The 115,343-nt window shown below is 30.7% G+C and carries 92 protein-coding genes, 1 tRNA gene and 3 pseudogenes (1 of these 96 running past the window's edge); 51 read left to right on the top strand and 45 right to left on the bottom strand.

Going from position 1 to position 115,343, the window contains the following annotated elements; translation table 11 throughout:
• The 5 genes from mdh to obgE form a co-directional block, all read left to right on the top strand.
• Positions 1-854: the 3' portion of a malate dehydrogenase gene (gene mdh, locus AC2D6T_RS02675; protein WP_438989205.1), read on the top strand. The gene continues 73 nt to the left of window position 1, outside the view; 854 of the gene's 927 nt are visible here — the last part of the coding sequence; its start codon lies beyond the left edge, outside the window; it ends in the stop codon at positions 852-854.
• Positions 855-968: 114 nt separating this feature from the next.
• A complete protein-coding gene (locus AC2D6T_RS02670) occupies positions 969-1,571 on the top strand; it encodes a hypothetical protein (protein WP_484680368.1) in 603 nt (200 codons plus the stop codon).
• A 159-nt stretch (positions 1,572-1,730) separates the two neighbouring features.
• A complete protein-coding gene (gene secDF, locus AC2D6T_RS02665; protein ID WP_484680367.1) occupies positions 1,731-4,736 on the top strand; it encodes a protein translocase subunit SecDF in 3,006 nt (1,001 codons plus the stop codon).
• A 108-nt stretch (positions 4,737-4,844) separates the two neighbouring features.
• Positions 4,845-5,963 carry an adenylate kinase gene (locus AC2D6T_RS02660; protein ID WP_484680366.1) on the top strand — a complete coding sequence of 373 codons (1,119 nt, stop codon included), beginning with the start codon at positions 4,845-4,847 and terminating at the stop codon, positions 5,961-5,963.
• A gap of 63 nt (positions 5,964-6,026) precedes the next feature.
• The gene (gene obgE, locus AC2D6T_RS02655) at positions 6,027-7,016 is read left to right on the top strand and encodes a GTPase ObgE (RefSeq protein ID WP_298947969.1); all 990 of its coding nucleotides are present in this window, start codon (positions 6,027-6,029) and stop codon (positions 7,014-7,016) included.
• A gap of 28 nt (positions 7,017-7,044) precedes the next feature.
• Here the strand turns inward: obgE and AC2D6T_RS02650 are convergent, their stop codons facing one another.
• Entirely contained in the window at positions 7,045-7,521 is a 477-nt protein-coding gene (locus AC2D6T_RS02650; RefSeq protein ID WP_484680365.1) for a hypothetical protein, read from the bottom strand.
• Between the two features lie 200 nt (positions 7,522-7,721).
• Here AC2D6T_RS02650 and AC2D6T_RS02645 point away from each other — a divergent pair, with 200 nt between their 5' ends.
• From AC2D6T_RS02645 to AC2D6T_RS02630, 4 genes are all read left to right on the top strand, one after another.
• Positions 7,722-8,222, top strand: coding sequence for a DUF456 domain-containing protein (locus tag AC2D6T_RS02645; protein ID WP_438989200.1), 501 nt, complete (start codon positions 7,722-7,724; stop codon positions 8,220-8,222).
• A gap of 238 nt (positions 8,223-8,460) precedes the next feature.
• Positions 8,461-10,155 carry a lysine--tRNA ligase gene (gene lysS / locus AC2D6T_RS02640; RefSeq protein WP_484680364.1) on the top strand — a complete coding sequence of 565 codons (1,695 nt, stop codon included), beginning with the start codon at positions 8,461-8,463 and terminating at the stop codon, positions 10,153-10,155.
• Positions 10,156-10,272: 117 nt separating this feature from the next.
• Positions 10,273-11,190 carry a glutaminase gene (locus AC2D6T_RS02635; protein WP_484680363.1) on the top strand — a complete coding sequence of 306 codons (918 nt, stop codon included), beginning with the start codon at positions 10,273-10,275 and terminating at the stop codon, positions 11,188-11,190.
• A 238-nt stretch (positions 11,191-11,428) separates the two neighbouring features.
• Complete coding sequence (locus AC2D6T_RS02630) at positions 11,429-12,127, top strand: hypothetical protein (protein WP_298947972.1); 699 nt, start codon at positions 11,429-11,431, stop codon at positions 12,125-12,127.
• Here AC2D6T_RS02630 and rsmG read toward each other — a convergent pair.
• Positions 12,124-12,753, bottom strand: coding sequence for a 16S rRNA (guanine(527)-N(7))-methyltransferase RsmG (gene rsmG / locus AC2D6T_RS02625; protein WP_298947973.1), 630 nt, complete (start codon positions 12,751-12,753; stop codon positions 12,124-12,126). The two genes, AC2D6T_RS02630 and rsmG, sit on opposite strands and share 4 nt — an antisense overlap.
• 121 nt (positions 12,754-12,874) lie before the next feature.
• On the opposite strand from rsmG, the gene AC2D6T_RS02620 reads away from it, so the two are divergent.
• Both AC2D6T_RS02620 and AC2D6T_RS02615 read left to right on the top strand, forming a co-directional pair.
• Positions 12,875-13,966: a fatty acid desaturase family protein gene (locus tag AC2D6T_RS02620; RefSeq protein WP_484680362.1), complete on the top strand. Its 1,092-nt coding sequence runs from the start codon at positions 12,875-12,877 to the stop codon at positions 13,964-13,966.
• 25 nt (positions 13,967-13,991) lie between these two features.
• Positions 13,992-15,182 (top strand): pyridoxal phosphate-dependent aminotransferase, encoded by a 1,191-nt coding sequence (locus AC2D6T_RS02615; protein ID WP_484680361.1) that lies wholly within the window; start codon positions 13,992-13,994, stop codon positions 15,180-15,182.
• Positions 15,183-15,552: 370 nt separating this feature from the next.
• Here the strand turns inward: AC2D6T_RS02615 and ftsZ are convergent, their stop codons facing one another.
• The 13 genes from ftsZ to AC2D6T_RS02550 all read right to left on the bottom strand — a co-directional run bounded on the left by ftsZ (position 15,553) and on the right by AC2D6T_RS02550 (position 31,106).
• Entirely contained in the window at positions 15,553-17,466 is a 1,914-nt protein-coding gene (gene ftsZ / locus AC2D6T_RS02610) for a cell division protein FtsZ (RefSeq protein WP_484680360.1), read from the bottom strand.
• 102 nt (positions 17,467-17,568) lie between these two features.
• Positions 17,569-18,903 (bottom strand): cell division protein FtsA, encoded by a 1,335-nt coding sequence (gene ftsA / locus AC2D6T_RS02605; protein WP_484680359.1) that lies wholly within the window; start codon positions 18,901-18,903, stop codon positions 17,569-17,571.
• Between the two features lie 6 nt (positions 18,904-18,909).
• Positions 18,910-19,635 carry a cell division protein FtsQ/DivIB gene (locus AC2D6T_RS02600; RefSeq protein WP_484680358.1) on the bottom strand — a complete coding sequence of 242 codons (726 nt, stop codon included), beginning with the start codon at positions 19,633-19,635 and terminating at the stop codon, positions 18,910-18,912.
• Positions 19,625-20,977 (bottom strand): UDP-N-acetylmuramate--L-alanine ligase, encoded by a 1,353-nt coding sequence (gene murC, locus AC2D6T_RS02595; RefSeq protein WP_484680357.1) that lies wholly within the window; start codon positions 20,975-20,977, stop codon positions 19,625-19,627. The genes AC2D6T_RS02600 and murC overlap by 11 nt, the downstream gene beginning before the upstream one ends.
• Positions 20,974-22,068 carry an undecaprenyldiphospho-muramoylpentapeptide beta-N-acetylglucosaminyltransferase gene (murG, locus tag AC2D6T_RS02590; RefSeq protein WP_484680356.1) on the bottom strand — a complete coding sequence of 365 codons (1,095 nt, stop codon included), beginning with the start codon at positions 22,066-22,068 and terminating at the stop codon, positions 20,974-20,976. Before murG ends, murC begins: the two co-directional genes overlap by 4 nt.
• Complete coding sequence (locus AC2D6T_RS02585; protein WP_484680355.1) at positions 22,052-23,236, bottom strand: FtsW/RodA/SpoVE family cell cycle protein; 1,185 nt, start codon at positions 23,234-23,236, stop codon at positions 22,052-22,054. Before AC2D6T_RS02585 ends, murG begins: the two co-directional genes overlap by 17 nt.
• Before the next feature lie 63 nt (positions 23,237-23,299).
• Complete coding sequence (gene murD / locus AC2D6T_RS02580) at positions 23,300-24,682, bottom strand: UDP-N-acetylmuramoyl-L-alanine--D-glutamate ligase (RefSeq protein ID WP_484680354.1); 1,383 nt, start codon at positions 24,680-24,682, stop codon at positions 23,300-23,302.
• Between the two features lie 24 nt (positions 24,683-24,706).
• A complete protein-coding gene (mraY, locus tag AC2D6T_RS02575; protein WP_438989188.1) occupies positions 24,707-25,933 on the bottom strand; it encodes a phospho-N-acetylmuramoyl-pentapeptide-transferase in 1,227 nt (408 codons plus the stop codon).
• 1 nt (position 25,934) lies between these two features.
• Positions 25,935-27,401 (bottom strand): UDP-N-acetylmuramoyl-L-alanyl-D-glutamate--2,6-diaminopimelate ligase, encoded by a 1,467-nt coding sequence (locus AC2D6T_RS02570; protein WP_484680517.1) that lies wholly within the window; start codon positions 27,399-27,401, stop codon positions 25,935-25,937.
• 1 nt (position 27,402) lies between these two features.
• Positions 27,403-29,364 carry a penicillin-binding protein gene (locus AC2D6T_RS02565; protein ID WP_484680516.1) on the bottom strand — a complete coding sequence of 654 codons (1,962 nt, stop codon included), beginning with the start codon at positions 29,362-29,364 and terminating at the stop codon, positions 27,403-27,405.
• A 60-nt stretch (positions 29,365-29,424) separates the two neighbouring features.
• Positions 29,425-29,751, bottom strand: coding sequence for an FtsL-like putative cell division protein (locus AC2D6T_RS02560; protein WP_484680353.1), 327 nt, complete (start codon positions 29,749-29,751; stop codon positions 29,425-29,427).
• Position 29,752: 1 nt separating this feature from the next.
• Positions 29,753-30,652, bottom strand: a complete 900-nt coding sequence (rsmH, locus tag AC2D6T_RS02555) for a 16S rRNA (cytosine(1402)-N(4))-methyltransferase RsmH (protein ID WP_438989186.1) — start codon at positions 30,650-30,652, stop codon at positions 29,753-29,755.
• Positions 30,639-31,106, bottom strand: a complete 468-nt coding sequence (locus tag AC2D6T_RS02550; protein WP_438989185.1) for a division/cell wall cluster transcriptional repressor MraZ — start codon at positions 31,104-31,106, stop codon at positions 30,639-30,641. Before AC2D6T_RS02550 ends, rsmH begins: the two co-directional genes overlap by 14 nt.
• 208 nt (positions 31,107-31,314) lie before the next feature.
• Here AC2D6T_RS02550 and AC2D6T_RS02545 point away from each other — a divergent pair, with 208 nt between their 5' ends.
• The 3 genes from AC2D6T_RS02545 to AC2D6T_RS02535 are packed head-to-tail and all read left to right on the top strand — an operon-like array spanning position 31,315 to position 33,420.
• Positions 31,315-32,079, top strand: coding sequence for an alpha/beta fold hydrolase (locus AC2D6T_RS02545; protein WP_298947988.1), 765 nt, complete (start codon positions 31,315-31,317; stop codon positions 32,077-32,079).
• A 3-nt stretch (positions 32,080-32,082) separates the two neighbouring features.
• Positions 32,083-32,694: a ribosome biogenesis GTP-binding protein YihA/YsxC gene (yihA, locus tag AC2D6T_RS02540; RefSeq protein ID WP_484680352.1), complete on the top strand. Its 612-nt coding sequence runs from the start codon at positions 32,083-32,085 to the stop codon at positions 32,692-32,694.
• Positions 32,695-32,727: 33 nt separating this feature from the next.
• Complete coding sequence (locus AC2D6T_RS02535) at positions 32,728-33,420, top strand: RluA family pseudouridine synthase (protein ID WP_484680351.1); 693 nt, start codon at positions 32,728-32,730, stop codon at positions 33,418-33,420.
• On the opposite strand, the gene AC2D6T_RS02530 is transcribed toward AC2D6T_RS02535, so the two are convergent.
• Positions 33,417-35,798, bottom strand: coding sequence for a penicillin acylase family protein (locus tag AC2D6T_RS02530; RefSeq protein ID WP_484680350.1), 2,382 nt, complete (start codon positions 35,796-35,798; stop codon positions 33,417-33,419). The genes AC2D6T_RS02535 and AC2D6T_RS02530 overlap by 4 nt on opposite strands.
• A 74-nt stretch (positions 35,799-35,872) precedes the next feature.
• Here AC2D6T_RS02530 and AC2D6T_RS02525 point away from each other — a divergent pair, with 74 nt between their 5' ends.
• Both AC2D6T_RS02525 and AC2D6T_RS02520 read left to right on the top strand, forming a co-directional pair.
• Entirely contained in the window at positions 35,873-37,036 is a 1,164-nt protein-coding gene (locus AC2D6T_RS02525) for a DegT/DnrJ/EryC1/StrS family aminotransferase (protein WP_484680349.1), read from the top strand.
• A 284-nt stretch (positions 37,037-37,320) separates the two neighbouring features.
• Positions 37,321-37,515 carry a hypothetical protein gene (locus tag AC2D6T_RS02520; protein WP_438989180.1) on the top strand — a complete coding sequence of 65 codons (195 nt, stop codon included), beginning with the start codon at positions 37,321-37,323 and terminating at the stop codon, positions 37,513-37,515.
• 62 nt (positions 37,516-37,577) lie between these two features.
• On the opposite strand, the gene fabD is transcribed toward AC2D6T_RS02520, so the two are convergent.
• Positions 37,578-38,462: an ACP S-malonyltransferase gene (gene fabD, locus AC2D6T_RS02515; RefSeq protein ID WP_484680348.1), complete on the bottom strand. Its 885-nt coding sequence runs from the start codon at positions 38,460-38,462 to the stop codon at positions 37,578-37,580.
• A gap of 139 nt (positions 38,463-38,601) precedes the next feature.
• Between fabD and AC2D6T_RS02510 the strand changes: the two genes are divergently transcribed.
• The 11 genes from AC2D6T_RS02510 to AC2D6T_RS02460 all read left to right on the top strand — a co-directional run bounded on the left by AC2D6T_RS02510 (position 38,602) and on the right by AC2D6T_RS02460 (position 49,008).
• The gene (locus AC2D6T_RS02510; protein WP_438989178.1) at positions 38,602-39,348 is read left to right on the top strand and encodes a queuosine precursor transporter; all 747 of its coding nucleotides are present in this window, start codon (positions 38,602-38,604) and stop codon (positions 39,346-39,348) included.
• Positions 39,349-39,416: 68 nt separating this feature from the next.
• Positions 39,417-40,127 (top strand): DUF547 domain-containing protein, encoded by a 711-nt coding sequence (locus AC2D6T_RS02505; protein WP_438989177.1) that lies wholly within the window; start codon positions 39,417-39,419, stop codon positions 40,125-40,127.
• A 68-nt stretch (positions 40,128-40,195) separates the two neighbouring features.
• Positions 40,196-40,531, top strand: a complete 336-nt coding sequence (locus AC2D6T_RS02500) for an arsenosugar biosynthesis-associated peroxidase-like protein (RefSeq protein WP_438989176.1) — start codon at positions 40,196-40,198, stop codon at positions 40,529-40,531.
• A 77-nt stretch (positions 40,532-40,608) separates the two neighbouring features.
• Positions 40,609-41,661 carry an arsenosugar biosynthesis radical SAM (seleno)protein ArsS gene (gene arsS, locus AC2D6T_RS02495; RefSeq protein WP_484680347.1) on the top strand — a complete coding sequence of 351 codons (1,053 nt, stop codon included), beginning with the start codon at positions 40,609-40,611 and terminating at the stop codon, positions 41,659-41,661.
• A 106-nt stretch (positions 41,662-41,767) separates the two neighbouring features.
• Entirely contained in the window at positions 41,768-42,736 is a 969-nt protein-coding gene (gene arsM, locus AC2D6T_RS02490) for an arsenosugar biosynthesis arsenite methyltransferase ArsM (RefSeq protein WP_298947999.1), read from the top strand.
• A gap of 18 nt (positions 42,737-42,754) precedes the next feature.
• Positions 42,755-43,375: a TIGR04282 family arsenosugar biosynthesis glycosyltransferase gene (locus tag AC2D6T_RS02485; RefSeq protein WP_484680346.1), complete on the top strand. Its 621-nt coding sequence runs from the start codon at positions 42,755-42,757 to the stop codon at positions 43,373-43,375.
• A complete protein-coding gene (locus tag AC2D6T_RS02480; RefSeq protein ID WP_484680345.1) occupies positions 43,375-44,196 on the top strand; it encodes a purine-nucleoside phosphorylase in 822 nt (273 codons plus the stop codon). The genes AC2D6T_RS02485 and AC2D6T_RS02480 overlap by 1 nt, the downstream gene beginning before the upstream one ends.
• A 260-nt stretch (positions 44,197-44,456) precedes the next feature.
• Positions 44,457-45,404 carry an oxidoreductase family protein gene (locus tag AC2D6T_RS02475; protein ID WP_484680344.1) on the top strand — a complete coding sequence of 316 codons (948 nt, stop codon included), beginning with the start codon at positions 44,457-44,459 and terminating at the stop codon, positions 45,402-45,404.
• Position 45,405: 1 nt separating this feature from the next.
• The gene (locus AC2D6T_RS02470) at positions 45,406-46,236 is read left to right on the top strand and encodes a 3'(2'),5'-bisphosphate nucleotidase CysQ family protein (RefSeq protein ID WP_484680343.1); all 831 of its coding nucleotides are present in this window, start codon (positions 45,406-45,408) and stop codon (positions 46,234-46,236) included.
• Between the two features lie 39 nt (positions 46,237-46,275).
• Positions 46,276-47,169 (top strand): sterol desaturase family protein, encoded by an 894-nt coding sequence (locus AC2D6T_RS02465; RefSeq protein WP_484680342.1) that lies wholly within the window; start codon positions 46,276-46,278, stop codon positions 47,167-47,169.
• A 708-nt stretch (positions 47,170-47,877) separates the two neighbouring features.
• A complete protein-coding gene (locus AC2D6T_RS02460) occupies positions 47,878-49,008 on the top strand; it encodes a BspA family leucine-rich repeat surface protein (RefSeq protein ID WP_484680341.1) in 1,131 nt (376 codons plus the stop codon).
• Between the two features lie 459 nt (positions 49,009-49,467).
• Here AC2D6T_RS02460 and AC2D6T_RS02455 read toward each other — a convergent pair whose 3' ends face one another.
• The 5 genes from AC2D6T_RS02455 to AC2D6T_RS02435 are packed head-to-tail and all read right to left on the bottom strand — an operon-like array spanning position 49,468 to position 61,812.
• Complete coding sequence (locus tag AC2D6T_RS02455; RefSeq protein ID WP_484680340.1) at positions 49,468-51,078, bottom strand: T9SS type A sorting domain-containing protein; 1,611 nt, start codon at positions 51,076-51,078, stop codon at positions 49,468-49,470.
• A gap of 1 nt (position 51,079) precedes the next feature.
• Positions 51,080-51,916 carry a hypothetical protein gene (locus AC2D6T_RS02450; RefSeq protein ID WP_484680339.1) on the bottom strand — a complete coding sequence of 279 codons (837 nt, stop codon included), beginning with the start codon at positions 51,914-51,916 and terminating at the stop codon, positions 51,080-51,082.
• Positions 51,917-51,921: 5 nt separating this feature from the next.
• On the bottom strand, positions 51,922-52,356 hold the full coding sequence (locus tag AC2D6T_RS02445) for a hypothetical protein (protein ID WP_484680338.1): 435 nt from the start codon (positions 52,354-52,356) through the stop codon (positions 51,922-51,924).
• A gap of 3 nt (positions 52,357-52,359) precedes the next feature.
• On the bottom strand, positions 52,360-60,831 hold the full coding sequence (locus tag AC2D6T_RS02440) for a LamG domain-containing protein (RefSeq protein ID WP_484680337.1): 8,472 nt from the start codon (positions 60,829-60,831) through the stop codon (positions 52,360-52,362).
• Between the two features lie 18 nt (positions 60,832-60,849).
• Positions 60,850-61,812 carry a phage tail protein gene (locus tag AC2D6T_RS02435; protein ID WP_484680336.1) on the bottom strand — a complete coding sequence of 321 codons (963 nt, stop codon included), beginning with the start codon at positions 61,810-61,812 and terminating at the stop codon, positions 60,850-60,852.
• A 117-nt stretch (positions 61,813-61,929) separates the two neighbouring features.
• On the opposite strand from AC2D6T_RS02435, the gene AC2D6T_RS02430 reads away from it, so the two are divergent.
• Positions 61,930-63,066: a helix-turn-helix domain-containing protein gene (locus tag AC2D6T_RS02430; RefSeq protein WP_484680335.1), complete on the top strand. Its 1,137-nt coding sequence runs from the start codon at positions 61,930-61,932 to the stop codon at positions 63,064-63,066.
• 442 nt (positions 63,067-63,508) lie between these two features.
• On the opposite strand, the gene AC2D6T_RS02425 is transcribed toward AC2D6T_RS02430, so the two are convergent.
• The 4 genes from AC2D6T_RS02425 to AC2D6T_RS02410 all read right to left on the bottom strand — a co-directional run bounded on the left by AC2D6T_RS02425 (position 63,509) and on the right by AC2D6T_RS02410 (position 67,720).
• Positions 63,509-64,237: a metallophosphoesterase gene (locus AC2D6T_RS02425; RefSeq protein ID WP_347186441.1), complete on the bottom strand. Its 729-nt coding sequence runs from the start codon at positions 64,235-64,237 to the stop codon at positions 63,509-63,511.
• A 176-nt stretch (positions 64,238-64,413) separates the two neighbouring features.
• On the bottom strand, positions 64,414-65,808 hold the full coding sequence (locus tag AC2D6T_RS02420) for a hypothetical protein (RefSeq protein ID WP_484680334.1): 1,395 nt from the start codon (positions 65,806-65,808) through the stop codon (positions 64,414-64,416).
• A 7-nt stretch (positions 65,809-65,815) separates the two neighbouring features.
• The gene (locus AC2D6T_RS02415; RefSeq protein ID WP_484680333.1) at positions 65,816-66,649 is read right to left on the bottom strand and encodes a universal stress protein; all 834 of its coding nucleotides are present in this window, start codon (positions 66,647-66,649) and stop codon (positions 65,816-65,818) included.
• A gap of 69 nt (positions 66,650-66,718) precedes the next feature.
• Positions 66,719-67,720 (bottom strand): glycoside hydrolase family 113, encoded by a 1,002-nt coding sequence (locus AC2D6T_RS02410; protein ID WP_484680332.1) that lies wholly within the window; start codon positions 67,718-67,720, stop codon positions 66,719-66,721.
• A gap of 208 nt (positions 67,721-67,928) precedes the next feature.
• Between AC2D6T_RS02410 and AC2D6T_RS02405 the strand changes: the two genes are divergently transcribed.
• The 7 genes from AC2D6T_RS02405 (at position 67,929) to AC2D6T_RS02375 (ending at position 76,418) form a co-directional block, all read left to right on the top strand.
• A complete protein-coding gene (locus AC2D6T_RS02405) occupies positions 67,929-69,278 on the top strand; it encodes an NAD(P)/FAD-dependent oxidoreductase (RefSeq protein WP_484680515.1) in 1,350 nt (449 codons plus the stop codon).
• A 3-nt stretch (positions 69,279-69,281) separates the two neighbouring features.
• The gene (locus tag AC2D6T_RS02400; protein WP_484680331.1) at positions 69,282-70,904 is read left to right on the top strand and encodes a 4Fe-4S binding protein; all 1,623 of its coding nucleotides are present in this window, start codon (positions 69,282-69,284) and stop codon (positions 70,902-70,904) included.
• Between the two features lie 12 nt (positions 70,905-70,916).
• Positions 70,917-71,609, top strand: coding sequence for a glycosyltransferase family 2 protein (locus AC2D6T_RS02395; RefSeq protein WP_347186446.1), 693 nt, complete (start codon positions 70,917-70,919; stop codon positions 71,607-71,609).
• Positions 71,609-73,099 carry a cellulose synthase family protein gene (locus AC2D6T_RS02390; RefSeq protein ID WP_484680330.1) on the top strand — a complete coding sequence of 497 codons (1,491 nt, stop codon included), beginning with the start codon at positions 71,609-71,611 and terminating at the stop codon, positions 73,097-73,099. Before AC2D6T_RS02395 ends, AC2D6T_RS02390 begins: the two co-directional genes overlap by 1 nt.
• Positions 73,099-74,511 carry an MptA/MptB family glycosyltransferase gene (locus AC2D6T_RS02385; RefSeq protein WP_484680329.1) on the top strand — a complete coding sequence of 471 codons (1,413 nt, stop codon included), beginning with the start codon at positions 73,099-73,101 and terminating at the stop codon, positions 74,509-74,511. Before AC2D6T_RS02390 ends, AC2D6T_RS02385 begins: the two co-directional genes overlap by 1 nt.
• A gap of 65 nt (positions 74,512-74,576) precedes the next feature.
• Complete coding sequence (locus AC2D6T_RS02380; RefSeq protein WP_484680328.1) at positions 74,577-75,605, top strand: LacI family DNA-binding transcriptional regulator; 1,029 nt, start codon at positions 74,577-74,579, stop codon at positions 75,603-75,605.
• 3 nt (positions 75,606-75,608) lie between these two features.
• Entirely contained in the window at positions 75,609-76,418 is an 810-nt protein-coding gene (locus AC2D6T_RS02375) for an HAD family hydrolase (protein ID WP_484680327.1), read from the top strand.
• A 40-nt stretch (positions 76,419-76,458) separates the two neighbouring features.
• On the opposite strand, the gene AC2D6T_RS02370 is transcribed toward AC2D6T_RS02375, so the two are convergent.
• A complete protein-coding gene (locus tag AC2D6T_RS02370) occupies positions 76,459-77,250 on the bottom strand; it encodes a DUF2797 domain-containing protein (RefSeq protein WP_484680326.1) in 792 nt (263 codons plus the stop codon).
• Positions 77,251-77,332: 82 nt separating this feature from the next.
• Between AC2D6T_RS02370 and AC2D6T_RS02365 the strand changes: the two genes are divergently transcribed.
• The gene (locus tag AC2D6T_RS02365; RefSeq protein WP_484680325.1) at positions 77,333-78,841 is read left to right on the top strand and encodes a GH3 auxin-responsive promoter family protein; all 1,509 of its coding nucleotides are present in this window, start codon (positions 77,333-77,335) and stop codon (positions 78,839-78,841) included.
• A 3-nt stretch (positions 78,842-78,844) separates the two neighbouring features.
• Here the strand turns inward: AC2D6T_RS02365 and AC2D6T_RS02360 are convergent, their stop codons facing one another.
• The 12 genes and pseudogenes from AC2D6T_RS02360 to AC2D6T_RS02305 all read right to left on the bottom strand — a co-directional run.
• Positions 78,845-79,822: a polyprenyl synthetase family protein gene (locus tag AC2D6T_RS02360; RefSeq protein ID WP_298948036.1), complete on the bottom strand. Its 978-nt coding sequence runs from the start codon at positions 79,820-79,822 to the stop codon at positions 78,845-78,847.
• A 32-nt stretch (positions 79,823-79,854) separates the two neighbouring features.
• Entirely contained in the window at positions 79,855-80,346 is a 492-nt protein-coding gene (locus tag AC2D6T_RS02355; RefSeq protein ID WP_298948037.1) for a hypothetical protein, read from the bottom strand.
• A 31-nt stretch (positions 80,347-80,377) separates the two neighbouring features.
• Positions 80,378-81,415 (bottom strand): dual-specificity RNA methyltransferase RlmN, encoded by a 1,038-nt coding sequence (gene rlmN, locus AC2D6T_RS02350; RefSeq protein WP_298948038.1) that lies wholly within the window; start codon positions 81,413-81,415, stop codon positions 80,378-80,380.
• 203 nt (positions 81,416-81,618) lie between these two features.
• Complete coding sequence (gene queA, locus AC2D6T_RS02345) at positions 81,619-82,668, bottom strand: tRNA preQ1(34) S-adenosylmethionine ribosyltransferase-isomerase QueA (protein ID WP_484680324.1); 1,050 nt, start codon at positions 82,666-82,668, stop codon at positions 81,619-81,621.
• Between the two features lie 73 nt (positions 82,669-82,741).
• A complete protein-coding gene (locus tag AC2D6T_RS02340) occupies positions 82,742-83,971 on the bottom strand; it encodes a 3-phosphoshikimate 1-carboxyvinyltransferase (RefSeq protein WP_484680323.1) in 1,230 nt (409 codons plus the stop codon).
• Positions 83,972-84,613: 642 nt separating this feature from the next.
• Positions 84,614-84,862 carry a hypothetical protein gene (locus AC2D6T_RS02335; protein WP_298948041.1) on the bottom strand — a complete coding sequence of 83 codons (249 nt, stop codon included), beginning with the start codon at positions 84,860-84,862 and terminating at the stop codon, positions 84,614-84,616.
• A 1-nt stretch (position 84,863) separates the two neighbouring features.
• Positions 84,864-85,190 carry a nucleotide pyrophosphohydrolase gene (locus tag AC2D6T_RS02330; RefSeq protein WP_484680322.1) on the bottom strand — a complete coding sequence of 109 codons (327 nt, stop codon included), beginning with the start codon at positions 85,188-85,190 and terminating at the stop codon, positions 84,864-84,866.
• A 162-nt stretch (positions 85,191-85,352) separates the two neighbouring features.
• Positions 85,353-85,907: a thioredoxin family protein gene (locus AC2D6T_RS02325; RefSeq protein WP_484680321.1), complete on the bottom strand. Its 555-nt coding sequence runs from the start codon at positions 85,905-85,907 to the stop codon at positions 85,353-85,355.
• A gap of 24 nt (positions 85,908-85,931) precedes the next feature.
• Positions 85,932-87,149, bottom strand: a complete 1,218-nt coding sequence (locus tag AC2D6T_RS02320) for a BaiN/RdsA family NAD(P)/FAD-dependent oxidoreductase (protein ID WP_484680320.1) — start codon at positions 87,147-87,149, stop codon at positions 85,932-85,934.
• A gap of 86 nt (positions 87,150-87,235) precedes the next feature.
• Complete coding sequence (locus AC2D6T_RS02315) at positions 87,236-88,165, bottom strand: GYDIA family GHMP kinase (RefSeq protein WP_484680319.1); 930 nt, start codon at positions 88,163-88,165, stop codon at positions 87,236-87,238.
• Positions 88,165-88,335 carry a DUF1569 domain-containing protein gene (locus AC2D6T_RS02310; RefSeq protein WP_484680514.1) on the bottom strand — a complete coding sequence of 57 codons (171 nt, stop codon included), beginning with the start codon at positions 88,333-88,335 and terminating at the stop codon, positions 88,165-88,167. Before AC2D6T_RS02310 ends, AC2D6T_RS02315 begins: the two co-directional genes overlap by 1 nt.
• 288 nt (positions 88,336-88,623) lie before the next feature.
• Positions 88,624-89,892: pseudogene (locus tag AC2D6T_RS02305) on the bottom strand (hydroxymethylglutaryl-CoA reductase, degradative); the annotation flags it as partial.
• Positions 89,893-90,164: 272 nt separating this feature from the next.
• On the opposite strand from AC2D6T_RS02305, the gene AC2D6T_RS02300 reads away from it, so the two are divergent.
• The 3 genes from AC2D6T_RS02300 to AC2D6T_RS02290 all read left to right on the top strand — a co-directional run bounded on the left by AC2D6T_RS02300 (position 90,165) and on the right by AC2D6T_RS02290 (position 94,785).
• Positions 90,165-90,947, top strand: a complete 783-nt coding sequence (locus AC2D6T_RS02300; RefSeq protein ID WP_484680318.1) for a prohibitin family protein — start codon at positions 90,165-90,167, stop codon at positions 90,945-90,947.
• Positions 90,948-91,131: 184 nt separating this feature from the next.
• Positions 91,132-93,354, top strand: a complete 2,223-nt coding sequence (locus AC2D6T_RS02295) for a S9 family peptidase (protein ID WP_484680317.1) — start codon at positions 91,132-91,134, stop codon at positions 93,352-93,354.
• Positions 93,355-93,360: 6 nt separating this feature from the next.
• A complete protein-coding gene (locus AC2D6T_RS02290; RefSeq protein WP_484680316.1) occupies positions 93,361-94,785 on the top strand; it encodes a peptide MFS transporter in 1,425 nt (474 codons plus the stop codon).
• A gap of 67 nt (positions 94,786-94,852) precedes the next feature.
• Here the strand turns inward: AC2D6T_RS02290 and prfA are convergent, their stop codons facing one another.
• From prfA to AC2D6T_RS02270, 4 genes are all read right to left on the bottom strand, one after another.
• Complete coding sequence (prfA, locus tag AC2D6T_RS02285) at positions 94,853-95,929, bottom strand: peptide chain release factor 1 (protein ID WP_298948050.1); 1,077 nt, start codon at positions 95,927-95,929, stop codon at positions 94,853-94,855.
• A 504-nt stretch (positions 95,930-96,433) separates the two neighbouring features.
• Positions 96,434-97,726, bottom strand: a complete 1,293-nt coding sequence (locus AC2D6T_RS02280) for a sensor histidine kinase (protein WP_347186457.1) — start codon at positions 97,724-97,726, stop codon at positions 96,434-96,436.
• Positions 97,727-97,913: 187 nt separating this feature from the next.
• The gene (locus AC2D6T_RS02275; RefSeq protein ID WP_298948051.1) at positions 97,914-99,092 is read right to left on the bottom strand and encodes an AIR synthase related protein; all 1,179 of its coding nucleotides are present in this window, start codon (positions 99,090-99,092) and stop codon (positions 97,914-97,916) included.
• 72 nt (positions 99,093-99,164) lie between these two features.
• Positions 99,165-101,348 carry a glutamine synthetase III family protein gene (locus AC2D6T_RS02270; RefSeq protein WP_298948052.1) on the bottom strand — a complete coding sequence of 728 codons (2,184 nt, stop codon included), beginning with the start codon at positions 101,346-101,348 and terminating at the stop codon, positions 99,165-99,167.
• Between the two features lie 165 nt (positions 101,349-101,513).
• Here AC2D6T_RS02270 and AC2D6T_RS02265 point away from each other — a divergent pair, with 165 nt between their 5' ends.
• The 7 genes from AC2D6T_RS02265 (at position 101,514) to AC2D6T_RS02235 (ending at position 106,983) form a co-directional block, all read left to right on the top strand.
• A complete protein-coding gene (locus AC2D6T_RS02265) occupies positions 101,514-102,539 on the top strand; it encodes a glutamine synthetase beta-grasp domain-containing protein (protein ID WP_298948053.1) in 1,026 nt (341 codons plus the stop codon).
• A 158-nt stretch (positions 102,540-102,697) separates the two neighbouring features.
• Positions 102,698-104,356 (top strand): sensor histidine kinase, encoded by a 1,659-nt coding sequence (locus tag AC2D6T_RS02260; RefSeq protein WP_438989544.1) that lies wholly within the window; start codon positions 102,698-102,700, stop codon positions 104,354-104,356.
• Positions 104,349-104,975, top strand: coding sequence for a response regulator (locus AC2D6T_RS02255; protein WP_484680315.1), 627 nt, complete (start codon positions 104,349-104,351; stop codon positions 104,973-104,975). The genes AC2D6T_RS02260 and AC2D6T_RS02255 overlap by 8 nt, the downstream gene beginning before the upstream one ends.
• Positions 104,976-105,099: 124 nt before the next feature.
• Positions 105,100-105,468, top strand: a complete 369-nt coding sequence (locus AC2D6T_RS02250; RefSeq protein WP_438989546.1) for a hypothetical protein — start codon at positions 105,100-105,102, stop codon at positions 105,466-105,468.
• A 298-nt stretch (positions 105,469-105,766) separates the two neighbouring features.
• Positions 105,767-106,318: a 30S ribosomal protein S16 gene (locus AC2D6T_RS02245; RefSeq protein WP_484680314.1), complete on the top strand. Its 552-nt coding sequence runs from the start codon at positions 105,767-105,769 to the stop codon at positions 106,316-106,318.
• A gap of 18 nt (positions 106,319-106,336) precedes the next feature.
• Positions 106,337-106,861, top strand: coding sequence for a ribosome maturation factor RimM (gene rimM, locus AC2D6T_RS02240; protein ID WP_484680313.1), 525 nt, complete (start codon positions 106,337-106,339; stop codon positions 106,859-106,861).
• A gap of 35 nt (positions 106,862-106,896) precedes the next feature.
• A tRNA-Ser gene (locus AC2D6T_RS02235) sits at positions 106,897-106,983 on the top strand.
• Between the two features lie 54 nt (positions 106,984-107,037).
• Here the strand turns inward: AC2D6T_RS02235 and AC2D6T_RS02230 are convergent.
• Positions 107,038-108,624 (bottom strand): glycoside hydrolase family 16 protein, encoded by a 1,587-nt coding sequence (locus tag AC2D6T_RS02230; protein WP_484680312.1) that lies wholly within the window; start codon positions 108,622-108,624, stop codon positions 107,038-107,040.
• 111 nt (positions 108,625-108,735) lie between these two features.
• Here AC2D6T_RS02230 and AC2D6T_RS02225 point away from each other — a divergent pair, with 111 nt between their 5' ends.
• The gene (locus AC2D6T_RS02225) at positions 108,736-109,458 is read left to right on the top strand and encodes a tRNA1(Val) (adenine(37)-N6)-methyltransferase (RefSeq protein WP_298948060.1); all 723 of its coding nucleotides are present in this window, start codon (positions 108,736-108,738) and stop codon (positions 109,456-109,458) included.
• Positions 109,459-109,494: 36 nt separating this feature from the next.
• Here AC2D6T_RS02225 and AC2D6T_RS02220 read toward each other — a convergent pair whose 3' ends face one another.
• Positions 109,495-110,862: a saccharopine dehydrogenase family protein gene (locus AC2D6T_RS02220; protein ID WP_484680311.1), complete on the bottom strand. Its 1,368-nt coding sequence runs from the start codon at positions 110,860-110,862 to the stop codon at positions 109,495-109,497.
• Between the two features lie 73 nt (positions 110,863-110,935).
• Here AC2D6T_RS02220 and AC2D6T_RS02215 point away from each other — a divergent pair, with 73 nt between their 5' ends.
• The 4 genes and pseudogenes from AC2D6T_RS02215 to AC2D6T_RS02200 all read left to right on the top strand — a co-directional run bounded on the left by AC2D6T_RS02215 (position 110,936) and on the right by AC2D6T_RS02200 (position 115,061).
• Positions 110,936-111,313: a DUF423 domain-containing protein gene (locus AC2D6T_RS02215; protein WP_484680310.1), complete on the top strand. Its 378-nt coding sequence runs from the start codon at positions 110,936-110,938 to the stop codon at positions 111,311-111,313.
• A 96-nt stretch (positions 111,314-111,409) separates the two neighbouring features.
• On the top strand, positions 111,410-113,020 hold the full coding sequence (gene pckA / locus AC2D6T_RS02210; protein WP_484680309.1) for a phosphoenolpyruvate carboxykinase (ATP): 1,611 nt from the start codon (positions 111,410-111,412) through the stop codon (positions 113,018-113,020).
• Positions 113,021-113,271: 251 nt separating this feature from the next.
• A pseudogene (locus AC2D6T_RS02205) lies at positions 113,272-113,846 on the top strand (IS982 family transposase); the annotation flags it as partial.
• 56 nt (positions 113,847-113,902) lie between these two features.
• Positions 113,903-115,061, top strand: a pseudogene (locus tag AC2D6T_RS02200) (IS3 family transposase).
• Positions 115,062-115,343 lie beyond the last annotated feature (282 nt).

Below are 115,343 nucleotides of genomic sequence, written 5' to 3'. Positions count from 1 at the left end.
CATCTGAAGTTGTATTATTAGATATTAAAGAAGGTTATGCAGAAGGTAAAGCTATGGATTTGATGCAAACAGCATCTTTAAATGGTTTTGATACAAAAATTACAGGAAGTACAAATGATTATTCTAAAACAGCAAATTCTAATATTTGTGTTATTACTTCTGGTATTCCTAGAAAACCTGGTATGACTCGTGAAGAATTAATTGGTATTAACGCAGGAATTGTAAAAACTGTTTCTTCTAACTTAATAGAGCACTCTCCAAATACAATTATTATTGTAGTTTCTAACCCTATGGATACCATGACGTATTTAGTGCATAAAACTACTGGATTACCAAAAAATAGAATTATTGGTATGGGTGGCGCATTAGATTCTGCTCGTTTTAAATACAGATTAGCAGAAGCATTAGAAGCACCTATTTCTGATGTTGACGGAATGGTAATTGGCGGGCATTCAGATAAAGGAATGGTACCTTTAACAAGATTAGCTACAAGAAATTCTGTACCTGTTTCTGAATTTATTTCTAACGAAAGATTAAACCAGGTAAAAGAAGATACCAAGGTTGGTGGAGCTACTTTAACAGGTTTATTAGGTACTTCTGCTTGGTATGCACCTGGTGCAGCTGTTTCTGGTTTGGTACAAGCTATTGCTTGCGACCAAAAGAAAATTTACCCTTGCTCTACTCTATTACAAGGAGAATATGGTTTAAATGACTTATGCATTGGTGTACCTGTAGTTTTAGGCAAAGACGGTATTGAGAAAATTGTAGCAATTCATTTAAATGATGCTGAGAAAGCTCATTTAGAAGAATCTGCAGCAGGAGTTTCTAAAACAAATGGTTTATTAGAATTATAGAAATTTCTTACATAACGATATTTAAAAAATCCAGCTAAAAAGCTGGATTTTTAAGTTTTAATAAGTTTCTAAAATCCTAGATACAATAAGCATACTTTTTTATATATTTGACGCATGAAAGCGAAATGGTACATAAGTACTTTATTTTTAATATTTACACTTTTTGGTGCGTTTCATGAGCAGGGATCAATCCCTAATCAAGAAATTGTATTAGAGTTTGTAAACACAAAAAATAACAGTAATTATATAAACCATACCATTGCTGATGTAAAAGAGAAATTACTAAATATAGGTGTTTCTCACATTAACATTAAAGAAGTTAAAAATGGTACTTTAAAAATATCTTATTTTAGTGAAGTTCCTGTTGATAATATTAGAAATATTTTAATAAAAAATAACTCGTTTCTATTAAAAAACAGTTCTAAAAATCAACAAAACAAAGATGTTGTTTACCACTACAGTTTAGATGTTTACGATTTAAACAAACCCACAGATAATGCTAATTTAGACTACAAATATGCTTTAGAGATAAAACATCAATTAGATAGATTTACAACAGATACTAATTTTGATAATTACAACGCATCATTAGAAAACAAAACAAATCAACTTTATAAAGTTGCCTACAAAATAGCTAAAAACAATCCTTTTAGTAAAGAGTACAGATCTAACAAAGAACCAGAAGTTAGAGCTGGCCCCAAAAACTTCCAAAGTTAAAAATGTAACTCAACACATTTTTCACACCTTTTATAATTGATGAGTAACCTACTCACAATCACAAAAACTATCAATGAAAATAATTGTCAGGTTCTTTTAGAAACTATATATTTGCTCGTTTTTTAAAAAACTTGACAAACCATAATTAACAACAACAAAATGCAAAATAAAGGACTAATTAAATTATTTGCTATCCTGTTTGGATTAGTAAGTTTATACCAATTATCATTTACTTTTTTAGCAAACAAAGTAGAAGATAATGCCAAAGTATATGCAGAAAAAAATGCAAAAGATAACGACGCTAGACAAAAAGCTACTTTAGAAAGAAAATATTTAGACAGTGTTGCCAACAAAAAAATTATAGATTTAGGAGTTGCACAATACACTTATAATGATGTTAGAGACAAAGAAATGAATCTTGGTTTGGACTTAAAAGGTGGTATTAATGCCATTTTACAAGTTTCTGTAAAAGAGGTTTTAAAAAGTTTATCTAACGATTCTAAAAACGAAGCTTTTAACAAAGCTCTAGAAACTGCAGACGAAAGACAAAAAAATAGTAATGCTACGTATTTAGACTTATTTTTCGAAGAGTTTGAAAAAGTAGCTGGAGACACAAAATTGAGTGATCCATCTATTTTTGGTACAAAGGCTTTAAGTGATAAAATATCTTTTAACGAAGATAATTTTACAGTAAGAGAAACTTTACAAGAAGAAATTAACAGTTCTATTGGTACTGCTTTTGAAGTATTAAGAAGTAGAATTGATAAGTTTGGGGTAACTTCTCCAAACATTCAAAGAATTGGAAATTCTGGTAGAATTCAGATTGAATTACCTGGTGCAAAAGACATTGAGCGTGTTACAAAATTAATTACTAGCAAAGCAGAATTACAATTTTGGGAAGTATATACAAATGCAGAAGTACAAAACTTTTTCTTTACTGCAAATACTAAAGTTGCTGAATTACTAAAAGATAACACAACAACTGAGCAAGTAAAAGATAGCACAGAAAAAGATGATATTGATGATCTTCTAGGTGATGTTGTAGATTCTACAAAAGTTCAAAAGAACTTATTTACGTATTTAATGCCAAACTTTGCACAATCTCAACAACAAATGAGTTCTTTAGTTGCTCAAGCTTCTGTAAGAGATACTGCAATGGTAAATGAATTATTAGGCAAAAAAGAAATTAGAGACTTATTGCCAAACGAATTGCGTTATGTAAAATTCTTATGGGATTACAAAACTTTTACACCAGTAAAACCCGCAAACGCAGGTGATGACTACGAATCTAGAGAATTGATTGGCTTATACGCAGTAAAATCTAACAGAAACGATAAACCAACCATTGAAGGTGATGTTATTTTAGATGCTGCACAGGTGTTTGACCAATTAAATAAACCAGAAGTTAGCATGACTATGAATAGCTCAGGTTCAAAACAATGGGCTAAAATGACTGCAGATAATGTAGGTAGATTTGTAGCTGTTGTTTTAGATGATTATGTGTATACAGCACCTTCTGTTAATCAAGCAATTACTGGAGGTAGAACCTCTATTTCTGGTGGAAGCATGACTATTGAAGAAGCAGAAGACATCGCAACGGTTTTAAAAGCAGGTAAATTACCAGCTGCAGCAAGAATTGTTGAAGCAGAAGTTGTAGGTCCTTCTTTAGGCCAAGAAGCAATCGACGCAAGTTTCTTATCATTTGGTTTAGCTATTGCATTGGTATTACTTTGGATGATATTATATTATGGTAAAGCTGGTTTATTTGCAGATGTTGCCTTACTTGTAAACATCTTATTTATTTTCGGAATTTTAGCATCATTTAATGCAGTGTTAACTTTACCAGGTATTGCTGGTATTATTTTAACCATTGGTATGTCTGTAGATGCCAACGTAATTATTTTCGAAAGAATTAAAGAAGGCTTATTTAAAAAGAAAGGTTTAAAACAATCTGTAGAAGAAGGTTTTTCTGTAAAAGGAGCTTTATCTGCAATTATAGATGCAAACATTACAACCTTATTAACAGGTATTATTTTATATGTATTTGGTACAGGTCCAATTAAAGGTTTTGCATTAACATTAATGATTGGTATTGCAACCTCATTATTTACAGCTGTATTTATTACACGTTTATTAATTGATGGTTCCATAAATAGAGGAACTAATTTAACATTCAACACTTCTATTTCTAAAGGATGGTTCCAAAATATTAATCTAACGTTCTTAAGAAAACGTAAGATTGCTTACATCATATCTGGGGCAATTATCTTAGGAGGTATTGCTTCTTTGGTTACTATAGGATTAAAACAAGGTGTAGATTTTAAAGGTGGGCGTTCTTACACAGTACGTTTCGATAAAGATATGAATGCTACAGATGTTGCCTCTACTTTAAAAGATGCTTTTGGTACAGCTCCAGAAGTAAAAACATATGGTACGTCTAATCAATTAAAAATAACAACGGTTTATAAAATTGATGAAGAAGGCCAAGAGGTAGATGAACAAGTTCAAAACACATTATACAATGGTTTAAAACCATATATTGGCACTACATCTTACGAAGATTTTAAACCAGGTTTCGAAAAAGCAGAAAATGCTAATGGAATAATGAGCTACAGAAAAGTAGATCCAACCATTGCAGACGACATTAAAACATCAGCATTATATGCCGTATTTGGTTCGTTATTAATTGTTTTCTTATATATTTTATTACGATTTAGAAAAATATCATTCTCTATAGGTGCAGTCGTAGCCGTTTTCCATGATGTATTAATTGTATTAGGTGTATTCTCAATTACATACAGTTTTATGCCTTTTGATATGGAAATTGGACAATCATTTATAGCAGCCATTTTAACTGTAGTAGGTTATTCTCTAAATGATACCGTGGTAATTTTTGATAGAATTAGAGAATTTGCAGGAATACATACAAAATGGAAATATAGCGAAGTTGTAGACAAAGCATTAAGCTCTACTTTAGGTAGAACTATCAATACATCTTTAACAACATTATTAGTAATGTTAGCTATTTTCTTATTTGGTGGAGATTCTATAAAAGGATTTATGTTTGCTTTAATAGTGGGTGTAATAGTAGGTACCTATTCATCTTTATTTGTGGCAACTCCTATTATGTTTGATGCTTCTAAAAAAGAAGAAAAAAACAACTAGTTTTTTAACAACACATAAAAAACCGTTTTCCATGAAAAGCCTGAAATTTATTCAGCAAGTGGAAAACGGTTTTTTCATTTGATTTATAGCAATTATATTTGCATTCTTATGAGTATTATAAAACTACACGATTTACACTTTAGACCTTATATTGATAAGGAAAAGATTGCTACTATTGTAAAACACTTAGCAAGAACTGTAAAAGTAGATTTACCAGAAAACGAAGTACCTATTTTTGTAGGTATTTTAAATGGCTGCTTTTTATTTGCTGCAGATTTTATAAGAGCTTTTGAGGGAAATTGTGAAGTTTCTTTTGTAAAATTAGCCTCTTATGATGGCACTAAAAGTTCAGCAAACGTAAAAGAATTAGTAGGCATTAATGAAGATCTAACCAATAGAACTGTAATTATTTTAGAAGACGTTATAGATACAGGGAATACATTACAAGAAATTTATGCTATTTTTAAAGATAAAAATGTAAAGCAATTAAAAATTGCTACCTTATTATTTAAACCAGACGTTTTTAGAAAAGAATTACCTATAGATTATATTGGCCTTAGTATAAAAGACAAATTTGTAGTAGGCTATGGTTTAGATTATAATGGCTTAGGAAGAAATTATCCAGAAATATATCAACTAACAACACCACCAAAAATGAAAAACATCGTATTATTTGGCCCTCCAGGAGCAGGGAAAGGTACACAAGCAGAATTTTTAAAAGACATGTATAATTTGGTACACATTTCTACTGGAGATGTATTTAGATTCAACATAAAAAACCAAACAGAACTTGGTTTATTAGCAAAACAATACATGGACGCTGGTAATTTAGTACCAGATGAAGTAACCATAAATATGCTAAAAGCAGAAGTAGAAAAAAATACAGATGCCAATGGTTTTATTTTTGACGGTTTTCCAAGAACACAATCTCAAGCAGAAGCTTTAGATGTATTTTTAGGGGAAAAAGGAGAGCAAATAAACGGAATGGTTGCCTTAGAAGTACCAGAAGATTTATTAGTAGAACGTCTGTTAGAAAGAGGAAAAACCAGTGGTAGAACAGATGATACTGATGAAGGTAAAATTAGAAATCGTTTTAACGAATACAACACAAAAACAGCTGTTTTAAAAGACTATTTTGAAGCACAAGGAAAATATTACGGAATTAATGGTGTCGGTTCTATTAAAGAAATTACCCAAAGAATTTCTATCGTATTTGACACACTATAATTCAAGGTTCAAAATTTAAAATTCAAGTTTGAATCTTAAATATTGAATTTTAAACAATAAGTTATGACTGAAGGAAATTTTGTCGATTACATAAAAATATACGCATCTTCTGGAAAAGGTGGGCAGGGTTCTGCGCATTTACACAGAGAAAAATACATTACCAAAGGAGGTCCTGATGGTGGTGATGGTGGACGTGGAGGACACATTATTTTGCGTGGAGATAAAAATATGTGGACATTATTTCATCTAAAGTTTAAACGTCACTTTAGAGCTACACAAGGGGGTGCAGGAAGCAAAAGCAGAAGTACAGGTCATGATGGAGAAGATGTTTATATAGATGTGCCTTTAGGAACTATTGTAAGAGATGCAGATACAGACGAAATTTTGTATGAAATTACAGAAGATCAAAAAGAAGTTATTTTATTGCCTGGTGGAAAAGGTGGTTTGGGTAACTGGCACTTTAAATCGTCTACAAACCAAACACCTAGATATGCGCAACCAGGTATAGATGGACAAGAAGGTTGGTTTAGAATAGAGTTAAAATTATTAGCAGATGTTGGTTTGGTTGGTTTCCCAAATGCTGGAAAATCGACACTTTTATCTGTTTTAACTGCTGCAAAACCTAAAATTGCAGATTATGCTTTTACTACGTTAAAACCTAATTTAGGTATTGTAGAATATAGAGATTATAAGAGTTTTGTAATTGCAGATATTCCGGGTATTATAGAAGGTGCTGCAGAGGGTAAAGGTTTAGGTCATCGATTTTTACGTCATATTGAACGTAATTCTACCTTACTATTTTTAATTCCTGCTGATAGTGATGATATTAATAAAGAATATGAAATTCTTTTAAATGAGTTGAAGAAACACAATCCAGAATTGTTAGATAAAGATCGTTTGTTGGCCATTTCTAAAACAGATATGTTAGATGATGAACTAAAAGCAGAAATTAAAGCAGAACTCCCAAAAGGTGTTGATGCTTTATTTATTTCTTCGGTTGCACAAACGGGTTTGCAAGAATTGAAAGACAAACTTTGGAAAATGCTGAATTAGTTTTTCATCAACAAGAAAATTTATAAAACTACTCTTTCAACTGAATTAAAATAGGTAATCTGTATTTTGTAGCTACAGGAACACCTCTTTTATTGGCAGCAAAAACCCTTGGTAAATTATCTACAGTAATTGCTAAAACACTGTCTAAAGCTGGTAATTGATTTTTAATATTTTCTGTAGAATGGATGCTGTCTAAAATAAAATTCCCTTTTGCATCAATTAAAACATCTACATAAATTGTTTCATTAATAGAGTCTTGTATTTTAAAAGTGTGTTGATTTAGCTGTTCTCCTATTTTTTTATGAATGGTATTTTTAAAACAAGTAAATTTTGCTTGTTTTTCTATAATGGAATCACAAACTGTAAAAGATGGATAGGTATCTACAGAAGTAAAATCGATAACTGTATCTAAAACATGTTGATTTTTTGATTTTGTAAAAGATAAATAATCACACGAAGTGCAATATATAAGGATAAACAAAAAAGAAACCGTACGCAAAAACATAAAATGAATTATTGGGTGAATTTACTAAATTTTAAATACAATTAGCCTTTTTTTCATCATCCCTTTCAACAATTAATGGAAATACAAAACCATACTTAACGTTTATATTTTTTTTTAAAACCTATCTAACAAAGGTTTTGTATTTTCGTCTTACAATAAATAAAACTGTCTACTTACGTGCAGTAGAAACCTAAAATACTATGGATATTTTTTTATTACTTGTAGGCTTTGTTTTAGTACTGCTAGGTATTATTGGCTCTTTTTTACCCGTTTTACCAGGTCCATTAACGGGTTGGCTAGGTTTATTGTTATTACACTTAACATCTGCGGTTCCAATAAATTGGACTTATTTAGGAGTTACACTGGCAATAGCCATTTTAATTTGGATTCTAGATTATATTATACCAGCTATTGGTACCAAGCGTTTTGGTGGAAGTACTTATGGTGTTTATGGTACCACAATTGGTTTAATTATTGGGTTGCTTTCTCCAATACCCTTTGGTATTTTAATAGGTGCTTTTTTAGGTGCGTTTATTGGCGAATTGTTATATGACAAGTCAGATAAAAAACGTGCTTTCAAAGCTTCTATAGGTTCTTTTATAGGTCTACTCGCTTCTGCAACCATTAAATTTAGCGTTTCTTTTGGCTTTGTAGTCTTATTTTTAATGAAGTTTTGGGACTATAAAGGAAGGTTTTTTTAGACAAAAAAAAAGCGTCCCATTTAAGGGAAGCTTTCCATTGGTTAACAAAACCAAGACACTTTTTCTAAAGTGCCAAACAACACAACTAATGCTACTTCAACAAAAAGTAGCATGCAAATATACAATGTTTTGATATTTCTGCAACTTTTATAAGATATTTTATTGAAATCTTCAATAGATAAATTATTGAAAGATTGTATCTTTGCAATCTTTAAAATTCATCACTAAATTATTAGAAATGCAATTATCAGAACAAGAAGTTGTACGTAGAGAGAAACTTACAAAACTAAGAGCTTTAGGTATTAATCCTTATCCAGCAGATTTATTTCCATTAAATTCTGATTCTAAAGAAATTAAACAGAATTTTACAGAAGGAAAAGAAGTGGTTATTGCAGGTAGATTAATGGCTATTAACATACAAGGTAAAGCTTCTTTTGCTCAGTTACAAGATGGTGAAGGTAGAATACAATTGTATTTTAATCGTGATGAAATTTGTGCTGGCGAAGACAAATCGTTATACAATGATGTTTTTAAAAAACTATTAGATTTAGGAGATTTTATAGGTGTTACTGGTACCCTTTTTAACACAAAGGTGGGCGAAAAAACAGTAATGGTAAAAGAGTTTAAATTACTTTCTAAATCTTTAAAACCTTTACCAATTCCTAAAGTAAAAGATGGTAAAACGTACGATGCTTTTACAGATCCAGAAATGCGTTACAGACAGCGTTATGCAGACTTAGTTGTAAATCCGCATGTAAAAGAAGTGTTTGTAAAAAGAACAAAATTATTTAATGCCATGCGTTCGTTTTTTAATGATGCTGGCTATTTTGAAGTAGAAACTCCTATTTTACAACCTATTCCTGGTGGTGCAGCTGCAAGACCTTTTATTACACATCACAATTCTTTAGACATTCCTTTGTATATGAGAATTGCTAACGAATTGTATTTAAAACGTTTAATTGTTGGTGGTTTTGATGGTGTTTATGAATTCTCGAAAAACTTTAGAAATGAAGGAATGGACAGAACACACAATCCTGAATTTACAGCCATGGAAATCTATGTTTCTTACAAAGATTATAATTGGATGATGGATTTCTGTGAAAAACTACTAGAACACTGTGCTATTGCTGTAAACGGAACTTCTGAAGCTACTTTTGGAGAGCATAAAATAGATTTTAAAGCGCCTTATAAAAGAATTACCATGCGTGATGCTATTTTAGAATTTACAGGTTTTGATATTTACAACAAAACTGAAGAAGAAATTAGAGCTGCAGCCAAAAAAATGAATATTGAGGCTGATGAAACTATGGGGAAAGGAAAATTGATTGACGAAATTTTTGGAGAAAAATGTGAAGGAAATTATATTCAGCCAACATTTATTACAGATTATCCTAAGGAAATGAGTCCTTTATGTAAAGAACACAGAACCAACCCTGAATTAACAGAGCGTTTTGAGTTGATGGTTTGTGGTAAAGAAATTGCGAATGCGTATTCTGAATTGAACGACCCAATTGATCAACGTGAGCGTTTTGAGCATCAATTAAAATTGGCAGCTAAAGGTGATGATGAAGCTACCGAATTTATAGATCAAGATTTTTTACGAGCTTTAGAATATGGTATGCCTCCAACTTCTGGAATGGGCATTGGAATGGACAGATTAATTATGTTTTTAACCAACAATCAATCTATACAAGAAGTGTTGTTTTTTCCGCAAATGAGACCAGAGAAAAAAGCACCTACTGTAGAGTTAAATGATGATGAAGTAGCTGTTTTGGCATTATTATCAAAAGCTGAAAAAGTTGAGTTGGCAGCTTTAAAAACACAATCTGGTTTATCTAACAAAAAATGGGACAAAACCATTAAGGGCTTAACTAAAAAAGAGGTGGCCAAAGTTACTAAAACTGATGAAGGTTTGTTTGTAGAAATTGTATAACAACTTACAATTCTGAACTTTTTCAGAATCTTATAAAAACAAAAAAGGAACTACAGCAATGTAGTTCCTTTTTTATTCCGTTAATTTCTAATAATTTTGACAAAACTAGAATCGTCAATGAAAAACTATCAAAAGATAATTACCCAAATTTACAATAACTTAAAAGATATTGATGATACTGGCAAAATAGCCAATTATATACCAGAACTTGCCAATGTTTCTGACTCTAATTTTGGTGTACATATTACCACAATTGATAGTAATTATTTTGGCATTGGAGATTCTGATAAAAAATTTTCTATTCAGAGTATCTCTAAAATACTAACCTTAACCTTAGCTTATCAATTAGAAGGTGAAAAACTATGGAAAAGAGTAGATGTTGAACCTTCTGGAAATCCATTTAATTCTTTATTGCAATTAGAATCAGATTTAGGGATTCCGAGAAATCCGTTTATAAATGCTGGTGCCATTGTGGTTTGCGATATTTTAATTAGTCACTTAAAAAATCCGAAGGAAGATTTTTTAAATTTCTGCAAAGATCTTTGTAAAAATCCAAATTTAAAGTATTCAGAAAAAGTAGCACAATCTGAAAAAAGCAGTGGTTTTAGAAACATTGCTTTGTTTAATTTTATCAAATCTTTTGGAAATATTAAAAATGATATTGATGTTGTTTTAGATTTCTACTTTTATACTTGTGCTTTAGAAATGACTTGTAAAGAAGTTTCTGAAATTTTTCTTTTTCTTGCAGATGATAATTTTATCACCCAAAAAGGAAAAAGAATTTTAACGATGAGTCAAGCCAAAAGAATAAATGCTATTTTGTTAACCTGTGGTTTTTATGACGAATCTGGCGAATTTGCATTTAGAGTAGGTTTACCAGGAAAGTCTGGAGTTGGTGGAGGTATTGTTGCCATTCATCCAGATGAATTTTGTATTACAGTTTGGAGTCCAAAATTGAATAAAAAAGGAAATTCGTACAAAGGGATGTTGTTTTTAGAGCAATTTACATCTGAAACTGAATCGTCTATTTTTTAAAATTATTTCAGAATTAGCAAAAGAATATGATACAAAAAGAAAAATTGAATTACTAAAATGGAAAATATTTAGAATTTTCAAATAAAGTACTACAATAAACACAGTTCAAAATTAATTGCTTGCTTTTCAGCCTATTTATGCAAATCCTAGTAGATTTTCTTTGTTAGTAATTATTTATTAGCTTTATTGCTAAATAAACGCAACTAAATCTTATATGAACTGTTAGCTAAAATGTAAAATGACAAAAACTAAAAGAAAAAAATACATAAAATTTGTTAGTAGTAATTGGGTTATAACACTTACCTCTACTATGATTGGCGTAATTCTCGGCTTATACCTAAATGGCTATTATGAAAATAAATCATTGGCAGAAGATAAGAAAAAAGCCATAACTCAAGTTTTTACTGAAATATCAGAAAACAAAAAATCATTAAAGAATTACCACGATTTAATCATTAAAAATTATAATCAAATAAATTATATTTTCTCAAAACTGAATAACGATTTTGAAATCATAGTACATAAGGACTCTACAAATCTGTTTATTAGTAAAACAAAAGCACTTTTTACATTTGCTAAATCAGAAAAAATCAACTCTAACTTTGTTAAAATAAGAGGAGATTTAAATTTCAATGTAGATTCTCCATTGATGATTTCAAGTTTATCTCAGATTACTTGGCAAGCTTACAAACAGACAAATTTTTTAGCGATAACAAATTTTAAGTGCTTAAAGCATATTGAAATAATTTACGAATTACAAAAAGAAGTAAACGAATTAAATAAGCTATGGGTAAAAAAAGTTTTAAATGGCGAATTTACTCAAGACATTATAATTAGAAACAAGTTTATGTCAGATTGGAGAAGTTTACTCTTAAGACAATCTGTATTACTAAAAGCATATAAAATGAATGATGATATTCTTAAAAACTGTAACTAACCCTTATACTTCATCCCTAAATGCACTACTTTTTTGGTTTCAAAAAAGTCTTCTTCAAAAAAATCTGGTAAATTGTAAATCGTAGCAGAAGTATATAATTTTAATTCTTCTGATAAATCACCACCTTTTAAATATAAAATTCCGTTTTTTAAATCGTGATTTTGTTTTTTAGCAATTTTGCCTTTGTTCCAACGTACAAAAGTTTCCATCTGTGCTACTGCTCTACTTACAATAAAGTCATACGTATCTTTTACTTCCTCTACTCTACCATGTGTGGTTTTTACGTTTTCTAAACTCAAACCAGCCACTACTTCATTTACAACCTTTATTTTTTTACCAATAGAATCTACCAAATGAAACTGTGTTTCTGGAAACAATATAGCTAACGGAATTCCAGGAAAACCACCACCTGTGCCAACATCCATTACTTTAGCACCTGGCATAAATTGTATAACTTTAGCAATTCCCAAAGAATGTAAAACATGGCGTAAATACAATTCATCTATATCTTTTCTAGAAACTACATTGATTTTTATGTTCCAATCTTGATACAGTTCTTGCAGTTTAGAAAATTGCAGAATTTGCGTTTCTGTTAAATTTTTAAAATATTTTTGAATAATATCCATGAATTACTATTTTTAGAATTGCAAAAATAGTTATTTGTAAGCAAACAATTCTAAACAAAAACTGACGTTTATCATATATAGCAAAATTAAATAGGTTATTTTTGCATAATTAAATTTTTACATGAATACAATAAAATTCCCTCGAGTAGATAAAGCAAAATTCTTTAGAACTTTAAACAAGAGAGTAAACAATTACTTTAAAGACAATAATATAAAAAGAACAGGTAACTGGAGATTGTACACTAAAGCAATCATTATGTTTTCGTTGTTTTTAGTCCCTTTTATTTTAGTTTTAACAGTTTCTATGCCACAATGGTCTATGATTTTACTAATGGCTTTAACAGGTGTTGGTATGGCAGGTGTTGGTATGAATGTAATGCATGATAGCAATCACGATTCTTTTTCCAGCAAAAATTGGGTAAATAAATTAATGGGTAGTAGCATTTACATCCTTGCAGGAAATGTGTATAACTGGAAAGTGCAACACAATGTATTACACCATACTTTTACCAATGTAGAAGGACATGATGAAGATATTGATGCTGGTAGAATTATTCGTTTCTCTCAACACTCTAAATGGTTTCCAATTCATAAAATACAAAAATATTATTCTATTTTTTTATATGGTTTATTAACTATTAACTGGGCCATTACTACAGATATTAAACAAATGCGCAGGTATTTAAAAAAGAAATTATCTTATGGTAAATTTCCAAATCCAACTACAGAATGGACCAAATTGGTCATTTCTAAAATTGCTTATTATGCACTTTGGATTGTTTTACCAATAGTAGTTTTAGACGTTGCTTGGTGGAAAGTATTAATTGGGTTTTTTGTAATGCATTATACTGCAGGTATGATTTTAAGTTTGGTTTTTCAACTAGCACATATTGTACCAAAAACAGAAATGCCTTTACCTGATAAAGATGGAAATTTAGAACACACTTGGGCAGTCCACCAATTATACACCACCTCTAACTTTGCCCCTAGTAATTGGTTGGTAAACTTCTATACAGGTGGCTTAAATCATCAAGTTGAACATCATATTTTTCCGCATATTTCTCATGTACATTACAGTAAATTAGCTAAAATTGTAAAAGAAACTGCAAAAGAGTTTAACTTGCCATATAATGAGTATGAAACTACAAGAAAAGCCATTATAGAACATTTTAGGCACTTAGGCATTTTAGGACAAAACCCAGAAATAGCATAAAAACAAACACAACTAACAGTAAAAAATGACACATCCATTATCGGACAGAATTAACAGTTTACCAGCATCTGCTACTTTAGCAATGGCTGCAAAAGCAAGAGAGTTAAGAGCAGAAGGCAAAGACATTATTGGTTTAAGTTTGGGAGAACCAGATTTTAATACACCAGATTTTATAAAACAAGCCGCTATAGATGCTGTAAACGAAGATTACAATTCGTACACACCAGTAGATGGTTATGTAGAATTAAAAGAGGCTATCTGCACAAAATTTAAAAGAGACAACAACTTGGAGTATAAACCAAGTCAAATTGTAGTTTCTACAGGTGCAAAACAATCTATTGCAAATGTAATGCAGGCCTTATTAAACCCTGGAGACGAAGTTTTATTACCTTGTCCTTATTGGGTAAGTTACTCTGCAATTGCAACTTTATGCGAAGCAAAATCAGTTGAAATTCCATCAACCATAGAAAATAACTTTAAAATTACGCCAGCACAATTAGAAGCGGCTATCACACCAAAAACAAAGTTAATTTTATTTAACTCGCCTAACAATCCAAGTGGAATTATTTATACTCAAAAAGAGTATGAAGAATTGGCAAAAGTGTTAGAAAAATATCCTCAGATTTATGTAATGTCTGATGAAATTTACGAACACATTAACTATGGTACAAAACCTTTTAGCCTAGCAGCTATAGACAGTTTGTATGATAGAACAATTACTGTAAATGGTTTGGCAAAAGCCTTTGCTATGACAGGTTGGAGAATTGGTTATATTGGGGCTCCAGAATGGATTGCAAAAGCATGTACTAAGATGCAGGGGCAAATTACCTCTGGAACCAATTGTATTGCTCAGAGAGCAGCTATTACAGCAGTTTTAGCGCCTATTTCTAAAATACAATATATGGTAGATGAGTTTAAAGCCAGAAGAAGTATTGTAATAGATTTATTAAAAGAAATTGACGGTTTTAAAGTAAATGTACCAGATGGTGCTTTTTATGTTTTTCCAGATATTTCTGCGTTTTTTGGTAAAACCATACAAGGTGTAACCATTAATAACGCTAGTGATTTTGCCCTATTTATTTTAGAAAAAGCAAATGTTGCTACAGTTACTGGAGATGCTTTTGGAGCCCCAAACTGTATTCGCATTTCGTATGCAGCCTCTGAGTTACAAATTAGAGAGGCTATTAAAAGAATTAAAGAAGCGTTAAGTTTATAACTTACAGTAATAAAAGTCAAATTGAGTTTGTTTATGTTTTAAAAGCAGCCTCAAGAAGCACAAAAAGACAAATAAAAACAATAAATCCATCTATTTTTTAGATGGATTTTTTTTGAGGACACTTAATTTTCTTCTTAGAACTTGCCTTTTCTGGTAAGACTTTATACAAGCTTATTTAAAAACTTTTGGTTTTAGTAAATGTTTTCAGATTTAAGATTTTTAGCTATTTCTATGTGCTTTAAAAAGAAATCATTACTAAAGAAATTTCAAAAAAAAAGGAAATTCTTTACACTTTTAAGTTTTAAGAAAATACAAAAAACCACATCTATTACAGATGTGGTTTTTTGTGGTTAGAAAGTAAAAGGAGTTACTAATCTACATTATCATGTAAGAAAGAATTGTTAGATTTAAAACCTAAATCGTTATCATCTTTTTTAATTGCAGTTTTAGATTTGCTGATTGACGTATCTACATTTAAATCTAAACCTTGTCTTTTATATGCAGGTTGTTTTTCAATCTCATCTACATTTTTACTCATTTGATCGTTAAACTTGTAGTTAAACCCTTTCATTTTTCTGCGTCTTTCTGCAGCTCTTTCTTGCAATTCAGAAATGGTTAAGTCTAGTGGAGAAACTTCTTCACTTGAAGTTTCAATAGCATTTACATCTTCTACAGGTTTTGCAGTTTTTAGTTCAAATTTTATTTCTTCTTCCTCTACAGCTTCCTTTTTTTCGGTAATATGAGAACTTTTACCAATAGTTGGTTGTGCATCAAAATCTTGTAAAACATATCTAGTTTCTGTAGACGATTTTATTTCTTTTTCCTCTATAAGTTCAATACTATTTTTATTAACAGCTTTTTCTTCTTCTAATGAGAATTTAATTTCTTCTTGTTTTTTCTCCTCGTTAAAAGAATTTAAAGGCAAATCAAACAACAAATCTGTTTGTAGTTCTTTTGTTTGCTCATCTTCTTCTTCGTCTACAACTGGTGTAGTATCTGTAATAATAAAATCGTCTTCAGAAACAGTTTCTGTAGAAATCTCATCAAAAGTAACTGGCATTTCTGCAATCGACTCGGTTGTTGGAGTCAAATCTATTTTTGGAGAAGACGGTTTTTCCTCTTCATCTATAGAATTAAAATCTTCTAAAGTATGTACTATTTTCTCTTCTACTTTGTTAGCTCTTGGTTGATTTACAACTGGTGCTTTAGAGATTGTTTTTTCGTCGAAATTATAGGTTGCTTTTTGTTCATCCTCTAAAGTATGTACAACTTTTTTTACCTCTGTATTGGTTATAGAACTTTGTTGATCTGGAGCAAAACCAGTAGCAACAATCGTTACCGAAATTGCATCACCTAATTGTTCATCCTCTCCAATACCCATAATAATGTTGGCATCGTAACCAGCTTCATCTTGTATAAAATCATTAATTTCTCCAATTTCATCTAAGGTTACTTCATTAGAACCAGAAACAATTAATAACAATACGTTTTTAGCACCTGTAATTTTATTATCATTCAATAAAGGGGAGTCTAAAGCTTTTATAATCGCATTTTTTGCTCTGTCTTTACCTTCTTCTTTTGCAGACCCCATAATTGCAGTACCGCTGTTAGATAGTACTGTTTTAGCATCATGTAAATCTATATTTTGTTTATAGTGATGTGTTATTACTTCTGCTATACCTTTAGAGGCTGTAGATAAAACTTCATCTGCTTTAGAGAAACCAGCTTTAAAACCTAGGTTTCCATAAACCTCTCTTAATTTGTTGTTATTAATTACAATTAAAGAATCTACATTTTGGCGCAGTTGATCAATTCCTAATTGTGCTTGTTTAGAGCGCATTCTTCCTTCAAACTGAAAAGGCATGGTTACAATACCTACAGTTAGAATATCCATATCTTTTGCAATTTTTGCAATTATTGGTGCTGCTCCTGTTCCTGTTCCACCTCCCATACCAGCAGTAATAAATACCATTTTTGTTTGGGTATTTAGCATTTGCTGAATTTCTTGCATACTCTCTTTAGCTGCTTGTGCACCAATTTCTGGATTTGCACCAGCACCTAAACCAGAGGTTAAGTTGGCTCCTAATTGTATTTTATTGGGAATAGGACTGTTTTCTAATGCTTGTGCATCTGTATTACAAATTACAAAATCTACACCTTTTATATGTTGTGTAAACATGTGATTTACAGCATTACTACCTCCACCACCAACACCAATAACTTTTATGGTATTAGATTGTGTTTTTGGCATGTCAAATGAAATGTTATCAAATTCTGCGCTCATAATAACTTTCTTATTTTTTTATTCTATTTTATTATTTTTAATTTACTTAAAAATTAAGTAAGCAAACTTTATTCTTTTCGGTTTTTAACAGCAGTTAATTTCTTATTCTGCGTTGTCTAAAAAGTCCTTTAATCCTTCTATAAACTTCTCGAAGAAGGGTTTTTTATTTTTTACTTTTTTAGGCTTCTCTTCTTGTGCTTGTTCAACTTCATCTTGTGATGCTATATTTTCTACAACTTGGTCTATCCCCGCTTCTTCTGGCTCTTCTTGTTTAGTTTCTTTTGCTAAACCTTCCATTAACAAACCTACTGCTGTTGCAAATGATGGACTTGATAAAACGTCATCAGAATCGCCCGCTAAATGCTCATTTGGAAACCCAATTCTAGCATCCATTCCTGTAATATACTCTACCAACTGGCGCAAGTGTTTTAATTGCGCTCCACCACCTGTTAGTACAATACCTGCAATTAATTTTCCTTTAGCGGTTTCGTGTCCGTAATTTTTTATTTCTAAGTACACTTGTTCTATAATTTCTTGAACTCTTGCATGAATAATTTTAGATAAGTTTTTTAGCGTTATTTCTTTTGGCTCTCTGCCTCTTAAACCTGGTATAGAAACAATTTCTGTCTCTTTATTTTCTCCTGGCCATGCAGAACCAAATTTTATTTTTAACAACTCGGCTTGTTTTTCTATGATAGAACAACCTTCTTTAATATCATCTGTGATTACATTTCCACCGAAAGGAATTACGGCTGTATGTCTTATAATACCGTCTTTAAAAATAGCTAAATCTGTAGTACCACCACCTATATCTATTAAAGCTACACCAGCTTCTTTTTCTTCTAAACTTAAAACTGCTGATGCAGATGCTAAAGGCTCTAAAGTAACATCACTTAAACCTAAATCTGCACTTTTTACACAACGACCAATATTTCTGATAGAAGACACCTGACCAACCACTACATGAAAATTAGCTTCTAAACGACCACCATACATTCCAATTGGTTCTTTAATGTCTGCTTGAGAATCTACTTTAAACTCTTGTGGTAAAACATGTATAATTTCTTCACCAGGTAACATAACTAGTTTATGAACTTGGTTTACAAGATTTTCAATATCCAACTCATCTATAACCTCATCTGCATTGTTTCGTGTAATATAATCTGAGTGATGCAAACTTCTAATATGCTGTCCTGCAATACCTACAACGACTTCTTTAATCGTTTGACCTGAAACACTTTCTGCTTCGTCTACAGCTTGCTGTATTGATTGTATGGTTTGTGTAATATTACTTACTACACCTCTTTTTACACCTAAACTTTTGGCTTTACCAATACCTACAACTTCAATTTTATTGTATTCGTTTTTACGACCAATCATGGCAACAATTTTGGTTGTACCAATATCTAAACCAACAGCTATTTTATTGTTTTCCATTTTGATTTATTTTGTGCACACAACTTGGTTGTGATATTTTACTGTAATTGTTTTATAATTCTGAATCGTTTTATTTTTATACGTTGTATTATAAAACGCTTTTAATTTTTTAAATTTTACCTCAATGTCTTCTAAATTGCCAAAATCTATTTTATAATCTCCACTTCTAACTGAAAAAACAAACTCATTTTCTGCAGATTTATGGATGCCTACTATTTCTTTTTTAAAAAAATCATCTTTTAAAATTACTTTAACAAAAGGTAAAACTTCTTTAATTTCTTGGTCTTTTTTTACTCCCGAAATCAACAAAACTCTTGCAGAAAAAACATCAGACAAAGGAACCTTTACCCCTTGTTTATCAATGTAATAAGAACTATTTTTTGATACAATTCTTGCAATAGGTTCACGTTGTTTTACTACTGTTTTTAGCATACCATTAACGGTGTAAAATACAGCCGCTTTTTCTACATATGGATTTTTTAAAATGTTATTTTCTAAACTATATAAATCTAAGATAGATTTTGCTTTGTTTTTGACTGTTTCATTATTTTGTATTAACAATTTATTAACCATATTATGGGTTAAAAAATTATTGTCTCCAGCCTCAAAATTAACAGATATATCTACGATCTTTTTTTGACTATTTCTTTGTAACGAAAAACCATATAACAAACTTAAACCTATAAGTAAACACAGTAACAGTAGGTGTTTTAATATTTTTTTAAACTTCATAACTTTGCTCTTTTAACAAGGTTTCTGTAACGGTATTTACCAACACTCCAACGTCTCCTGCACCTAACATAACCACAATTTTTGCAGTGGCGTTTTTAATATCTTTTACAAGATTATTTTTTTGTGTTAACTTTTTTTGACTAGTATTGATTTTATTTAATAACCAATCTGAATTTACACCTGCAATTGGTTTTTCTCTTGCTGGATATATATCTAATAATAAAACTTCATCAAACTTAGAAAGTGCACTTGCAAAATCATCTACAAAATCTTTGGTTCTAGAAAATAAATGAGGTTGAAATACCACCAAAACCTTTTCGTTTGGGTACATTTCTCTAATCGAATTTTCTACGGCATTTATTTCTGTTGGATGATGTGCATAATCGTCTATTAAAACAAAATCTGCTGTTTTTATCTTATAAGAAAATCTTCTTTTTACTCCTTTAAAATTTTCTAACCTTTCCTTAATTACCTCTAAAGAAACACCGTAAACATCTGCCATCGCCAATGCTGCTAACGCATTCATAACATTATGCTTACCTGGTAAATAAAAAGATATATTTTTAATTATTGATGTAGGTGTAGTTACATCAAAAACATACTTTCCTTTATGTATTTGTAAATTGTGCGCTGTGTAATCTGCTTTATCTTCAATTGCATAGGTTACCCCTTTTAAAGGCAAACCTTTGGCCACAATTAAAGTATCTGATACTTTGTTAGAAAACTCTGCAAAAGAAGTTGTTATAGCTTCTTCATTTTTATAAATATCTAAATGATCGGCATCCATAGAGGTTACACAAGCAATATTTGGACTTAGTTTTAAGAAAGATCTATCAAACTCATCTGCTTCTACCACAGAAACTTTATCATCACCTAAAATGAAATTAGAATTGTAATTTTCTGCAACGCCACCCAAAAATGAAGTTGCATTTACATGCGCCATAATATGCCCTAAAATAGCCGAAGTCGTAGTTTTACCATGTGTACCTGCAACTGCTAAACAAAATGTATTTTCTGTAATTTTACCTAAAATTTCGGCTCTTTTTAAAATGGTAAAATCGTTTTTTATAAAGTAATTTAGTTGCGTATGCGCTTTAGGAACTGCTGGTGTAAAAATTACCAAAGTTTTATTTTTATCTAAAAATGAAATAGGTATGTTTTTTACAGCATCTTCAAAATGAATTTCTATACCCAAATCCATTAAATCTTTTGTAATTTGGGAGGATGTTTTATCATAACCCGCAACATTTTTACCATTCACGCTAAAGAAACGAGCAATTGCACTCATTCCAATACCGCCAATTCCGATAAAAAAAATATTATGATAACTTTTTAAATTCATTTATGTAATAGTTTTTCTACTTCGTCTACAATATCTTTTGTGGCACTGGGTAATGCCAATTCTTTTATATTTTCTGCCAAACTTTGTTGTTTGCCAATGTCTTTTATTAAGGTTTCTAACACTACAGGAAATGTATCCAATTCATTTTCTCTAATTAGTAAAGCAGCATGCTTATCTACAATAGATTTTGCGTTTTTTGTTTGATGATCTTCTGATACATTTGGCGATGGTATAAACACTACCGGTTTGCCAACAATACATAATTCTGAAACCGAACTTGCACCGGCTCTAGAGATAATGATATCTGCAGCTGCATAAGCCAAATCCATTTTATTTATAAATTGATGCACTTGAACGTTTTGAACTTCATTGTGTTTTTTATAATTATGATAATACAACTTACCACATTGCCAAATAATTTGAATGTTTTGAGATTTAAACAATTCTAAATTATTTTCTATGAGTTCATTTATTTTTTTTGCTCCTAAACTACCTCCTAAAACTAAAATGGTAGTTTGCTTTTTATCTAACTTAAAAAAATCTACAGCTTGTTCTTTTTTTGAATGAACATTTAACAAATCTTGTCTTACAGGATTGCCCGTTTTTATTATTTTTCCTTTTGGGAAAAAGCGTTCTAAATTATCATAAGCAACACAAATTTTACTTGCTTTTTTACTTAGTAATTTATTGGTAATTCCTGGGTAAGAATTTTGTTCTTGTATTAATGTTGGTATCTTTTTTTTGTTTGCCATTATTAAAGTAGGCCCACTTGCAAAACCACCAGTACCAATAGCAATATGTGGTTTAAATTTTCTAATTATTTTATTTGCATTCCATAAACTACTCATCAACTTAAAAGGAAATGATAGATTTTTAGCTGTTAGTTTTCTTTGGATACCAGAAATCCATAAGCCTTTTATTTTATAACCTGCTTGTGGCACTTTTTCCATTTCCATTTTATCTTTTGCGCCCACAAATAAAAATTTAGCATCAGGAAAACGTACTTTTATTTCGTTTGCAATTGCAATTGCAGGGTAAATATGACCACCTGTACCACCTCCAGAAATTAGTATATTAATCGATTGTTTCATGCAGAATATCTAAAGGGTTATCATCTAAAATTTCTTCTTCTGTAACTGTTTTGGTTACACTAACACTTAAAATCATACCTAATGCAAAACAGGTCATCCAAATAGAAGTACCACCACTACTTATTAAAGGCAATGTTTGCCCTGTAACAGGAAACAAGTTTGTAGCTACTGCCATATTTATGGTTGCTTGAAAAACAATAGGAATACCTACTGCTAAGACCAACAATGTTCCAAAAATTGTAGTGGTTTTTTTTATCACTATAAAAATTCTAAAGAGTAATAAAAAGTAAATAGAAACAATTACAAAACCGCCAACTAAACCATATTCTTCTATAATTATTGCAAAAATAAAATCTGATGACGATTGTGGTAAAAAGTTTTTTTGTACACTTTTACCTGGACCAACACCAAAAGAACCTCCTGTTACAATAGCTATTTTTGCTTTTTCAACTTGGTATGATTCTTTACCTCCTTCTTTAGAAAAATTCTCTATTCTATTTTGCCAAGTTTGAACTCTATTGGGCATAGCATCTGGAAACGCTTTTGCTATTAGTATAAAAAAAGTAAGTGCTACTAGACCTGTACCTAACACCAAACCAATATATTTTATAGGATAACCACCAATAAAAGTAATTAATAAAATCATAGAAAATATAATAGCTGTGGTTGAGAAGTTTGCAGGTAATATTAAAATTAAAACTGCAAAAACGGGTAGCCAAAGTTGCCAAATACTTTCTTTAAACTGAATCTTTTTTTCTTTGTTTTTAGCCAAATATCGTGCCACATACACCATTAAAACCAAACCTGCTAGGGTAGACGTTTGAAAACCAATACCTCCAATACGAATCCACCTACTTGCATTTGCACCACCAATAGTGGTTCCTTGTGCTAAGGTTACAATCAAAAGAACAATAACAATAGGCAGCATAATTACAGAGCCTCCAGAAAAATATCTATAAGGCACTTTATGTACTGCATAAATAATTGCAAAACCTAAAATTAACAACACAGCGTGTTTTACTAGATGCCCTAAGGTTGAACCATTACCAACCACATATACCAAATTTGTACTAGCGCTATAAACTGGCATAAAAGAAAAAACAGCCAAAATAGCTACAATAGCCCAAATGGTTTTATCTCCTTTAATATGTTTAAATATGGTTTTCAATCTTAGTTTTTTTTTGTTTTTTTTTGGGAAATGAAATTATTCTTTCTAACTAATAAAATAGATTTAAAGACTTTTTACCGCATTTTTAAATTGCCAACCTCTGTCTTCGTAATTTGTAAAAAGATCGAAACTTGCACAAGCTGGCGATAATAAAACAGCCTCACCTTTTTCTGACAATTTATAAGAAACTTTTACAGCCTCTTCTGCCCCTGCAGTTTCTACAATAATATCTACAACATTCCCAAAAGTGTCTTTTATTTTTTGATTATCTACACCTAAACATATAATTGCTTTTACTTTTTCTCTAACCAAAGGAAGTAGGTCTGTATAGTCATTTCCTTTATCCACACCACCCACAATCCAAATGGTTTGTTTATCCATACACTCTAAAGCATAAAAAGTAGCATTTACATTGGTTGCTTTAGAATCGTTAATATATTCTACTCCTTTTATTTTGGCTACATTTTCTAATCTATGTTCTGCACCTTCAAAGTTTTCTAAACTTTCTTTGATGGTTTGTTTTCTAACTTTTAACAATTGTGCAGCCATTGTTGCTGCCATTGCGTTTTTTGTATTGTGTTTTCCTTTGATTGATAGGGTTGATGTTGGCATTTGTATTGTGTCTTTTGTTATATTTATGTTGATTGTATTGTCTTTTACATAGGCACCAAACTCTAACTCTTTTTCTAATGAAAAAGGAATTAATTTTGCTGCAGTTTTATTATTTTCTAACCAATTGGTAATTGCAGTATTATCTGCATCATAGATTAAAAAATCTTTTTCTGTTTGGTTTTTTGTTATTCTAAATTTTGATGAAATATATTTGTTAAAATCATAGTCGTATCTATCTAAATGATCTGGGGTAATATTTGTAATAATAGCAATATGTGGTGTAAATTCTTGAACCCCGTCTAACTGAAAACTACTTAACTCTAATACATAATTGGTATAGTTTTGTGTAGCTACTTGTTCTGCAAAACTTTGTCCTATATTTCCTGCAACACCAACATTTAAACCTCCTTTATTTAAAATATGATGCGCTAACAAAGTGGTGGTTGTTTTACCATTAGAACCTGTAATACCCACTATAGTAGCCTCTGTAAACTGAGCTGCAAACTCAATTTCTGAAATAACAGGTATCTCTCTATCCTTCAATTTTAAAATCAAAGGAACATTGTCTGGTATACCTGGACTTTTTACTACAACATCTGCACTTAAAATTTTAGCTTCTGTGTGTTTTTTTTCTTCAAAATCAATAGTGTTATTTATAAGAATTTCTTTGTATTTTTTAGCTATTTTACTTTTATCAGAAACAAATACCTGAAAGTTTTTTTGAATTGCTAGAATAGCTGCTCCTACGCCACTTTCTCCCGCACCAAGCACAACAATTTTCTGCTCTTTTTGTAAAGAGTTTTTAGTGTTGTTATGTAATGCTTGATGTTTCATTTATAATTAAATATCGTTTTGCTTTTACCTTAACTTTAAGGTTACAATGGTAAATACAGCCAGTAAGATGCCTACAATCCAAAAACGGACTACAATTTTACTTTCGTGATAACTCAACTTTTGATAATGATGATGCAAAGGAGACATTTTAAAAATTCTTCTACCTTCGCCAAATTTCTTTTTAGTGTATTTAAACCAAGATACTTGTAGAATAACAGAAAGATTTTCTACTACAAAAATTCCTGCTAAGATTGGCAGAAGCAACTCTTTTCTAATAGAAATTGCAATAACTGCTATAATTCCACCAATAGTTAAACTACCCGTATCTCCCATAAATATTTGTGCTGGATAGGTGTTGTACCAAAGAAACCCAATTAATGCACCTGCAAAGGCAAGAATAAAAACAGTCATTTCTCCTGAGTTTGGTATGTACATTACATCTAAATAATCTGCAAAAATGATGTTACCAGAAACCCAAGCAAAAACTGCTAAGGTTACTACCATAATTGCAGAAGAACCTGCTGCTAAACCATCTATACCATCTGTTAAATTAGCTCCATTAGAAATGCCTGTTACTATAAAAACAGTAATAAAAATGAAAATAATCCATCCATACTTTTCGTATCCATCACCTAAAAAACTAACTGCTTTTGAGTAATCTAACTCGTTATTTTTAAAAAACGGAACTGTTGTTTTTGTAGATTTATGGGCATCACCAAAAACTTGTTTTTTACCATTTGCCTGAACCACTTGTTGTTCTACTGGCAACTGTTCTTTAATAGTTACATTTTCATTAAAATACAGCATAGAACCAACAATTACCCCTAAACCAATTTGACCTAAAACTTTAAACTTTCCTTTTAAACCAGCTTTGTCTTTTTTAAATACTTTTATGTAATCATCTAAAAAACCTATTAAGCCCATCCAAACAGTGGTAATTAATAAGATGATGATATAAATATTATCTAGTTTTGCAAGCAAAAGTGCTGGAATTAACGTGGCTAAAATTATAATGACACCTCCCATTGTTGGCGTACCTGATTTTTGCACTTGCCCTTCTAAACCTAAATCTCTAATAGACTCTCCTACCTGCTTTTTTTGTAAAAATCGAATGATTCTTTTTCCATAAATTGCAGAGATTAATAATGATAAAATAAAAGCTGCAGCTGCTCTAAACGTAATAAACTGAAACACACTAGCTCCAGGAATACTAAATTGACTTTCTAAATATTGAAATAAATAATACAGCATTTTATTGGTTTTTTAGTTGATTAAAACAATTGGCAACTTCTTCTAAATCATCAAAATGAGTTCGTTCGCCATTAATTTCTTGATAATTTTCGTGCCCTTTACCTGCAATTAAAATAATGTCTCCTGCTTCAGAAAACTTGCAAGCTGTTTTAATGGCTTGTTTTCTATTTAATACAGTAATTGTTTTTTTATAATTTTCTGGCGCAACCCCTGCTTCCATTTCATCTAAAATAGTTTGTGGATTTTCTGTTCTTGGGTTGTCTGATGTAAAAACTACTTGATTGCTTAATTGCGATGCAATGTGTGCCATTTTTGGTCTTTTGGTTTTATCTCTATCGCCACCACAACCCACAACTGTTATTAGTTTTTCGTTACCAGTTCTAATATTATTAATGGTTTCTAATACATTTTTTAATGCATCTGGTGTGTGTGCATAATCTACAATTGCAGTTACTCCATCACTAGAAACTATATACTCAAACCTACCATTAACACTTTCTAATCGACTAACAAGGGTTAAAACTTCTAGTTTTTCTAACCCCAACAATTCTGCTGTTGCAATAATTGCGGTTAAATTGTAAATATTAAAAACACCAATTAATTTAGTCCAAACCTCTATACCGTCTACAGAAATTAACGTACCCGATAATTGCTTTTCTAAAATTTTCGCTTTAAAGTCTGCAATGGTTTTTAAGGCATACGTTTTTTTGGTAGCCTTTGTGTTTTGAAACATAAAGTTGCCATTTTTATCATCTAGATTCGTAAGGGCAAATGCCGATTTTGGCAAACCATCAAAAAACTGTTTTTTTACATTTCTATATTCTGCAAAGGTTTCGTGATAGTCTAAATGATCATGAGATAGATTGGTAAAAATACCACCTGCAAAATGTAAGCCCTCTGTTCTTTTTTGATGAATTCCATGAGAACTCACTTCCATAAAACAATAATCTACACCTGCTGTCAACATTTTATCTAAATAAGAGTTGATTGTTACAGAGTCTGGGGTAGTATGTGTTGCCTTAAACTCAATATCATTAACCAATATTTTTACAGTTGACAATAAGCCAACTTTATAACCAGCTTTTTTAAATAATTGATATAAAAGTGAAGCTACTGTAGTTTTACCATTGGTACCTGTAACCCCAATTAAAGGCATTTTTTCTGAAGGATTGTTGTAATAATTAGCTGCCATTATTGCCAAAGCAACACTAGAGTTAGCTACTTTTACATAGGTAACTTCCTCTTGTTTTGTAACAGGAACATCCTCGCAAATAATTACACTTGCACCAAAATCTATCGCTTTCTCTATAAACAAATGACCATTTACAGAAACCCCTTTTTGAGCAACAAAAGCATCGTTTTTTGTTACTTTTCTAGAATCGAAAACAAGGTTATTTATTTGGATGTTGGTGCTTCCAAAAACTTGCTGTATTGCAACCTTATATAATATGTCTTTTAAGTTTTTCAGTTTAAGACAGTTTTAATGTAATTGTTTTTCCTTTTTCTAATTTTGCTCCATTTTTAAGTGATTGAGATTGCACTTTACCCACTCCATCAACCTTTACTTTTAAACCTAAGTTTTCTAATAGAGACAAGGCATCCATAGCAGACATACCTTTTACATTTGGTACTTTTGTATAGTTTTTACTTAATAAAGAATTGTAATTCTGATAAGCCTTATCTATTTCTTCAAATTGAACAGCATCATCTACAGATTGCTTATCTGTAGGCGTTGTTGTATATATTTTTTGAGCAATTTCTTTAAAAACAGGTCCCGCAACTGTTGCTCCATAATATCCTTTTTCTTTTTTAGGATCATGAATTACCACAATACAAGAGTATTTAGGATTTTCTACAGGAAAAAACCCAGCAAAAGAAGCTACATAATGTTTATTAGAATACCCAGCTGCAATGGTTTTACCGTCTTCATCAACATGTTTTGGTAAGTATTTTTTTGCTGTACCGGTTTTACCTGCCATAGAAAAATTAGGCGAATAAATATTATTTGCAGTTCCTTTTACAACCACATTTTCCATTATTTTTTTAATTTTATTTAAAGTTTCTTGAGAAGCTATTTTTGGATTTATCACTTCCACATCAAAAACTTTTGCTACTTTATCCTGTCTTTTTACTTCTTTTATAAAACGTGGTTTTACCATAACCCCATGATTTGCAACTGCGTTGTAAAACATTAGTGTTTGCATTGGTGTTACAGAAATACCATAACCCCAAGACATCCATTCTAAAGAAATTTTATTCCATCTTTTGTCTGACGGTTTTGGTACCACAGGCCTACCTTCGCCTTTAATTTGAAAGCCTACAGGTTTTGTAAAACCATAGTTATCTAATTTTTGTATAAATTTTTCTGGTTGATGATCATAATGTTTTCGAATCAACTTAACAATACCCACATTAGAAGAAACCTCAAAAACTCTAGCTGCAGAAATTTTACCATACCCACCTCTATGAGAATCTTCTACTTTAGAACCATGTATATAAATTCTACCTTTTTCTGTATCTACAACCGTAGATGTATCTATTACTTTATCATCTAAAGCTGCCATTAAACTTGCTAGTTTAAAAGTTGAACCTGGTTCATGACTTTCCCAAACCGCATAGTTTCTTTTTTCGTAGTATTTGCCTTTAGAAGTTCTGCCCAAATTAGAAATGGCTTTAATTTCTCCTGTAGCAGTTTCCATAACTACAGCACAACCATGATCTGCCTCAAAATACTCTAACCTTGCTAACAATGCATGGTGTGTAATATCCTGTATATTAACATCTATTGTTGTTATTACATCATGCCCATCAACAGGTTCTTTTTCGTTATAATCTGTTATCGGTTTCCATTTATTTTTCGCAATTTTTTGTTCCCATCTCAAACCATTTTCGCCTTGCATATAATCTGCAAAAGCCCCTTCTATACCAGCTTCACCTCTAAAATCGTCATAACCAATTGTTCTTTCTGCAATTTTGCCAATTGGATGTGCACGCTCTGTTCTGTGTTTTGCTATAAAACCACCTTTATAAACTCCCAAATTAAATATTGGAAATTTCTTCATCTTTAAATAATCTGTATAACCTATATTTCTTGCAATTAAAAAATACCTTCTTTTTTTATTCTTAGCACTTCTTAATCTGTTTTGATGATAGCTAACTGAGTTACCTAATAATTCTGATAATTTTGTAGCCAGCCCAACAATGTTTTCTTCAAAAACTTTATCATCTACGGTTACCAAATCCATGTAGATTGTAAATTTAGACATAGAAGTTGCTAACAAATTACCATCGGCAGCATAAACATTACCTTTGTTTGCATAAATAGTATCTTGCCTAATTGTAAGTTCTGTTGCTAGCTTTCTGTAAGTATCTCCATGAACATGTTGCAGGTTTACTACCCTAAACACAATTGCAAATAAAAAGAGGGCCATAAAAGCAACTACCCAGTAGAATTTAGTAAGAATGCCTTTTTTATGAGTTGCCAATTTAAATTATTTTTTAATAGTTACTTTTATTTTTTTCGGAGGAGTTTCTGAAGGGAACAAACCTCTTTCTTTTGCATTTCTCCTAATACTAGATTCCATTTCCATTCTTGTAAGAATTGTTTCTGTATCTAAAGATTCTGCCCTTAACTCTCTTTTCAATTTATTTAATTCTGTAATTTTTATTACTTTTTTATCTGCATTATGAGCACTTGTAATCATTATTAACAAGAGAAAAACAATAAAAAAAATTACTTTCCAGTTTTTTAAGGCAGATTCGTCTGTTAAAAAACTACCTCTTAAAAAGCTATAAATACCTTTTTTAACTTTAGACATTTTATTTTTTTAAGGTTGCAATTCGTAGTTTAGCACTGCGAGCTCTGTTGTTTTCGTTAATTTCTTGCGAGGTAGGCACTATTAACTTTCCAACTTTCTGTAAGGGCTCGCTCGAGTTTCCAAAAAAATCTTTTTCGGGCTCACCACTAAACAATCCTGTTCTTATAAATCTTTTTACCAATCTATCTTCTAAAGAGTGATATGAAATTACACTTAACCTACCCTCTTCTTTTAATAAAGTTGGTGTTTGTTGTAAAAATTCTTTTAAAACTTCTAACTCTTCATTTACTTCTATTCTAAATGCTTGAAATATTTGTGCTAAAATTTTATGCTCTTTAGCTTTTGGTAAATATTTCTGCAGGGCATTTTTTAACTGAAAACTAGTTTCAATTTTATTTTCTTCTCTTTTCTCAACAATTGTTTTCGCAATATTTCTAGAGTTTCTCAACTCTCCATACAGAAACAATATTTCTGCTAACTTTTCTTCTGAATAATTGTTTACAATTTCTTTGGCAGAGATTTTAGATTTTTGATTCATTCTCATATCCAAATCTCCATCAAAACGAATTGAAAAACCTCTTTCTGCCTCGTTAAACTGATGTGATGAGACCCCTAAATCTGCTAAAATTCCATCAACTTTTCTAACTCCATAAAACCTTAAAAACCTAGAAATATATCTAAAGTTTTCTGGTATTAATTGAAAACGCTCATCATCTATTACATTTGCCAAAGCATCAGGATCTTGATCAAAAGCAAACAACTTACCGTTTTTACCTAACTTTTTTAAGATTTCTTTAGAGTGCCCTCCACCACCAAACGTTACATCTATATAAACACCTTCAGCTTTTATTGCTAAAGCATTTACACTTTCCTCTAATAAAACTGGATTATGATAACTCATCTGCATCTGTATTACCCATTACATCTTCTGCCAATTCTGCAAAATCTACAGCAGCATCATCTATAGCTTTCTCGTAATTATCTTTATCCCAAATTTCTATGATATTTACAGCAGAAGACAACACCACTTGCTTTTTAATCGAGGCAAATTCGCATAAATCTTTTGGTATCAAAATCCTTCCAGCAGTATCAAAATCTACTGTTTTTACACCTGCAGTAAACCTTCTAATAAAATCATTATTCTTTTTAACAAACCTATTTAGCTTGTTTATTTTCTGCATCATCAAAGTCCATTCCTGCATTGTATACAACTCTAAACAAGGCTGAAAAACAGCTCTCTTTATCACAAATCCTTGAGAAACAACTGGCTGCAACTGCTTTTTTAAAGCAGTAGAAAACATAACTCTGCCCTTTGCATCTGCTTTACATTCGTATGTACCAATTAAATTTATCACCCTCTTACTAATGAAATATTGTTGATTTCAAAAATATATAAAATTTACCACTTTTTACCACTTTTTACCACATTGTTAATAAATATTTATTATTTTATCTAAACAACATTAAAAAATCGCTTAAATATTGAATTCGAGACATTTATAAAAAGGTTATATATTTTATAAAAAAGAACTACATTTGCGAATAAGTAAAACGAATTGAATAATGACTGATAAGTTAAAATCTGAAGGGAAATTTACATATGTAGAAGAAGGAGAAGGGCCTGCAATTATTGTTTTACATGGTTTAATGGGCACTTTAAGTAATTTTAAAGAAACTTTTTTTCATTTTTCTGAAAATGGATATAAAGTTTTAATACCTGAATTACCATTATACTCTTTACCGCTATTAAAAACCAATGTTAAAAATTTAGCGATATTTTTAAAAGAATTTATGGAACATAAAAACATTGATTCTGCTATTTTGCTTGGGAATTCTTTAGGCGGTCATATTGCTTTATATTTTACAAAACATTATCAACAAAAAGTAAAAGCACTTGTTTTAACAGGCAGCTCTGGTTTGTATGAAAAAGCAATGGGAGATAGTTTTCCAAAAAGAGGAAATTATGAGTATATAGAACAAAAAACTAAAAGCGTTTTTTACGATCCTGAAATTGGAACCAAAGAAATGGTAGATGAAGTTTTTAAAATTGTAAACGATAGAAATTCTGTTATACGAACTCTGGCAATAGCCAAAAGTGCTATTAGACACAATATGGCTAAAGATTTACCCGAAATGAAAATACCAACCTGTATTATTTGGGGAAAACAAGACAATGTTACACCACCTGAAGTTGCAGATGATTTTCATAAGCTTTTACCTAATTCTGATTTGTTTTGGATTGACAAATGTGGGCACGCAGCAATGATGGAAAAACCAGAAGAATTTAACACAATTCTACATAAGTGGTTTACAGACAGAAATATTTAGGGCATGAAAATAAAGTCTGCAGAATTTGTAATAAGCAACAGCAATGTTATAAATGCTCCTAAAGACAGAATACCAGAATACGCTTTTATAGGACGTTCTAATGTTGGCAAATCATCATTAATTAATATGCTGATGGAGCGTAAAGATTTGGCTAAAATTTCTGGAAAACCTGGTAAAACACAGTTAATCAACCACTTTAAAATAAACGATTCTTGGTTTTTAGTAGATTTACCTGGTTATGGTTATGCCCAAGTTTCTAAAAAGAAAAGAGTTATTTTTCAATACTTTATAGAAAATTATTTTAAAGAAAGAGAACAATTAGTTTGCACCTTTGTATTGATAGATTCCAGACACGACCCACAAAAAATAGACTTAGATTTTATGCAGTTTTTGGGTGAAAACCAAATTCCTTTTTGCATTGTTTTTACAAAAGCAGACAAATTAAGTAGCTCTAAATTGAACAAACAAATTACGTCTTACAAAAAGAAATTACTGAATTATTGGGAAGCTTTACCAACATCATTTATAACGTCATCTTCTACTGGGTTTGGTAGAAAAGAGTTTTTAGACTTTATTGATGGCGTTAACCAAGACGTTGCCAAAGATTTTAAATAAAAACCTTTTACCCACTTAAGGTAACACTTAAAAATGCACACTACAAAAAACAACTTACAGGTTTTATTTGAAGACAATCATATATTAATTGTAAATAAAAGAGCTGGTGATATTACACAAGGTGATAAAACTGGAGACAAACCTTTAAATGACGTTGTAAAAGAATACATTAAAGACAAATACAACAAACCTGGTAATGTTTTTATTGGCACTGTACATAGATTGGACAGACCTACTTCTGGTGTTGTAATTTTTGCTAGAACCTCTAAGGCTTTAGAGAGATTGAATAAAATGTTGCGAGAAAAAAGCATCCAAAAAACCTATTGGGCACTGGTTAAAAATAAGCCAAAAAAGACAAAAGATACGTTAACAAACTTTCTTAAAAAAGACTCCAAAAAAAATAAATCTTTTGTTTACAAAAAAGAAATTGATGGTAGTAAAAAAGCTATTTTACACTATTCAGTTTTAAAAAATCTAGATACTTATACACTTTTAGAAATAGATTTAGAAACTGGCAGACATCATCAAATTAGAACACAATTAGCAAACATTGGTTGCCCAATAAAAGGCGATTTAAAATATGGTTTTGCAAGATCTAATAAAGATGGTAGTATTTCTTTACATGCCAGAAAAATTGAATTTGTACATCCTGTTTCTAAAGAATACATTAAAATTACTGCACCTACACCCATAGATGTTGTTTGGAGTGCTTGTGAGAAAAATTAAATTTTAGGCTTTAAAACTAAAACTCGCATGTTTTTCTCAATTTCTTTTTGATTCATTTGCATTTTTTCAAACTTGCCTTCTAAATATTTTTGTTTTTGATCTTTATAATACCTACTAAATAATCGACCAGACTGTCCTGTTGGTAAAATTGACAAACTATTTTCTACATCAGAAAAATCTATAATTCTTCTTGTAGAAGGACCTGCTGTAACTTTGTAAACCCCTGTACTATCTAGTTTAAATATCTGATTGTTAATCACCTCATTACCACCAATAGTTTTAAATGGCCCTACATTAAATATTTTACGTAAAATACCACCAGCTTTACCTATAGCGTGTTCGTGCTCTACAGAAATTACCTTATCCCAAGTCCAAAGTTCTACATTTGTTCCTAGTTGATTTTCTAAAAAAAGAAACGCTTTTTTAAAAGATTTGTTTATAATTTCTTCTTTTGACTCCACCTTATTTTTAGTAGTAATATCATCCCACCAAACAGAATTATCTCTAGTAATTTGAGTTGTTAAAACCTGATCTTGTAACTGAGAGTTGATAAACAAATTAAAACTTTTTCCTATTTCATCTTTATAAGTAGCCACTAAAAACTCATATAAAAAGCGATTATAAATTGTTGGTCCAATAGCATCTTTTAAATAAACGCCTTTCCAATTTTTTAAAATTTCAAAAGCTTTTTTCTCTAATGGGTTTAGCCCAGGGTAATCAACACTTTTTAGCAATTTGTTTGCAATTTCTGGCACTACCGAAGAGGTTACATCATAAGTCATTTTAACAACATCCTCTTTTGTAAAATCATTTTTAGCTTCTAATAGCTCTACAATTCTTTTAGACCTATCTTCTGGTTGATAGTATCCAGGGTATAATTTTCCTCTTACAGAATCTGGTTGATGATTCGCGGAATACACATAATTAGAGCTTGGGTTAATGGTTTTCGGATTTTCTTCAAAAGGCAAAATTTCTAAGATTTCATCTTCACCAGAAGCGCCATCTAAAAACAGTTTTGATGATACACCTTCTCTTAATTGATACAATTTAGCAGAAGCAAACCAAGCAATGTTATTGTTTGCATCTCCATACATTACATTTAAACCAGGTGCATGTATTTTTTCTACAGCATTTTTAAATTCATTAAAAGATTTTGCATGACTCATCCCAAAAGCAACATCTAAAGTTTTATTTTCCATTTGGGTAAAAATCCAATTCATGGCTATGGGTCTATCATCATTAATATGATTTACCAAACCATTCATTATAGGTCCATGTTTGCTAACCTTTACAACAAAAGTAGTATCTGGTTCGTCTTTGATTTTAATGGTTTTCTCAATAAAATCGTATTTTAAAAACCCATTTTTTGTTTTATATTCTAAATTATTATTCGGATTATTTTCTTCTACATAAAAGTTTAAATCGTCATTAGCCAACATTGTTAAACCATAAGCATAATCTTTGTTATGCCCTAAAAGCGGAAAAGGCATTAAGGCAATATTGAATCCGTAAATTTCAAAATCGGGTGTTTTTATGTGATTTTGATACCAAACTGAAGGTTGAGAATATCCAATATGAGGATCATTTGCAAAAATAACTTTTCCGTTTTTTGTTTTTTCTACACCAAGTACCCAAGAGTTACTTCCTATAAAAGTAGATACAGGTAAAGCATCCATAATATTACTAACTTCTTGAGATAAATTAGATTTTAACGGATTTACTTCTTTTTTATTAATGGTTAAGTTTTTACTGTAAGAATTCATCAACTCATTAATGTAAGCTTCTCCTAAATTCTCTTTAATATCTGTTAATAAAGGATCTGTTTTATGGGCAACAGCAAAACTAAATGCCATATAACCAAATACGTTATATACGTCTTTAATGGTATATTTTTCTACTTCAACATCCACCAAACTAAATTCTAAAGGTATTTGTCCTTCTTCTATATATTGGTTAATTCCGTCTAAATATTTCTGAGTTAAAATGTACGCGTCAGTATTTTTATCAAGTTTTTCTATCGTTTTTGCGGCAGCCTCTTCAATTCCTAATCCACTAAAAAACAAATCTGTTTTTAATAATTTTTTTCCAAATATTTCCGACAATCTACCAGGAGCAATTCTTCTAATTAATTCCATTTGCCACAACCTATCTTGTGCGTGTACATATCCTAAAGCCACATATGCATCTTCTTGGGTTTTAGCATTAATGTGTGGCACACCGACATCATCAAAACGAATAGTAACCTCACTTTTAATCTTTTTCAATTCAATTTCACCAGAATAATTTGGTTGTAAAGCGCTTGAAAGATACCAAACTGCTATAAATAAAACAGTTAAAATTAATAAAAGCGCTATCAGAATTTTTTTTACTATTTTCATGGAAATGTGTTTGATATTTTCAAAGATAATAGATTTATATTGTATTTTTGATGTATTCACAAAACAACTACTTTATGAAAAAAATTCAAATGGTAGACCTACAAGGTCAATATGCAAAAATTAAAGAAGATGTAAACAATTCTATAGAACAAGTTTTAAGTACATCTGCATACATAAACGGACCTTTAGTACACGAATTTCAAAAAGATTTAGAAAAATATTTAGATGTAAAACATGTAATACCTTGTGCAAATGGTACAGATGCATTACAAATTGCAATGATGGGTTTAGGTTTAGAACAAGGTGACGAAGTAATTACTGCAGATTTTACATTTGCAGCTACGGTAGAAGTAATTGCATTATTAAAATTAACACCCGTTTTAGTAGATGTAGATGCTAAGACTTTTAATATTGATATTGATGCATTAAAAAAAGCAATTACACCTAAAACAAAAGCTATTGTACCTGTACATTTATTTGGTCAAGTTGCCAATATGGATGCCATTATGGAAATTGCCAAAGAACATAATTTATACGTTATAGAAGACAATGCTCAAGCAATTGGGGCCAATTATACTTTTAAAAATGGTAAAAAACAAAAAGCAGGTACTATTGGTAATGTAGGTACAACTTCGTTTTTTCCGTCTAAAAACTTAGGTTGTTACGGTGATGGAGGTGCCATTTTTACCAATGATGATAAACTAGCTCATACTATTAGAGGTATTGTAAATCATGGAATGTACACCAGATATTATCATGATGTAGTTGGCGTAAACTCTAGATTAGACTCTATACAAGCTGGAGTTTTAAAAGCAAAGTTACCTAACTTAAATGAGTATTGTAATGCTAGAAGAAATGCTGCTCGCTTTTATAATAACGCTTTTGCACAAAATTCAAATATCATAACACCAACGGCAAAGTCGAATGCAACAAACCATTGTAATCAAATTTGTGATGTTTGTGATTGTCATGTATTCCATCAATATACCTTACAAATTACCAATGGTAAAAGAGATGCTTTGCATAAACATTTATTAGACAAAGGCATTCCAAACGCTATTTATTATCCTGTAGCATTACACGCACAAAAAGCGTATACAGACAAACGTTATAACGAAAGTGATTTTCCAGTTACAAATCAATTAATAGAAACGGTAATTTCTTTACCAATGCATACAGAGTTAGAGAATGAACAATTGGAGTTCATTACAAAAACCATCATTAATTTTGTAGGTTAGACGATTATAAAAGAAACTTAATTTTAAGCAAAAAGGAGGTTTTTTAGTGATATTTTTCGTGATTTTTAATGAATTTTTAGTGTTTTTTGCTAAAAATTCACTTTTTTGTAGCTTTTATTTTTAAGAAAACCAACTATCTATTAACATATTTACAAAAATAAACGGTGCTTTTTTTCATATCTGTATTTTTTATCTGATTTTCAATATTTTACGTCCTATTTATTGACATTACTTATCATTACAAGTAATTTTGTTATTTGTATTATTAATGATAAATGAACTCAATGAAATTGATTAAAATTAAAAGAGAGACCAGGTTAGAACAACGTCACACAATTAAAATGGGTACTTTAAATACTAAAGTAACCTATATAAAAATGACGCTTTTTAACCTTATCAATCTAAAAACATTACACAAATACAGAGAAACTTATTATGGTAAAATAAAAGATTGTGAAGATTGCGTTTTAGCAAAATAAATTTAAAAAAGCCTCAATTTTAAAATAAAATTGAGGCTTTTTTAAAAAATTGAATATATAATTTACTCAAAACTTGCTCCACTAGCAGCAACACTTCTATCAATTTTACGCATTAAACCTTGTAAAACTTTTCCTGGCCCAACTTCTATAAACTCAGTTCCACCATCAGCAATCATTGCTTGAACACATTGAGTCCATTTTACAGGAGCTGTTAATTGCGCAATTAAATTTTCTTTAATCTCATTAGGATTTGTAACCGCTTTTGCGACAACATTTTGATACACAGCACAAGTTGGTTCACCAAACTCGGTTGCTTCTATAGCTGCTGCTAATTCTTCTCTTGCAGGCTCCATCATTGGAGAATGAAATGCACCTCCAACAGGTAATAACAAAGCTCTTCTAGCTCCTTTTTCTGTCAATACCTCACACGCTTTTTCTACCGCTTTTATTTCTCCAGAAATTACCAATTGTCCTGGGCAATTGTAATTTGCAGCCACTACTACTCCATCAATTTCAGCACAAGTTTTTTCAACAACATTGTCATCCAATCCTAAAACTGCTGCCATAGTAGATTCTTGCATTTCACAGGCTTTCTGCATTGCTAAGGCTCTTTTAGAAACCAATTGTAAACCGTCTTCAAAAGTTAATACCCCATTTGCAACTAAAGCAGATAATTCTCCTAAAGAATGTCCTGCAACCATTTCTGGCTGAAAAGCATTGCCTAATACTTTTGCTAAAATCACGGAATGCAAAAAGATAGCAGGTTGTGTAACCTTAGTCTCTTTTAACTGCTCTGCAGTTCCTTCAAACATAATGTCTGTGATTTTAAACCCTAAAATATCATTTGCTTTTTCAAAGTATTCTTTCGCTAATGGTGACTTTTCGTATAAATCCAATCCCATTCCTGTAAATTGCGCTCCTTGACCTGGAAAAATATATGCTTTCATAATAATATGTAATCGTTAAGTTGTTAAACTGTTTAATAGCAACAAAAATAATCATTTTTATTAGAAGCTGATTCCTGCTTTTCGTTATATATTTTTCCAACAAACTTCTAACTTCTAACAAAATTCGTAACTTCGTTTTATGACATATAAAGACAAACTACTTGCAAATAGAATTTACCTAATTCTTGCTGCTCTTTTTATAGCCTCTTTAGTAACCTCTAACTTAATATTCCAAAAATTCTTTTATTGGTATCCTTTTGATATTCAAGTTTTCGATACAAAACTTTTTGAAGTTTCTGCAGGACTTTTACCTTATCCAATTACGTTTTTAATTACCGATATTTTATCAGAAATTTATGGAAAACGAAAAGCAAATGAGGTGGTTATTGCAGGAATTTTTGCTTCCTTTTTCTCGCTAATCATTATCTATGTTTCTAAAGAAGTACCAGCTACATCTTGGTCTCCTGTAAATGACAGTATTTTTGTCAATGTGTTTGGTGCAGCCCCTTTAGCAGTTTTCGCTTCGATGATGGCGTATTTGTTTGCCCAATTTATAGATATTAGAATTTATCATTTTTGGAAACAATTAACGAAAGGAAAACACTTGTGGTTGCGAAATAATTTCTCAACCTTTTCTTCTCAAATCATTGACACTCTAACCGTTTTAGTCTTATTATGTTTATTCGGAATTATCGATTGGAAAAACTTTTTAGGCCTTTTACTAAGTGGTGTTATTTTTAAAATACTAATTGCAGCTTTAGACACCCCAATTTTATATTTGGTTGTTTATGCTTTTCGAAAAAGATTCAACTTAGCAATCAATGAAGAAATTGATGATAAAGTTCTCATTGGAAAGGTTCAAGACGTAAATGAAATGAGTGTGTAAAATTTAGAGAAATTTTTGTAATTATTAAAAAAAATATTGCGTCTAACCCCTCAGAAATAGTATTAAATATGAAAAAAATAAGTTTAGTTTTTGTGATACTTTTTGTATATCTACAAAACAATGCACAAACATCAATTTTTAACAACTTACTACAAGCTCATGTTTCTGATGACGGAATTGTAGATTATAAATCTTTTAAATCAGATTATTCAAAATTAGACACTTACTTCTCTTATTTAGAAAAAACAACACCTAAAATTTCTTGGTCAGCTAATAAACAAAAAGCATTTTGGATTAATGCTTATAACGCTTATACGATAAAATTAATCTTAGAAAACTATCCCCTAAAAAGTATTTTAGACATTAAAAAGGATGGCAAAACAGCCTGGAAAATTCCTTATGCAAAAGTAGGTAGCAGAATTTATACTTTAGACTACATTGAACATGAAATTCTACGTGAAAAATTATTCGATCCAAAAATTCATGTGGGCCTTAATTGCGCCTCCGTTTCTTGTCCTAAGTTAGGAAATATCGCTTTTACAGAAAATAACGTAGAAACTAAATTAACAAAATTGATGAAGGCTTTTATCAATGACACATCTAAAAACAAAATAGATAAAAAGAAAGTTCAAATTTCAGAAATATTTAATTGGTTTAAAAGTGATTTTACCAAAAACGGTACTATAATAGATTACTTAAATATATATTCAAATACAAAAATTAAGTCTAACGCAAAAATTAGTTATAAAAAATACGACTGGTCTTTAAACGGTAACTAAACGACTCTTTTTAACAAAAATTATTAAAAACAAATTGTATCTTTCAATTTTAAAATTAAAATCAATTTATGTCAAAATCATATTATGACGCAACCGATTTAAGAAAGTTCGGTAAAATAACTGAATGGAGTGAAGAACTTGGAAACAAATTCTTTGATTATTATGGAAAAGTCTTTGAAGAAGGCGCATTAACCGCTCGTGAAAAAAGTCTAATTGCCTTAGCTGTGGCCCATACAGAACAATGCCCTTATTGTATTGATGCTTATACAAAAGACACGTTACAAAGAGGCGTTACTAAAGAACAAATGATGGAAGCCATTCATGTTGGTGCTGCTATAAAAAGCGGTGCAACTTTAGTACATGGTGTTCAAATGATGAATAAGGTAAATAAACTTGATGGATAACTAATTATGAATTTTAAAGTACGATTTATGAGTTAAAATACTCTTTTCGTAATTCATAATTCTACATTCGTAATTAAATGAAAAAATCATTAAAAGCAAGAAATAACGACATCGCAAATACTTCTCGTCAACTAGAAATTCTGTCAAAAGGTATTTTTGCAGATGGAGAATTACCCACATTTGCAGCTAAAATTGCAACAACCAATCAATTTCCACTCCGTCCTAAAAAGTTAGAGGTTTTACAAATAAATTTGGGCTATATGTGTAATCAGGTTTGTGAGCATTGTCATGTAGATGCAGGCCCAGATCGTAAAGAAATCATGACTAGAGAAACCATGCAGCAATGTTTGGAGGTCATCAAAAAAACAGAAGCTCATACCTTAGATTTAACTGGTGGTGCACCAGAAATGAACCCAAATTTCAAATGGTTTGTAGAAGAAGCATCAAAAGCAGGAATTAAAGATTTTATTGTGCGTTCTAATTTAACCATTATTAGAGCTAACAAAAAATATTACGATTTACCCCAATTCTTTAAAAAACACAACATTCATGTTGTTTCTTCTATGCCACACTGGACACGAGGAAAAACCGACAAACAGCGTGGTGAGGGTGTTTTCGATAAATCGATTAAAGCTTTACGAGAATTGAATGCTGTAGGGTATGGAATAAAAGGTTCTGGTTTAAAATTAGATTTAGTCTATAATCCTTCAGGAGCATTTTTACCTGGAGATCAAATGGGCTTAGAACGTGATTTTAAAAAGGCCTTAAAAGAAGATTTTAATATCGATTTTCATAATTTATTTGCCATTACCAATTTACCAATCAGTAGATTTTTAGATTATCTCATTGCATCAGAAAATTACGAAGATTACATGTATGCTTTGGTTGATGCTTACAATCCTGCAGCTGTAGAAAATGTAATGTGTACCAATACCATTTCTGTAAGTTGGGATGGTTGGTTGTATGATTGCGATTTTAATCAGATGCTAAATTTAAAAGTAGCTAGTAAAGTAAAACATATTGCCAATTACAACGAAGAATTGCTACAAAATAGAAATATCATTATCAACCAACATTGCTATGGTTGTACAGCTGGTGCAGGTAGTAGCTGTCAAGGAACTGTTGCGTAAAGCCTCATTTTCTTTGAGATATTTCCAGAAAAAAGAAGAAATTCAGCAAGTTTGAAAAAATAAATTGCAATTGACTATAATCAATTGTAAAAAATAAAAATATAAAATGAGTTATTTAGAAACCACCAAAGACGTTTATAAAGAAGCAGCCTTAACACCAGATGTTGGTTTATGCTGTACCACCAATCCTATTTGGGAATTACCAGGGTTAAAAATTCCTAGAATTATGCAAGAAATGAATTACGGTTGTGGTTCTACTGTGCATGCAAGAGATTTAACCAACAATCCAAAAATGTTATATGTGGGTGTTGGTGGTGGAATGGAGCTATTGCAATTTGCCTACTTCAACAGAAATAAAGGGGGTGTTATTGGTTTAGATGTGGTGGATGAAATGCTAGAAGCGTCTCGTAAAAACTTTAAAATCGCAGAAGAACAAAACAATTGGTTTAAAAGCAACTTTGTAGATTTACGCAAAGGAGATGCCATGAATTTACCAGTAGAAGACAATTCTATTGATGTTGCTGCTCAAAACTGTTTGTTCAATATTTTTAAATCTGATGATTTACAAAAAGCCATTGCAGAAATGTACAGAGTGCTAAAGCCTCATGGTAAATTGGTAATGAGCGATCCTACTTGCGAACAGGAAATGAATGATGAATTAAGAAATGACGAACGCTTGCGTGCTTTATGTTTAAGTGGTAGTTTATCCATTGCAGATTATGTAAAAGCGTTAACCGATGCTGGTTTTGGCACTATTGAAATTAGAGCAAGAAAACCATACCGTATTTTAGATCCAAAGAATTATCCAACTAACAAATTGATTTATATAGAATCAATAGAAGTGGCTGCTATAAAAGATCCAATGCCTGCTGATGGCCCCTGTATTTTTACAGGTAAAGCAGCCATTTATTTTGGTAATGAAGATTATTTTGATGATAATGCAGGTCATGTTTTATTAAAAAATCAACCCTTAGCCATTTGCGATAAAACTGCAGGAGCTTTAGCTGCTTTAGGTAGAGATGATATTTTTATTTCAGAAAGTACCTATCATTATGATGGTGGTGGATGTTGCTAATTGAAAATTACAAACTTTATGTCATTTCGAGCGCAGTCGAGAAATCTTTTACTGATTTTTACCAGAAACCCAGAATTGGGCAAAGCAAAAACACGTTTGGCAAAAACCGTAGGTGATAAAACGGCTCTAGATATCTATAAATTTTTATTAGAAAAAACTAAAAACATTGTTGTTGAAGTAAAAAGTGCAGACAAAGCTGTGTACTATTCAGTAAAAATTAGAGAAAACGATATTTGGAATGCCAATACCTTTCAAAAATACCAACAATTTGGTGAGGATTTAGGAATACGAATGCAAAATGCCTTTCAAAACGGATTTAATGCAGGTTACCAAAAAGTACTGATTATTGGAAGTGATTTGTATGATTTAACATCAGAAATTATAGAAAATGCTTTTGAAAAGTTAGATAAAAACGATGTTGTAATTGGACCTGCAAAAGATGGAGGCTATTATTTATTAGGCATGAATTCGCTTCAAGAAAATATTTTTAAAAACAAAAAATGGGGCACAGAAACTGTTAGAAAAGATACGTTAGCAGATTTAAATGATAAAAAAGTATTTTTGTTAAAAGAATTAAATGATGTAGATGTATTTGAAGATATAGAACATCACCCTGCATTTCAAACCTTTTTAAAGTAATGATAAATAAAAAACAACAACTGCAAGAAACCACTCAATTTTTAAAAACAAACGGAATTACCAACCCAGAAATAGGCATTGTTTTAGGTACAGGTTTAGGGAAGTTAGTGGATGAAATAGCTATTGAAAAAGAAATTTTATATGCAGATATCCCTCATTTTCCAGAAGCAACTGTTGAATTTCATTCAGGTAAATTAATTTACGGAGAATTATCTGGCAAAAAAGTAGTGGTAATGTCGGGTCGTTTTCATTTATACGAAGGCTATAATGCTTGGAAGGTAACCTACGGAATTAGAACAATGCATGGTTTAGGAATCCAAAATTTACTAATCTCTAACGCTGCTGGTGCCATCAATTTAGATTATAAAAAAGGCGATTTAATGCTGATTGAAGATCATATTAATTTACAAGGAGCATCACCTTTAGCATTTAAAGAGGCCAAAGATTTTGGAAATATTTTTGCAGATATGTTAGCGCCTTATTCTGAGAAGATCAATTCAAAAATGATAGAGGTAGCAAAACAAAACAACATTCAGTTACATTTAGGAGTTTATGCAAGTGTATTAGGACCACAACTAGAAACTAGAGCAGAATACAGAATGCTGCAAATTTTAGAAACCGATGCTGTAGGCATGAGCACTGTACCCGAAGTTATTGTTGCCAAACAACTCAATTTGCCTTGTGCCGCAATTTCTGTATTAACAGATGAGTGCGATCCAAAAAATTTACAACCTGTAGATATTGCAGAAATTATTGCCATTGCTGGTGAAGCAGAACCTAAAATGATTACCTTGTTTAAGGGAGTTATCGAAATACTATAAAGCTATGCAAGACTCTTAGGTTTTCAAAACCTGAAAGGTCTAAATTACATATTATATCAACAACCATTTTAAATCCGTTATTCAACAAAAAAAAGGCGCCAATTCTATGTAAAAAAAGCAATAGGTTTTTTTTGAAAGCTTTTTATAAAATTCTTACAATTTTCAAACCTAATAAATCTACTTAAAATAGTATTTTTAGCATAAATTAGAAAAAGACCCTTCAGGTTTTAAAAACCTGAAGGGTCTAGATTACATATTATATGAACAACCATTTCAAATCCATAATTCTACAAAAAACAGGAGCAACTTCCTTACAAGAAAAAGAGATTATTCAATCGCTTTGGAGTGGTTATGGCAACATTAAACGCATTACTTTACATGGTGGTGATATAAAAAGTGTGGTGATTAAAAACGTACAATTACCTAAACAAAATACATATCCCAAAGGGTGGAGTAGCGAAATTGGACATTTAAGAAAACTAAAATCGTATCAAGTAGAGACTTTTTGGTATCAAAATTATAGCAGTAAAAGCTTAGCGCGTTTGCCAAAATGTTATGGAGTTACCCAAAAAGATGATGAAGTGCTCATTATTTTGGAAGATTTAAACGCAGCTAGTTTTTCGATGCGAAAACAAAATGTCAATTGGCAAGAAGTTGAGGCATGTCTAGAATGGTTGGCAAAATTCCATGCAAGTTATCTGGGTGAAGTTCCAAAAAATATTTGGGACATTGGCACCTATTGGCATTTAAAAACAAGACCACAAGAATTGCAAGCTTTAGAAGATAATTCTTTAAAAAATGCGGCTTCAAAAATTGATAAAAAGTTGAATAATTGCACATACAAAACCTTTTTGCATGGAGATGCAAAATTAGCCAACTTTTGCTTTTCTGAGTATGGAAAAGTAGCTGGAGTAGATTTTCAGTATGTAGGCGGTGGTTGTGGCATAAAAGATGTTGCGTATTTTATTGGAAGTTGTTTACCAGAAAAAGAATGTGAACGCTTAGAAAACAAAATTTTAGATACCTATTTTACATATTTGCACAATGCATTAGGTGATAAAAACGAAGCTCTAGAAAAAGAATGGCGAGCATTATATCATGTAGCTTGGGCAGATTTTCATCGTTTTTTAAAAGGATGGAGTCCTGGACATTGGAAAATTAATTCTTACAGCGAACGCATAACCCAACAAGTGATTAAAAATTTATAAAATGGATATACAACACCTTACTAACATTGCTATAAAAGCAGCTTTAGCTGCTGGAAAAATCATTAAGAAAGCAATGCGTGAGGATGTAATTGTAGCGCATAAAGAAGGTGGCAATACCTATGCATCTCAAGTGGTTACCAAAGTAGATATTGCTTGCGAAAAAATGATTCTAAAACACCTAAAACCCACTTGTAAGAATTTTGATATTGCATTACTTTCTGAAGAAACTCAAGATGATGGAAGCCGGTTTGAGAAAGGTTATTTCTGGTGTATAGATCCTATGGATGGCACCTTGGCGTTTATCAATAAAACACCAGGCTTTTCTGTGGCAATTGCTTTGGTTGATAAAAATGGAACCCCACAAATAGGTGTGGTTTATAATCCAAATACAGGAAATTTGTATTCGGCTACAAAAGGCAAAGGCGCTTTTAAAAACGGACAACCTTGGAAAGTAACCGCTAACAACAAGTACTTGACCTATGTAACTGACAAAAAATTAGCAGATACACCCAACAAAAGTAAAATTCTAGCTGTTTTAGATGATAAAATGGCTTCATTAAAACTTACATATTTTCAAGAAATTTCAGGGGCAGGCGCTGTGTTAAATGCCATTTTAGTAGCAGAACATGCACCAGCTCTCTTTTTAAAACTTCCCAAAAAAGAAAAAGGTGGGGGCTCTATTTGGGATTATGCTGCCACTGTATGTATTTTTAAAGAACTGGGGTTAGAAGCTACAGACTTTTATGGAAAACCTTTAGAGTTAAATAGAAAAGATAGTTCTTTTATGAATAAAGAAGGGATTTATTATTCGAGTTTGAATATAAAAAAGTAAGTAGGTTTTTAACCTTAATCTTATTATTTTTGTAACGCCATGAACAAATACATAGACATCATAAAAAGCTCATATGCTAATTATTGGAACTACATAAAACAATCTGTTTTGATGGAGCTGAATTGGGAAAATTATTTCTATGGATTAATTTTGATTTCATTGCTAGTTTGGGGATTAGAAGCTATTTTTCCTTGGCGAAAAAATCAGTCATTGTTCAGAAAAGATTTTTGGTTAGACACATTTTACATGTTTTTTAATTTCTTTTTATTAAACCTATTTGTGTTGATGGCATTATCTAACACCACTGCAGCAATTTTTAATGACATTTTAAGCGTTGTAGGTTTATCTGTCTCTAGTTTTCAATTGTTAGAAATTAACAAACTCCCTTTTGTTGTAAGAATTTTTATCTTTTTTATTGTGGTAGATTTTGTACAATGGTGGACACATCGATTGCTACACAGATCAGAATTTCTATGGAATTTCCACAAAGTGCATCACTCTGTAAAACAAATGGGGTTTGCAGCACATTTGCGCTATCATTGGATGGAACCTGTAGTTTACAATTCTCTACGATACATTCCATTGGCAATTATTGGTGGTTTTTCTGCTCAAGATGTGGCTTTTGTACATTTTTTTAATATTGCAATTGGCCACTTAAATCATGCCAATATTAATTGGGATTATGGTTGGTTTAAATACATTTTTAACAACCCAAAAATGCACATTTGGCATCATGCAAAAGAATTGCCTGAAGAACACAAGTATGGCGTAAATTTCGGATTAACCTTAAGTATTTGGGATTACCTCTTTAAAACCAATTACATACCACATTCTGGTAGAGATATAGAGCTAGGTTTTTTTGGTGATGAAGATTTTCCAAAAGGTTTTATACAACAAGAATTGTATCCTTTAGGAAAAAAACACACCTCTTAAAGACTCTTAATTAACTTAAACAAAAAACCCTTTACATTAAAGTAAAGGGCTTCTTAATTTGTAGAGTTTAAACATCTACGTCTCTTTTTCACTATCTTTTTAAATTCGTAATATATTTAACAGAACTTTCTTTTTTGATTATAATTTAATTAATAACTAATTTAGGACATCATTCATAACATATTTGTAAATTTAAATTTTTAAAAGATTTATAAGTTTTTAAAAAAGTATTTTAAGTATTTAAACCAATGATAACCAAACTAGTTTTAAATTATATTTTTATTACATAGAAATGATATGTAAAACTAAGAGCTACATAGAGATGCTATTAAAAAAATATGCGACATCGTATTATCCTATATTTTTTTTAGCATGTATTTATGTTTTTTTTAATTGTGCTTGTATGTTATTCTAATAAAATTATTTTCTACTGCCAACATTTAAAAGGTATATTTTATGTTTTAAAACACTTATTATCAAGTCCCTTTACAATAATTCTAAAAATAAAAGTATAAGGCTAATATGCCTAACTTATTAAATAGCATAATAAACTTGGTATCTAAAATCTTCTTAATTCAAAAAGGCAATTAAACTATATTAAAATCTTTTTTTATTTAGGTTAAATTGGTTTACAACTAAAAAAACCAAAATAAAACACTAAATGTTCGCCTCTAAATCATCTAAATTAATATTTTAGTAAAAAAAACAATGATTTTTAAACAACTACTTTTAATTTTAACTCTTTTTGCACAAATTTCACCAAAAGTTTTTTTAGATAAGAACGGAATTACTATAAAATGTAATGAAGCTGCTAAAGTTGGAGAAACTTATACTTTTAACAATACTTCCTACTTAATAGTTGACAACGATCTATTAAAAGAATTAGTAAAAAACAACGAGTCTTTAGAAAATGTTGTTACTACTTATGTAACCGACATGAGCTATCTTTTTTATAAAAATAAAAAATTTAACGACAATATAAGTCATTGGGATGTTTCTAATGTTACCAGTATGAGTTGGATGTTTGGATTTTGCGAAGAATTTAATGGAGATATTAGTAATTGGAATACTGAAAATGTAGAATTTTTTAACGACATGTTTCATGGTACAAAAAATTTTAATTCAGACTTATCTAAATGGAATGTTAGTAAAGGCATACTATTTAATGGTATGTTTTTTGAAAGTTTTTTTAATAAAGACATTAATACTTGGGATGTTTCTAGTGCTTCTAATTTGAGTGGGATGTTTGATAATGCTTTGGATTTTAATAAACCTTTATCTAATTGGGATGTTTCTAATGTAAAATTAATGGGTGGTATGTTTGCTGAAGCCATTAAATTTAATCAAGATATAAGCATGTGGGATGTAAGTAAAGTTACGGATATGACAAATATGTTTAGAAATGCTGTTAAATTTGAACAAGATTTATCTTCATGGACACCAAGAATTTACATTACTCCAAAAAATTTTAATTTTAACAGCCCTGTTATAGGACCAGAGTTTAAAAAATCGACAAACATTTATTTGCCTTTAATTATTACAGTTATAATTTTTATGCTAATTTATTTTTATACAATTTATCGTTTTAAGAAAAAAGAGGAATTTAAAGAGTACAATAGCATTATTAAGAAATTAATACACAACAAAAAAATAAATGATCATTATTTGACAAAAAATGATTTAGATGAGATATTTGACATACAGCATTTAAAGTATGAAAAACAAAAAGCCAAAAGATCTTCTTTAATTAAAGAAATTAATAATTACAAACCTGAATTAATTAATAGAGTGAGAGACCCCGAAGATAAGCGGTCCTTTTTGTATAAAATAGATTGTTAAGCCTACACTATAAAAATTTCAGAATAACTTTACTTACACACTTTTTGGTTTAGTACCTATAAAAGCAAAAAAGGCAGTGATATAAAATCACAACCTTTAAATTATTAATTCTGTAACGCTATTTCAGGACGTCACTAGCTTTAACTCTCTCTTTTTTCTTAATTTAAAATTGATACTTTAACAAGACTTCTAATGAACTACCTACATTGCTGTATTGGCTTTGTGAGTTAACCTCGTATACCCACCTGTTAAAAATTGATTGTTTAATTTTAAGTTTATGAAAGTTGCAAAGCATTGTTGGTTATACAAATAGTTTTACTTAATCTACACAATTGAAAGAATCTTAATAATATTTAATTGAAAAGTATGTGCTTCAAAACACCCTATAGTAAAGCATTAAGATTATATTATGGACCTTTTGTCTATTTTTTAGATGCTCATAAGAATAATTTATACCACCTAATTATTCTTTATAAACTTCTTTAAAACCACACCTTTATCTGTCATCATTTTTACAAAATAAAGCCCATTACTTAAATTAGCAACTGAAAACTTTTTAAGCGCTGTTTTTGTTTTAAATATTTTTTTACCACTTACATTGTAAAGAACAATAGACTTTACATATACCTCATTGGGGTATGTTATAAAAATAAGATCTTTTACAGGATTTGGGTATATAGAAAATAGTGAGTCTAAAGCATATGTTTTTGTAGATAATGTTTGCTTATCTAAGAAAAAAGCAAACGTTTCTTGTGGTAAAATTGAATTCCCCATTAAATCTTCGATATCTGAATCTGATTTTACTTTTAAGAATAAACTTCCCTCACTTTCATCATTAGCAACCCTTATTACATTTATTCTATAAGTTGTAGCAGTTCTTTGAGATATTGGTGTAGAAAAATATCCTAATTGGCCTGTAGTTATTAAGTACTTGTTTTTGAGCATTCCTGTTAATTGAAAATCTGACAAATCTACATTATACACTTCTTCATTAAAGGTCAACTCAAAATACGTATCATTACCCTCAAATTTTAATTCTGCAAGGGTAAGCATTGGTGGCGTTGTATCACTAATAAATTCTAAGGTATTAGAAACAGTATTGGTAATATTATCTGCATCTACAACACTATCTGGTTTTAGAAAAATAGAGAATGTACCCTCTGTAATTGCACTAATTTCTATAATAAAGTTCTTAGCATCTACTTCAATAAATTTAGAAATAACTGCATTTTTTAACTCAAAATCGTCTCTTTCTAAACCTATTATAGGGTTCGAGAATTCTACCTCTATTTCTTTTAAGTAGTCTTTTGTAGTAGAATTACTTGAAATACTTACTCCTGTAGTTGTATTGTTTTGCGCCAGTGCAACATTAATAAAATAGTCCTTTCTATTGCTTTCATCTTCTGATAAAATTTGATAAACAACAGTATCTGTAAAATCTAAGGTATTTACACCTGATACTTGTCTTTGCCCTAATACAAAAGCCTTTGCATTAAAAGGTATACTTAAATCTGCAACCAATGTACTTAAATCTGTAGTTGGTGGTAATACAAAAGAAAAAGTATCTACTAAATTGTTGTTTTTTGAACTCGATGTTATTTTTGTAACTGCAGTAATCCCTTGAAAATTTACATCAGCTAAAATACTTCTATCGTCTAGGGTTGTATTGGAAATAGCATAAGATTGAAAAACACTTCCTTTAGTGGCATCTATGACAAAAATATCTGTTTGTATGGCAGTATAAACTGTATTTGCAGAACTATCGTATATTTTAAAATTAATAGTTTCTCCAGAGGTATTGGCATAGACTGTTAAAAAGGCTACAAATTTATCTGACGAAGCTACATATACTAAATTACCTACACCCCTAATCTCACCATTTACAAAAGCGGCAACTTGGTCGTTGGTCTTGTTTAAATTGGTTCCTGAGACCGTTAAAAAAGTAGTATAGGTGGCACTAAATTGATAGTTGGACGGATTAATCGACCAGTTTGGATTTTGTGCACTTACTTTGGTGCCAAGAAAAGAAAAATAAACTATAAACAGAACATATAAGTATGTCTTTTTCATATTAATAGTTTTTAAAAATAGCTGTTCTTAATAGGTTTCCAAAATTATCTTTTATGGAATGATCTGGGTTTAACGTTACAGAAACCAACCCATTGTAATCTACTAAACTAGAAACAGTTAGTGTATATATTGTATCTGTAACCTTTTCTACTGCAATAACACCCCCAGCAACTGTTTGGAAACTTTCTGGAGTTACATTTTGCACAGCTTTGTTAAATGTAGCTGTAAACACTACAGTATTTGCGTTTGTTATGGTCGTATTGGGCTGTTTTTTTAAAATAGAAACCAAATAAGGTTTGGAATTGTCATAAGTAAATTGCAAAATATTAGAAGCATTATTGGGAATATCTTGCAAGCTTTTGATAACATCTACAGGCATTTTTATCGTTAAAAAACCATCTTGTAACGCTACTAATTGTAACGTATAATTGGTTGCATCATTTTTAGTAATGGACTGTATAGCAGCATTTTCTAAAATAAAGTCTTCGTAATTAATGTCTATTACTTCTTCGGTAGTTGTTAGGGTAATGGTTATCGGGTTTTGAGCAATTAAAAAAGAAGATGAAGACAATTCTACATTTAAGTTAGAGATAAGCACTTCTTTTTCTACAGTAACCACATATTCTTTTAACGTACTTTCATCTTCAGATAATACTTGAAAAACTAATGGAGATGTATAGTTTTGTGAAGATACCCCTGTAGTTTGTAAAACGTTATCTATAAAAACACTTGCACGATCACTTACCGTAAAATTTGCAATCAAATTGGTAGTTATGGTGTTTTCTGGAACTACAATAGCAATGCTATTTTCAGATATAATTACAGATTTTTCTTGCACACCATTTAGAGAAAACTAGTAAAATTAGCACTACTTTGTAAAGCTGGTTGCGCAATACTTATAGCCTGAAAAACGCTTCCTAAATTATCATCAATTTGAAAAATTATGGTTTTATCTACTTCTACTACTGTATCTGTAGCACTATTATAAATTTTAAAATTAATCTCTTCTTCATTTGCATTTGCGTAGATAGATAAAAATACCACGTACTTTTGTGCATTATTCACATAACTCACGCTAGCAACACCTCTAAGTTCGCCATTTACAAAGGCAGCAACTTTATCATTTGTAGATGATAAAGTTGCACCGTTGATATTTAAAGAGCCTGTAAGGGTCATACTAAATTGATAATTGGTTACATCTAAATCCCAATTTGGGGGTTGTGCCCAAGCTTTTGTACAACAAATACCTATAAAGAATACTAGTAAATATCTTAGCATAAATTACTCTTTAATCATTTTCTTAATCGCAAATTTCCCAGATGTGTCAGATAAACGGATTAGATAAACACCTTGTGGTAAATTTGTGGTATTTAATTCTAGCTTCTGTACAACTGATACTTTTTTTGTTAGAACCTTTACACCAATCGCATTAAATACTTCTACTTTAGAAGTTGCTCCTGTTTGGCTAGATAAATCTATAAATATAGTATTGGTAAATGGGTTTGGATACAACGTGGTGTTTGTTAACTCCATCGTTTCAGTATCTAAAGCGTTTGCAGACAATTGTAATGGGGTATCAAAATCTCCTAAAACCTCATTGTCTTTAAAGGTAAATTTGGTGTTGATATCTAATGCTTCGTAATCGTTTACCAATACAAACTTTAAGGTCTCTACAGTGTTACTGAACGCAGTAATAAAACTATACTTTTTATCATTAATGGTTGTAATCTCTGCAAGACCACGTAATACATTATTCGTATCGTATACATGAACTTTATTAAAATCCGTATCCGCTATTACTTCTGCTACAATATTCATATTACTACTGTATTGTGCAAAACCTGCTTCATAATCGTTTTTACTTGCTACAATCGTTTTCTTATTTGCTGTTTTCTGTAATATCTGAGAATTAGGGTAATTAAAGGTTTGTGTAGTACTAGATTTTAGCATATACCCATGACCCGGTTCTAGATAATTAAGGGTACCACGCCAACCCGAACTTTCGTTATAGATAGCAAAATTAAACTGATCTTTAATTACATCGCCATCTGTGGGGTTATAAAAAGCCAACGCTTCTACTAGCGCAACATTTCTATGTATTGGGTAAGGCAACCAGTTCCATTTTGGGGTGTCGTTTTCATCTGCCTTACCAAAAATGCTTACTGTATAAGTATTCGAATCTATTTCTGGTCCTTTTAATGGTAGCGTATTGCTATTTGCCATTTTAACTTTATACATTTTTTCGGCCTCTAAGGCTTCTATATTACCCTCCCAGAACTCGCCTTCTCGTATTAAAAATTTACTTTGCGACTTTATCACATCTCCATCTTCAAGCGTTAGTGTACTAAACAACTCCTCGCTTATAGTTCCTAATCGTTCATCATCTACAAAAAAGGAAACCCAAGACCAGCCTTCATTTAAAGGAAGATTTTGTTCTGATAAATTGGTGGCTGAAAATATTTTAGGGTTGGAATTACTTCCTAAAACCTCATTAGATAATAAATTAATTGCAGCAGTATTGTCTATGGCTGCTACCAATGTTTTTCCATTGATGGCATCCCATATTTTAAAGGTAACTTGCTCTCCTAAATTTGCAGTAGCCGCATTGCTATAAATAGTGAGGTAGGCAAAATAAGTATCGTAAAAAGAATCGTAAACCAAATATGCCTCTCCCCTTGGCTGGTTATTTACAAACGCACCTACTTTGGTGTATTGATCTCTAGAGAACACCCCATCTAATTGAATCTTTCCAATAACATTCATACTATTAGAATACGCGGCGGCATTTACAGACCAATCTGGTGCATCTGCCAAAACTCTTAAACTAAACGATAAACGATCGTTGTATGTAGATGCTGTTTCTAAGAAAATTTCTGAAGCATAAGAACCCATCGCCAAATCTGCATCGACGGTAAAAGTAATTTGCCTTGTTGAATTGGGACTTATGCTCCCAGAGGTCACTTCTGCCTGCATCCATGTGGGAACTCCAGAAATGGTAAATGGCTGGTTGCTATTCCCTACGTTGATTAAATCCATCGTAAATGAATACGGATCTCCTGCTGTTTTTTGAGCGACAACTTCTTTGGTATTGTCTTCTGTAAACCATTCTAATTCTTGTTGGTTTACTAAAACAGACCAAGTAACGGGTGATAGTTGGGTATTAAAATGCATGTCCGACAATCGTGCTACTGTAAAGGTAATAACCTCTCCTTCAAACAATCGCCATTCTTCTTCGGTTAAATTGGGCTCTATAATCATCTCATCGCCGTTAATTACCGTGTTAAATGGGATATTGGTTAGTTTTAACGGTGGCTTTATAGGCGGTGAATCTTCTTTGTAATTCTGAGAAGCCCCAGTACTTAATACTGAAAAGGTAGTACCTGTTGTTAGGTTGATATCTGCATGATGATACGCTGGTCCTTTATCTCTATTGGTAGTATCTTCATTAAAATCCATATACAACAACAACCCTGTACTTTCTTTATCTATCTCAAAATAACGATCTCTTTGTATTTGATCTATACTTCGTGCGGTATTCCAAAAGCGCAACTCATCCAGTATGCCTGTAAAATGATTGTCTATCGTTACATTTCCTGAAAGATCCTCGAACAAACGAGCTCCTACTAGTATTTTATTTCCTGTAAAACCTCCAATAGTAGCGGCATTTACAGAAACCTCTTGTTTACCGTTTACAAAAGCGTTTAAAGAAGCTCCTCTTCGTAGAGTAAGTGCTATATGACTCCATTTGTCTGATGCTAATACATTGCTAGTTATTGGATAGGTCTTATTTTCTGTAACCAATACCAAATGGCCATCTGTTTCCATATTTATAGCCCATTTGTTTCTATAGCCGTTGGTTAATACAGGCTCTGAATCGTCTCCTTTTCCGTTAGAAAAAATAGTCCCAGAGCTTGTGGCACTTGGCTTTATCCAAAATGAAAGTGTTACATCTTCTTGATCTGTGGGTTGTATAAAACCAACACTATTTAAACTCAGGTATTCGTTATTCTCAAAAGCATACCCTGTTCCTTTTGGAAAAATAGCCCAATCTAAAGCTACTATCGCATTTTTTCGTTTGGCTTTGTCTAAGCCTGTACTTCCATGCCCTTCGTCTAGTTTCCAATATCCTAGTAAATTAAGCTCTCTTCCTGTTAAGGTAAGGTCTTTGGCTACTGTGGCTTGAGCTCTTGTAAACGATTTTGCCCACATACGTACATCATGTATATTCCCCTTTACATTTTGGCCTCCAATAAATAATGAACTACTGGTGTTAATGTCTAGAGGGTTCTCTAAAGTTAGATTTTCTAGTATTTCACCATTCTCTATAATTAAAAGCTGTGGATCTGTACCATCTTGATATACAAAAGAATAAAAATTATATTGCGAGGCATTTAAAGGAGTGTTTCTGGTCTTGGTAGAAACGGTTTTACCGCCTACAGAAAAATCTAGATGATTGCCATCGATTCCAATTTCTATTCCGTTTTCTTGAGATACTAAGGTTCCAACACCTGTAGTGGCATTGTTAAACCAAAATTGTAAAGCAAAAGAATGATTGCTTAAACGTTGGTTGGGCAATTCTATTTTACGGCTAGAACCATCCAATTGTACAGACACACTGTGGTCTATTTCTTGTTGGTTTTTTAACCCTACAACATCTATAGTGGTGGTGATTCGCTCAAAGATATCTTCGTTAAAACGAACTGAAATATCTTCGCCTACATCTAAAATACCATCGGTTGGTTTTGGTGTTCCAAAAACTACAGGCGCATTTAGGTTAATGGTTCCGCTTACTATGGCAGACTCATTGGTAATGTTATCGGTACAATAAGAAATAGCTCTAAATTCATAATCGCCATCAGGAATGTTTTCTCCTACAATATCCCAATTGTAGGTAAACTCAGCATCAGATGTTCCTATTACAAACCCTTCTAGATCGCCTGCTGTATCTTTTAATTCTTCAGAACCGTAATACGTAGCAAATTTAGACCAAGTAGAAGCACTTGCATTTCTATATTGCAACTCTATTTTACGAAAACCTGCAAAATCGGTATTAAAATCGGTAAAGCTTATTGGTAGTTTGTTTATGGTGCGATTACCCTCTATATCTACAGAATAAGCTTCGTTGATGTTAAAAACCCAGTTGTTCTGTGGCGCTGAAAGTGCCACTTTGGAACACGATTTCTTAAACTCTACAGATACATCTACATAATCTTGATAGCTATCTATTTGGTCACAAGGACTTTTTAAGAAAACTCTAATATTTTCGTAATTGTACACACTAGAAGATGAAGTTTTTCTAAGTTCAAAAGGAAACTCTATCGTTTCATTAAAGGGTAAAAAAACATTCACCCCAGATGACCTAATATTAGAAGACAAGCCATTTAAACTGGTGGCATCTACATGTAAACCAAACTCTAAATCCGTTTGGGTTTCACTATTATTTTTTAAATACAAAGTAAAAATAGCAGCATCACTCTCTGGAACATTAGACAGCAAAGCTTTTTCTACCGTAATTTCTGATGTGTATACATTATTTGTAGCGACAGATAAACTCTCGCCTCCTTCGCCAACAACAGCTGCATCAAAATCTTGATTCTTAAAGAAAATAGAGGTGGTTTCTCCCTCGTAAGGACAAGACGTAGCACCTCCTTTAGTAACAAAAACAGGACCATTACCATCAAAAGCATTAATGACATCGACACTTAAAAAATTGGCATCGTCATTGTCTTTAAACGTATATGAAATATTAGTGGTGAGTTCTTCTGCACTATTTGTGGAATCTGATTCAGAATAACCAACAGATTTAGTGTTAGTTACGCTAATACCATTGCTATTAATAAACATTCCAGAGGTCTGCCTAAACTCTGAACTTACATCTATTGTAAAATCTACAGAACTTGAACTTATAGAAGAAGTAGTTACACTATTAGTAAACTCACCAACACCAGCATCAAAAGATTTGTTAGAAAAGAAATTTTCTTGAATAAGTATGTTAAGATCATTTTCTAAATTACCGTATTTACCAGAAACCTTTGACAATACAGATTGTTTTAGTGCATTTTTATCTGTTAAGGCATCGTACTTCATCTTTTCATTATTCTGAATTACCCTACGCCATAAATTAGCTTGCTTTGTATAAAAAACAGGTGCTTGATATTCCTCTGTTTCGCTTGGTGGATTACCAGCAGCCAGATTAGCCGCTAAAGACTCTAAATCTGGAATTAATTTTTCAATGATATGCTTCTGTGAATAGGTAAAGAAAGTTTCAGTCGGTTCTTCTGCAATTAGAACATCTTTAATTGTAGAAATATATAATGTCTTAATACTATCATCTTCGGTTGGTACACTTATTTCTATATTAGCTATCTCATTATTATTATTATCTACTAGAACAGAATCACTTACAATCATGTTATTAATAAGACCATAATAAACGTTTTTAGAATTCCCTATATATAAATCGCCATCTGACCCTACATAATCAGGATCATCACTCGTAGAAATGGTTTGGTTAAAGGTATAAGTATTTGAAACAGCGTTTTCTTTAGTGTTTTCTGCACTTAAACTCATATTCATTTCAGTCTCGGAAACAATATCAGTTTCTGTAGACATTAAAAAACCAATACCACCTGCTGATATATCTATTGTGTTACCTACTGATATGAACAAACCTCCACCTACTGAGCCACTGATAGTATTGCTATATGTTTTTTCAAAAGAAATGGAAGTCCCTTTTTCTATGGTAGCAAAACTATTGGATCCTGGAGGATCTCTTAAAATAATGTCGGGTACTTCTGGCGCCACTGTAGAAAAGGTAGTACCTTCAGCACCAACACCTCCTTTAATGATTCCTTTGTTTTTAAACAAAGTGTTTTCAGGTAAATTTAACGCATCTTGCCCATCAATCTTATACTGTACAGATGAAATTGCTTTTTCAAAACCCTCTGCAAGGGTTATATTGGGCTTTCCTGCCATGAATGTATACTTGTATTCTGTATTGTTTTTTTCTAAGCTAACTGTTTCTGAACCTTCATAAGCCATATTATTGGTTATTTTCAATTCACCCTCAGTAAAAAATTCTTGGGTCACCACCTCTTCTTCTCCATCTTTATTTACATAGTTTTGAGATGCTTCAAAAAATACATCGTATTTTTTCTTTTGGATGTAAATAGGCACCTCTAACCCACTTATGTCGTAAGTTTGCTCGCCAACGGTAATGTTATTTTCATGCGTTTGACGTAAAAACCTAAAACTAACCGGAGAATTGTAGCGAAAGTTCTTTACATAATGATACGGATCTGATTCTAATTCTGTACCGTCTTCTGTAGTATGAGTTGTAGTTTCTAACGCAGGTACCTCACGTAAATCTAAGGTTTCTGTAGCCGTTAATAATGAAATATCTGTATTACTAGCAATACTTATCCCAGATTGTTGTATGCTATATTGGTAAGGAATCAAATCTACTTGATACTCTCCTGTTACTGAATTAGTCGCTATAATTTTATCTAAACTAGGAGAATTCAAATCTCCTTTAAAAGTAATTTGTGCTACCCCAATATTGTTGTTCGATGAAATGGTTTCAGTCGTTTCTTCTGTAGTATCTTCAAAGTTTTTATGGGTAAACGCGCCATCAAACCCAAAGCCAATGGGCTTTTCAAATTCTTTTTTACCCCCAACCACTCTACCTACTAAAGAAACTCGTGTAGTATCTATAAACCAACGGGTTTCTATTTGATCTTCGAAGAACTCAAAGGTGCCTGTTTCTGGAAAACGACCGTTTAATGCAAATACATGGCCTTCTTTTTTTACTTCTACCTTATGATTCCCTATAGGTACAGCTATTTTAAATTTACCCTCTGCATCTGTTACCACAGGTTGATTGTCTTCATCAAACACAAGATTGCCATCAATATATATGTTGGCTCCTTCTACTTCTACTACTGGGTATTCCTTTAAAGCTCCTCCTTCATAAAAACCAGTTTCTGGGTTTTTTGTGCCTCCTTCGTAATAAAAGCGTCCTTTGTTTATAGGTACTCCATTATTTAAGTATTGGTTGTAATTTTCAGAATCTCTTAAAGTACTAGGATCTGTTTGTTCTAAAGGGTTAAAAACACCTTGTACATTGTACACCACCTTACCTCTAAATGCAAATGAAGAAACATCTGTAAAATCTACTTGGTTTACTACAGGTTCATCTTTCCCTAAAAATAGAGTTTGGGTAACTGGGCTAAACTCATGTACCCCTAAAGATGGGGTAATTTCAAAACTTTCACCATTACCTGTGTATGGTATACCTGCAATAATGTAACTACCATTTTTGTCTGTAACCCCAAAAACCCCTAATTGACTTCTTTTTGGTACTTTGTTGCTAAAACTAAAGCTACCACCGTTATTAATTATTGTGGCATGGTTTTGATTGAAAATAAAACCTGCTTTAGACAAATCGTACAATACATTACCTACCCCTTCATCGGCTCTTAAATAGATTTTAAGATCTTTTTCACCACCACTTAAATAACGTCTAAAATCTCTTCGGATTTCTGAAGCCGCTAGAGCTTTTTCCCAAACTCGAATTTCGTCTAAATTATTATCCTGGCAATTGTTACAAATATCAAGTTTTACAAGTTTATCTGTTTCTAATGGATTATAATTATTAAAAATACTTTCAGAAAGATCGGGTATTATTTCGTTTTCTAAGGTATTAAAAGCTAAAATAGCCTCAGAGGTTATAGGTCTTCCGTTAATATAAATTATTGGAGTTTTATTTTTTTCTAAAACTAATGAGAAATGATAAAACTCAAGTTCATTAAAATCTGTGATATTTTTATAGATGTCATTCCCAAAAGCATCTATTTCTCCTGTAGGTATTGCATTTTCTAGTTTTAATTTTACTAATTGAGTATTGTTGTATAAAATATCTGCAACATAATTTTTTTGTAGTGTAATTTTAGAAATTATCTTAAAATTATTCCCTTCATCTGTTGTTATATTAAAGATTGTAGGTGAATCATCGGCTGCTTTAAAATTTATCCATGCTTGTAAAGTAATGGCATCTGCATGTATTTTTGTTCTTAAAGATCCTGTAGTAGCTGAGGTATTTTTAAAGGCAATGCTTTTACCAGCTCCTGTATTTTCTGCACCCACAGCCTCTGCAAATACAGTAACGTCTTTTACGGGATTACCCCCTTCGTAATTTACACTCCCAGAAACCGTAGCCGTAGGGTTTCTAAAACCAACCCCTTGAACGTAAGTTAAAAATTCTTCTTCTGTAGCACTTATCCCGACAGCATTTACTTTATATTCATATAATTTACCAGCCTCTGTTTGGGTATCATTGTATTCATATACATCTTTAGCAAGTGTACTAATTAATACAAAAGGATCAGTACCTCCCAACTCTTTTCTTAAAATTTGAATATTGTCTATATTATCTTGGTTGGCCCCAATTTCCCAATTTAATTTTATTACATCTGAATAGAAGCCTTTAGAAATAATTGTTTTCCCTGTAACAAATGTATTGGATATATAGAAAATTGGGTATGGAAAAGCTAATGAATGTTTATTGTTGGTTTCTGTATTGGTATAAAAACTTAATGCACCCCCAATTTGTAAACTTATGTTAAGGTTTTCTGGGTGTTGTAACTCTTGTGCAGCACCAGAACCAGCAAAAAATTGATTTTCACTTTGCGTTGTTTGTGCTTGAAGCCTAAAGCCACAGAGAACTACCACAAAAAATAGTATTTTTTTAAGCATAGGATGAGTTTTTAATTTTTACAATTTTACAATATAGTTGATAACTACTGTCCAAGGTCTAATTTCTTCATTTCCAGCATTTTTAGTATTATCCTGTATACGGTGCTGATGGTTACCATTTGCTACTATAGGATTAAAACTACTTAACTCATTTCCATTTATTCGATCAGTAAAGTTTGTCTGATCCCACCACGATAATTGTCCACCAATTTTATGGGACGCTCTAAATGCTTGTACATTACTAGTTCTATTATCATCAACCACATTATGACTTGTATCTATACGTAATTGGTGTGCATGATTACCATTACTTGTAGTTAAGAAATCTACATCATGTGCATGCTCTAAGAGGGATTGGTTTTGGTACCCACCAATTGCGGTATTATGTACTATTTTATCTTCAGGGATATCATTACCACGTGCATTTCCTTTTAAATAACGCCCTCTTAAATCGGGTAAGGTAGACCCAATTACAGCTCTAAGAGCTGCATATTCATCACCGGAAGAAATGTTTTGCCCCATACATTTTACCCAGCCTGTAGGTATTTCATCATCTTCCCCTAAAAAAGCAACAATAGTACCTGGAGGCACGCCATTACCTGCTTTCTTTGCAAAATGTGCATAAGGTGTATAATGAAATGGTTGCTCGTATACTTTTACATTATTTCCAAGGTACTCTATCCAAACCACCAATTGTAAACCATCTAAGCTAAAGTTAATATCTTTAAAAACAGTACCATCTTGGGCTGTTCCTGTGCTTACTACGTGAGTAAATAATCCAAAATTATCGGTTTTTATTTGTTGTTCTTCTCTGTATAATACTGCATCTTGATTATCTAAAATTCTAAAATCAAAGTTTAAATCTTTATTCATTATTGCAGAATTAGTATTATCTCTGGCAATACCTTGTATGGCAATACCTTGTGCATAGATGTTAATGCTTAGTAAAAAAACAATTAAAAAGTAGTACGATTTTTTCATAATGTTGTAATTATATTTTTTTTTAAAATTTTATACATTAATTTTGGTACATCAAAAAAAAACAATTTTTACTGTTTTTAATAATTTTAGTACTCTCAAAAAAAAAAATAGGAGACAATGGTTGTAGATATTATATACTTTATAGGTATTCTTTTTATGTTATTAACAGGGGTTAACCTTCTTATATCTAAAAACAAAGAAAATTCTTACTCGCTTTTATTATTAGCTACCTACTTTATACTACTTGCCATTTCTAATAGCTTCTATTTTATTATTAAGTATGGGGTTATGAATTATGTGCCTCATCTTTATAAGTCTTTTGCGCCTATTACATTTTTAATTACCCCTATTGGCTATTTTTATATTAAAAAAACACTACGAAATAAAAGTACCTGGACGTTAAAAGAGAGACTCCATTTTTTACCAGCCATAATTATTGCTATTAATTACATTCCGTTTTATTTTACTGGAGCCGCCGAAAAAAGAGAGATTTTAGAGGCAGTAACCAACAATCTGCAAAATATTGTTGCTTTATATTATAAAGGATTTTTAAATGAGTCTTTTATACTTTTACTGCGTATTGCGCAGTCTTGGATCTATTTGGTTTTATGTTGGGTACTCTTTCTTAAAGAAGGCAATACTTTAAAAAATAAAAATACTAAAGTACACCAATGGATATCTGTATTTATAAAACTTAAAACTTTTTATTATGTGCTACTTCCTTTAGTGTATGTTGGTATTTTTATTGTTAACCAAAGTAGTTTTGAAAGCATAGAAAGTGCAAAAGATATCTACTTTACTATTGTTTTTATTTTTACATCATTATTCTTTTTTACACTATCTATTTACTTACTTATAAAGCCTAAACTTTTTGTAAAATTAATAAACTATAAAGCCCCAACAGAAAATAAAGAAGGGCTTACTATGGATAATATTATTCTTACTGTTTCTACGAATGCTCTTTATAAAGACCCTGAGTTAAATTTAGAGCGTTTGGCAAAACAGATAAACATTAAAAAAAGTGAACTCACCTTAATCATACAAAACTCTAGCTATGAAAACTTTAGAGATTTTTTAAATACTATACGTTTAGAAAATATGGTGAACCACATTTCTAAAAAAGATTACGAGATAAAATCGATAACAGGTTTGGCAAAAGAATACGGATTTAAATCTGAAAGTACTTTTTATCGTATTTTTAAAAAACAATTTAACCAAACACCTCAAAATTACTTTTCTTCTAGTTTTTTATAGTAAGTGCTATAGTATTGCGTTAAAAAATAGTTTAAAAAATTATAGTTTTTTTTTAAATGATTACTTGCTGACTCTTGACATACTTTATTAAATACCCCACCTACAGCAGCTTATGGCTCAAAAAAAAACTAAAAAACACACGTATACTTAAACATTTCTATATAATTGGTGTGCGATTGCACAATAGAAAACTCTGGATTTTTGAAACTGTAATCTGTAATAAAATACATTTGTATTGCTAAATAATAGTTAATGTATTGTTTTTTTGTGGTATCCCATCAAAAGACAAACTACCATACAATACTATTCCATAAAAAATTCTAACAAAAAAATAATGCATAAAAAAATGCTCTTTATATGTAGGCTACAATAATAAAAAACGAAGTTACTTAAAAAATTTAAGTTGCTTACTCTTTATAGAATAAGTAGGTCGGTGCACTTCCTAATTCCTACCTTTTTCATTTGGATATAAAGAAGGTAAATCATCACTTTGAAAATAAGCTTTTGTATCTATATTGATAGCCGTTAATTTACCTTTAAATGCGGCTCCTGTATCTACATTCCAAATATTTAACACATTTATAGGTTCTAATTCGTCATAATTTGTAGTTGGTGTGTGCCCAATATAAATTTCGTTGTAATGCTGAACTCTTTTTGGGTAAAATTTAGAGGATTTATCGATGTTTTTATCGGCAACCAAAGCCATTTCCCATAAGGTTCTATCGGTGCAAAATTTATGCGTATACGTTTCTTTATCTACACCATGCATAGAGGTAAAACCTGCATGTAAAAACAATCTATTTTCAGCATCTAAATAATACATTTTTAAATTCTTAAAAAAATGCAGGTGTTGCTTTTTTGCTTCTTCAGAAAAAGAATGATAACTTTCTATGGTTTCTTTACCACCATGTAAATACCAAGACGGATTGACATCTTCGTTATTTTCTAACCAATTTTCGCACCAAACATCATGGTTTCCTTTTATAAAAATGCAGTTTATTTTTTCTGATAAGTTGATTAAAAACTCAATAACTTGTGCAGATTCGCTCCAACCATCCACATAATCGCCCATAAAAATCAGGGTGTCTTCTTCTGTAATTTCTAGTTGGTTTAAAAGTTGAAGTAAGGCTTGTAAGCCTCCATGAATGTCACCAATTGCAAAAGTCCTCATAAAATATACTGTTTATAACAAAACTAGTTGTTTTTAAAAGAACACAAAATTATTTTTAAATTAATTTAATTACCAAACTGGCTTGCGTTATAGATGCCATAGAGATTCTTTCGACTTTGCTATGATACTTTAAAAATTCATTAAAACGAATAAAAAACAGCTTTTAAGCAGAAGCATTATTGTGCTATAAAGGTATTTTGAATAATTAAATTGGCCCAATTATCGTTATCTAAACCAAAAACAGAAAATTTATATTCATCATCTAAAATTAAATCTGGTGGTGTACTTGTATGAATTTTAGTAGCCTCTATATTAGATTCGTTGTAATATTGAAAGGTTTTTTCTTTGGTAAATGTACCAGACAAAAAAGTATCACCATCTTTGGTTAGGGCATTTAAAAACAAGTTGAACAAATACGTACCTTCTTCCCAAGTAAAAAGTGGTTTTAAGGTTTCTGGATAAGTAATTTCCACAGTGGTTTTCCATTCTGTGGGTTGCGTGTTATTTTTGGTTTTTATCGGTTTAGATATGTATAAAACATCATCAACAATATAAGTTACCAAACACCAAACTTCGTCTGAAGATTCTTTGGTAAACCTTCTAAATTTATCACCTATATCTGCTTTATCAGCTAAATTTCTTCTACTGTAATTTTTATAATCTGTTGGATCTACTGTAGTGTTTTTTGTTTCGTAATATCTAAAGTCAAAAGAATTTTCTAAAGGGTAATAATAAATATAATTGGTAGTAGCATTGCCATTTGCTGTGGCCCCGAATGCAAAGGCTTCTGCAATCGTTTTATCTGAATTTGCGACAACAAATTCTTCTAAATTTCTAGGTATAAACTGTTCTTGGATAATTAAATTTACCCAATTATCTTCACTTACCCCCATTAATGTGAAATTGTAAACTTCATCTTCTACCAATTCTTCAGGCTTGATGGTGTTGATGTTTAAGGTTACATTAGAAGTATCGTAAAATTGAAAGAATTTTTCTTCTGTATATGTTCCAGAAATAAAGTTATCTTCTTCATCTGTAATGACCTGAAAATAAACGTTATTTTCATTTATAGCACCATCTAACCAAGTAAAATTAGGCTCTGTAGTGGTTTTATAATTGATAGAAACATCATTGGTATACCGGGTAGATTTTGATGTATTTTGAAGATGTATGGGATCTGAAATATGCAAAACCCCTTCTTTTGCAAATGTTACCAAACACCAATTTTCTAAACCACTAGATCGTGAAAAACGAGCCAATTTACCACCAAAAACACTTGTAGATGTTAAGCTTTGTCTTCTGTAATTAGAAAAATCGTTTTTAGCTAAAGCTGGGTCTGTAAGTTCATAATATCTAACATCTGTAGCACCTTCTTCTGGATAATAAAAAATATAACTAAGGTTCGTATTGCCAACTGCATTAGCGGCATAAGCAATAACACCTTCAGATTTAAAATCGGGGTTTTCATCTATATATTCTTGTAAACTTCTTGCCACTTGCACATCATTATCTTGTGAACAAGCAGTAATTAAAATTGCGAAAACAATGGTAAAAAACAGTTGTTTTATCATGTATAAATTAAATTTTAAAAGTCATAATTGGCAATGCTGCATGGTTAGATAAATCTTCAGAAATACTACCCGAAAAAATATGAGACAAACCAGTTCTACCATGCGTTGCTGTAGTAATTAAATCTGCACCAACAGCATTAGAAAAATTTAAAATTCCTTTTTCTATAGATCTCTCACATACAAAATTTACGTTTATTAACCTATCTGTATTGCCCTCTGCTTTCATTAAAAACTCGTGGGCAATAGCATCCATTTCTGGAGAAGTTTTAAAGTTTTCGTTTGGTAAATTTACATACAAAATATGTTTTTTAGCATTAAAAACATCTAATGTTTTTAACATGTTTTTAAAAGCTGGTATAGATTCTTCTGAAAAATCTGTAGCGTAAACAACATCTTTAAAATCAGTATCTTTTAATTCTTTTTTAACAACAAAAACGGGTACTTCAGAAAAACGAATTACCTTTTCTGTATTAGAACCCATAAAAAATTCTTTTAAGCCACTAACACCATGAGAACCCATTACAATTAAATCTGCATTTACTTCTTTAGCAACCTGATTTACTTCGCTAAAAATTTTATAATGCTTTATTAAGGGAACCACTTCTAAATCTTCTAAAAAACCTTTCTGTAAAAACTCTGAAATTTTTTTTTCTGCTAATTTTAAGAAAAAGACTGCTTTTTCTTGCTGATAACTTGGGCTTTCTGACAAGTTTACTTCTTGTATATCTAACATGTGTAAAGCTATTATGGTAGCATTTGTTTTTTTTGCTAATAGCGCAGCAGTTTTTAAAGCGTTTTCTGAGTGTATTGAAAAGTCTACAGGTACAATAATCTTTTTCATAATTTTTATTTTTAATATCTCTTCAAATTTAAAAACTTTTAAGATCTTAAAAGAAGACATTTATCATGTTTACTGTTGATACAGTTTTGTTAATAATTTTTCTGCAGGTTTATTTTGTGGTGTAAATCGGTTGTCTTTTTCACCCCCCACTCTTTCATGAGCATGAAACCATTTCCATACAAAACCACCTGCAAACCAGTCTTCTTTCCAAAATTGATTGTGTATTGCTTGCAAAGCATTTACTTGTGCTTTAAGATTGATAGCGCCTCTAACTCTATTTGCTTCCCAAGGTTTTTTACCATTAAAATGGATACTTCTATAACCAAATTCTGTAAACAATATAGGTTTTTTGATTTTTTTTTGCAAGGTGATAATTTCTTTTTTGTGTTCTTGCCAGCCTTCTTCAAAATCTTGAACAGTAGGTGTTTTGTTGTCTGATAACGGAAAATAGGCATCTATACCAATGTAATCTAGTTCGTTCCAAAAAGTGATCCTTTTAAATTCATCCCAATTAGCAGCATAGGTTAATTTACCTTTGTAAACAGCTCTAATTTGTTTGATTAATTTTTGCCAAAATTCTGGTCTGTTTTTTACAAATTGTTCTAACTCTGTACCTATACATAGAATTTCTGCTTTTAATTCTTTGGCAGCTTTTGCATAGGTTAAAATATAATCTTTATAGGAGTTTTCTAAAATTGTCCAGTTTTCTTCTGTAGTTGCTTTTAAATCACCTGTAAAACCACCTCTTCTTAACCACATGTGTGGTTTTACCATAAGTTTTACACCTTCTTTTTTAAATTCTTTGGCATATTGCAACAGTCCGTTTTTGGTTTCTCCAAACCATTCTCTGTTTGTATTAAACTCAACTTTAGGGTGTGCTATATTTCTTATAAAACTATAAGGCATCAAAGCAACATAATTGCTTTGTATTTTTAAAACAGGTGTGATATGTTTTTGACTAATAGAATCTCTAGAAGCTACAAAACTAACTCCGTTAATTTTTTTAGTTTGACTTTTACAAGAAAAACATAAAGCAGTTAGTACAATTAAAAAGATGTTTTTTATTTTCATAACATCTCTAAAAATACTTCTTTTTATTAAAACAAAGCTCTTAAACCAATGTTAAAACTTTGCCCTAAGTCAACTCAAATTCCTTTGATAAATGACATAAAAGTGTAAGAAAATTTATTTATAATGATTCTAAACTTAAAAAAAAACCGATTTCATTTTTAAGTTCTTAACTTTCGTTTCTACATAAGAGCAACAAGCAATCAAAATGATGGAACATATAGTAATAATTGGTAATGGTATTTCTGGCGTAACTACCGCTAGACATATTAGAAAAAATTCTAACAAGAAAATTACTATCATTTCTGGAGAAACAAAATACTTTTTTTCTAGAACAGCACTCATGTATATTTACATGGGACATATGAAATTTGAGCATACAAAACCTTATGAAAACTGGTTCTGGGAAAAAAATAATATAACACTAAAAAAAGGGGTTATTAACTCTGTAAATACTGCTAATAAATTACTTGCTTTTACCAATGGCGAAACAGTATCCTATGATAAATTAATAATTGCAACAGGTTCTAAACCCAATAAATTTGGTTGGCCTGGACAAGATTTAGAGGGTGTTATGGGCATGTATCATAAACAAGATTTAGAGAAATTAGAAAAATATGCCCCAAATAATAAAACTTGCAAAAGAGCTGTAATTGTAGGTGGTGGATTGATAGGAATTGAATTGGCAGAAATGTTACGCAGTAGAAACATACCAGTAACTTTTTTAGTGCGTGAAGATAGTTTTTGGAATGGGGTTTTACCTGCACAAGAATCAGCAATGATTAACAAACACATTAAAGAACATCATATAGATTTACGTTTAAGTAACAATTTAAAAGCAATTAAAGCTGATGAAAATGGACATGTAAAATCTGTTATTATTGAAGAAACTGGTGAAGAAATATTTTGTGATGTAGTAGGATTAACTGCAGGAGTAACACCCAATATCGATTTTTTAAAAAACAGTGATATTGAAACTAAAAAAGGTGTTTTAGTAAATCGGTTTTTAGAAACCAATATAAAAGATATTTATGCCATTGGCGATTGTGCAGAACAACAAAAAGCAATTGGACAGCGCAGAAATATAGAGGCTGTTTGGTATACAGGCCGTATGATGGGCGAAACTTTAGCACAAACAATTTGTGGAAACAAAACAGCATACAATCCTGGACATTGGTTTAATTCTGCTAAATTTTTAGATATCGAATACCAAACCTATGGTTGGGTATTTAGTGAGAAAAACAAAAAAGAAAATGAACTGTACTTTCAATGGAAACATCCCAAAGAATATAAATGTATCACCATTTCTTTTGATAAAGACACCCATCAATTTTTAGGAATAAATACCTTTGGCATACGAATGCGACACGAAATTTTTGATAAATGGTTAACCGAAAAAAGGGCTATAGAACATGTTTTAGAATACTTAGCAGATGCTAATTTTGACCCTGAATTTTACAAATTGTACGAACCTCAAATAGTTGCAAAATTTAATAAAGAAAATAACAAAAACATACAGCCAAAAAAGAAAAGCTGGAAAAGAATTTTTAGCAAAACATAAAATATGAAAGCAATTAAACATACTGGTTTTGTTCTTTTTTTAGTAGCCTTAACCATTTTTACAGGATCATTGTTTACAGGATCTTTTCAGTTATCTAAATCTGAATTAGATGCTTTTTTAAAGGAAAAAAATTACAAAAACACAGTTATTAGAAAGGCTTTAGAAGATGCTTTAATAACAGATAAAAAACTTACTATTTTTCAATTTTCTGCTAGAGTTAGAAAAGCGTTTGAAAAATCAAACAGCTATTATGACGCTTTAATTACTAAATATAATGCGGCAAAAAATTGGGACAAAAAAGGAGAACAATATCAATATAAAATATACGGAAAACCACACACACTCAGTTATACTTTAGCCAAAAAGGCCGGTAGGGGTTTTGTAAAAGAAAACGCTAGTTTAATATGGTTTTTAACTTTTGGCTTGGGTATGATTGGTGCTTTGTTATTTATGTTACCAAACTTAATCTTATTAGGAAAACCTGGCATTAAAAACAATCATATTTATCATAATTCTGCAACCAACAGAGGTTTTGTGGCGTGGTTAGTGCTTATTTATTTGGTGGCTTTTTACTTACTACTTTATTTTAAACCAGATTATGTAGTAAACTGGACGTACATTTTAGACCCAATTAGTAATTTTTTAAATGGTGGTGATGCCTCTCAATGGTTTGTCTATGGATTTTTGTACTGTACAATAATGGTAACCATGGGAGTTAGAATGTACATTAAATATCGCCATAATAAATATCAAATTATTAGAACTACCTCTGTACTTTTTTTTCAAATTGTATTTGCTTTTTTAATTCCAGAAATTATGACCAGTTTAAACATGCCTGGTTACGATTTTAAAAATGCATTTCCTTTAGATTACGATTTCTTTTTTGAATGGAATTTAGACACCTTAACCTCTAGTGGAAAAATTGGACTTTTTATATTGATTTGGGGTATTGTTTTAACCTTAATTATTGTACCAGTTATGGTCTATTTTTTCGGAAAAAGATGGTACTGTTCTTGGGTTTGTGGTTGTGGTGGTTTAGCAGAAACTTTGGGAGACCCTTACAGGCATCATTCAAACAAAAGCGTAAATGCATGGAAATTAGAGCGCTGGCTAATACATTCTGTTTTGGTGTTTTCTTTAGTAATGACTGTAGTAACATTGTATTGTTATTTTTCTGGAACAACCTCTTTTATCGGAATCAATTCTCAATGGATTAAAGATACCTATAGCTTTTTAATTGGAGCCTGGTTTGCAGGTGTAATTGGCACAGGGTTTTATCCCATTTTTGGAAACAGAGTTTGGTGTAGATTTGGTTGTCCGTTAGCTGCTTATTTAGGATTGGTACAACGCTTTAAATCTCGCTTTAGAATTACCACCAATGGTGGCCAATGTATTTCTTGCGGAAATTGTTCTACGTATTGCGAGCAAGGAATTGATGTTAGAGCCTATGCACAAAAGGGTGAAAATATTGTGCGTTCTAGTTGTGTGGGTTGTGGTATTTGTTCTGCAGTTTGCCCGAGAGGTGTTTTAAAATTAGAAAATGGTCCCGAAGAAGGAAGAATAAACCCAACAGAAATTTTGTTAGGTAATGATGTAGATTTAATGAATTTTGTGAATAAAAAATAATGTTTTAAGACAATGAAACCAATTGTTAATGTAATAATACCTGCTTTTAACGAGCAAGACTCTATAGGGAACGTAATTGCAGATCTTCCAAAATTTGTGGATGAAATTATAGTTGTAAATAACAAATCTACAGATAAAACCAAAGAAAACGCAACAAAAGCCGGAGCAACAGTTTTAACAGAAGAGAGAAAAGGCTATGGTTACGCCTGTTTAAAAGGGATGGATTACATCGCAAAAAAAGAGGTTAAACCTACGATTGTTGTTTTTTTAGATGGAGATTACTCTGATTATCCAGAACAATTGACAACTTTAATACAGCCCATTGTAGAAAACAATACAGATTTTGTAATTGGTGCACGCATTAAAAAATTACGTGAAAATGGTTCTATGACACCACAACAAATTTTTGGTAATTGGTTAGCTACTTTTTTAATGAAATTATTTTTTAATGCAAAATTTACAGATTTAGGTCCTTTTAGAGCTATTAAATATCAAAGATTATTAGATCTAAATATGCAAGATAAAACATATGGTTGGACAGTAGAAATGCAATTAAAAGCCTTAAAACAAAAATTGACCTATACAGAAATACCAATGAAATACAGAAATAGAATTGGAGTTTCTAAAGTTTCAGGAACTGTAAAAGGTTCTATATTTGCAGGAATTAAAATTTTAAGTTGGATTTTTAAATACAGTTTCAAATAATGGTTCTAGAGTACATTATCATCATCATTTATTCTCTCTCTTTACTGCTAATTTTTATGTATGCATTAGCACAATTAAACTTGCTTATTAACTACTTAAAAGCAAGAAAAAAAGTAGATACTTCTGTAAAATTTGATTTATCCAATCCAAAAGAAATTCCTTTTGTAACCATACAGCTACCTGTTTATAACGAGTTGTATGTAATGAAACGTTTGTTAAAAAATATTGCAAAATTAGAATATCCTAAGGGTAAATTAGAAATACAAGTTTTAGACGATTCTACAGACGAATCTATAGAAACCACAGCAAAACACATTAAAAAGATACAAGAAAAAGGCATTGATATACAACATATTAGAAGAACCAATAGAAAAGGTTTTAAAGCAGGCGCTTTAAAAGAAGGTTTAAAAACTGCAAAAGGAGAATTTATAGCCATTTTTGACGCCGATTTTCTTCCAAAAAAAGATTGGTTGCTACAAACCATTCCTTACTTTAAAGACGATAAAATTGGTGTGGTTCAAACACGCTGGGGACATATCAACAGAAATTATTCTACCTTAACAAAAATTCAAGCTTTTGCTTTAGACGCTCATTTTACATTAGAGCAAGTTGGAAGAAATAGCCAAGGCCATTTTATAAATTTTAATGGAACTGCTGGTGTTTGGCGTAAAAAATGTATTTACGATGCCGGTAATTGGGAAGGAGATACATTAACAGAAGACCTTGATTTAAGTTATAGAGCCCAATTAAAAAAATGGAAATTTAAGTATTTAGAAAATGTAGAAACTCCTGCAGAATTGCCTGTAATAATAAGCGCAGCAAGATCACAACAATTTAGGTGGAACAAAGGTGGTGCAGAAAATTTTCAAAAAATGATGAAACGTGTTGTCAAAAGCAAAAATGTTTCAGTTAAAACTAAAATACATAGTTTATTACACTTGCTAAATAGTTCTATGTTTACTTTTATTTTTTTAGTAGCAGTACTAAGCATCCCTATGTTATATATTAAAAATGAATATGCGCACTTAAAAATGTATTTTTATGTTATGAGCTTTTTTGTCATTAGCTCTTTAATATTTTTTATTTGCTATTGGGTTATGTACAAAAGCATTTATGGTGGTGGTATTAAAAACTTCTTTAAATATATTGGTGCATTTTTTACCTTTTTTTCAATTGCAATGGGCTTTTCTTTACACAATAGTATTGCCGTTTTAGAAGGGCATTTTGGTAAAAAAAGTGAGTTTGTTAGAACACCAAAATTTAATATTAAAACCGTAAAAGACGGCTGGAAAAACAACAAATACATTAAAAAGAAACCCTCTGTACATGTGATTTTAGAAGGTATTTTAGCATTGTATTTTGTATTTGGTATGTATAGCGCTTTTATAGTGGGCACACAAGGTGGAGATTTTGGTTTATTCCCTTTCCATTTTATGTTATTTATTGGCTTTGGTTATGTTTTTTTAAAATCGATTTTTTCTAAAGCATAATGACTATTCTAAAACAAAATAGCCAATATTTAGCCATTTTTTTCAGTATTATTACCTATTTTTTTTTCGCCTATTTCTTAGAAAGAACTCAGTTTTACACCTTTTCTTTTCTTTGGCTTTTTTTATTTGGATGTTTTTATGCAATCATAAAAAACAAGCACATTTCTTTTAAGAATTTAGTGGGAATTAGCATTTTATTTCGATTGATATTTTTATTTGCAATACCCCGTTTATCACAAGATTTTTATCGTTTTATTTGGGATGGTCGCATGATTTTAGAAGGTTTCAATCCTTATTTATCTTTACCAGAAACATTTATACAACAAAGCTTAACACCTATTGCAGATACTAATGAATTGTATGCAGGAATGGGGGAGTTAAATGGAAGTCATTATACCAATTACCCGCCTTTAAACCAGCTGTGTTTTTTTATTGCTGCACTTTTTGCTAGTAAAAATATTTTTGGTTTTGTAATTATTTTAAGAATCTTTATTATTTTAGCAGATATTGGTATTTTATATTTTGGAAAAAAATTATTAGAAAATTTAAAATTGCCTGTTAAAAACATCTTTTGGTATATTTTAAATCCTTTTGTTATTTTAGAAATGACAGGTAATTTGCACTTTGAATCTGTAATGCTGTTTTTCTTAGTTTTTGCATTGTATAAATTGTATCAAAGAAAATGGATTTTTGCAGCCTTATTGTTGGCCTGCTCTATTTCTGTAAAGTTAATTCCCTTATTATTTTTACCTTTATTTTTTAAGTGGTTTACAAAATATTTTCCCGCCTATGGAGATCATAGTACTCTGTCTGTTCGAGCGCAATCGAGAACTAAAAAACAGCTTATTAATTTTAAAGGCGTTTTAAAAATAGCGGGGTTTTATATTATTATTATAAGTACAACCATCATTTTATTTTTACCTTTTTATTCTATAGAATTATTTAGAAACTATACAAACTCTGTAGGTTTGTGGTTTAGAAGCTTTGAGTTTAATGCTAGTTTTTACTATTTATTTAGAGAAATTGGTTACCTCTTTAGAGGATATAATGAAATTGCCATTATTGGAAAAATAACGCCTATATTAAATATTTTGTTTTTAATTATTTTAACATTCTTTAGAAAAAACAATTCCTTTAAACAACTCATTACAACTTTATTATTCGGGTTGTGTTTTTATTATTTTACAGCTACAACCTTACATCCTTGGTACTTGGCAACACCTTTAATTTTGTCTGTTTTTACTAAATATAAATTTCCAGTTGTTTGGACATTAGTTATCTTTTTAAGCTATCAAGCCTATGCAAATGAGCCTTGGCAAGAAAATTTATGGTTTGTATTTGCAGAATATTTACTCCTGTTTTCTTTTTTATGTTTCGAAATTTATCAATCTTACAATTTAAAGAAATTGTAAATAAATTTACTTAACTCCCTTTTTTAAGCACTTTTTTGTATTTTAGTACTTATTTTTAATATTTTATGAAAAGACTTACTATAAAAGACATAGCTAAAGAATTTAATGTTTCTATTTCTACAGTATCTAAAGCGCTAAATGATAGTTATGAGATAAGTGTAAGTACCAAAGAAAAAATACAGAAATTTGCAAAAGAGAACAATTACAAGCCAAATTTTAATGCACTTAGCTTAAAAAACAGGCAAACAAAAACCATTGGTATTATCATACCAAACATGTTAAATTACTTTTTTGCGCAAGTTTTTAATGGGATAGAAAAAGTTGCCAACGAAAAAGGTTATAAAATAATTTCTTGTATTTCTAACGAATCTCATACCAAAGAAGTAGAAACTATGGAGATGCTTTCTAACGGAAGTATAGATGGCTTTATACTTTCTATGGCAGAAGAAACCGTTTTAAATAACAACTTTAAACATTTTGATGAAATATTACAAAACGGTACACCTATAGTAATGTTTGATAGAGTAGCAGAATCTATAAATTGCGATAAAGTAATTACAGATGATTTTAAAGGCGCTTCTAAAACCGTAAAATATTTAGCAAAATCTGGCAGTAAAAATATTGCTTTTATATCTACCATTAGTAATTTAAAAGTGGGTAAAAAAAGACACCAAGGCTATTTAAAAGGTTTAGAAAAAGCAGGCTTACCAATAAATAATAACTTAATAATTAACATATTAGAAGAAGATTACAAAAAATACGAAAGTATTTTAACACCTATTTTTAATGATAATGAAATAGATGCTGTAATAACTACAGACGAATCTTCTGCAATTGCAGCTATGAAGGTAGCACAGAAAAAAGGTCATAAAGTACCAGAAAACTTTGCTGTAGTTTCCTTTTCAAATGGTATTTTAGCAAGACATTCTAGTCCTAAATTAACAACAGTAAGCCAGCATGGAGAGCAAATGGGCGAAACTGCTGCAGAACTATTAATAAATAGATTAGAAGACAAATCCGAAGAAGAACCAGAACACAAAACTATAATTATTAAAACAGATTTGGTAGAACGTAACTCTACGAAAAAGTCTTAATTAATGAACCTAAAAAACGTACAATTGGTAGTTTCTGATATGGATGGAACACTACTAAATTCTAAAGGTGAAGTTAGCAATCAGTTTTTTAATCTTTTTAAAAAATTACAACAACAAAATATACATTTTTGTGCAGCTAGCGGTAGACAATACAATAGTATTGTAGATAAATTAGCCTCTATAAAAGATGATATTTATGTGATTGCAGAAAATGGTGGTATTGCCAAGAAAGGAACCCAAACATTACTTTCTAACTTTTTAAATAAGGATAAAATAGTAAATATTATTCCTATTTTAAGAAATATTAAAGACACAAACATTGTGCTTTGTTCAGAAAAAAAAGCTTTTATAGAAAGTAAAGACACCAAGTTTATCACTCTTTTTCAAGAGTATTATCATAGCTATACAATTGTAGATGATTTGATGGAAGTAGCAAAAAATACAGCTATTTTAAAAATTGCTATGTACCATTTTTCATCTTCAGAAGAATACATTTATCCTAAAATTAAACATTTAAAAAACGAATACTTAATAAAAGTTTCTGGGCAAAATTGGTTAGATATTTCTGATGATAAAGCCAACAAAGGAAATGCTTTAAGAGAGGTTCAGAAAATATTAAATGTTACCAAAGAGCAAACCCTTGTTTTTGGAGATTATCATAATGATATAGAAATGTTACAAGAAGCCAATTTTTCTTTTGCCATGAAAAATGCGCATAAAGACATTACAAAAATTGCAAATTATAGCACAGCTAGTAATAACGATTTGGGTGTAGAAAAAATTTTAGAAAAGTTAATTGAATGTAGCCGTTAATTACTGTTTTTTTTTCTATTCTTATTATCAAATAAAAAAGTTACACCTCTATTGCAACCACCAACCCTTCATTACTCCTCACATTAAAAACAGTTTCATCTTCAAAAATTAAATACTGACCTTTTATACCCATTAATGTACCCTTATAAGAAGGTGTTTTTTCTAAATTTAAACTTTTAGGTTTTAGTGGATATTTTTTTACAGGAAAATTTAAGTTCGTTTCAGAATTGTTATTTATATAATATTCTTTAGCTTCTTCTGGTATATATTGGGCTAACTTATTACGCCATTCTACCAAATTTTCGTCTTCAATATCATTTTTTAACATTTTGCGCCAGTTGGTTTTATCTGCTACATATTCTTTTAGAGCAACTTCTGTAATTCCTGCTAAATATCTATTGGGCACTTCTACAATTTCGATGGCTTCGTGTGCACCTTGATCTATCCACCTTGTAGGTACTTGTGTTTTTCTTGTTACCCCTACTTTTACATTACTAGAATTAGCTAAATACACAATATGTGGTTGTAATTGCACTGATTTTTCATATGCCAAATCTCTATCTTCTTGGTCTAAATGAGCTGTACTTAATTCGGGTCTCATAATCCAATCTCCAGCAGAAGGAATATCAAAAAAACAAGACTTACAAAAACCTTGTCTGTAGATTTTTTTTTCTAAATGACAGTTTAAACACTCATACCCCACAAATTTTAGGGTAATATTTTTATCTATTAACTGATTCATATTTAAAAAATCAGTTTTCATGTCTAAATAGTACTGAATTTCAGCCGCATTTTCAGTCATCATTTTTTTTAAAACTCCTTGGTAAATCATCTCACAAATTTTAGTATTTTTAAGTTTCAGTTTTAAATGTTGTATAGCTCTAAATCGAAACTAAACAAACTTACGAATTTCTATGGCTTTTCAGATTATCAATTCTATAATTTCTTGGTTTTTAAAGAAACGAAAACATCAAATTGAATTGTTTTTAAAATATCCTGAAGAAGTACAAAATGAATTGCTTTTAAAATTATTAAACAAAGCTAAAAACACAAAACTTGGTAAGGAAAAGGAATTTGCATCAATAAAAAATTATAAAGATTTTACTGCAAAAGTACCGATACAAAAATATGAAACGTTTGAACCGTTGATAGAACGTTGCAGAAAAGGAGAACAAAATATTTTTTGGCCATCAGACATTAAATGGTTTGCAAAATCTAGTGGCACTACCAACGCAAAAAGTAAATTTATACCTGTTTCTGATGATGCACTTGAGTATTGCCACATGAAAGCTGGTAAAGATATGTTGTGTTGGTACATTAACAACAATCCGAAAACGCAACTATTTACAGGTAAAGGTTTGCGTTTAGGTGGAAGCTCAGAAGTATATCAAGACAATGGTTCTTACTTTGGAGATTTATCTGCCATTATTATAGAAAACATGCCTTTTTGGGCAGATTTTAGCTCTGCCCCAAGTCAAGAAGTTGCTTTAATGAGCAATTGGGAAACCAAAATGGATGCCATTATTGATGAAACCATCAACGAAAATATTACCAGTTTAGCAGGTGTACCAAGTTGGATGTTGGTTTTGTTAAATAGAGTTTTAGAAAGAACTGGAAAAGATAATATTTTAGAGGTTTGGCCTAATTTAGAGGTCTATTTTCATGGTGGGGTTAACTTTAACCCTTACAGAGAACAATACAAAAAAATGATTCCTAAAAAGGAGTTTAAGTATTACGAAATTTACAATGCCTCTGAAGGTTTTTTTGCAATTCAAGATAGAAACCATTCTAAAGAATTACTATTAATGTTAGATTATGGTATTTTTTATGAATTTATTCCTATGAGCGATTATAATGGAGAAAACTCTAAAACCATTCCTCTTTCTGAGGTAAAAAAAGACATCGATTATGCTTTGATAATTACTACAAATGGTGGTTTGTGGCGTTATTTAATTGGTGATACCATTCGTTTTACTTCTTTAGATCCTTATCGAATAAAAATTACAGGACGTACCAAACATTATATTAATGTTTTTGGTGAAGAATTAAACATAGAAAATGTAGAAGATGCCTTAAAAATGGCTTGCGAAAAAACATCTGCAACGATTTCTGATTATACAGTGGGACCTATTTTTATGAGTGGCAAAGAAAAAGGTAGCCATGAATGGATTATAGAATTTAACAATAAACCAGATTCTATGGGCTATTTTACAGAAGTTCTAGACAATGCCTTAAAATCTATAAATTCTGATTATGAAGCAAAACGTTATTTAAATATAACTTTAATGCCACCAAAAGTACACCAAGCAAAACAGGGTTTATTTTACAGTTGGTTAAAGAAAAAGAACAAATTAGGTGGCCAACACAAAGTACCTCGTTTATCTAATACCAGAGATTTTTTAGAAGAACTTTTAGAGTTGTAAACTTTATATTTTTCTCTCTACAACATAATCTATCATAGTAACTAAAGATTTTTTGTAGTCGGTTTCTGGAAAGTCATTTAAAATTGCCAATGCTTTTTTTCTATAATCATACATTTGCGCAACTGTGTATTCTATACCTCCATTTTCTTTTACAAAAGCAATTACTTCTTTAACCCTTTCTTTGTTTTTGTTGTGCTTTTTTATAGAATTGATTAACCAAGCTTTTTCCTTTTTAGAACAGGTATTTAACGAGTGTATCAGTGGCAAGGTCATTTTTTGCTCTTTAATATCTATCCCTGTTGGTTTTCCTATTTTGGCATCAGAGTAGTCAAACAAATCGTCTTTTATTTGAAAAGCAATCCCAATATATTCGCCAAACTTTCTCATTTGCTGAATGGTATCTTGATTTGCACCTACAGATGCGGCACCAATACCACAACAAGCTGCAATTAAAGTAGCTGTTTTTTTTCTAATAATATCAAAATAAATAGCTTCTGTGATGTCTAATTTTCTAGCTTTTTCAATTTGAAGCAATTCCCCTTCACTCATTTCTCTAACAGCGATAGAAATTAGTTTTAAAAGGTCAAAATCTTCATTATCTATAGACAACAATAATCCTTTTGAAAGCATAAAATCTCCTACTAAAACTGCAATTTTGTTTTTCCAAAGTGCATTTATAGAGAAAAAATCTCTTCTTCTATTACTATCATCAACAACATCATCGTGCACTAAAGTGGCTGTATGTATTAATTCTACAACAGAAGCGCCTCTATAAGTACGTTCATCAAAACCACCATTAGAAACCATTTTTGCCACTAAAAAAACAAACATCGGCCGCATTTGTTTTCCTTTTCTACGAACAATATAATAGGTAATCCTATTTAAAAGCGGTACTTTAGAAAGCATAGAATCTTTGAACTTTTTCTCAAAGAGTTCCATTTCGTTTTTAATGGGAAGTTTTATGAATTCTATGGGTTTCATTTATTCTAAATCTAGTTAATTTTTAAAATATTCTAAAGTATATATCTAACACCAAAAACTAAAACAACTGGAGAAATATTTATCTGCAAACTAAATCTTTTAGAAGTCTTATAATCTAGTATAAAACCTCCAGATAAATTTATAGGACCAGAATATAAAAATGTATTTCTAAAAGGAATACCACTTACATTTTGCAGTTTTCCATCGTAACCATACATAAGTCCTAAACCATATATAAAAGATAATTTTTTAAACAATGGTATTTCTCTTTTATACAAGGCTAAAATTGTTAAATCTTCGTAAGAGTTTTTAAAAGCAGCGATTTCAAAACTTTTATAATTATAACCAACATAGTAGGTATCAACAATGCTTCCATCTTTTGTATGAACACCAATTGGAAGAAATTTTATTGAAGTCTCTAACTCTTTACCTTTTAATAGTTGCCAAAAAGATTTTTTTTCTTCTTGAGATTTTACACTTAAAGTAATAAAAAGTAAAATAGTGGTAATAATTAATCTTTTCATAATTTTATTTTTCCTTCAAAAATATAAAAGTTTAGCTTTTATTTGCCAATTGTCCACATGCTGCATCTATATCTTTACCTCTAGAGCGTCTTACATTTACGGTAATATCATGCATTTCTAAATTAGAAATGTAATTATTTAACGCTGCATTACTTGCTTGTTGAAATTGCCCATCATCTATTGGGTTGTACTCTATTAAATTTACTTTACAGGGTACATATTTACAAAAATCTACTAAAGCTTTAATATCTTCTTTTCCATCATTAATATCTTGCCAAACAACATATTCGTAAGTAATGGCTCTTTTGGTTTTTTCATACCAATATTCTAAAGATTCGCGTAAATCTTGTAAAGGAAAATTAGTATTAAATGGCATTATAGATGTTCTAACTTCATCAATTGCAGAGTGTAAGGAAACAGCTAAATTAAATTTCACTTCTTCATCGGCCATTTTTTTTATCATTTTTGGCACACCAGAAGTAGATACTGTTATTCTTTTTGATGACATTCCTAAACCTTCAGGAGAAGTTATCATTTCTATAGATTTTAAGACATTTTTATAGTTCATTAAGGGCTCTCCCATTCCCATAAAAACAATATTAGTAAGTTTATGGTTATGATACAACCTGCTTTGTTTGTCTATAACTACAACTTGATCGTAAATTTCATCTGGATTTAAATTACGCATTCTTTTTAAACGTGCTGTTGCACAAAACTTACAATCTAAACTGCACCCTACTTGACTAGAAACACAAGCAGTAGTTCTTTTTTCTGTAGGAATTAGCACAGACTCCACAACCAAACCATCGTGTAATTTTATACCATTTTTGATAGTCCCATCTTTACTTTTTTGCATAGAATCTACCTTAATATGGTTGATTACAAAATTAGCTTCTAACATTTCTCTGGTTTCTTTAGAAATGTTGGTCATGTCTTTAAAAGTGTGCAAAGATTTACTCCAAAGCCATTCATAAACTTGGTTTCCACGAAAAGCTTTGTCTCCATTTTCTACAAAAAAAGTTCTTAGCTGTTCTTTTGTAAGTGCCCTTATGTCTCTCTTATTCGTCAAGTTGTATTATTTGGTTCTAATAAAATTACGTTTGCAAAAATACATATATATTTTTGATGTTTTTAGAGATACAGCATAAGTGTGTAAACATTAACATTATCTCAAAATTTTTCATTTTAAAACTAAAATGATTCATGAAAATCCATAAAAAAACTGACAATTTTTCAATTGTCAGTTTTTTAAATATTTCTAAATCTTGCTGATTAAATAATTAACATTGCATCTCCATAGGTAGAAAACCTATAGCCTTCTTTTACAGCTACTTTGTAAGCTTCCATTAAAAAGTCGTAACCAGCAAATGCTGCGGCTTGCATCATTAAGGTAGACTTTGGTGCATGAAAATTGGTAATCATACTATTAGCAATACTAAAATCGTAAGGAGGAAAAATAAATTTATTGGTCCAGCCTTCAAAAGCATTTAATTGCTGATTAGACGACACCGAAGACTCTACAGTTCTCATCACAGTAGTACCTACAGCGCAAATTCTTCTTTTTTCTGCTTTTGCTTCGTTAATTCTTTTTGCAGCAATTTCTGGAATGATAATTTGTTCAGAATCCATTTTGTGTTTAGACAAATCTTCTACTTCTACAGGACTAAAAGTACCTAAACCAACGTGTAAAGTCATTTCTGCAAAATCTACGCCTTTAATTTCTAAGCGCTTTAATAAGTGTTTAGAAAAGTGTAAACCTGCTGTTGGTGCAGCAACTGCGCCTTGGTGTTTTGCAAAAATTGTTTGATAACGTTCTGCATCAGAAGGTTCTACATCTCTGTCTATTTCTTTTGGTAAAGGTGTTTCGCCTAATTCTAATAATTTTGCTCTAAATTCTTCGTAAGAACCATCGAATAAGAAACGTAAAGTTCGTCCTCTAGAGGTTGTATTATCTATAACTTCTGCAACTAAACTATCATCTTCTCCAAAAAACAACTTGTTACCAATTCTAATTTTTCTTGCCGGATCTACTAAAACATCCCACAACCTGTTTTCTGCATTTAATTCTCTTAATAAGAAAACTTCTATTCTTGCACCTGTTTTTTCTTTGTTTCCAAACATTCTAGCAGGAAAAACTTTGGTATTGTTTAACATCATTACATCACCTTCATCAAAGTAATTAATAACCTCTTTAAACAATTTGTGCTCTATAGTACCCTCTTTTTTGTTTAACACCATTAAACGAGATTCATCTCTATGTTCTGCAGGGTATTTTGCTAATAATTCTTGTGGTAACTCGAATTCGAAGTTTGATAATTTCATAAATATATTTTATTATAAAAGCTGCAAAGATACGATATCGAAATAGGCGTTGTCAAGTGTTTGCCTGTTTAATTTACAGTTTATCTATTTTAATACCAATTTGTTGCATATTTTCCCAAAAATTTTGAAACGATTTTGTAACCACTTCTGCATTTAAAATTTTGATAGGAACTTTTAAAGCCAAAGGTGCAAAAGCCATAGCCATTCTATGATCATTATACGTTTTTACACCAATATTTGTAATAATTTCTGATGATTTTTCTAAATATAAACTCTTATCTGTTACAGAAATACGAGCGCCTAATTTTGTTAATTCTGCTTTTAAAGCCTCTAACCTATCTGTTTCTTTAATTTTTAAGGTATGTAAGCCTGTTAAACTACAAGAAATGCCCTCAGAAAAACAGGTTACTGCAATGGTTTGAGCAATGTCTGGTGCATTTTTTAAATCGATTTCTAGGGTGTCTTTTAGGGTTTCTTTTTCTTTTTTTAGGATAATAAAATTATCACCAAAAGAAGTTGTTACACCAAAATGTTGGTAAATTTCTACCAAACAAGAATCGCCTTGTAAGCTTTGTTGTTTATAAGCTGATAGTTGAATGGAAGAACCGAGTTCTGCAGAAGCAATAATCGAATAAAAATAACTTGCAGAAGACCAATCTGACTCTACAACTACGGTTTGTTTTTTTATGGATGTTTTTGGTGATACTTTAATAACATTTCCACTAAAAGTAGCATCAATATTTAGTTGATGTAACAAACTTATGGTCATGTTTATGTATGGTATAGAAGTAATATCACCCAACAACTCTATTGTTAAACCATTTTCTAATTTTGAAGCAATTAATAGTAAAGATGAAATATATTGGCTACTTACATTTCCGTTAATCTGAACCTTATTTTTAGTAATTTTTGTTCCTTTAACTCTAATAGGTGGATAGCCAATTTTGGCTTCGTAAGAAATTTCTACACCCAAATCTTTTAAAGCATTTACTAAAATTTCTATAGGTCTGTTTTGCATTCTTTCAGAACCCGTTAAAACCACTTCTCTACCTTCTTTTACAGCAAAATATGAAGTTAAAAAACGCATTGCTGTACCTGCATGACCAATATCTACTATTTCTTTATTTGTAGAAAGTGCATGTTGCATGTGTACAGAATCGTCTGAATCTGATAAATTTTTAATTGAAATTTCTGGAAATAAGTTTTGTAAAATCAGTAATCTATTCGATTCACTTTTAGAACCAGAAATAATTATTTCTTCCTTTATTTTTTTATCCTTTAAAACATTTAACAATATGTCCATCCTAAAAACTGATTTTAATTCTTATTTTAAATTTTAATACAACAACTTACCATGATGAAAAACTACTTTTTATGGCATTTTGTTTGCTAATTTCTGCAAACGCCAAAGTTAATGCACAAAAAAAATCTACCAAAGTTTCTAACGAATATTTTAGCGAGGTAAAATAGCGAAATATTGAACCCTTTAGAGGTGGTAGAAGTGCTGCTGTTACTGGGGCTTCTGGTAAAGCCAATCTTTTTTATATGTATTCTACTGGTGGTGGTGTTTGGAAAACCACAGATGCAGGGAACACTTGGCAGATTATTTCTGACGGATTTTTTGGTGGGCATCTTTAAGTGGCTCAATAACTTTATCAGGTAATTACAAAGTTAAATTGGCTGTGAATGAAAACAAAATGACTAATAATTTTAATATTTTGAGAAACTCAACTTTTGAAGCCACAGAAAATGATATGAAAGTACCAAAGAAATAAATGCTGAATTGGTAACATTAAATGCACTATTTGTAAATAGTGTAAAAATACTAAACCAACAAATAAAAGAGAGCTGTATTGGTTTGATTCAGCTAGATTAACAATTATAATACCTGTTAAAGTATAGTCTAAAAATTTACCACTTTTTCTATTGCGCGCTAATAGACAAGTTACTTCATTTTTTTATTGGTAACCCAAATACCATAAAAAGTACTAATTACTACCTTTAAACCCCAAAAACTTTTCCATTTTCCGTTGGCAAAATTGGTGGTATTTACTTTTGCAAAATCGCCAGCAAAAATATCGCGCCAACTATTCATAAATAAAGAAATTAAGGTTACTAGTATAAAAAAAGGAATGGCAACTTTTGCAAAGTTTTGCCAAAATGAGGGTTGTTTTATTTTTTGTAAAAAAGTCATTTTATTTTAATTTTTGGTTGTTTTGATGACGATTGTGATCTCTTTTTGTTTTAACATCTAATTTTTTCTCAAATGCATCTTGTAAGTTTATTCCTGTTTGATTTGCCAAACACAATACTACAAAAACAACATCTGCCAATTCTTCTCCTAAGTCTTTTTTTTTATCAGATTCTTTTTCGCTTTGTTCTCCATAACGTCTTGCAATAATTCTTGCCACTTCGCCAACTTCTTCTGTTAATTGCGCCATGTTTGTAAGTTCGTTAAAGTAACGAACTCCATGATTTTTAATCCAATCGTCTACTTGTTTTTGTGCGTTTTCTATGTTCATGTTTGTAAGTTTTCAAGAACACAAAGTTACAAAGTATAAAAGAGAGTTTGGTTAGAATAATTTAGTTTGTCTCTAAATTTATTTTCTTGTAACTTCGCTAACGCCGAATATAAGTCATTAAAACGACGTCATATTCGTCTTAAGTTAGCGAAACTCCAAAAATTACTTCCATTTAATACCACAACCCACACTTGGTTTTTGGTTTTCTAAGGGGCTTTTGTTGGCCAATAAGTTGTCTAATGCTTGTCTTATATCTTTTCCTGTTACTGGTTTTTCATTTCCTGGCCTAGCATCGTCTAATTGTCCATGATAAACCGATTGTAAATCTGCATCAAATACATAAAAATCTGGGGTACAAGCAGCGTCATAAGCCTTGGCTACTTTTTGAGTTTCATCATATAAATAAGGAAAAGGATAATGTAGCTTTTCTGCCAATTCTTTCATCAACTCAGGTGCATCTTGCGGATAATTTTCTACATCATTCGCACTAATAGCTATGCAATTGATTCCTTTTTCTTGATAATCATTTGCTAATTTTACCAACGCATCATTTACGTGAATTACAAACGGACAGTGATTACAAATAAACATAATTACAGTTCCGTTTTTCCCTTTTGCTTGCTGTAAAGACACATTTTGATTGGTTACAGTATTTATTAAAGTAAAATCTGGGGCTTTTGTGCCTATTTTAAATTCGTTAGATTCTGTTCTTGCCATAGTTTTGTTGTTAGTTTATGGTTTTTAGTTCTTAGTTTCTGCCAAAGCTTTTGCACAAATGTAACCACCTGTCCATGCATTCTGAAAATTAAATCCGCCAGTTACAGCATCAATATTTAAAACTTCACCTACAAAAAAGAGGTTTTTATGTTTTTTGCTTTCAAATTTTTTGAAATTAATTTCTTTTAAATCTACACCACCAGCTGTTACAAATTCGTCTTTAAAAGTAGTTCTACCATTTGCATTGTAAATTCCTTTGGTTAATTGATTGGCTAAATTTTCTAATTGTAAATTACTTAAATCTGCCCAATTCTGGGTTTTAGAAATGTTAGAAAATACTACAAAACGTTCCCACAAACGTTTAGATATTTCTGCAAATGGCGATTTTAAAATCACCGTTTTTCTAGGCTCCTTCTTCTTTAAATTCAGTAATATATTTAGCACTTTTTCTGTGGGTCTAGACAACCAATTAACCTCCACATTATATTGGTAATTTTTATCAGCTAAAATTCTTGCTCCAAAAGCAGATAATTTTAAAACTGCGGGGCCACTTAAACCCCAATGTGTTATTAATAAAGGCCCAGAAGCTTCTAATTTTGTACCCACAATATTTACAGTTGCATTGGGTAGAGAAATTCCTAATAAATCTACAATTCTTTTATCGTTGATGTTAAAGGTGAATAAAGATGGAACAGGTTCTATAATATGATGAGATAAGGTTTTACAAAGTTGCCAAACTTTTTTAGAACTTCCTGCTGCAATTACCACTTTATCTGCTTTAAAAGTTTGTTCTTTTGTGTTTACAATCCATTCATTTTCTTGTTGATAAACGGAATTTACGCCACAGTTTATCAACACTTTAATCCCTAAATTATCAACAGCTTTTTGAAAACAATCTATAATTGCCTGACTTGTATTTGCCTCTGGAAAAACACGATTATCTTCTTCTATTTTTAAAGGAACTCCTCTATCATCAAACCATTCAAAAGTATCTCCTGTCATAAAAGTATGAAAAGGCCCCAGCAATTCTTTTGCTCCTCTTGGGTAGAATTTTACCAGTTCTCTAGGTTCAAAACAAGCATGAGTAACATTGCATCTTCCACCTCCAGAAATTTTCACTTTCTGCAAAACAGCTTTCCCTTTTTCTAGAATGGTTATATCTAAATCTGGGTTATTTTCTTTGGCATTTATCGCTGTAAAATATCCTGCTGCTCCTCCGCCAATTATGATTATTTTGTTCATTATTTTTATAAAAAATTCTCGACTGCGCACGAGGAGACATTTAATAACTTATGTTCAGGTATTGCGCAGTAGAAACCTGAATGTTTTTATAGAATTATTTGTTGATATCTTAAAACTGTATTAAATCCTTTATTTTTAAAATAGTTGGGGGTTTGATCATTACCTGTAACCATTACAAAATCTCCGCCCCAAGCACCTAAACTTTTTATTTCACCCAAGTGATAATCTGAAAATAATTGTTCTTTAATAGGTTTCAATTTTATGATTGATGAAATGATTTCTTCATGCTCAACAAGTAACTGATTAAAGTTTTCAATTGATTTTGCTTTTAAAAACTCATTAGAAATTTCTGATATTCTTTGTATCTCCTTATCAAAATTTTGCTCACTTTCTCTAAACTTTGCAATACCTTCTTTAGAATCTTGTTTCTGATTTAAGTATACAAAAAATATATTTTCTTTAAAAGCTGGATTGAATTCCACTTGCTTAACAACAGGTTTTTTACTTGAAATTTGATAAAAAACAGGAGTATTATTTTGTGCACATGCAATATCGTATCCACTACCTTTAAAAGAGTTCCATAAAAGTTGAAAAGCATCTACTTTTGCCCAACTTGCAATAGAATTTATTAACGTTGATGAACTTCCTAATCCCCAATTTCTAGGGAAAGTTAATCTTGTTTTAACTACAAATCCGTTTTTTGTACTCAAAAAATCTGGATTCATACTTTTTGCTTCGCTTAAAATTTCTAATAAGGTTTCTGCAATAAATTCTGCACTTCCTTCTTTATCAGAGTTAAAAGTACAACTTACCAAACGCAATTTAGGTAACTCAAAAACAGCTTCAAACCAACAATCTCCAGTATGTGTAAAACTACCCCAAATTAATTGTGGTTGTTGAATATTTTCTACCACTAAATCTTGTCCGAATTTTGTGGGTACAGCTAAAGAAACTGCACCATCTAAAACAAGGTATTCTCCTGATAATAATAGTTTTCCGTTTGAATAAAAATTCATTAAACTAGTTTAAATTGTTTAAAATGATGAGTAAAATGTTTTACATGAAATTTTTTCCAATACTCGTAATCTAACTTACCAAAAAACGGATGATTTTCTATTTTTGCAGTTTTAAAATGAGTCTGAAAAGTATCTATTTGTAAAAGTAAATCGTCTATAGATTTTTCCATCGTGTCAAATTTTACAGGATAAGGTTCTTCTGATAATAATGGTGCTTTAAAACCAATTTGCAATTCGTTATCGGTATCTAAAAAAGCTTTTCTTCTTAAAGATTTCTCATCTTCTACAAAATAATCTGCTTTTATTTTTCCGTTAGAAATTTTTATCAAAAAGCTTAAATGTTCTATCATTTGTTGACCGGTCATTTTTCCAAAAACGGGTTTTGCATCTGCTTTTAAAGAAGATAATAAATCTTTTAAGCCAACTTTATCTGTAAAATTCACCCATGTTGTTTTTGCTTTTCTAATTTCTTCAAACTTAGAAACTACTCCTGAATGTGAGACTGTTTTTCCTTCAAAAAAAGTTTCAATGGTTTCTTTCTCTAAATCGGTTGCACCTAATTGGTTTAAGATATTCTGCAAGTGCATTTTCATGTGCCCATGCTGAATACCCTTTGTTGTTAAGGCTCTTAAAGCTGCAAAATTTTGAGCTAAACCAGCAGCAGCCATAATTTGCATTAAATCTTTTGCAGATGGTTTTTGCAACATTTCTAAAGACAATTTTGCTAGTGGATGTAAAGCTGTTAAACCACCTACAGTCCCTAAAGCTAATGGAATTTCTATCCAAAATTTAAACATTCCGTTTTTAATTTCGCAATGAGATAAACTTGTGTAAGTTCCATTTCTAGAAGCATAAGCGTGCACACCTGCTTCTACTGCTCTAAAATCATTACCAGTTGCTAAAACCACAGCGTCTACTCCGTTCATAATTCCTTTATTATGGGTAACAGCTCTGTAAGGTTCTATTGCAGCAATTTTTACAGCTTGGTAAAATTTTTCTGCAAATTTCTGTGGATTTTCGCCACCCAAATCTTCAATTTTACAACTTACTTCTGCTCTAACTAAACATTCTGGAACGTAATTAGATAGAATACTCATAACAATTTCAATTTCATCATTTCTAAAGCTATTGGCTATTGCCTCTAAACAAGAATTGATAAAATTTGCCCCCATAGAATCTTTGGTTTCAAAGGTGATGTGCAATTGATAATAATTGTCTAATTTATCGGTTTTATCAACTAATTGAATGTCTAAAATACCACCCCCACGTTTTTCCATGTTTTTAGTAATGGAAGCAGTTGCAGTATATAATTCTGTTTTATTTTTGTTGAAATAAGTAATTAAATCATCTTTATTACCCGCAAACATAAAATGTACTTGCCCAATTTTAGTAGTTCCTAAAACTGTGGTTTTAAAGCCTCCTCTTGAGCTCCAAAATTTAGCTACTAAAGATGCTGCTGCCACTACAGAACTTTCTTCGATTACCATAGGTATTGCATATTCTTTGTTGTTAATTACAAAATTTGGGGCAACTCCCATTGGCATATAAAAGTTAGAAATGGTGTTCTCTATAAAATCGTCATGCAACTGTTGTAGTTTTTCATCATCATTCCAATATTGTTTTATAATTTCTACAGCTTTTACATTATTTTGAAAATAATTTGCTGCCAACCAATTTAATTTTTCCTCTTTACTAAACTTCGAAAAACCAGATATTTTTTTGCTCATTTATTCTTTTATAACTATCGAGAACAAATATAAATTAATCTATTTTAAACATTTACTAAATTTTAAAACTCTTTAGTTTCTTTAAATAATTGTTACGAAAAGAAATATTTAAATTTAATCAAAAAAGCAATACCATATTTTTGAAAAATTAACTAAAACTCTTAAAACTATAGGTTTTTACAATAATTTTATCAATAAAATCAATCATTTTAATCGCTTATTTAAAAGTATTACTTTTAAATTTGAAAGTAATAAATTTAAAATATTTAAACATGAAAAATTTTGGAATATTATTAATAGTAATGGGCTTATTTACAAGTTGTGCAGTTATTAGACCAGGTGAAGTTGGTATCAAACAAACTTTAGGAAAATTTTCTGGAGATGTTAAAACACAAGGGACACTAGTTTACAATCCTTTAATTAGTAAAGTTGTAAAAGAGTCTACACAAACAAAAAATATAAAGTTAATATTAAGTCTACCGAGTAAAGAAGGGTTAAGTGTAAATTCTGAAATTTCTATCTTACATAGATTAGATGGGACCAAAATAACCTCTATTTTAGAAAACCTTGGTAAAGATTACGAATCTGTAATAACCAGCGTATTTAGATCTGCAGCTTCTGATGTTTGTGCTCAATTTTTTGCAAAAGACATGCATTCTGGTATGAGATCAAAAATTGAAAAACAGATTCTAGAGAAAATGAAAATAAATTTAGAGAAACAAGCTGAAGGTATTGAGTTAATTGCTGTTTTAATGAAGAGAATTCAATTACCAAGAGGTTTAGCAAGTTCTGTAGAAAGAAAATTACAAGCAGAACAAGATGCAATGAGGATGGAATTTGTTTTAAAGCAAGAAAGATTAGAAGCTGAAAGAAAAATTATAAATGCAAAAGGAGAAAGAGACGCTCAACTAATTATAGCAGAAGGTCTTACTCCAGGAATTATTAGATTAAAGGCAATTGAAGCTTTTAAAGAATTATCAAAATCTACCAATGCAAAAACAATAATTACAGACGGTAAAACACCTCTTATTGTAAATGAAGAAGATAAACTTTAAATATAAAAAAGCAAATTACATAAATTAAATATTTTTTAGAAATCTCGATAAATTAACTTTATCGAGATTTTTTTATAGACTCTAAAGAAAATAAAAGAAAAACATAAATTATAACCCCTTTTTTGGCATTTTATTAATGATTTTTCCGTAAACTTGACAAATTATTATTAAATCGATTTCTGTAATGAAAAAAACACTCATTTTATTAGCAATAATATCATTAATAGGCTGCAAAAAAGAGGCTTCTACAACAGCGAACTACACTACTGGAACTAAAGAAATAACATTAGAAGAAATTTGGAATGGAACGTTCTCTCCAGAGAGAATGAATGCTTTAAATGCCATGAATGGCGATTATTATTCTTTATTGAATTACGACAAAGAAACCAAAACCACTACTGTAGATAAATACAGTTATAAAACACTAAAAAAAGTAGCTACTATTGTTAATAGTGCAGTTTTAGAGGATTTAGATAGTTTTTCTTCTTATAATTTTAACAACGAAGAATCTTCTGTTATTTTAGGCGCTGAATTTAATAAAATTTACAGACGCTCTTTTACTGGTACTCTCTACTATTACAACATTAATACCAAAAAGTTTTTATTAATTGGTAAAAACATACAGCAACCTACTTTTTCTCCAGACAGCAAAAAAATTGCGTATGCTAAAAACAATAATTTGTATATTTTAGATTTAGCAAATAACAACAAAATTACTCAGGTTACTAATGATGGTAAAAAGAACAGCATAATTAACGGTACAACAGATTGGGTTTACGAAGAAGAATTTGGTTTTGTAAAGGCTTTTGAATGGAGTAAAGAAAGCAGATACCTTGCCTTTTTACGTTTTAATGAATCTAAAGTTCCTACCTTTTCTATGGATATGGTTGGGACTGGCAATTACCCAGACAAACAAGTTTTTAAATATCCTAAAGCAGGAGCAAAAAATGCGGATGTTACCCTTCACACATACCAACTTTCAACAAAAAGAACTAGAAAAATCCCATTAAGCGATTACGAATACATACCAAGAATTAAATGGTCTAATGATGACAATATTTTAGTGGCAACTACTTTAAATCGTCATCAAAATAATTTAAAACTACACAAAGTAAATGCTTTAAAAAGTAGTAGTGTTTTATTATTAAATGAAACTGACAAAGCCTACATAGACATTACAGATAATTTAACTTTTTTAGAAGATAATAGTTTTATTTGGACAAGCGAAAAAGACGGTTACAACCATATTTATCACTATAATTTTTCTGGAAAACTAATAAACCAAATAACCGATGGAAACTGGGAGGTGACCAATTATTATGGTTATAATGATAAGAAAAAAACTATATATTACCAATCTGTAGAAAATGGCTCTACTAACAGAGGTGTATATTCTATTGGTTTAAATGGCAAAAATAAAAAATTACTTAGCAATAAAACAGGTACAAATACAGCTTCTTTTAGTGCGAATTTAAACTACTTCATCAATACCTTTTCATCAACAGAAATACCACCAATTTACACTTTGCACACTGCAGAAGGTGAAATGCTAAAAGTAATTAAAGACAATGTAGAATTAAAAGAAAATTTAGCAGACTATAAAATGAGTCCAAAAGAGTTTTCTACCATTTCTATAAACGGAAACGAATTGAATATGTGGATGATAAAACCGGCAGATTTTGATGAAAATAAAACATATCCGCTTTTAATGTTTCAATATTCTGGACCAGGTTCTCAGCAAGTTGTCAACAGATGGAATGCAAGTAACGATTATTGGCACAATATGTTAGCCCAAAAAGGAATGATTGTAGCTTGTGTTGATGGACGTGGAACAGGTTTTAAAGGAAGTGATTTTAAAAAATCTACTTATTTAAATTTAGTGAAATACGAGACTGAAGATCAAATTGCAGCTGCTAAAAAATTAGCAGAACGTTCTTACATAGACGAAAATAATATTGGTATTTGGGGCTGGAGTTTTGGTGGTCATATGAGTACAAATTCACTTTTAAAAGGAAGTGATATTTTTACAACTGCTATTGCAGTGGCACCAGTTACATCCTGGCGTTTTTATGACACTGTATATACAGAACGTTTTTTAAGAACACCGCAAGAAAACCCTGCAGGTTATGATGAAAATTCGCCCATAAACTATGCAGATAAATTAAAAGGAAACTATTTATTGGTACATGGTACAGGAGATGATAATGTACACATACAAAACAGTTACAGAATGATAAATGCCTTGATAGAAAACAACAAACAATTTGATATGTTTATTGTGCCAGACAGAACTCATGGTATTTACAAAGGAAAAAATACGCGTTTAAACCTCTACACAAAAATGACCAACTTTGTAGAAACGCATTTAATTAATAAATCAAATTCAACAACAAAAATTAAAGGATAATAAATTATGAACAATGTAGCAAAACTTCCACATAAAAAAGAATTAATGGGACACCCAGTTGGACTATATGTACTCTTTTTTGTTGAAATGTGGGAACGATTTTCTTACTATGGAATGCGTGCAATTTTAACTTTATACATGGCAGCTCCTGTGATTTTTGGAGATCCTCAATCTGGTTTTGGCTGGTCTAATGCAGAAACACTTTCTTTTTATGGTACATATACAATGTTTGTTTATTTAACTTCTATTCCTGGAGGTTGGATTGCTGATAAGTTTATTGGGCAGAAAAAAGCAGTAATGTTTGGTGGTATTTTGCTTTGTATTGGTCATAGCATTTTAGCCGTAGACCAACAATGGGCTTTCTTCACAGGCCTTATTTTTATTGTAATTGGAGTTGGGTTTTTAAAACCAAATATTTCTACTATGGTTGGTGGTTTATATGGAGCTGGTGATGATAGAAGAGATAAAGGTTTCTATGTTTTTTATATAGGCATTAATTTAGGAGCTTTTTTAGGCGCTTTACTTGTAGGGGCTGTTGCTGCAAAATGGGGATGGCACTATGGTTTTGGTTTAGCTGGTATTGGAATGGCTTTAGGACAAGTGGTTTATATGTTTGGTTTAAAACATTTACAAGGAGTTGGAGATTTTATAGGGAGTAAAGGCTCTCCTAATAAAGATTTACTAAAAAAACCATTAACTAAAGTAGAAAAAGATAGAATGTTAGTCATGTTTTTATCTTTCTTAATTATCATTGTTTTTTGGGGTGCTTTTGAACAAGCAGGTGGTTTAATGAGTTTATATACAGAACAAAAAACAGATAGAATATTATCTTTTTCTTTACCTTTAATTGGTAATGAAGTTCCTGCTGCTGTTTTTCAATCGATTAACGCATTTTTTATTATTGTTTTAGGAACTGCTGTTGGTAGTTTTTGGCATAAATGGAAAAACAAAGGAAAAGAATCTTCCTCTATTTTTAAAATGGCTGTTGGTATAATTATTATGGCTTTTGGTTTTTTCTTTATGAGTAAAGCTGCTTCTGAAGTTGTAATGAATGGTGATAAAGTTGCTGAAAAATCTGCAATGATTTGGTTAGTGTTAGCATACTTATTCCATACAGTTGGTGAGTTATGTGCATCTCCAGTTGCCTTATCATTTATAACTAAATTAGCACCTTTAAAATATGCTTCATTTATGATGGGTGCTTATTTTGCAGCAACAGGTTTAGGAAATAAAGTCGCTGGCTTTGTTGGCGGTCTTTCTCAAAACGCTGGAGATTTTGAGGTTTTTACTGGTATTGCAGTCACGTGTACGGTTTTCGGGTTATTAATTATTGCAATATTAAAACCATTAAAAAGACTTACACATGGAGCTGAAGATAAAAAAGCTAAAGATGAAGAATTAACAAAAGGCTTTGAGTTAGCAGAAAATTAAAATAAAAATTATAGCCTCATAATTAAAAATTATGAGGCTTTTTATATGGATAAATTTAGGTATATAATTAAATACTATCTCCTAATTCTTTTAGTTTTTCTGTATTCTCTGCTAGCATTAACTCATCTATCAATTTTTGAATGTCGCCATTCATAATATTAGGCAAATCATACAAAGACAAACCAATTCTATGGTCTGTAACTCTACCTTGAGCATAATTATAGGTTCTAATTTTAGCACTTCTATCTCCAGAGGAAACCATAGAACCACGTTTTAAAGCATCTTCTGCATTTTTCTTTGCTAACTCCATATCATACAAACGAGAACGCAATACTTTAAATGCCTTTTCTTTATTTTTATGTTGTGATTTTTGATCTTGACATTGTGCTACCAAACCAGTTGGAATGTGCGTTAAACGAACTGCCGAATACGTTGTATTTACAGATTGTCCTCCAGGACCTGAAGAACAGAAAAAATCGATTCTTACATCTTTTGGATTAATCTCTACATCAAATTCTTCGGCTTCTGGAAACACCATACAAGTAGCTGCAGAGGTATGTACTCGACCTTGTGTTTCTGTTTGTGGTACTCTTTGTACACGATGCACACCAGCTTCAAACTTTAAAGTTCCGTAAACATCTGGTCCATTTACTTCAAACTGAATTTCTTTAAAGCCACCATTAGTCCCCTCAGAATAATCGACTGTAGAAACAGACCACCCTTTACTTTCGCAATACTTGGTATACATTCTAAATAAATCTCCAGCAAAAATACTTGCCTCATCTCCACCTGTTCCTGCTCGCAATTCTACTACTGCATTTTTAGAATCTTCTGGGTCTTTTGGTATTAAAAGAAATTTAATTTCTTCTTCTAATTCTGGTATTCTAGCATTGGCTTCTTCTAATTGCATTTTTGCCATTTCTGTCATTTCTGCATCAGAACCGTCTGCTATAATTTCTTTAGCCTCTTCTATATTATTAGTTAATTCTTGGTATTCGTCACCTTTTTTTACAACGTCTCCTAAGTCTTTGTATTCTTTCATTAATTGCGCATAACGCTTCTGATCCATAATAATTTCTGGCTGAATAATTAAATCAGAAACCTCATCATAGCGTTGCTTAACAATTCTTAATTTATCTAACATTTGTTGTGTATTTCTTGGATTGCGAATTTACAAATTTTATAGGTATATTTGGAAAAACCTAGTTTTTTTTTATAAGGAAACTACTTTTGTTAAGCACCTTTTTATTAATTGTTTCTTGTAAAAACGAGTCCAAAACCTCGAAAAAACGAATAATTTTAATCGGATAACGGAAGCATTTAAATGATAAACCTGGCAATCTAACTTTTGAAGTTTGGAGTACAAATTTAGTAGGTATGGCTACACAATGAAAGTTTAAAAAAATCTTTTCAAGAAATACTAAGTATTATAAAAGTTTATGATACAATACATTTAGAAGTTAAAGGAGTAAATGAAAAACTGACGTTATTTAAATTTACCAATCAAACAGACACCTCTTTTATATATGAAAATACAAAAAATGAATTCCCGAAAAAAATCACCTACTTTAAAGATAATAAACAACTAAAAGCTATTGAGACAGTAGATGATTTTAGAATTGACTTTCTTTTTAAGAAAGTGAATTAACTACAAGTTTTTAGGAATTGTAAAATAAAATGTGGTACCAATTTTCTTTTCACTTTCTAACCAAACCTCTCCATTGTAAAAGTCAACAATTTTCTTTACGGTTGATAGACCTATTCCCGAAGATGTATCTATATTCTCTAATTTTGTGAATACTTTAAATATTTTTTCAAAATATTTTGCCCCTATTCCTTTACCATTATCTTTTACAAAAAATTTAAAATGACTTTGTTCATCAAAAAAACCAACTTCAATAATACCTTGTTCTTTGTCATTATATTTTACTGCATTTTGGATTAAATTCTGGAAAATTTGATTAAATCTCCATGTATTACCAAATAATTTAGGTAGATTTTCTTGAACTTTGATTGTAAAATTTTCTGGAACCAAAATTAATTTAATAACTGCATTTACCAATTCGTTTAAATCTATTTGTTTATCATTAGACTCTAATTTATTAACTATTGAATACTCTAAAATACCTTTAATAAGAAAGTCCATTTTTTCTACATTAAACAATACTTCATGTAATGTGGTTAGTGCTTTTTGGTTTATAATTTGTTTATGATCGTCTAAAAACCAAGTCACTAATGTATGAATATTAATTAATGGGGCTTTTAAATCATGAGACACCATTTGTGCATAATCGTTTAGTTGTTCGTTTTGGTTAGACAAATATTTTAACAGTTCTTCCTTTTTTTCTTTTTGTTGTTTTATTAATTCTTCTTGCTCTTTTCTTTGTATTACATTCACCAACATATTTGCAAAAACAAAGAGAATGTTTTTTTCATTTTCTGAGTATTTATGCAATTGCCTAACAGAATCAAAACCAATAAAACCAATTAACTCGCCATTTTTAATTTTAGGTATGGCAATTAAACTTTGAATACCTTGAGGTTCTAAAATTGCACGTAAACCAAGCTCACCATCATCAGGTAAAAGACTTACATCTTCTACATAAAAAGCTTCTCCTTTTCGATGAGCTTCTAACCATTGAGTAATATAATCTAATGGTATATTTTGCAAATTTTCAATTTCAGCTCCTATACCATTTGCGCACCACTCATAAGTATTACTGGTTGTATTGTTTGTAAAGTTGTAAGAAAAAATGTAACTTCTATCTGCTTTTACAAATTCACCTATTGTTTTTAAAGAATTTTCTATTAACTCATCTATATTAGATAAATCTGAATTAATATATTTTGTTGAAATACTTATTAATACATCTTGAAAACGTAGCTGGTAGTCTATAATTTTATCTTTCTCTTCTTGAGAAATGTCTTTTTTTCTAATCAAACTCTCCTTTTTTTTTAAACGATAAATTAAAGATACGTTATATTTTAAAAATCATGTTGTATTTGTTGTAGTTCCTCTACTAATATTTTTAACTTGTATAGATCTTTCATAAACTTAACTTAAACGTATAAAAAAACGCAAAACACATCAGTATTTTAAGTTTTCGTGTTATATCTTATGCTAAAATCTAGTACTCAAATGTACCAAACTCACTTTTAATCGTAAGCTTCTTATTTTCTGATGTTGCTACCCTACCCACAATTTGCGCATTTACATCATATGATTTTGAAATTGCAATAATTTCTTCTGCAATTCCAGGAGACACATACAATTCCATTCTATGACCACAATTAAAAACCTGATACATTTCTTTCCAATCGGTTTTAGATTGCTCTTGTATCAATTTAAATAAAGGCGGTACTGGAAACATGTTGTCTTTTACAATATGTAAATTATCTACAAAATGTAATATTTTGGTTTGTGCGCCACCTGAACAATGTATCATTCCGTGTACAGATTCTGCATCGAATTTTGATAATATTTCTTTAATAATTGGCGCATATGTTCTTGTAGGTGATAAAACTAATTTACCTGCATCAATGGGCGAGTTTTCAACTTCATCTGTCAATTTTGTATTTCCAGAATATACCAAATCAGCAGGAACAGCCGCATCAAAACTTTCTGGATATTTTTTTGCTAAATCGTTATCAAACACATCGTGTCTTGCAGAAGTTAACCCATTAGAACCCATACCTCCATTATATTCCGTTTCATAAGTGGCTTGTCCAAAAGATTCTAAACCAACAATAACATCACCTGCTTTTATGTTGGCATTATCAATCACATCAGAGCGTTTCATTCTTGCAGTAACGGTAGAATCAACAATAATTGTACGTACTAAATCTCCAACATCTGCAGTTTCTCCTCCAGTAGAATGTATGGTAACTCCGAATTTTTTTAGATCGTCAATTAATTCTTCTGTTCCGTTGATAATTGCTGATAATACTTCGCCAGGAATTTTACTTTTGTTACGCCCAATTGTAGAGGATAACATGATATTATCTGTGGCTCCAACACATAGTAAATCATCAATATTCATTATTAGAGCATCTTGTGCAATACCTTTCCAAACAGAAATATCTCCAGTTTCTTTCCAATACATGTAGGCTAAAGAGGATTTTGTACCTGCACCATCTGCATGCATAATCAAACAATAATCATCGTCATTGGTTAAATAATCTGGCACAATTTTACAGAATGCTTTCGGAAACAAACCTTTATCTATATTTTTTATGGCATTATGCACATCCTCTTTAGATGCAGAAACACCCCTTTGTGCGTATCTTTTAGAAACTTCTTGACTCATATTATTGTATTGTGAATTGCAAATTTAGGCTTTTACAAAAAAAATCCTACAGATTTGTAGGATGTTTTTACACTATCTTGTAAACAATAGCTCTCTATACTTGGTAAGTGGCCACAAATTATCATCTACCATGGTTTCTAATTGATCGCAATGAAAACGAATTTTATCGAAAAACGGTTTTATTTTATTACAGTAAGCTTCTGCTTTCACTAATGCTTTTTTATTGCTTACTTTTTTACGCTCTTCTATCATTTTTAAAACCAAAGCATTAATTTCTGTAATGTGGTTAGATATGGTCATAATTAGCTCTATTTGTTCTTTGGCTATATTTTTATAATCAGCACCAAATATTTCTTTTAAATTTTTAGTATTTTCTAATAATGTATTTTGATATATAATTGCTGTTGGTACAATATGATTTCTTGCAATATCGCCTAAAACACGTCCTTTTATTTGTAATCTTTTCGAATATTCTTCTAATTCAATTTCGTAACGCGCTTGCATTTCTACTTTAGTCATTACTTTCATCTCTTCGAAAAGTTTAATAGTTTTTTCTGCAACCTTAACTTTTAAAGCTTCTGGGGTTGTTTTATTATTACTTAAACCTCTCTTTTTAGCTTCTTTTTCCCAAGCTTCTCCATAACCGTCACCATCAAAACGAATTTTTTTACAAGATTTTATATACTCTCTAAGTACATTAAAAACAGCTTCGTCTTTTTTAAGTTTTTTAGTATCTATTAATTTGTCTACTTCTATTTTAAACTCTTTTAGTTGTTTGGCAACTATGGTATTTAAAACCGTCATTGGTGCTGCACAATTGGTTAAAGAACCTACTGCTCTAAACTCGAACTTATTCCCAGTAAAAGCAAAAGGCGATGTTCTATTTCTATCTGTATTGTCTAATAAAATCTCTGGTATTTTACCAATAATGTTTAGTTTTAAATCGGTTTTTTCTTGGGGTGATAACTTGCCTTTAGTTACGTTTTCTAACTCGTCTAAAACTGCCGATAATTGACTCCCAATAAATACTGAAATAATTGCGGGAGGTGCTTCATTGGCTCCTAATCTAAAATCGTTACTTGCAGAAGCTACAGAAGCTCTTAACAGCTCTTCATACTCATAAACAGCTTTAATAGTATTTACAAAAAAAGTTAAAAACTGTAGGTTTTTCATCGGTGTTTTACCAGGCCTTAACAGGTTTACACCATTGTCTAAAGATAATGACCAATTATTATGTTTACCAGAACCATTAATGCCTGCAAAAGGTTTTTCGTGAAACAATACTTTAAATTTATGTCTTTTAGAAACTTTTTGCATTACATCCATCAATAAAGAGTTGTGGTCTACTGCCAAATTAGCTTCTTCAAAAATTGGTGCAATTTCAAACTGATTGGGTGCTACTTCATTATGCCTAGTTTTTACAGGTATACCCAACAACATACATTCTTCTTCTAAATCTTGCATAAAACTCATGGCTCTTGCAGGTATTGTTCCAAAATAATGATCGTCTAATTGTTGCCCTTTTGCTGGTGTGTGCCCTAAAAGCGTACTTCCTGTTAACTGAATATCGGGTCTTGAGTTTGCCAAAGCGTCATCAATTAAAAAAAATTCTTGCTCCCACCCCAAAGTTGCAGAAACTTTGTTGGCGTTTTTGTCAAAATATTTACAAACAGCGGTTGCATGCAAATCTATAGCTTGCAATGCTCTTAACAAAGGTGTTTTATTATCTAAAGCCTCACCAGTATAGGCTACAAAGATGGTAGGTATACATAAAGTAGTTTCATATATAAATGCAGGTGATGTTGGATCCCAAGCTGTATAACCTCTTGCCTCAAAGGTATTTCTAATTCCTCCATTTGGAAAACTTGATGCATCTGGTTCTTGTTGTACCAATTGCTCTCCATCAAATTTTTCCATAGCCAAACTACCATTGATAGATTCAAAAAAAGCATCGTGTTTTTCTGCAGTAGCACCTGTTAAGGGTTGAAACCAATGTGTATAATGGGTTGCTCCTTTAGAAATTGCCCAATCTTTCATACTTACTGCAACTTGGTCTGCAATTTTTCGGTCTATTTTGGTTCCATGGTCTATGGCATTCATCACACTTTCGTAAGCTGATCTTGTAAGATACTGTTGCATAGCGTGTTTATTAAACACATTATTACCAAACAAAGATGATCTTTTATCACTTTGAACTACTTTTATAGGAGTTCTATGTAAAGTTTCGGCTAAAGCATTAAATCTAATTCTTGACATATTATTAATATTTGCAGTAGATATTTTATTTTCATTAAATATACCCCTTAAAATTTAGGGATAAAATTATTTTTAAGCAAAAATAAACATTTGCCCCCTATTTTTTTTGATATGTAGCTAAAATATTTCATTTTTGTAGTGTAACATACACTCAATTATTTTATTATGGCAAAAATTAAATTAGAATACATTTGGTTAGATGGATACTTTCCAACTCAGAACATGAGAAGTAAAACCAAAGTTGAAGAACATGAAAATTTTCAAGGAACTGTAGAAGAACTAGATATGTGGTCTTTTGATGGATCATCTACTAGACAAGCATCTGGAGGTTCTTCTGACTGTTTATTAAAACCAGTTGCAATCTACCCAGACCCTGCAAGAATTAATGGTTATTTAGTAATGACAGAGGTTTTAAATGCAGATGGAACACCACATGTTTCTAATGGTAGAGCTACAATTGAAGATGAAGATAACGATTTCTGGTTCGGTTTTGAGCAAGAATACTTTATTATGGATTCTAAAACACAATTACCTTTAGGATTCCCTATTGGTGGTTATCCTGCACCACAAGGAATGTATTATTGTTCTGTTGGTGGTAAAAATACTCATGGTAGACTTTTAGTTGAAAAACATGCTGATTTATGTATTGATGCTGGTTTAAACTTTGAAGGTATTAATCAAGAAGTTGCATCTGGACAATGGGAATTTCAATTATTTGCAAAAGGAGCTAAAAAAGCGGGAGATGAAATTTGGATTGCTAGATATTTATTAGATAGATTAACTGAACAATATGGTTACTACATAGACTATCATCCAAAACCATTAGGTAAAGATATGGACTGGAATGGTTCTGGTATGCATGCAAACTTCTCTAACACAACTTTAAGAACTTGTGGTTCTAAAGAAACTTATGAGAAAATTTGTGAAGCATTTAGACCTGTAGTTAAAGAGCATATTGCTGTTTATGGTGAATTTAACGACCAACGTTTAACTGGTGATCATGAAACTGCTTCTATTAATGATTTCTCTTATGGTGTTTCAGATAGAGGTGCTTCAATCCGTATTCCAATTATTACTGTAGAAAAAGGTTGGAAAGGTTGGTTAGAAGACAGAAGACCTGCTTCTAATGGAGACCCTTACAAAATTGCTGGTAGAATTATTAAGACTGTAAAGTCTGCTAATATTAGCTAGTAAAAAGTATATATTTATTTTAAAGTCTGTTTTCTTTCTTAGAAAACAGACTTTTTTTTTGCAATCATTTTTCATTGCTATTCTATATCTTTGAGAATATATATTATTTGTTAAATTAGAAGAACTAACTTATAAAAAACGAATACAAAATTATTCTAATGAGTGTTAAAAACTGGACTTTACTAATTATAAATAGCTTGGTACTTTTAGTAGTACTTACCATTTCGTTTAGTTTTTACTCAGAATTTTCTAAAGTTTTAGACAAACGGATATTGTTACATTTAAGATCTATAAAAACCTTAAAAAAAATACAACTACAACGCCTAGTAAACAAAGAGTGGAATGCATTTACGTATGCTACTAATATTGCTAAACAGGGTGGAATAAAATTACCTGAAAACGAATTTTTAGTTGATGGTATATACGATTTAACACATTTACATCCTTCTAAAAAAACATCCATTGGTTTAGTTAAAATAAAAGATAGCGTTAGATATTTAAATATTGTTTCTTATAAAAAAATTCAACAAATTTTGCTAGAAAGAACAGGAATGGGCGCTAGTGGTGAGTCTTATTTAGTAGGAAATGATTATCGGTTACGATCACAATCTCGATTTTTTCCTAAGACAAATCCTTATGAAATCATCGTAAAAACTGAAGGCGTTATTAATGGACTTAAAAATATTAGAGGTGAAGGTTTTTTTCCAGATTACAGAGGTATAGAAGTTTACAGTGTATATAATTCTTTAAATATTGGGAATTTAAACTGGGTAATCTTATCTGAAATAGATGTAAAAGAAGTACAAATTCCGTTAAAAGAAATGCGTGATAAACTGTTAATTTTAACCTTAATTACACTTTTAGTTTCCATAACCATCTCTTTATTTCTTACCAAAATCATTACCAATCCTTTAAAAAAGATACACAATCTTATTGGGTTTATGGCGAAAGGAAATTATAACGAAAAAATTCAACTAAAAAATAGCCCAAAAGAAATTACAGAAATGAATGTTGCCTTAGCCAACTTAAGCGAGGTTATTTCTAGTGCTGTTAATTTTTCTGTAGAAATTGGTAACATGAATCTAGATAGCGAATATCAACCTAAAGGAAAAAACGATTTGCTAGGAAAAAGCTTACTTAAAATGCGTAATAAACTAAAAGCATACAGAACTTTAGAAAGCGAAATAAACAAAAGCAATAAACGTTTGCTTATTCAGAATTTAGAATCTGAAAGAAAAAGGTTAGCAAGAGAACTACATGATGGTTTAGGTCCCTTATTAACAACCTTAAAAATAAATGTACAAAACAAAATAGAAAGTAGCGAAAACAAAGACACCATCAAAAACATTATAGATACTACCATTGCAGAAATTAGACAAATGACAAATGTTTTAATGCCCACAAGTTTAGATAAATTTGGCATTGGAGCTACTTTAAATAATTATGTACAGAGTATTCAAGACTCTATTTCGTTTCCTATAAGTTTCGAGAATTTAACACAACACGAAAACTCAAACATTACTAAAGAACAAGAAATACATCTTTTTAGAATTACCCAAGAATTAATAAATAACACAATAAAACACGCCAAAGCAAGCCAAATAAAAATATCTTTAACAGAATTTGCTGATTTTTTGTCTTTATTTTACTTTGACGATGGTATTGGGTTTGATTCAGAAAAAGTTACAACTGGTTCTGGTCTTACAAACATTAAAGATCGAGTAGAAATATGTAATGGTATTTTGATTATAAATTCAAGTAAAGGAAAAACAACTTTTGAAATTGAAATGCCCATAAAAAACAATAAAAATGATTAAAATTGTTGTTACAGATGATCATAAACTATTTAGAATAGGTTTAGCAGAATTACTTAAAAAACAAAAAGATTTTAGTGTAATAGCAACATTTTCTGATGGAGAAAAGTTTTTAGATTTTTATACTAAATCTCAAGACTTTGATATTGTTTTATTAGATATTAATATGCCAAATATAGATGGTATAGAAGTGCTAACTAAATTAAGAAAAATAAAAAGCTCTGTAAAACCCATTATTATATCTATGTATGATGATGGCAACTATATTGCAAAATGTTCTAAAAATGGAGCTTACAGCTATCTTTTAAAGAATACAGATGAAGAAGAACTAATTAAAGCTATTAGAATAGTAGCAAAAGGAAAAAAATATTTTAGTTCTTTAATTGCAGAAAAAATGGTGAATTTTATGGCAACCCAAAGTGTTAGCGAAAATTTACTTTCTAACAAAGAAACAGAAGTATTACTTTTAATTAGTAAAGGACTAACTACAAAAGAAATAGCAACACAACTTTTTGTAAGCACTAGAACTATAGAAACACATCGTGCTAATATTTTAAAAAAATTAGAAGTTAAAAATACGGCTCAACTTATTAAAAAAGCTTCAGAAATAAAATTAATTTAAAATCTATATCCGTATAAATACGGATACAAAATACCAATTTTCTTATACAAACAAAACAGCTAATTGCATCGTAAATTTATAGTAGCTAAATGATAGTATTTAGTTTAACTTAAAATGTATTAGTATGAAATATTTAATATTAACTTTTGCAGCTTTACTCTCATCTACAGTTATATTTTCTCAAAATAATTCTCAAAAAACATTATTAAAAGACACCAATGAAGTAAAGGTTATAAAATTAGTTACATCTAAAAGAACTAATTTAAAAGGACCTGCTTATAAAAATTATAAACCTTGGAAAAAAAGCGAAAAAGAAGTCCAAGAAATACAACTAACAACCTCTAAAAAAAGCGAATTGGTTGGTGTAGATTATAAAAACTATAAAGTTTTAGACGAGACTGAGAATAAAAGTGTAAAGAAAATTACATTGGTAACTTCTAAAAGAAGAAAACTTACAGGACCTGCTTATAAAAACTTTAAGCCCTGGAAATAAAATTTTAATAAGTGATTGTTTATCAATTTTAAACCTTCGTAAAACTTTTGTTTTATGGAGGTTTTTTTTATAATATAATATTACACCATTTGCTTTTTTAATTTTCAAATTTTTACGGTTGAAAATGCTCGGGATTTTTTCTTTTCTAAATAGATCAAATTGCGTTTTTGAATACATTAAAAAATATTGAAAATTAGTCTTTTAGATTCAAAAAGGTTTTGTATTTTTGCGCGCACTTACTACGTGATAGTAAGATTTTTAATAACCAAGGTCGAGAACCTTAAAAAATTAATAAATTATGTCTGTAAAAATCAGATTACAAAGACACGGAAAAAAAGGCAAGCCATTTTATTGGATTGTTGCTGCTGATGCACGTGCAAAAAGAGATGGACGTTACTTAGAAAAAATAGGTACGTACAACCCAAATGTAAACCCTGCAGAAATTAACTTAGATGTTGATGGCGCTGTAAAATGGTTACAAAATGGTGCACAACCAACTGATACTGCAAAAAACATTTTATCTTACAAAGGTGCTATGTTGAAGAATCATTTAGTAGGTGGTGTGCGTAAAGGTGCTTTAACTGAAGAGCAAGCTGAAGAGAAATTTAAAGCTTGGTTAGAAGAAAAAGCAGCTAAAATTGCTGATAAAGAAGCTGGTTTATCTAAAGCAGAATCAGAAGCAAAAGCAAAAGCTTTAGCTGCTGAAAAAGCGGTAAACGAAGCAAGAATAGAAGCAGCAAAACCTGTTGTAGAAGAAGTTGAAGAGGCTAGTGAAGAAGTTGAAGCAGCTGCTGAAACTACTGAAGAAGCTACAGAAGAAGAAGCTACAGAAGAAAAAGCAGCAGAATAAATTGTAATTTTTACGAACATGCGTAAAGAAGATTGTTTTTATTTAGGCAAAATCGTAACAAAATATAGTTTTAAGGGTGAAGTTGTTATCAAATTAGATACAGATGAACCTGAGTTGTATAAAAATATGGAATCAGTTTATGTCGAATTTGGCAGTAATCTGGTTCCATTTTTTATTGAAAAAAGTTCTTTACATAAAGGAAATCAGTTACGTGTACAGTTTGAAGATGTTTATTCAGAAGAAGAAGCGGATTCAATTTTAAAATGTGGTATTTATTTACCACTCGATTTATTACCGAAGTTAGAAGGAGATAAGTTTTACTTTCATGAAGTTATTGGTTTTAAAATAATTGATGCTATTTTTGGTGAAGTTGGAGAAATTGTACATATAAACGATAAAGCAGCACAACCACTTTTTGAAATTGATAGAAAAGGAAAAGAAATTTTTATACCTATGATAGACGATTTTATAAAAGAGGTAGATAGAACCAAAAAACAAATACACGTAGAAACTCCTGAGGGTTTAATTGATTTGTATTTGTAACAATTTTAAGTTTCTAAAAAAAAACTGCGACACAAAGAGAGGTGTCTGAGTGGTCGAAAGAGCTACCCTGGAAAGGTAGTATATGGGTAACTGTATCGAGGGTTCGAATCCCTTCCTCTCTGCAAAAAAATATTAATTTTAATAAACCTACAAATATAATGTTTGTAGGTTTTTTTTTATTCTACAATTAGTTTTTTGACAGCTGTTTTATTGTTTGAAGATATTTTTAAAAGATATAATCCTTTTGGTAAATTTTCAATATTAATTTCACTATTGGCTATGTTTTTTTGAGAATATACTTTTTGACCAATAGAATTAAATAGTATTATTTCATCAATTTTTTCTGTAGTCTTTATCTTAAAGAACCCAGAAGCTGGATTAGGATACAGAGAAAAATTACTGCTAAAATTTTTATCAATGCTTGCAGTATTGGTGTTTTGATAAATTCTTACATAATCTACAAGCATGCTACTTTCTGTAAAACTTGGACTTACGGCTCCAGAGATACCTCCCATTGCAAAATTAATCAACAAAAATTGAGGATCATCAAAAGGCCAACCATCGTCTACACCATCAGAGTTTACATCTGTAAAATTTTCAGGTTTTTTGTAGATATAATGTACTTCATCATCTACTAAAAAAGTAATTTGGTTTGGAGACCAGTTCATCGAAAACACATGATAGGTATTTGTAACATCTGTTAAAGGTTTTGCTTTAGTATTTACAGTACCTCCATAACTTGAAGTTGTATGCAGTGCACTAGAAATAGTATTTGTTGCGTGTAAACCATGTTCCATAATATCTATTTCACCACAATGTGGCCAAGCTGTTGTGCCAAAACCTTGTGTTTGCCAATACGCACCTGTTTCGCTAATATTTTTTCCTAAGGTCCATATTGCAGGAAAAGTTCCTTCTCCTTCTGGTAGTTTTGCTTTTACATCAACTCTACCATAAGTAAATGCAAATTTTGAGTTTAATCTTGCTGAAGTAAAATCTCTAGAAACTCCATTTTGTATGATGGTTTCTCTTTTAGCCACAATATGTAAGTTGTCAGCTGTAACAAATGAGTTTTCGATCCTATTTGTGTAGTGTTGTATTTCTCCATTTGCCCATCCACCATTTACAATTCCTATGGTTTGATGATGCCATTTATTGGTGTTTAATGTATTTTCATCAAATTCATCAGACCATACTAGATCACTATAAACAACATCTAGCTCATTTGGATTTGTAGGTGTAGATCCATCAGAAATACCTTCTAACAAATAGGTTCCAGCAGTTGTATCACCTAAATCTATAAAGATCACCAATTTGCTATATTTACCAGATGCATTGGTAGTGCCATTGGTATCTGAAAATATGGCATTAGAAAAATCGAACGTAAGGTTTTGCCAATTTGTTGCATTTCCACTTGCAATAGTTTGTGTTACTTCTACATCTGCATTGGTTCCATTTTCTAATTTTAATGTGATAGTATGTTGATTCGGGTCATAAGCATAAAATGACAGAGTAATTTCTTTTTGATTTGTTAGATCTATATCTCTATTTAAATCGATATAAAAGCCTTGAATAGCAGCTGAACCATTATTATGAAATTGACCTACTTTATTAGAAGAATTTGTAGGGTCATTAAATGTAGCAAAACTTGAACCCGAAAATCCTGAAAAAACATGATTGCTATTTTCGAAATCTATAGGCATCTGTTGTGAAAACGATACAAAGGTTACTAAAAGTGAAAAGGCTAAGAGATAAAAATGTTTCATAAATTAGTTTTTGTAAAAATAGCTACAAGATTTTTTTTTTAGCATTAAATTACCAATACAAAAACCATACATTATGTTAAAAACCCTAATTTTTCGTTGTATTTTTGACAGATGACAAAGCTATTTCAATTTAAAGAGTTTTCTGTAAATCAAGATAAAACAGCTATGAAAATAGGAACAGATGGGGTTTTATTAGGTGCTTGGTGTGCTCTACATAATTATCCAGAAACAATTTTAGATGTTGGTTGCGGCACAGGAGTTATTGCTTTAATGTTGGCACAACGTTCTAATGCTATGTCAATTGATGCTGTTGAGGTTGATGAAAATGCTTATGAACAGACTGTTGAAAATTTTGAAAATTCAGATTGGGGAGATCGTTTATATTGTTATCATGCTTCGTTTTCTGAATTTGCGAATGAAATTGCAGAAGAGGAGGAAAGTTATGATGTAATTGTTTCGAATCCGCCTTTTTATACAGACGATTTTGAAACCGAAGATAACGCAAGAAATAAAGCACGATTTACCTCTTCTTTATCTTTTGAAGAATTGTTAAAAGGTGTTTCTACTATTTTGTCCGAAAACGGAATTTTCTCAACCATTATTCCTTTTAAAGAAGAGGCTAATTTTATTGATTTGGCTAAAAAATACAATTTGCAAGTACATAGAGTTTGCAGAGTTCAGGGCAATCCAAATTCAGATATAAAAAGAAGCCTGTTAACATTTTCTATGCATTCATCAGAAATTATTGAAGAACATTTAATTATTGAAACAGCTCGTCATCAATATACAGAAGAATACATTAACTTAACCAAAGATTTTTATTTAAAAATGTAAAAAAAATCTAATTATTTATAGAAGTTTTATAGAAAACTAACCAATTACATGATTGGGATTATACCCTAGATAGGGAACTTTTTTCTCAATGAATTCAATTCCGTGATTTTTCAATTCCTTTAAAATGGGTTGGTACACTTCTTTAGCAATTGGAATTTGTACTCCTGGTTTTGTAATCTCCCCATTTAAAATTTTTAAAGTAGCTATGGCTAAAGGTAAACCTACAGTTTTTGACATGGCTGTGTAATTTTGATTTTCTCCTAAAACAATTAAGCTACTTTCAATTTGTTCTTTTTTACCCTCTTTTTCATAACCAAATAAGTGTTGCATCACAATCATATCTTTATCATTTTCTTGTAAAGTCCAAGAATCTTCTAAAATTTTCTGTAGTATTTTGGCAGGAGTTGCATTTTTAATTCCAATTTTTTTATTCGGATTAAAAAGGTCTAACTCTAATAGTTTTTCCCACATCACATCATCTTGATCTATCTTTAGATAAGAGCGTAACTTTAGTTCTACAGAGTCAGAAGGAGAATATGCTAAAAATAGATTTACAAAATCACGATAACTCATGTTTTCTGAGTTTTCAATGCTATAAGAATCGTCTGTCATGCCTAGTTGTACAAAAATATTCCAAGCTCTAGAGAAACCAACACGTCTAATAGTGCCTCTATACATGGTGGGTATGTTTTTTAAACCATAGGTTTCTCTGTATTTTAAAGAATCTCTATTTTCATACGCTTCAAATTTTTGATTGTTGATTTTTAAAAACTCAGTTCTTCTAAACAATTTATGATAAGGAATGTATTTATACGTACCTTCTTGTATAAACATTGCGGCACCGCCTTGTCCTGCAAGTACCACATTTCTTGGATTCCATGTAAATTTATAGTTCCATAAATTAGTGTCGCTTTCTGGTGCTACCAAGCCACCTGTAAAAGATTCAAAAAGTAACATTTTGCCACCTTTATTTCTAATTTTATCAATTACTTGCATAGCACTCATATGGTCTAAACCTGGGTCTACACCTATTTCATTCATAAAAACTAATTCTTTTGCTTTTACTTGTTTATCAAGTGCTTTCATTGCGGGAGAAACATAAGAAGCAGTTACTAAATTTTTACCATATTTCAAGCAATCTTTGGCAACTTCAATATGAAATCTTGCTGGTAGCATAGAAACCACAATAGTTGCATTTTTAATTGCATTTTCTCGTTGATTTTTATCAAAAACATCAAAAATAATTGCCTTTGCATTTTTATGATTATTGATGAGTTTTGTTGCGTTTTCTATGGAAATATCACCAATAGTTAAGTGTAATTTCTCCTCATTAGACTTTTCTAATAAATATTTTATTACATACGAACTAGATTTTCCTGCACCAATAATTAAAATGTTTTTCATATAATAAATAATGTATTTTTGTAAGGATACTAAGATAAATCATTTGTTTAATATTTAACAAAAACTCAATAAAATGTTTAAAAATTTAGTTATTACTTCTTTTTTAGGGATGCTTGCCATAATTTTAGGTGCATTTGGGGCACATGCTTTAAAGGAATCACTTACTGCAGAAGCTTTGGCTAGTTTTAATACAGCTATACGTTACCAAATATATCACGTAATTGTGTTGCTATTTATAAATACTTTTGATGGTTTTTCTTTAAAACAAAAAAATAGAATTAGCATATTGTTTTTCTGTGGTATTTTTCTTTTTTCAGGCTCCATTTATACCATACAATTAACATCAATTACTGCAAAATCAATTTGGTTTGTAACACCTCTTGGTGGACTCTTTTTTATTGCAGGTTGGTTTTTAATGATTATTATATTTTTAAATAAATTAAAAAAATAATAATGATTTCGTAAAAATATGGTTGATTTTATAGGTGTATTAAAATATTGTTTAATTTTGTAACGTATTTATAGAAACATAACTAAAAATATACAAATGATACATTCAAATACGAAATCGATTTCGCTAGAGAATTTAGGAATCAAAAATGCGACTATTCGTTACCAATTATCTTCCAACGATTTACATGAAGAAACTTTAGAAAAAAAACAAGGAATGCAATCTTCTTTGGGGGCAATTGCCGTAAATACTGGCGAGTTTACAGGACGATCTCCAAAAGATCGATTTATTGTTAAAGATGTCATTACACAAGATGAAATTTGGTGGAGTGACATTAACTTACCTTTTGATGCAGATAAATTTGACTTATTGTATGATAAAGTAACCAATTATCTATCTGAAAAAGAATTGTTTGTTAGAGATAGTTATGCTTGTGCAGATAAAAATTATAAATTAAATATTCGGGTGGTTACAGAATATCCTTGGAGCAATATGTTTGCTTACAATATGTTTTTAAGACCCACACAAGAAGAATTGCAAGGCTTTTCTCCAGAATGGACTGTAATAAACGCACCTGGTTTTATGGCAGACCCAGTAGTTGATGGTACTCGTCAGCATAATTTTGCAATTTTAAATTTTACAAAAAAAATAGCCTTAATAGGTGGTACAGGTTACACTGGCGAAATTAAAAAAGGAATTTTTTCTGCTTTAAATTTTATACTTCCTATTTATAAAAAGACATTACCAATGCATTGCTCTGCAAACGTTGGTAAAGATGGAGATACCGCCATTTTCTTTGGTTTGTCGGGTACCGGTAAAACCACACTTTCTACAGATCCAAATAGAAGTTTAATTGGTGATGATGAGCATGGTTGGACTGCAGAAAATACCGTCTTTAATTTTGAAGGGGGTTGTTATGCCAAAGTGATTAATTTATCTAAAAAGCAAGAACCAGAAATATTTGCAGCCATTAAAAAAGGAGCGATTTTAGAAAATGTAATCATAGATGAGAATGGAGAAGTAGATTTTACAGACACTTCTATTACTCAAAATACTAGAGTTAGTTATCCAATTTATCATATAGATAATATACAACAACCTTCTATAGGTAAAAACCCAAAAAATATTTTCTTTTTAACTGCGGATGCTTTTGGTGTATTGCCTCCAATATCTAAGCTAACACCAGCTCAAGCTGCTTATCATTTTATATCTGGTTATACCGCAAAAGTTGCAGGTACAGAGGCTGGTGTAACAGAACCTGTGCCAAGTTTTTCTGCATGTTTTGGAGCGCCTTTTATGCCATTACATCCTACAAGATATGCAGAAATGCTAAGTGCAAAAATGAAAGAAGCTGGTGTAAATGTTTGGTTGGTAAATACAGGTTGGTCTGGGGGGCAATATGGAGTTGGAAGAAGAATGCCTTTAAAATATACAAGAGCTATGATAACTGCTGTTTTAAATGGAGATTTGTCTGATTATACTTACGAAAATTACCATATACATTCTGTTTTTGGAGTAGCTCAACCAAGATTTTGTCCTGGTGTTCCAACAGAATTATTAAGTCCGAGGTCTACTTGGAATGATGATGATCCGTATTACAAAACAGCTTTTAAATTATCGAATGCATTTAGAATGAACTTTAAACAATTTGAAGAATTTGCTAGTGAGGAAATTAGAAGAGGTGGTCCTCAAAGATATGCCCACTAATTTTTTTATTTAAATCAGAAACACCTCATTTTTATGAGGTGTTTTTTAATAGCGATACGGCTTATATTTATTAGTATCATTTTTATTGATACAAAAGAAAAATTTAAAAACCTACTTACTTCTATAAACTTAGTAGTCTAAAAAAACTTGTTTTTTTGATATATATACCCGTTGTGCATTATGATTTAAGAAAAAAAAGTTGCTCATATTACTGAAAATCAGTAAATTGATTTAACCACAAATCATTAAATATGAACAACTTAAATGCAAATTACGAAAGAATTTTGGAAGTATTAAGAAAAATATCAAAAGAACAGCTTTTAAGTTATCAAAGGCGTCAACCAAAATTTAGTGATTTAGAACTTATTAGTTTGAGTTTAACTGCTGAATTTATGGGAATTGATAGTGAAAATGACTTGTTTAGAAAACTTCCAAAACATATTTTATCAAAAATTGAACGCAGTGTTTACAATAGAAGACGAAGAAGACTCACTAATTCGCTGAATGATATTCGATTAAAATTAGCATCAGCTTTCAATGAGTTTAAAATTATTTTGTTGTAGATAGTATGCCTTTAGAAGTTTGTAAATTATCAAGGAGTTCCCGTTCAAAAATCTGTAAATAAGATACTTATGCGTTTCCAGACAAGGGTTATTGTGCTGCGCAATGTTCTAATTATTATGGTTATAAGCTACACGCTGTTTGCTCTGTAAATGGTGTTTTTCAAAGTATAGAATTGAGCCCAGCTTCGGTACATGATATCAATTATCTAAAAGACATTAAACTGCAAATAAGTGATTGTACATTAATTGGTGATAGAGGTTACTTTGGAATGTCTAGTTTTGTTGGTACGATTTTAAGTGAATAACTTAACTTAGCAATATGGGTAAAATAGTTTATGATCAAAGTTTTAAAAAGACCTTAGTAGAATTATTAAATTCTGGTAAATCTGTAAAAGACCTTACAAAAGAGTTTGGTATTAGTCAAGCTTCCATTCATCGGTGGAATAAAGAATTTAACACTACAACTTCAAAACAAAACAATCAATCTGAAGTACTTAAAATAAAGTCTTTAGAAAAAGAATTAAAGGATGTAAAATTAGAGCGTGATATATTAAAAAAGGCGGTAAGCATCTTTCCAAGAGCGACAAGTAATATACCAGTTTATTAAACTTAACACTGGTTTATTTCCTGTTGAAAAGATGTGTAAATGTATGAGAGTTAGTAAAAACAGTTATTATACCTGGTTGCGGTCTGGTCAATATAAGCGACAGAAAAGCTCCATATCTCTCTTAAAATCAAGAATTACTACTATTTTTAATCAAAGTAAACAAATATATGGTAGTTTACGTATTCAAAAATCGTTAGAACCCGAAGGGCTAGTTTATTCAAGATCTTACATTGCTTTAATTATGAAAGAACTGGGTTTAAGAAGTGTACTAAGTAAAAAGTTTAGAGTTTGTACAACAGATTCAAATCATACTTTTGCCTTGGCAGATAATGTATTAAATAGAGACTTTACAAGTACGCAATTAGGTGAAAAATGGGTTTCTGATATTACATATATAAAAGTTAGCAATCAATGGAATTACCTTACAACGGTTTTAGATTTAGCAGATAGAAAAATAGTGTCATGGGCATTAACTGAAGATATGAGTACTGAAAATACCGTTTATAAAGTCTGGTTACAAGCAAGAAAAAATAGAACTATAACTAATAATCATATTTTTCATTCTGATAGAGGCGTACAATATGCATCCAATAAAATGACAAGCGTTTTAAAGGCAAGTAAGAAAATAACGCAAAGTATGAGTAGAAAAGCAAACTGCTGGGACAATGCTGTTGTCGAGAGTTTCTTTAAAACAATAAAATCTGAATGCACAAACAGATATTCTTTTAAATTCTTTTTAGAAGCATATCAAGTTATTGACCAGTATATTAAATGGTACAATTATAAAAGACTTCATTCTTCTTTAGGTTATAAGTCACCTCTAGAAATGGAAATGGAATTAATAACGAAAAACAATAAAAATGTAGCTTAAAAATTAGTACCAAATTTATTAGGTAGTCCACACTGCAAATATGGCTGCTAGATTGATATATTTTATAGTTTTAAATACATAAAAAAACCTTTTAGAAAATTCTAAAAGGTTTTTTTAATAGTTTTTAACTGCGCTAAAAGAGTCATTTATTTTATTAACCTGAGTTCGATTAATATTTAGATAGATTTTATTAGTAAAGAAGATAGATTTTTAGTAAATTAAGGCTCTGAATATCAATTTATTAATCTAAAAATCTATCTATGATAATCTACTCTAAAATTA

The organism is Polaribacter sp. YIW18, from assembly GCF_057219325.1.
The sequence above is the reverse complement of the archived record's forward strand: the minus strand, read 5'-3'. Positions and strand labels throughout refer to the sequence as shown.

Bases quoted from the DNA above. Each gene is read 5' to 3' on its own strand.
- AC2D6T_RS02670 (WP_484680368.1), top strand. From the start codon at position 969: ATGAAAGCGAAATGGTACATAAGTACTTTATTTTTAATATTTACACTT.
- secDF (WP_484680367.1), top strand. From the start codon at position 1,731: ATGCAAAATAAAGGACTAATTAAATTATTTGCTATCCTGTTTGGATTA.
- AC2D6T_RS02660 (WP_484680366.1), top strand. From the start codon at position 4,845: ATGAGTATTATAAAACTACACGATTTACACTTTAGACCTTATATTGAT.
- obgE (WP_298947969.1), top strand. From the start codon at position 6,027: ATGACTGAAGGAAATTTTGTCGATTACATAAAAATATACGCATCTTCT.
- AC2D6T_RS02650 (WP_484680365.1), bottom strand. From the start codon at position 7,521: ATGTTTTTGCGTACGGTTTCTTTTTTGTTTATCCTTATATATTGCACT.
- AC2D6T_RS02645 (WP_438989200.1), top strand. From the start codon at position 7,722: ATGGATATTTTTTTATTACTTGTAGGCTTTGTTTTAGTACTGCTAGGT.
- lysS (WP_484680364.1), top strand. From the start codon at position 8,461: ATGCAATTATCAGAACAAGAAGTTGTACGTAGAGAGAAACTTACAAAA.
- AC2D6T_RS02635 (WP_484680363.1), top strand. From the start codon at position 10,273: ATGAAAAACTATCAAAAGATAATTACCCAAATTTACAATAACTTAAAA.
- AC2D6T_RS02630 (WP_298947972.1), top strand. From the start codon at position 11,429: ATGACAAAAACTAAAAGAAAAAAATACATAAAATTTGTTAGTAGTAAT.
- rsmG (WP_298947973.1), bottom strand. From the start codon at position 12,753: ATGGATATTATTCAAAAATATTTTAAAAATTTAACAGAAACGCAAATT.
- AC2D6T_RS02620 (WP_484680362.1), top strand. From the start codon at position 12,875: ATGAATACAATAAAATTCCCTCGAGTAGATAAAGCAAAATTCTTTAGA.
- AC2D6T_RS02615 (WP_484680361.1), top strand. From the start codon at position 13,992: ATGACACATCCATTATCGGACAGAATTAACAGTTTACCAGCATCTGCT.
- ftsZ (WP_484680360.1), bottom strand. From the start codon at position 17,466: ATGAGCGCAGAATTTGATAACATTTCATTTGACATGCCAAAAACACAA.
- ftsA (WP_484680359.1), bottom strand. From the start codon at position 18,903: ATGGAAAACAATAAAATAGCTGTTGGTTTAGATATTGGTACAACCAAA.
- AC2D6T_RS02600 (WP_484680358.1), bottom strand. From the start codon at position 19,635: ATGAAGTTTAAAAAAATATTAAAACACCTACTGTTACTGTGTTTACTT.
- murC (WP_484680357.1), bottom strand. From the start codon at position 20,977: ATGAATTTAAAAAGTTATCATAATATTTTTTTTATCGGAATTGGCGGT.
- murG (WP_484680356.1), bottom strand. From the start codon at position 22,068: ATGAAACAATCGATTAATATACTAATTTCTGGAGGTGGTACAGGTGGT.
- murD (WP_484680354.1), bottom strand. From the start codon at position 24,682: ATGAAACATCAAGCATTACATAACAACACTAAAAACTCTTTACAAAAA.
- mraY (WP_438989188.1), bottom strand. From the start codon at position 25,933: ATGCTGTATTATTTATTTCAATATTTAGAAAGTCAATTTAGTATTCCT.
- AC2D6T_RS02565 (WP_484680516.1), bottom strand. From the start codon at position 29,364: ATGGCCCTCTTTTTATTTGCAATTGTGTTTAGGGTAGTAAACCTGCAA.
- AC2D6T_RS02560 (WP_484680353.1), bottom strand. From the start codon at position 29,751: ATGTCTAAAGTTAAAAAAGGTATTTATAGCTTTTTAAGAGGTAGTTTT.
- rsmH (WP_438989186.1), bottom strand. From the start codon at position 30,652: ATGAGTTATCATAATCCAGTTTTATTAGAGGAAAGTGTAAATGCTTTA.
- AC2D6T_RS02545 (WP_298947988.1), top strand. From the start codon at position 31,315: ATGACTGATAAGTTAAAATCTGAAGGGAAATTTACATATGTAGAAGAA.
- yihA (WP_484680352.1), top strand. From the start codon at position 32,083: ATGAAAATAAAGTCTGCAGAATTTGTAATAAGCAACAGCAATGTTATA.
- AC2D6T_RS02535 (WP_484680351.1), top strand. From the start codon at position 32,728: ATGCACACTACAAAAAACAACTTACAGGTTTTATTTGAAGACAATCAT.
- AC2D6T_RS02530 (WP_484680350.1), bottom strand. From the start codon at position 35,798: ATGAAAATAGTAAAAAAAATTCTGATAGCGCTTTTATTAATTTTAACT.
- AC2D6T_RS02525 (WP_484680349.1), top strand. From the start codon at position 35,873: ATGAAAAAAATTCAAATGGTAGACCTACAAGGTCAATATGCAAAAATT.
- AC2D6T_RS02520 (WP_438989180.1), top strand. From the start codon at position 37,321: ATGAAATTGATTAAAATTAAAAGAGAGACCAGGTTAGAACAACGTCAC.
- fabD (WP_484680348.1), bottom strand. From the start codon at position 38,462: ATGAAAGCATATATTTTTCCAGGTCAAGGAGCGCAATTTACAGGAATG.
- AC2D6T_RS02510 (WP_438989178.1), top strand. From the start codon at position 38,602: ATGACATATAAAGACAAACTACTTGCAAATAGAATTTACCTAATTCTT.
- AC2D6T_RS02505 (WP_438989177.1), top strand. From the start codon at position 39,417: ATGAAAAAAATAAGTTTAGTTTTTGTGATACTTTTTGTATATCTACAA.
- AC2D6T_RS02500 (WP_438989176.1), top strand. From the start codon at position 40,196: ATGTCAAAATCATATTATGACGCAACCGATTTAAGAAAGTTCGGTAAA.
- arsS (WP_484680347.1), top strand. From the start codon at position 40,609: ATGAAAAAATCATTAAAAGCAAGAAATAACGACATCGCAAATACTTCT.
- arsM (WP_298947999.1), top strand. From the start codon at position 41,768: ATGAGTTATTTAGAAACCACCAAAGACGTTTATAAAGAAGCAGCCTTA.
- AC2D6T_RS02485 (WP_484680346.1), top strand. From the start codon at position 42,755: ATGTCATTTCGAGCGCAGTCGAGAAATCTTTTACTGATTTTTACCAGA.
- AC2D6T_RS02480 (WP_484680345.1), top strand. From the start codon at position 43,375: ATGATAAATAAAAAACAACAACTGCAAGAAACCACTCAATTTTTAAAA.
- AC2D6T_RS02475 (WP_484680344.1), top strand. From the start codon at position 44,457: ATGAACAACCATTTCAAATCCATAATTCTACAAAAAACAGGAGCAACT.
- AC2D6T_RS02470 (WP_484680343.1), top strand. From the start codon at position 45,406: ATGGATATACAACACCTTACTAACATTGCTATAAAAGCAGCTTTAGCT.
- AC2D6T_RS02465 (WP_484680342.1), top strand. From the start codon at position 46,276: ATGAACAAATACATAGACATCATAAAAAGCTCATATGCTAATTATTGG.
- AC2D6T_RS02460 (WP_484680341.1), top strand. From the start codon at position 47,878: ATGATTTTTAAACAACTACTTTTAATTTTAACTCTTTTTGCACAAATT.
- AC2D6T_RS02455 (WP_484680340.1), bottom strand. From the start codon at position 51,078: ATGAAAAAGACATACTTATATGTTCTGTTTATAGTTTATTTTTCTTTT.
- AC2D6T_RS02445 (WP_484680338.1), bottom strand. From the start codon at position 52,356: ATGCTAAGATATTTACTAGTATTCTTTATAGGTATTTGTTGTACAAAA.
- AC2D6T_RS02440 (WP_484680337.1), bottom strand. From the start codon at position 60,831: ATGCTTAAAAAAATACTATTTTTTGTGGTAGTTCTCTGTGGCTTTAGG.
- AC2D6T_RS02435 (WP_484680336.1), bottom strand. From the start codon at position 61,812: ATGAAAAAATCGTACTACTTTTTAATTGTTTTTTTACTAAGCATTAAC.
- AC2D6T_RS02430 (WP_484680335.1), top strand. From the start codon at position 61,930: ATGGTTGTAGATATTATATACTTTATAGGTATTCTTTTTATGTTATTA.
- AC2D6T_RS02425 (WP_347186441.1), bottom strand. From the start codon at position 64,237: ATGAGGACTTTTGCAATTGGTGACATTCATGGAGGCTTACAAGCCTTA.
- AC2D6T_RS02420 (WP_484680334.1), bottom strand. From the start codon at position 65,808: ATGATAAAACAACTGTTTTTTACCATTGTTTTCGCAATTTTAATTACT.
- AC2D6T_RS02415 (WP_484680333.1), bottom strand. From the start codon at position 66,649: ATGAAAAAGATTATTGTACCTGTAGACTTTTCAATACACTCAGAAAAC.
- AC2D6T_RS02410 (WP_484680332.1), bottom strand. From the start codon at position 67,720: ATGAAAATAAAAAACATCTTTTTAATTGTACTAACTGCTTTATGTTTT.
- AC2D6T_RS02405 (WP_484680515.1), top strand. From the start codon at position 67,929: ATGGAACATATAGTAATAATTGGTAATGGTATTTCTGGCGTAACTACC.
- AC2D6T_RS02400 (WP_484680331.1), top strand. From the start codon at position 69,282: ATGAAAGCAATTAAACATACTGGTTTTGTTCTTTTTTTAGTAGCCTTA.
- AC2D6T_RS02395 (WP_347186446.1), top strand. From the start codon at position 70,917: ATGAAACCAATTGTTAATGTAATAATACCTGCTTTTAACGAGCAAGAC.
- AC2D6T_RS02390 (WP_484680330.1), top strand. From the start codon at position 71,609: ATGGTTCTAGAGTACATTATCATCATCATTTATTCTCTCTCTTTACTG.
- AC2D6T_RS02385 (WP_484680329.1), top strand. From the start codon at position 73,099: ATGACTATTCTAAAACAAAATAGCCAATATTTAGCCATTTTTTTCAGT.
- AC2D6T_RS02380 (WP_484680328.1), top strand. From the start codon at position 74,577: ATGAAAAGACTTACTATAAAAGACATAGCTAAAGAATTTAATGTTTCT.
- AC2D6T_RS02375 (WP_484680327.1), top strand. From the start codon at position 75,609: ATGAACCTAAAAAACGTACAATTGGTAGTTTCTGATATGGATGGAACA.
- AC2D6T_RS02370 (WP_484680326.1), bottom strand. From the start codon at position 77,250: ATGATTTACCAAGGAGTTTTAAAAAAAATGATGACTGAAAATGCGGCT.
- AC2D6T_RS02365 (WP_484680325.1), top strand. From the start codon at position 77,333: ATGGCTTTTCAGATTATCAATTCTATAATTTCTTGGTTTTTAAAGAAA.
- AC2D6T_RS02360 (WP_298948036.1), bottom strand. From the start codon at position 79,822: ATGAAACCCATAGAATTCATAAAACTTCCCATTAAAAACGAAATGGAA.
- AC2D6T_RS02355 (WP_298948037.1), bottom strand. From the start codon at position 80,346: ATGAAAAGATTAATTATTACCACTATTTTACTTTTTATTACTTTAAGT.
- queA (WP_484680324.1), bottom strand. From the start codon at position 82,668: ATGAAATTATCAAACTTCGAATTCGAGTTACCACAAGAATTATTAGCA.
- AC2D6T_RS02340 (WP_484680323.1), bottom strand. From the start codon at position 83,971: ATGGACATATTGTTAAATGTTTTAAAGGATAAAAAAATAAAGGAAGAA.
- AC2D6T_RS02335 (WP_298948041.1), bottom strand. From the start codon at position 84,862: ATGACTTTTTTACAAAAAATAAAACAACCCTCATTTTGGCAAAACTTT.
- AC2D6T_RS02330 (WP_484680322.1), bottom strand. From the start codon at position 85,190: ATGAACATAGAAAACGCACAAAAACAAGTAGACGATTGGATTAAAAAT.
- AC2D6T_RS02325 (WP_484680321.1), bottom strand. From the start codon at position 85,907: ATGGCAAGAACAGAATCTAACGAATTTAAAATAGGCACAAAAGCCCCA.
- AC2D6T_RS02320 (WP_484680320.1), bottom strand. From the start codon at position 87,149: ATGAACAAAATAATCATAATTGGCGGAGGAGCAGCAGGATATTTTACA.
- AC2D6T_RS02315 (WP_484680319.1), bottom strand. From the start codon at position 88,165: ATGAATTTTTATTCAAACGGAAAACTATTATTATCAGGAGAATACCTT.
- AC2D6T_RS02310 (WP_484680514.1), bottom strand. From the start codon at position 88,335: ATGGAAAAATCTATAGACGATTTACTTTTACAAATAGATACTTTTCAG.
- AC2D6T_RS02300 (WP_484680318.1), top strand. From the start codon at position 90,165: ATGAAAAATTTTGGAATATTATTAATAGTAATGGGCTTATTTACAAGT.
- AC2D6T_RS02295 (WP_484680317.1), top strand. From the start codon at position 91,132: ATGAAAAAAACACTCATTTTATTAGCAATAATATCATTAATAGGCTGC.
- AC2D6T_RS02290 (WP_484680316.1), top strand. From the start codon at position 93,361: ATGAACAATGTAGCAAAACTTCCACATAAAAAAGAATTAATGGGACAC.
- prfA (WP_298948050.1), bottom strand. From the start codon at position 95,929: ATGTTAGATAAATTAAGAATTGTTAAGCAACGCTATGATGAGGTTTCT.
- AC2D6T_RS02275 (WP_298948051.1), bottom strand. From the start codon at position 99,092: ATGAGTCAAGAAGTTTCTAAAAGATACGCACAAAGGGGTGTTTCTGCA.
- AC2D6T_RS02270 (WP_298948052.1), bottom strand. From the start codon at position 101,348: ATGTCAAGAATTAGATTTAATGCTTTAGCCGAAACTTTACATAGAACT.
- AC2D6T_RS02265 (WP_298948053.1), top strand. From the start codon at position 101,514: ATGGCAAAAATTAAATTAGAATACATTTGGTTAGATGGATACTTTCCA.
- AC2D6T_RS02260 (WP_438989544.1), top strand. From the start codon at position 102,698: ATGAGTGTTAAAAACTGGACTTTACTAATTATAAATAGCTTGGTACTT.
- AC2D6T_RS02255 (WP_484680315.1), top strand. From the start codon at position 104,349: ATGATTAAAATTGTTGTTACAGATGATCATAAACTATTTAGAATAGGT.
- AC2D6T_RS02250 (WP_438989546.1), top strand. From the start codon at position 105,100: ATGAAATATTTAATATTAACTTTTGCAGCTTTACTCTCATCTACAGTT.
- AC2D6T_RS02245 (WP_484680314.1), top strand. From the start codon at position 105,767: ATGTCTGTAAAAATCAGATTACAAAGACACGGAAAAAAAGGCAAGCCA.
- rimM (WP_484680313.1), top strand. From the start codon at position 106,337: ATGCGTAAAGAAGATTGTTTTTATTTAGGCAAAATCGTAACAAAATAT.
- AC2D6T_RS02230 (WP_484680312.1), bottom strand. From the start codon at position 108,624: ATGAAACATTTTTATCTCTTAGCCTTTTCACTTTTAGTAACCTTTGTA.
- AC2D6T_RS02225 (WP_298948060.1), top strand. From the start codon at position 108,736: ATGACAAAGCTATTTCAATTTAAAGAGTTTTCTGTAAATCAAGATAAA.
- AC2D6T_RS02220 (WP_484680311.1), bottom strand. From the start codon at position 110,862: ATGAAAAACATTTTAATTATTGGTGCAGGAAAATCTAGTTCGTATGTA.
- AC2D6T_RS02215 (WP_484680310.1), top strand. From the start codon at position 110,936: ATGTTTAAAAATTTAGTTATTACTTCTTTTTTAGGGATGCTTGCCATA.
- pckA (WP_484680309.1), top strand. From the start codon at position 111,410: ATGATACATTCAAATACGAAATCGATTTCGCTAGAGAATTTAGGAATC.